The sequence below is a fragment of the Clavibacter rahimiani genome, assembly GCF_052654495.1.
The window spans coordinates 891,984-1,005,031 of sequence record NZ_CP199790.1 but is presented as its reverse complement, the minus strand read 5'-3'; the positions used below and the strand labels follow the sequence as shown (position 1 = coordinate 1,005,031).

106 protein-coding genes, 2 tRNA genes and 1 riboswitch (1 of these 109 only partly in view) are annotated in these 113,048 nt (G+C 73.7%); of the genes, 43 read left to right on the top strand and 65 right to left on the bottom strand.

Annotation, left to right across the window (positions count from 1 at the left end):
* Positions 1-37 precede the first annotated feature (37 nt).
* The 3 genes from ACT7CP_RS04875 to ACT7CP_RS04865 are packed head-to-tail and all read left to right on the top strand — an operon-like array spanning position 38 to position 2,894.
* On the top strand, positions 38-892 hold the full coding sequence (locus tag ACT7CP_RS04875; protein ID WP_413963874.1) for a glycosyltransferase family 2 protein: 855 nt from the start codon (positions 38-40) through the stop codon (positions 890-892).
* Positions 889-1,920 (top strand): glycosyltransferase, encoded by a 1,032-nt coding sequence (locus ACT7CP_RS04870; RefSeq protein ID WP_445443582.1) that lies wholly within the window; start codon positions 889-891, stop codon positions 1,918-1,920. The genes ACT7CP_RS04875 and ACT7CP_RS04870 overlap by 4 nt, the downstream gene beginning before the upstream one ends.
* Positions 1,917-2,894, top strand: coding sequence for an NAD-dependent epimerase/dehydratase family protein (locus ACT7CP_RS04865; protein ID WP_445443581.1), 978 nt, complete (start codon positions 1,917-1,919; stop codon positions 2,892-2,894). Before ACT7CP_RS04870 ends, ACT7CP_RS04865 begins: the two co-directional genes overlap by 4 nt.
* 23 nt (positions 2,895-2,917) lie before the next feature.
* Here the strand turns inward: ACT7CP_RS04865 and rfbA are convergent, their stop codons facing one another.
* The 3 genes from rfbA to ACT7CP_RS04850 are packed head-to-tail and all read right to left on the bottom strand — an operon-like array spanning position 2,918 to position 4,868.
* On the bottom strand, positions 2,918-3,781 hold the full coding sequence (gene rfbA, locus ACT7CP_RS04860; protein ID WP_413963871.1) for a glucose-1-phosphate thymidylyltransferase RfbA: 864 nt from the start codon (positions 3,779-3,781) through the stop codon (positions 2,918-2,920).
* Between the two features lie 3 nt (positions 3,782-3,784).
* Positions 3,785-4,390, bottom strand: coding sequence for a dTDP-4-dehydrorhamnose 3,5-epimerase family protein (locus ACT7CP_RS04855; RefSeq protein ID WP_413963870.1), 606 nt, complete (start codon positions 4,388-4,390; stop codon positions 3,785-3,787).
* A gap of 25 nt (positions 4,391-4,415) precedes the next feature.
* Positions 4,416-4,868 (bottom strand): GtrA family protein, encoded by a 453-nt coding sequence (locus tag ACT7CP_RS04850; RefSeq protein ID WP_445443580.1) that lies wholly within the window; start codon positions 4,866-4,868, stop codon positions 4,416-4,418.
* Positions 4,869-5,048: 180 nt separating this feature from the next.
* Between ACT7CP_RS04850 and rfbB the strand changes: the two genes are divergently transcribed.
* From rfbB to ACT7CP_RS04825, 5 genes are all read left to right on the top strand, one after another.
* Positions 5,049-6,038: a dTDP-glucose 4,6-dehydratase gene (rfbB, locus tag ACT7CP_RS04845; protein ID WP_445443579.1), complete on the top strand. Its 990-nt coding sequence runs from the start codon at positions 5,049-5,051 to the stop codon at positions 6,036-6,038.
* On the top strand, positions 6,035-6,889 hold the full coding sequence (gene rfbD, locus ACT7CP_RS04840; RefSeq protein ID WP_445443578.1) for a dTDP-4-dehydrorhamnose reductase: 855 nt from the start codon (positions 6,035-6,037) through the stop codon (positions 6,887-6,889). The genes rfbB and rfbD overlap by 4 nt, the downstream gene beginning before the upstream one ends.
* A gap of 95 nt (positions 6,890-6,984) precedes the next feature.
* A complete protein-coding gene (locus tag ACT7CP_RS04835) occupies positions 6,985-7,854 on the top strand; it encodes an ABC transporter permease (protein WP_445443577.1) in 870 nt (289 codons plus the stop codon).
* On the top strand, positions 7,838-8,584 hold the full coding sequence (locus tag ACT7CP_RS04830; protein ID WP_307502805.1) for an ABC transporter ATP-binding protein: 747 nt from the start codon (positions 7,838-7,840) through the stop codon (positions 8,582-8,584). The genes ACT7CP_RS04835 and ACT7CP_RS04830 overlap by 17 nt, the downstream gene beginning before the upstream one ends.
* Before the next feature lie 91 nt (positions 8,585-8,675).
* A complete protein-coding gene (locus tag ACT7CP_RS04825) occupies positions 8,676-9,815 on the top strand; it encodes a glycosyltransferase family 4 protein (protein ID WP_445443576.1) in 1,140 nt (379 codons plus the stop codon).
* 24 nt (positions 9,816-9,839) lie between these two features.
* Here ACT7CP_RS04825 and ACT7CP_RS04820 read toward each other — a convergent pair whose 3' ends face one another.
* The 3 genes from ACT7CP_RS04820 to ACT7CP_RS04810 form a co-directional block, all read right to left on the bottom strand.
* Complete coding sequence (locus tag ACT7CP_RS04820) at positions 9,840-11,189, bottom strand: LCP family protein (RefSeq protein WP_445443575.1); 1,350 nt, start codon at positions 11,187-11,189, stop codon at positions 9,840-9,842.
* Complete coding sequence (gene purE, locus ACT7CP_RS04815) at positions 11,186-11,710, bottom strand: 5-(carboxyamino)imidazole ribonucleotide mutase (RefSeq protein ID WP_445443574.1); 525 nt, start codon at positions 11,708-11,710, stop codon at positions 11,186-11,188. Before purE ends, ACT7CP_RS04820 begins: the two co-directional genes overlap by 4 nt.
* Before the next feature lie 81 nt (positions 11,711-11,791).
* Positions 11,792-12,919: a 5-(carboxyamino)imidazole ribonucleotide synthase gene (locus ACT7CP_RS04810; protein ID WP_445443573.1), complete on the bottom strand. Its 1,128-nt coding sequence runs from the start codon at positions 12,917-12,919 to the stop codon at positions 11,792-11,794.
* A 146-nt stretch (positions 12,920-13,065) separates the two neighbouring features.
* Between ACT7CP_RS04810 and ACT7CP_RS04805 the strand changes: the two genes are divergently transcribed.
* Entirely contained in the window at positions 13,066-13,584 is a 519-nt protein-coding gene (locus ACT7CP_RS04805; RefSeq protein ID WP_445443572.1) for a GtrA family protein, read from the top strand.
* A gap of 49 nt (positions 13,585-13,633) precedes the next feature.
* Here the strand turns inward: ACT7CP_RS04805 and ACT7CP_RS04800 are convergent, their stop codons facing one another.
* A complete protein-coding gene (locus ACT7CP_RS04800; RefSeq protein WP_445443571.1) occupies positions 13,634-14,416 on the bottom strand; it encodes a PH domain-containing protein in 783 nt (260 codons plus the stop codon).
* A 3-nt stretch (positions 14,417-14,419) separates the two neighbouring features.
* On the bottom strand, positions 14,420-15,202 hold the full coding sequence (locus ACT7CP_RS04795) for a biotin--[acetyl-CoA-carboxylase] ligase (protein WP_445443570.1): 783 nt from the start codon (positions 15,200-15,202) through the stop codon (positions 14,420-14,422).
* A 149-nt stretch (positions 15,203-15,351) separates the two neighbouring features.
* Between ACT7CP_RS04795 and ACT7CP_RS04790 the strand changes: the two genes are divergently transcribed.
* Positions 15,352-16,923, top strand: a complete 1,572-nt coding sequence (locus tag ACT7CP_RS04790; RefSeq protein ID WP_413964104.1) for an acyl-CoA carboxylase subunit beta — start codon at positions 15,352-15,354, stop codon at positions 16,921-16,923.
* Positions 16,920-17,174 (top strand): acyl-CoA carboxylase subunit epsilon, encoded by a 255-nt coding sequence (locus tag ACT7CP_RS04785; RefSeq protein ID WP_445443569.1) that lies wholly within the window; start codon positions 16,920-16,922, stop codon positions 17,172-17,174. Before ACT7CP_RS04790 ends, ACT7CP_RS04785 begins: the two co-directional genes overlap by 4 nt.
* Positions 17,175-17,465: 291 nt before the next feature.
* On the opposite strand, the gene ACT7CP_RS04780 is transcribed toward ACT7CP_RS04785, so the two are convergent.
* The 4 genes from ACT7CP_RS04780 to ACT7CP_RS04765 all read right to left on the bottom strand — a co-directional run bounded on the left by ACT7CP_RS04780 (position 17,466) and on the right by ACT7CP_RS04765 (position 21,899).
* A complete protein-coding gene (locus ACT7CP_RS04780) occupies positions 17,466-18,488 on the bottom strand; it encodes a hypothetical protein (RefSeq protein ID WP_413963857.1) in 1,023 nt (340 codons plus the stop codon).
* Complete coding sequence (locus tag ACT7CP_RS04775) at positions 18,485-19,789, bottom strand: sensor histidine kinase (RefSeq protein ID WP_445443568.1); 1,305 nt, start codon at positions 19,787-19,789, stop codon at positions 18,485-18,487. The genes ACT7CP_RS04780 and ACT7CP_RS04775 overlap by 4 nt, the downstream gene beginning before the upstream one ends.
* Positions 19,790-19,823: 34 nt before the next feature.
* Positions 19,824-20,528 carry a response regulator transcription factor gene (locus ACT7CP_RS04770; protein WP_413963855.1) on the bottom strand — a complete coding sequence of 235 codons (705 nt, stop codon included), beginning with the start codon at positions 20,526-20,528 and terminating at the stop codon, positions 19,824-19,826.
* 123 nt (positions 20,529-20,651) lie between these two features.
* The gene (locus ACT7CP_RS04765) at positions 20,652-21,899 is read right to left on the bottom strand and encodes a class I SAM-dependent RNA methyltransferase (protein WP_445443567.1); all 1,248 of its coding nucleotides are present in this window, start codon (positions 21,897-21,899) and stop codon (positions 20,652-20,654) included.
* A 73-nt stretch (positions 21,900-21,972) separates the two neighbouring features.
* Between ACT7CP_RS04765 and ACT7CP_RS04760 the strand changes: the two genes are divergently transcribed.
* A complete protein-coding gene (locus ACT7CP_RS04760; protein WP_445443566.1) occupies positions 21,973-22,644 on the top strand; it encodes a Maf family protein in 672 nt (223 codons plus the stop codon).
* Positions 22,645-22,666: 22 nt separating this feature from the next.
* Here ACT7CP_RS04760 and ACT7CP_RS04755 read toward each other — a convergent pair whose 3' ends face one another.
* Positions 22,667-23,197, bottom strand: coding sequence for a hypothetical protein (locus tag ACT7CP_RS04755; RefSeq protein ID WP_445443565.1), 531 nt, complete (start codon positions 23,195-23,197; stop codon positions 22,667-22,669).
* 122 nt (positions 23,198-23,319) lie between these two features.
* On the opposite strand from ACT7CP_RS04755, the gene ACT7CP_RS04750 reads away from it, so the two are divergent.
* On the top strand, positions 23,320-25,089 hold the full coding sequence (locus ACT7CP_RS04750) for an acetyl/propionyl/methylcrotonyl-CoA carboxylase subunit alpha (RefSeq protein WP_445443564.1): 1,770 nt from the start codon (positions 23,320-23,322) through the stop codon (positions 25,087-25,089).
* Positions 25,090-25,169: 80 nt separating this feature from the next.
* On the opposite strand, the gene ACT7CP_RS04745 is transcribed toward ACT7CP_RS04750, so the two are convergent.
* Positions 25,170-26,609 carry an NAD(P)H-quinone dehydrogenase gene (locus ACT7CP_RS04745; protein WP_307502849.1) on the bottom strand — a complete coding sequence of 480 codons (1,440 nt, stop codon included), beginning with the start codon at positions 26,607-26,609 and terminating at the stop codon, positions 25,170-25,172.
* 96 nt (positions 26,610-26,705) lie between these two features.
* On the opposite strand from ACT7CP_RS04745, the gene ACT7CP_RS04740 reads away from it, so the two are divergent.
* The 4 genes from ACT7CP_RS04740 to ACT7CP_RS04725 all read left to right on the top strand — a co-directional run bounded on the left by ACT7CP_RS04740 (position 26,706) and on the right by ACT7CP_RS04725 (position 30,994).
* A complete protein-coding gene (locus tag ACT7CP_RS04740; protein ID WP_413963849.1) occupies positions 26,706-27,533 on the top strand; it encodes a purine-nucleoside phosphorylase in 828 nt (275 codons plus the stop codon).
* Positions 27,530-29,224 (top strand): phospho-sugar mutase, encoded by a 1,695-nt coding sequence (locus ACT7CP_RS04735; RefSeq protein ID WP_445443563.1) that lies wholly within the window; start codon positions 27,530-27,532, stop codon positions 29,222-29,224. The genes ACT7CP_RS04740 and ACT7CP_RS04735 overlap by 4 nt, the downstream gene beginning before the upstream one ends.
* Before the next feature lie 85 nt (positions 29,225-29,309).
* The gene (locus tag ACT7CP_RS04730; protein ID WP_445443562.1) at positions 29,310-29,948 is read left to right on the top strand and encodes a MerR family transcriptional regulator; all 639 of its coding nucleotides are present in this window, start codon (positions 29,310-29,312) and stop codon (positions 29,946-29,948) included.
* On the top strand, positions 29,945-30,994 hold the full coding sequence (locus ACT7CP_RS04725) for a hypothetical protein (RefSeq protein ID WP_445443561.1): 1,050 nt from the start codon (positions 29,945-29,947) through the stop codon (positions 30,992-30,994). The genes ACT7CP_RS04730 and ACT7CP_RS04725 overlap by 4 nt, the downstream gene beginning before the upstream one ends.
* Here the strand turns inward: ACT7CP_RS04725 and ACT7CP_RS04720 are convergent.
* The 3 genes from ACT7CP_RS04720 to ACT7CP_RS04710 form a co-directional block, all read right to left on the bottom strand.
* Positions 30,943-31,215 (bottom strand): PTS sugar transporter subunit IIB, encoded by a 273-nt coding sequence (locus tag ACT7CP_RS04720; protein WP_191148525.1) that lies wholly within the window; start codon positions 31,213-31,215, stop codon positions 30,943-30,945. The two genes, ACT7CP_RS04725 and ACT7CP_RS04720, sit on opposite strands and share 52 nt — an antisense overlap.
* Positions 31,212-31,661: a PTS sugar transporter subunit IIA gene (locus tag ACT7CP_RS04715; RefSeq protein ID WP_307502865.1), complete on the bottom strand. Its 450-nt coding sequence runs from the start codon at positions 31,659-31,661 to the stop codon at positions 31,212-31,214. The genes ACT7CP_RS04720 and ACT7CP_RS04715 overlap by 4 nt, the downstream gene beginning before the upstream one ends.
* A gap of 85 nt (positions 31,662-31,746) precedes the next feature.
* Positions 31,747-32,865, bottom strand: a complete 1,119-nt coding sequence (locus ACT7CP_RS04710; protein WP_445443560.1) for an adenosine deaminase — start codon at positions 32,863-32,865, stop codon at positions 31,747-31,749.
* 103 nt (positions 32,866-32,968) lie between these two features.
* On the opposite strand from ACT7CP_RS04710, the gene uriH reads away from it, so the two are divergent.
* Positions 32,969-33,904, top strand: coding sequence for a uridine-preferring nucleoside hydrolase UriH (gene uriH, locus ACT7CP_RS04705; RefSeq protein WP_445443559.1), 936 nt, complete (start codon positions 32,969-32,971; stop codon positions 33,902-33,904).
* A gap of 72 nt (positions 33,905-33,976) precedes the next feature.
* On the opposite strand, the gene ACT7CP_RS04700 is transcribed toward uriH, so the two are convergent.
* The 8 genes from ACT7CP_RS04700 to ACT7CP_RS04665 form a co-directional block, all read right to left on the bottom strand.
* A complete protein-coding gene (locus tag ACT7CP_RS04700; protein ID WP_445443558.1) occupies positions 33,977-35,275 on the bottom strand; it encodes a thymidine phosphorylase in 1,299 nt (432 codons plus the stop codon).
* A complete protein-coding gene (locus ACT7CP_RS04695; protein ID WP_307502876.1) occupies positions 35,272-35,703 on the bottom strand; it encodes a cytidine deaminase in 432 nt (143 codons plus the stop codon). The genes ACT7CP_RS04700 and ACT7CP_RS04695 overlap by 4 nt, the downstream gene beginning before the upstream one ends.
* On the bottom strand, positions 35,700-37,004 hold the full coding sequence (locus ACT7CP_RS04690; RefSeq protein WP_413963842.1) for an ABC transporter permease: 1,305 nt from the start codon (positions 37,002-37,004) through the stop codon (positions 35,700-35,702). Before ACT7CP_RS04690 ends, ACT7CP_RS04695 begins: the two co-directional genes overlap by 4 nt.
* Complete coding sequence (locus ACT7CP_RS04685) at positions 37,001-38,392, bottom strand: ABC transporter permease (RefSeq protein ID WP_445443557.1); 1,392 nt, start codon at positions 38,390-38,392, stop codon at positions 37,001-37,003. Before ACT7CP_RS04685 ends, ACT7CP_RS04690 begins: the two co-directional genes overlap by 4 nt.
* Positions 38,389-39,930: an ABC transporter ATP-binding protein gene (locus ACT7CP_RS04680; protein ID WP_445443556.1), complete on the bottom strand. Its 1,542-nt coding sequence runs from the start codon at positions 39,928-39,930 to the stop codon at positions 38,389-38,391. The genes ACT7CP_RS04685 and ACT7CP_RS04680 overlap by 4 nt, the downstream gene beginning before the upstream one ends.
* An 81-nt stretch (positions 39,931-40,011) precedes the next feature.
* A complete protein-coding gene (locus tag ACT7CP_RS04675; RefSeq protein WP_413963839.1) occupies positions 40,012-41,106 on the bottom strand; it encodes a BMP family lipoprotein in 1,095 nt (364 codons plus the stop codon).
* Between the two features lie 150 nt (positions 41,107-41,256).
* Positions 41,257-42,333, bottom strand: a complete 1,077-nt coding sequence (locus tag ACT7CP_RS04670; RefSeq protein ID WP_413963838.1) for a BMP family lipoprotein — start codon at positions 42,331-42,333, stop codon at positions 41,257-41,259.
* Between the two features lie 74 nt (positions 42,334-42,407).
* Positions 42,408-43,529, bottom strand: a complete 1,122-nt coding sequence (locus tag ACT7CP_RS04665) for a mannose-1-phosphate guanylyltransferase (RefSeq protein ID WP_413963837.1) — start codon at positions 43,527-43,529, stop codon at positions 42,408-42,410.
* 117 nt (positions 43,530-43,646) lie between these two features.
* On the opposite strand from ACT7CP_RS04665, the gene ACT7CP_RS04660 reads away from it, so the two are divergent.
* From ACT7CP_RS04660 to ACT7CP_RS04640, 5 genes are all read left to right on the top strand, one after another.
* Positions 43,647-44,822, top strand: coding sequence for a glycosyltransferase family 4 protein (locus tag ACT7CP_RS04660; protein WP_445443555.1), 1,176 nt, complete (start codon positions 43,647-43,649; stop codon positions 44,820-44,822).
* Between the two features lie 163 nt (positions 44,823-44,985).
* Complete coding sequence (gene sdhC, locus ACT7CP_RS04655) at positions 44,986-45,420, top strand: succinate dehydrogenase, cytochrome b556 subunit (protein WP_307502899.1); 435 nt, start codon at positions 44,986-44,988, stop codon at positions 45,418-45,420.
* Between the two features lie 2 nt (positions 45,421-45,422).
* A complete protein-coding gene (locus ACT7CP_RS04650) occupies positions 45,423-45,887 on the top strand; it encodes a succinate dehydrogenase hydrophobic membrane anchor subunit (protein ID WP_307502902.1) in 465 nt (154 codons plus the stop codon).
* Between the two features lie 32 nt (positions 45,888-45,919).
* The gene (gene sdhA, locus ACT7CP_RS04645; protein WP_413963834.1) at positions 45,920-47,743 is read left to right on the top strand and encodes a succinate dehydrogenase flavoprotein subunit; all 1,824 of its coding nucleotides are present in this window, start codon (positions 45,920-45,922) and stop codon (positions 47,741-47,743) included.
* 60 nt (positions 47,744-47,803) lie between these two features.
* Entirely contained in the window at positions 47,804-48,565 is a 762-nt protein-coding gene (locus ACT7CP_RS04640; protein ID WP_119381684.1) for a succinate dehydrogenase iron-sulfur subunit, read from the top strand.
* A gap of 92 nt (positions 48,566-48,657) precedes the next feature.
* Here ACT7CP_RS04640 and ptsP read toward each other — a convergent pair whose 3' ends face one another.
* Positions 48,658-50,313: a phosphoenolpyruvate--protein phosphotransferase gene (ptsP, locus tag ACT7CP_RS04635; protein ID WP_445443554.1), complete on the bottom strand. Its 1,656-nt coding sequence runs from the start codon at positions 50,311-50,313 to the stop codon at positions 48,658-48,660.
* Positions 50,314-50,437: 124 nt separating this feature from the next.
* Here ptsP and ACT7CP_RS04630 point away from each other — a divergent pair, with 124 nt between their 5' ends.
* The 8 genes from ACT7CP_RS04630 (at position 50,438) to ribH (ending at position 58,182) form a co-directional block, all read left to right on the top strand.
* The gene (locus ACT7CP_RS04630) at positions 50,438-51,562 is read left to right on the top strand and encodes a YihY/virulence factor BrkB family protein (RefSeq protein WP_445443553.1); all 1,125 of its coding nucleotides are present in this window, start codon (positions 50,438-50,440) and stop codon (positions 51,560-51,562) included.
* A 10-nt stretch (positions 51,563-51,572) separates the two neighbouring features.
* The gene (locus ACT7CP_RS04625; RefSeq protein ID WP_445443552.1) at positions 51,573-52,418 is read left to right on the top strand and encodes an exodeoxyribonuclease III; all 846 of its coding nucleotides are present in this window, start codon (positions 51,573-51,575) and stop codon (positions 52,416-52,418) included.
* A gap of 80 nt (positions 52,419-52,498) precedes the next feature.
* Positions 52,499-53,512 carry a tryptophan--tRNA ligase gene (trpS, locus tag ACT7CP_RS04620; RefSeq protein WP_413963830.1) on the top strand — a complete coding sequence of 338 codons (1,014 nt, stop codon included), beginning with the start codon at positions 52,499-52,501 and terminating at the stop codon, positions 53,510-53,512.
* Positions 53,509-54,330, top strand: coding sequence for an HAD family hydrolase (locus tag ACT7CP_RS04615; protein ID WP_445443551.1), 822 nt, complete (start codon positions 53,509-53,511; stop codon positions 54,328-54,330). Before trpS ends, ACT7CP_RS04615 begins: the two co-directional genes overlap by 4 nt.
* Positions 54,331-54,425: 95 nt before the next feature.
* A riboswitch (FMN riboswitch) is annotated at positions 54,426-54,569 on the top strand.
* A gap of 70 nt (positions 54,570-54,639) precedes the next feature.
* Positions 54,640-55,710 carry a bifunctional diaminohydroxyphosphoribosylaminopyrimidine deaminase/5-amino-6-(5-phosphoribosylamino)uracil reductase RibD gene (gene ribD / locus ACT7CP_RS04610; RefSeq protein WP_445443550.1) on the top strand — a complete coding sequence of 357 codons (1,071 nt, stop codon included), beginning with the start codon at positions 54,640-54,642 and terminating at the stop codon, positions 55,708-55,710.
* On the top strand, positions 55,710-56,357 hold the full coding sequence (locus ACT7CP_RS04605; RefSeq protein WP_445443549.1) for a riboflavin synthase: 648 nt from the start codon (positions 55,710-55,712) through the stop codon (positions 56,355-56,357). Before ribD ends, ACT7CP_RS04605 begins: the two co-directional genes overlap by 1 nt.
* Complete coding sequence (gene ribA / locus ACT7CP_RS04600) at positions 56,354-57,703, top strand: GTP cyclohydrolase II (protein WP_445443548.1); 1,350 nt, start codon at positions 56,354-56,356, stop codon at positions 57,701-57,703. Before ACT7CP_RS04605 ends, ribA begins: the two co-directional genes overlap by 4 nt.
* Positions 57,700-58,182: a 6,7-dimethyl-8-ribityllumazine synthase gene (gene ribH, locus ACT7CP_RS04595; protein WP_445443547.1), complete on the top strand. Its 483-nt coding sequence runs from the start codon at positions 57,700-57,702 to the stop codon at positions 58,180-58,182. The genes ribA and ribH overlap by 4 nt, the downstream gene beginning before the upstream one ends.
* Before the next feature lie 42 nt (positions 58,183-58,224).
* On the opposite strand, the gene ACT7CP_RS04590 is transcribed toward ribH, so the two are convergent.
* On the bottom strand, positions 58,225-58,503 hold the full coding sequence (locus ACT7CP_RS04590) for a hypothetical protein (protein ID WP_445443546.1): 279 nt from the start codon (positions 58,501-58,503) through the stop codon (positions 58,225-58,227).
* A gap of 213 nt (positions 58,504-58,716) precedes the next feature.
* On the opposite strand from ACT7CP_RS04590, the gene ACT7CP_RS04585 reads away from it, so the two are divergent.
* The 3 genes from ACT7CP_RS04585 to ACT7CP_RS04575 all read left to right on the top strand — a co-directional run bounded on the left by ACT7CP_RS04585 (position 58,717) and on the right by ACT7CP_RS04575 (position 63,081).
* The gene (locus ACT7CP_RS04585; protein WP_445443545.1) at positions 58,717-60,027 is read left to right on the top strand and encodes an MFS transporter; all 1,311 of its coding nucleotides are present in this window, start codon (positions 58,717-58,719) and stop codon (positions 60,025-60,027) included.
* Positions 60,028-60,157: 130 nt separating this feature from the next.
* Complete coding sequence (locus tag ACT7CP_RS04580; RefSeq protein WP_445443544.1) at positions 60,158-61,573, top strand: MFS transporter; 1,416 nt, start codon at positions 60,158-60,160, stop codon at positions 61,571-61,573.
* A gap of 104 nt (positions 61,574-61,677) precedes the next feature.
* On the top strand, positions 61,678-63,081 hold the full coding sequence (locus tag ACT7CP_RS04575; RefSeq protein ID WP_445443543.1) for an MFS transporter: 1,404 nt from the start codon (positions 61,678-61,680) through the stop codon (positions 63,079-63,081).
* 64 nt (positions 63,082-63,145) lie between these two features.
* Here ACT7CP_RS04575 and ACT7CP_RS04570 read toward each other — a convergent pair whose 3' ends face one another.
* Complete coding sequence (locus ACT7CP_RS04570) at positions 63,146-63,817, bottom strand: hypothetical protein (protein ID WP_445443542.1); 672 nt, start codon at positions 63,815-63,817, stop codon at positions 63,146-63,148.
* 137 nt (positions 63,818-63,954) lie between these two features.
* On the opposite strand from ACT7CP_RS04570, the gene ACT7CP_RS04565 reads away from it, so the two are divergent.
* Positions 63,955-64,509: an MOSC domain-containing protein gene (locus ACT7CP_RS04565; protein ID WP_445443541.1), complete on the top strand. Its 555-nt coding sequence runs from the start codon at positions 63,955-63,957 to the stop codon at positions 64,507-64,509.
* Between the two features lie 11 nt (positions 64,510-64,520).
* The gene (locus ACT7CP_RS04560) at positions 64,521-64,718 is read left to right on the top strand and encodes a hypothetical protein (RefSeq protein ID WP_445443540.1); all 198 of its coding nucleotides are present in this window, start codon (positions 64,521-64,523) and stop codon (positions 64,716-64,718) included.
* Here ACT7CP_RS04560 and ACT7CP_RS04555 read toward each other — a convergent pair.
* The 8 genes from ACT7CP_RS04555 to ACT7CP_RS04520 all read right to left on the bottom strand — a co-directional run bounded on the left by ACT7CP_RS04555 (position 64,715) and on the right by ACT7CP_RS04520 (position 73,091).
* Positions 64,715-64,999, bottom strand: coding sequence for a hypothetical protein (locus ACT7CP_RS04555; RefSeq protein WP_445443539.1), 285 nt, complete (start codon positions 64,997-64,999; stop codon positions 64,715-64,717). The two genes, ACT7CP_RS04560 and ACT7CP_RS04555, sit on opposite strands and share 4 nt — an antisense overlap.
* 46 nt (positions 65,000-65,045) lie before the next feature.
* Positions 65,046-66,173: a LacI family DNA-binding transcriptional regulator gene (locus ACT7CP_RS04550; protein WP_445443538.1), complete on the bottom strand. Its 1,128-nt coding sequence runs from the start codon at positions 66,171-66,173 to the stop codon at positions 65,046-65,048.
* Positions 66,174-66,261: 88 nt separating this feature from the next.
* A complete protein-coding gene (locus ACT7CP_RS04545; protein ID WP_445443537.1) occupies positions 66,262-68,124 on the bottom strand; it encodes a glycoside hydrolase family 3 protein in 1,863 nt (620 codons plus the stop codon).
* 32 nt (positions 68,125-68,156) lie between these two features.
* Positions 68,157-69,065, bottom strand: coding sequence for a carbohydrate ABC transporter permease (locus ACT7CP_RS04540; RefSeq protein ID WP_445443536.1), 909 nt, complete (start codon positions 69,063-69,065; stop codon positions 68,157-68,159).
* A 10-nt stretch (positions 69,066-69,075) separates the two neighbouring features.
* Complete coding sequence (locus ACT7CP_RS04535) at positions 69,076-70,017, bottom strand: carbohydrate ABC transporter permease (RefSeq protein ID WP_413963813.1); 942 nt, start codon at positions 70,015-70,017, stop codon at positions 69,076-69,078.
* A 3-nt stretch (positions 70,018-70,020) separates the two neighbouring features.
* Positions 70,021-71,289, bottom strand: a complete 1,269-nt coding sequence (locus ACT7CP_RS04530) for an extracellular solute-binding protein (RefSeq protein ID WP_445443535.1) — start codon at positions 71,287-71,289, stop codon at positions 70,021-70,023.
* Positions 71,290-71,497: 208 nt separating this feature from the next.
* Complete coding sequence (locus ACT7CP_RS04525) at positions 71,498-72,343, bottom strand: DUF2382 domain-containing protein (RefSeq protein ID WP_413963811.1); 846 nt, start codon at positions 72,341-72,343, stop codon at positions 71,498-71,500.
* 112 nt (positions 72,344-72,455) lie between these two features.
* Positions 72,456-73,091, bottom strand: coding sequence for a hypothetical protein (locus tag ACT7CP_RS04520; protein ID WP_445443534.1), 636 nt, complete (start codon positions 73,089-73,091; stop codon positions 72,456-72,458).
* A 243-nt stretch (positions 73,092-73,334) separates the two neighbouring features.
* Between ACT7CP_RS04520 and ACT7CP_RS04515 the strand changes: the two genes are divergently transcribed.
* On the top strand, positions 73,335-74,240 hold the full coding sequence (locus tag ACT7CP_RS04515) for an NAD(P)-dependent oxidoreductase (RefSeq protein WP_445443533.1): 906 nt from the start codon (positions 73,335-73,337) through the stop codon (positions 74,238-74,240).
* A gap of 60 nt (positions 74,241-74,300) precedes the next feature.
* On the opposite strand, the gene ACT7CP_RS04510 is transcribed toward ACT7CP_RS04515, so the two are convergent.
* From ACT7CP_RS04510 to ACT7CP_RS04495, 4 genes are all read right to left on the bottom strand, one after another.
* Complete coding sequence (locus tag ACT7CP_RS04510) at positions 74,301-75,122, bottom strand: ribokinase (protein ID WP_445443532.1); 822 nt, start codon at positions 75,120-75,122, stop codon at positions 74,301-74,303.
* A 143-nt stretch (positions 75,123-75,265) separates the two neighbouring features.
* Positions 75,266-76,090 carry an ABC transporter permease gene (locus ACT7CP_RS04505; protein WP_413963807.1) on the bottom strand — a complete coding sequence of 275 codons (825 nt, stop codon included), beginning with the start codon at positions 76,088-76,090 and terminating at the stop codon, positions 75,266-75,268.
* A complete protein-coding gene (locus tag ACT7CP_RS04500) occupies positions 76,087-76,920 on the bottom strand; it encodes an ABC transporter permease (protein ID WP_445443531.1) in 834 nt (277 codons plus the stop codon). The genes ACT7CP_RS04505 and ACT7CP_RS04500 overlap by 4 nt, the downstream gene beginning before the upstream one ends.
* Entirely contained in the window at positions 76,917-77,843 is a 927-nt protein-coding gene (locus ACT7CP_RS04495) for an ABC transporter ATP-binding protein (RefSeq protein WP_413963805.1), read from the bottom strand. Before ACT7CP_RS04495 ends, ACT7CP_RS04500 begins: the two co-directional genes overlap by 4 nt.
* A 222-nt stretch (positions 77,844-78,065) precedes the next feature.
* On the opposite strand from ACT7CP_RS04495, the gene ACT7CP_RS04490 reads away from it, so the two are divergent.
* Complete coding sequence (locus tag ACT7CP_RS04490; RefSeq protein ID WP_445443530.1) at positions 78,066-80,117, top strand: ABC transporter ATP-binding protein; 2,052 nt, start codon at positions 78,066-78,068, stop codon at positions 80,115-80,117.
* Between the two features lie 80 nt (positions 80,118-80,197).
* On the opposite strand, the gene ACT7CP_RS04485 is transcribed toward ACT7CP_RS04490, so the two are convergent.
* The 15 genes from ACT7CP_RS04485 to ACT7CP_RS04415 all read right to left on the bottom strand — a co-directional run bounded on the left by ACT7CP_RS04485 (position 80,198) and on the right by ACT7CP_RS04415 (position 95,935).
* On the bottom strand, positions 80,198-80,575 hold the full coding sequence (locus ACT7CP_RS04485) for a DUF2834 domain-containing protein (RefSeq protein ID WP_445443529.1): 378 nt from the start codon (positions 80,573-80,575) through the stop codon (positions 80,198-80,200).
* A gap of 102 nt (positions 80,576-80,677) precedes the next feature.
* Entirely contained in the window at positions 80,678-81,490 is an 813-nt protein-coding gene (locus tag ACT7CP_RS04480) for a TrmH family RNA methyltransferase (RefSeq protein WP_445443528.1), read from the bottom strand.
* Positions 81,490-82,965: an NAD-dependent succinate-semialdehyde dehydrogenase gene (locus tag ACT7CP_RS04475; RefSeq protein ID WP_445443527.1), complete on the bottom strand. Its 1,476-nt coding sequence runs from the start codon at positions 82,963-82,965 to the stop codon at positions 81,490-81,492. The genes ACT7CP_RS04480 and ACT7CP_RS04475 overlap by 1 nt, the downstream gene beginning before the upstream one ends.
* 163 nt (positions 82,966-83,128) lie before the next feature.
* A complete protein-coding gene (locus ACT7CP_RS04470) occupies positions 83,129-83,719 on the bottom strand; it encodes an isochorismatase family protein (protein WP_413963800.1) in 591 nt (196 codons plus the stop codon).
* A gap of 64 nt (positions 83,720-83,783) precedes the next feature.
* Complete coding sequence (gene dacB, locus ACT7CP_RS04465) at positions 83,784-85,298, bottom strand: D-alanyl-D-alanine carboxypeptidase/D-alanyl-D-alanine endopeptidase (RefSeq protein ID WP_413963799.1); 1,515 nt, start codon at positions 85,296-85,298, stop codon at positions 83,784-83,786.
* A 151-nt stretch (positions 85,299-85,449) separates the two neighbouring features.
* A tRNA-Thr gene (locus ACT7CP_RS04460) sits at positions 85,450-85,525 on the bottom strand.
* A 140-nt stretch (positions 85,526-85,665) separates the two neighbouring features.
* Positions 85,666-87,243, bottom strand: a complete 1,578-nt coding sequence (locus ACT7CP_RS04455; RefSeq protein WP_445443526.1) for an alpha/beta hydrolase — start codon at positions 87,241-87,243, stop codon at positions 85,666-85,668.
* Entirely contained in the window at positions 87,240-88,469 is a 1,230-nt protein-coding gene (locus ACT7CP_RS04450) for a DNA polymerase III subunit delta' (protein WP_445443525.1), read from the bottom strand. Before ACT7CP_RS04450 ends, ACT7CP_RS04455 begins: the two co-directional genes overlap by 4 nt.
* Entirely contained in the window at positions 88,466-89,101 is a 636-nt protein-coding gene (gene tmk / locus ACT7CP_RS04445; protein WP_413963796.1) for a dTMP kinase, read from the bottom strand. The genes ACT7CP_RS04450 and tmk overlap by 4 nt, the downstream gene beginning before the upstream one ends.
* Positions 89,098-92,070 (bottom strand): type I DNA topoisomerase, encoded by a 2,973-nt coding sequence (gene topA / locus ACT7CP_RS04440; RefSeq protein ID WP_413963795.1) that lies wholly within the window; start codon positions 92,068-92,070, stop codon positions 89,098-89,100. The genes tmk and topA overlap by 4 nt, the downstream gene beginning before the upstream one ends.
* Positions 92,071-92,292: 222 nt before the next feature.
* Positions 92,293-92,646, bottom strand: a complete 354-nt coding sequence (locus tag ACT7CP_RS04435) for an Rv3654c family TadE-like protein (protein ID WP_445443524.1) — start codon at positions 92,644-92,646, stop codon at positions 92,293-92,295.
* Positions 92,636-93,037, bottom strand: coding sequence for a TadE family type IV pilus minor pilin (locus tag ACT7CP_RS04430; RefSeq protein ID WP_413963793.1), 402 nt, complete (start codon positions 93,035-93,037; stop codon positions 92,636-92,638). Before ACT7CP_RS04430 ends, ACT7CP_RS04435 begins: the two co-directional genes overlap by 11 nt.
* Complete coding sequence (locus ACT7CP_RS04425) at positions 93,037-93,225, bottom strand: DUF4244 domain-containing protein (RefSeq protein ID WP_413964103.1); 189 nt, start codon at positions 93,223-93,225, stop codon at positions 93,037-93,039. The genes ACT7CP_RS04430 and ACT7CP_RS04425 overlap by 1 nt, the downstream gene beginning before the upstream one ends.
* Positions 93,226-93,602: 377 nt before the next feature.
* The gene (locus tag ACT7CP_RS04420; RefSeq protein WP_413963792.1) at positions 93,603-94,637 is read right to left on the bottom strand and encodes a type II secretion system F family protein; all 1,035 of its coding nucleotides are present in this window, start codon (positions 94,635-94,637) and stop codon (positions 93,603-93,605) included.
* Positions 94,634-95,935, bottom strand: coding sequence for a TadA family conjugal transfer-associated ATPase (locus ACT7CP_RS04415; RefSeq protein ID WP_445443523.1), 1,302 nt, complete (start codon positions 95,933-95,935; stop codon positions 94,634-94,636). The genes ACT7CP_RS04420 and ACT7CP_RS04415 overlap by 4 nt, the downstream gene beginning before the upstream one ends.
* 350 nt (positions 95,936-96,285) lie before the next feature.
* Here ACT7CP_RS04415 and acs point away from each other — a divergent pair, with 350 nt between their 5' ends.
* A complete protein-coding gene (acs, locus tag ACT7CP_RS04410; RefSeq protein WP_445443522.1) occupies positions 96,286-98,325 on the top strand; it encodes an acetate--CoA ligase in 2,040 nt (679 codons plus the stop codon).
* Between the two features lie 78 nt (positions 98,326-98,403).
* Here acs and ACT7CP_RS04405 read toward each other — a convergent pair whose 3' ends face one another.
* The gene (locus tag ACT7CP_RS04405) at positions 98,404-98,868 is read right to left on the bottom strand and encodes a RidA family protein (RefSeq protein ID WP_445443521.1); all 465 of its coding nucleotides are present in this window, start codon (positions 98,866-98,868) and stop codon (positions 98,404-98,406) included.
* Positions 98,868-99,050: a Sp36 family protein gene (locus tag ACT7CP_RS04400; RefSeq protein WP_063072027.1), complete on the bottom strand. Its 183-nt coding sequence runs from the start codon at positions 99,048-99,050 to the stop codon at positions 98,868-98,870. Before ACT7CP_RS04400 ends, ACT7CP_RS04405 begins: the two co-directional genes overlap by 1 nt.
* Positions 99,051-99,155: 105 nt before the next feature.
* On the opposite strand from ACT7CP_RS04400, the gene ACT7CP_RS04395 reads away from it, so the two are divergent.
* The 3 genes from ACT7CP_RS04395 to ACT7CP_RS04385 all read left to right on the top strand — a co-directional run bounded on the left by ACT7CP_RS04395 (position 99,156) and on the right by ACT7CP_RS04385 (position 102,786).
* Positions 99,156-101,705 carry a transglycosylase domain-containing protein gene (locus ACT7CP_RS04395; protein WP_445443520.1) on the top strand — a complete coding sequence of 850 codons (2,550 nt, stop codon included), beginning with the start codon at positions 99,156-99,158 and terminating at the stop codon, positions 101,703-101,705.
* Positions 101,705-102,649, top strand: coding sequence for a metallophosphoesterase (locus tag ACT7CP_RS04390; RefSeq protein ID WP_445443519.1), 945 nt, complete (start codon positions 101,705-101,707; stop codon positions 102,647-102,649). Before ACT7CP_RS04395 ends, ACT7CP_RS04390 begins: the two co-directional genes overlap by 1 nt.
* Before the next feature lie 63 nt (positions 102,650-102,712).
* A tRNA-Pro gene (locus tag ACT7CP_RS04385) sits at positions 102,713-102,786 on the top strand.
* Between the two features lie 120 nt (positions 102,787-102,906).
* On the opposite strand, the gene ACT7CP_RS04380 is transcribed toward ACT7CP_RS04385, so the two are convergent.
* The 3 genes from ACT7CP_RS04380 to ACT7CP_RS04370 form a co-directional block, all read right to left on the bottom strand.
* Positions 102,907-104,112 carry an acyltransferase family protein gene (locus tag ACT7CP_RS04380; RefSeq protein WP_445443518.1) on the bottom strand — a complete coding sequence of 402 codons (1,206 nt, stop codon included), beginning with the start codon at positions 104,110-104,112 and terminating at the stop codon, positions 102,907-102,909.
* Between the two features lie 136 nt (positions 104,113-104,248).
* Positions 104,249-106,504, bottom strand: coding sequence for a transglycosylase domain-containing protein (locus ACT7CP_RS04375; RefSeq protein ID WP_445443517.1), 2,256 nt, complete (start codon positions 106,502-106,504; stop codon positions 104,249-104,251).
* Between the two features lie 92 nt (positions 106,505-106,596).
* Positions 106,597-107,628, bottom strand: coding sequence for an LLM class flavin-dependent oxidoreductase (locus tag ACT7CP_RS04370; protein WP_445443516.1), 1,032 nt, complete (start codon positions 107,626-107,628; stop codon positions 106,597-106,599).
* A 219-nt stretch (positions 107,629-107,847) separates the two neighbouring features.
* Here ACT7CP_RS04370 and ACT7CP_RS04365 point away from each other — a divergent pair, with 219 nt between their 5' ends.
* The gene (locus ACT7CP_RS04365) at positions 107,848-108,243 is read left to right on the top strand and encodes a VanZ family protein (protein ID WP_413963783.1); all 396 of its coding nucleotides are present in this window, start codon (positions 107,848-107,850) and stop codon (positions 108,241-108,243) included.
* A 39-nt stretch (positions 108,244-108,282) separates the two neighbouring features.
* On the opposite strand, the gene ACT7CP_RS04360 is transcribed toward ACT7CP_RS04365, so the two are convergent.
* The 5 genes from ACT7CP_RS04360 to ACT7CP_RS04340 all read right to left on the bottom strand — a co-directional run.
* Positions 108,283-108,825 carry a RodZ family helix-turn-helix domain-containing protein gene (locus ACT7CP_RS04360; RefSeq protein WP_445443515.1) on the bottom strand — a complete coding sequence of 181 codons (543 nt, stop codon included), beginning with the start codon at positions 108,823-108,825 and terminating at the stop codon, positions 108,283-108,285.
* A 305-nt stretch (positions 108,826-109,130) separates the two neighbouring features.
* Positions 109,131-109,721, bottom strand: a complete 591-nt coding sequence (locus ACT7CP_RS04355) for a sortase (protein WP_413963781.1) — start codon at positions 109,719-109,721, stop codon at positions 109,131-109,133.
* Between the two features lie 87 nt (positions 109,722-109,808).
* Positions 109,809-111,614, bottom strand: coding sequence for a DUF4012 domain-containing protein (locus ACT7CP_RS04350; RefSeq protein ID WP_445443514.1), 1,806 nt, complete (start codon positions 111,612-111,614; stop codon positions 109,809-109,811).
* The gene (locus tag ACT7CP_RS04345) at positions 111,611-112,606 is read right to left on the bottom strand and encodes a hypothetical protein (RefSeq protein ID WP_445443513.1); all 996 of its coding nucleotides are present in this window, start codon (positions 112,604-112,606) and stop codon (positions 111,611-111,613) included. Before ACT7CP_RS04345 ends, ACT7CP_RS04350 begins: the two co-directional genes overlap by 4 nt.
* A gap of 305 nt (positions 112,607-112,911) precedes the next feature.
* Positions 112,912-113,048 carry the 3' portion of a tyrosine-protein kinase domain-containing protein gene (locus tag ACT7CP_RS04340; protein WP_445443512.1) on the bottom strand. Its footprint extends 1,258 nt past the window's final position, so the window shows 137 of its 1,395 coding nt (coding positions 1,259-1,395); its start codon lies off the right edge, out of view; the stop codon is at positions 112,912-112,914.

Below are 113,048 nucleotides of genomic sequence, written 5' to 3'. Positions count from 1 at the left end.
GGGCGCGTCCCCTCCTGCCTCGCCGAAGGAGAGCCACGTGGCCCCACGCGTCTCGATCGTCATCCCCGCATACAACAACGCCGACTACCTCCAGGAGACGGTCGACTCCGTGCTGGCGCAGACGTACTCCGACTTCGAGGTCGTGATCGCGGACCACTCCTCCACCGACGGCACGTGGGCCGTCATGCAGCGCTACGCCGACGACCCGCGCGTCCGCCTGCTCCGCACCGAGGCGGGCGGCGGGGCCCTCCGCAACTGGAACCGGGTGAGCCAGGAGGCGCGCGGCGAGCTGATCAAGCTCGTCTGCGGCGACGACCTCCTCTACCCCACGATCCTGGAGCGCCAGGTGGCCGAGCTGGACGCGTCGCCCTCCGTCGTGCTCGTCGCCTCCCCGCGGGACATCGTCGACGCCGACAGCCGACCGGTCGTGCGCGACCACGGCGTCTCCGGCGCCCGCCTCGCCATGTCCGGGGCCGCGGCCGTCCGCCGCACCATCCGCTCGGGCACCAACATCTTCGGCGAGCCGGGCTGCGTGCTCATGCGCCGGGCCGACCTCGAGGCGGTGGGCTGGTGGGACTCCCGCTGGCCGTACCTCATCGACGAGACCACGTACGCCAAGGTGCTGCTCCGCGGCGACTTCGCGTCCGTCGGGCCCACGGCCCTCGCGGGCTTCCGGATCTCCGACTCCCAGTGGAGCGTCCGCCTCGCCGGCGAGCAGGCGAGCGCTGCCGCGGGCTTCCACCACTGGGTCCTCGAGGACCACCCGCACGTCGTGTCCCGGGCCGACGTCCTGCTCGGCGACCTGATGGCCCGCGCCAAGGCCCTCTCGCGCCGGCTCGTGTACCTCTACCTCGGCCGACGCATGTCGCGTGCGGCCGGGAGCGCCGCGTGAGCGCCCTCGAGCAGCAGGGAGCGACCGACCCCGTGCTGCCGCCCGACCACTCCGTCTCCGTCGTCATCCCCGTCTACCAGGGCGAGCTGACGCTCGAGGCCCTGCTCGCGGAGATCGAGCCCTTCACGCAGCCGCAGATCTCGCGCGACGGCCACAGCTACGCCGTCACCGAGGTCCTCCTCGTGTTCGACAACGGGCGCGACGGATCCCCCCGCGTCATCCGCGAGCTGAAGCGCCTCCACCCCTTCGTCCGGCCCATCTGGCTGAGCCGCAACTTCGGGCAGCACGCGGCCACGCTCGCGGGCATGGCGTCCTCCGGCGGCGACTGGATCGTCACGCTCGACGAGGACGGGCAGCACGATCCCGGCTTCATCCCCGACATGCTCGACGTCGCGATGCGCGACCTGGCGTCCGTGGTCTACGCGAAGCCCACGAACTCGCCGTCGCACGGGTTCCTGCGGAACGTCGCCTCCCGCGGCGCCAAGGTGGTGCTGAACGCCATGTCGTCCGACCAGGACGCCGAGCAGTTCCAGAGCTACCGGCTGATGCTCGGATCCGTCGGCCGCAGCGTCGCCGCCTACGCGGGCTCCGGCGTGTACCTCGACATCGCGCTCGGCTGGGTCGCCAACCGCGTGTCCACCTGCCCCATCACGCTGCGCGACGAGGGCGAGCGGCAGTCCGGCTACTCGTCGCGCCGCCTCTTCTCGCACTTCTGGCGCATGGTGCTCTCCAGCGGCACCCGCGGCCTCCGGGCCGTGAGCGTCCTCGGGGTGCTCTTCCTCGCGGTCGCGCTGGTGTTCGTCATCGTCATCGTCGTCAGCCGCCTCACCGACAACTCGGTGCCGGCGGGCTGGGCGTCGACCATCGTCACGATCCTCGCGTCGAGCGGCATCATCCTGTTCTCGCTGGGGATCATCGCGGAGTACGTGGGCGTCGCGGTGGGCATGGCCCAGGGCCGTCCCGCCTACCTGATCGTGCGCGACCCCCTCGACGGACCGCACGGCCGACCGCCGCGCGGGCACGTGTGACCGCGCCCGTCCCCGTCTGGGTCATCGGCGCCCGGGGGCTCCTCGGCGCCTCGCTCGTCGACGCGCTGACGGCCGATCCGCGCTGGGCGCCCGTCGCGATGGAACCGCTCCCCTGGTCGACCCCGGACGAGCGCGTGATGCGCCGAGCCGCGCGGACCGGGGCCGAGCGGCTCCTCGAGGCCGGTCGCGCCGCCGGCGCCTGGGCCGTCATGTGGTGCGCGGGCGCCGCCGTCACGGGCAGCACCCGGGAGCAGCTGGAGCACGAGCTCCGGCAGCTGGATGCGGTGCTCGATGAGATCGCCGGCGCCGCGACGGCCGCCCCCGCGCCGGGCGGCGCGCTGTTCTACTCGTCGTCCGCGGGCGGCGTGTACGCGGGCGCCGCGCGTCCGCCGTTCACGGAGGCGACGGAGCCCCGCCCCCTCGCGCCGTACGGCGAGGCGAAGCTCCGCGCCGAGGCCCTCGTGCGGGCGTTCGGCGAGCGCGCCGGGGTCAGCACCCTCGTCGGCCGCATCGCGAACCTGTACGGGCCGGGCCAGGCCGTCGGCAAGCCGCAGGGCCTCATCACGCAGCTCGCGCGCGCGAACCTCTCCCCCACGCCGGCGTCCATCTACGTGCCGCTCGAGACGGTGCGCGACTACCTCTACGCCGACGACTGCGCGCGGCTCGTCCGCGACGCGACCGCGCGGCTGCTGGGGCTGCCCGCGAGGACGCACGTCACGAAGATCCTGGCGTCCGGGCAGCCGGTCACGATCAGCGCGCTGCTCGGGCACTTCACCGCGCTCGGCAAGGCGCGCCCCCACGTCATGCTCGGGCTGTCGCCGCTCGCGGGCTACCAGGCGGTGGACCTGCGCCTCGAGAGCGTCGTCTGGCCGGACCTCGACGCGCGGGACACGATGCCGCTGCCCGCGGGGATCCACATCACCGCGCAGGCGCTCATCGCCGGCATGCAGTCCGGCGAGCTCACCCCGCGCTGACGCGGGGTGAGCTCGCCGGGACGCTACGCGTCGAGCAGCGTGACGAGGTAGCGGCCGTAGCCGCTCTTGATGAGGGGACGGGCGAGCGCCTCGAGGGCGTCGCGGTCGATCCAGCCGGCGCGGTACGCGATCTCCTCGATGCAGCCGATCTTGAAGCCCTGGCGGTCCTCGATGACCTTCACGTACTCGGACGCCTGCATCATGCTCTCGAACGTGCCCGTGTCGAGCCACGCGGTGCCGCGGTCGAGGACCTGCACGCGGAGGCGGCCGGCCTGGAGGTAGTGGTCGTTGACCGCCGTGATCTCGAGCTCCCCGCGCTCGCTCGGCTGGATGCCCTTGGCGATCTCCACCACGTCGTTGTCGAAGAAGTAGAGGCCGGGGACGGCGTACGCGCTCTTCGGCTGCGCGGGCTTCTCCTCGATGGAGACGGCCGTGAAGTCGTCGTCGAACTCGACGACGCCGTAGGCCGTCGGATCGGCCACGTGGTACGCGAAGATCAGCGCGCCGTCGATCTCGGTGTTCTTCCGCAGGCTCGTGCCGAGGCCGGCCCCGTGGAAGATGTTGTCGCCGAGGACGAGGGCCACCGAGTCGTCGCCGATGAACTCCTCGCCGATGACGAACGCCTGCGCGAGGCCGTCGGGCGAGGGCTGCACGGCGTACTCGATGCGCATGCCGAGGTGCGAGCCGTCGCCGAGCAGGGCCCGGAACTGGTCGTTGTACTCGGGTGTCGTGATGATGAGCACCTCGCGGATGTCCGCCATCATCAGCGTCGACAGGGGGTAGTAGATCATCGGCTTGTCGTAGATCGGCATCAGCTGCTTGCTGATGCCCTTCGTGATCGGCCAGAGCCGGGTGCCGGAGCCGCCGGCCAGGATGATGCCCTTCATGGGTCAGCTCACCTTCTGCGAGTCGTGGAAGGCGCGCATGTCCGACCAGGTGGGGAGGAGACCGGCGGCCGCCGCCTCCGCGAGCGTGGGGGCCTCGAGGTCCTTCGGGGAGAGCAGCGCCTCGCCCGCCTCCTCCGGGAAGCGGAGGTCGAGGTCGGGGTCGAGCGGCGTGATGCCGTGCTCGGCGGAGGGGTTGTAGACGTCGCTCACGAGGTAGGTCACGGCGGCGTCGTCGGTCAGCGCGACGAAGCAGTGGCCGAGGCCCTCCGAGATGTAGACGGCCCTGTGGGTGTCGGTGTCGAGCCGCACGCTGTCCCACTGGCCGAAGGTCGGGGATCCCACGCGGATGTCGACGACGAAGTCGAGCACGGCGCCGGAGACGGCCTTCACGTACTTGGCCTGGCCGCGCGGCACGTCGGCGAAGTGGATGCCGCGCACGACGCCGCGCTTCGACACGCTCATGTTCGCCTGACGCAGGTCGAGCGGATGGCCCACGACGCGCTCGAGCTCGTCGAACCGGTACCACTCGAGGAACACGCCCCGGTCGTCGGTGCGCTGGACGGGGGTGATCTCGTAGCCGTCGGGCACGGCGAGCTCTCGGATCTGCACGGGTCGGAGTCTAGCAACGGGCCGATCAGCGGCCGGGGCCGCCGCCGCCCCGCGCACGCCGGAAGGAGAACCAACGGTGCCCGACGTAGCTGATGAGCGTGATCGCCACCACGATGAGCGCCTGCGCGACGAGGCGCGGGACGCCGACCGCGACGAGCAGCGGCAGCGAGACGGCGTTGAGCGAGATGGAGACGACGTAGACGGAGACGAAGCGCGCGAGGTCGCGCAGCACGTGTCCCCGCACCCGGAACACGAGGTGGCGGTAGAGGACGAATGCCACGAGCACGGCGACCGCGTAGCTCCCGGCGAGCGGCACGAGGGATCCGAGCACGGGCTGGCCCGCCGCGTCGAGCGCCGCGCCGGCCGTGGCCGCGAGCCCCGCGAAGAGGAGGAACGCGAAGGCGGTGTTGAAGCCGCCGACGAGGAGGAACGCCACGCGCTCGTCGCGAAGGAGCGCGCGGATGCGGGAGGCGGCCATGCACGCATCCTGCCGCCTCGCGCCCGGACGTCCGCCCGGCGACCCGCGCCTCCCCCGCACGGGGACGTGGCCCGCCGGGCCGTCGCCGGTACACTCGCAGGCGGTCCGCCCCCCGATCAGCGCGGACTCTCCCCCGACGTCGGCCCACCCGCCCGGCGTCTCGACGACAGGACACACCCCATGAGGATCCTCGTGACCGGCGGCGCCGGCTTCATCGGCTCGAACTTCGTGCGCCACGCGCTCTCCGACGACTACGCCGGGCTCGAGGGCGCCGACGTCGTCGTGCTCGACGCGCTCACCTACTCCGGCAACCTCGAGAACCTGGCCTCCGTCAGCGACTCGCCGCGGTACACGTTCGTCCAGGGCGACATCCGCGACGACGCCGTGCTCGACGAGTGGGTCCCCCAGGTGGACGCGGTCGTGCACTTCGCCGCCGAGAGCCACGTCGACCGCTCGGTCCGCGACGCGAGCATCTTCGTCGAGACCAACGTGCTCGGCACGCAGAAGCTCCTCGACGCCGCCCTGCGCCACGACCTCAAGCGCTTCGTGCACGTCTCCACGGACGAGGTCTACGGATCCATCGCCGAGGGCTCGTGGGATGAGTCGCGGCCGCTCGAGCCCAACTCCCCCTACTCCGCCTCCAAGGCCGGCAGCGACCTGCTCGCCCGCTCGTACCACCGCACGCACGGGCTCAACGTGTCGATCACGCGCTGCTCGAACAACTACGGGCCGTACCACTTCCCCGAGAAGGTCATCCCGCTGTTCGTCACGAACCTCATCGACGACAAGCACGTGCCGCTGTACGGCGAGGGCCTCAACATCCGCGACTGGCTGCACGTCGACGACCACTGCCGCGGCATCGCGCTCGTGCTCGTGCAGGGCGCGCCCGGCGAGATCTACAACATCGGCGGCGGCACCGAGCTCACCAACCGCGAGCTCACGCAGCTGCTGCTCGACGCGACCGGCCGCGACTGGTCGTACGTCGACCGGGTCGAGGACCGCAAGGGCCACGACCTCCGCTACTCCGTCGACATCTCCAAGATCCAGCGGGAGCTCGGCTACGCGCCGCAGGTGCCGTTCGAGCAGGGCCTCGCCGACGTCGTGCAGTGGTACCGCGACAACCGCTCCTGGTGGGAGCCCCTGAAGCAGCGCGCCGAGCTCCCCGCGTGAGCCGAATCCTCGTCACCGGCGGCCGGGGCATGCTCGGGCAGGACCTCCTGCCCGCGCTCGCCGCACACGACGTGACCGCGCCCGCGCGCGCCGAGCTCGACATCACCGACGAGGCGGCGGTCCGCGCGGCGGTCGCCGGGCACGACGTCGTCGTCAACCTCGCCGCCTACACCGCGGTGGACGCGGCCGAGGAGCACGAGGACGAGGCGCGGGCGATCAACGCGACGGGCGCCGGCGTCCTCGCGCGCGCCGCGGCCGAGGCGGGCGCCCGCATCGTGCATATCTCCACCGACTACGTCTTCGACGGATCCGCCACCTCCCCCTACCCGGAGGACGCGCCCCACGCGCCCGTCTCCGCCTACGGCCGCACCAAGGCCGAGGGCGAGCGGCTCGTGCTCGACGGCCACCCGGAGGGCGCGAGCGTCGTCCGCACCGCCTGGCTGTACGGCGCGGGCGGCCCCTCCTTCCCCGCGACGATGCTGCGGCTCGCGGCATCGCACGCGACGGTCTCGGTGGTCGACGACCAGCGCGGCCAGCCGACCTGGACGGTCGACCTCGCGGCCCGCATCGCGGAGCTCGTCGAGCAGGGCGCGCCCGCCGGCGTGTTCCACGGCACGGGCTCGGGAGAGACCACGTGGCACGGCCTCGCGCACGCCGTCTTCCAGGAGGCGGGGCTGGATCCCGAGCGCGTGCTGCCGACCGACAGCGCGTCCTTCGTGCGCCCCGCACCCCGCCCCGCGTACTCCGTCCTCGGGCACGACGGGTGGGCGCGCGTCGGCCTGGCGCCGCTGCGCGACTGGCGCGAGGCGCTGGCGGCCGCCGGCGGGCACGGCGTCCTCCGGGCACGCTGACGGCTACACTCGTGTCCGGTCCGATCCCGGACGCCTCCGCCGCCTCCGCTCCGCGCCCCGCGCGAGCCCCACGCAGTCCGAAGGGCACCACCGAAGTGTCGAGCATGACGAGTTCCGAGTCCCGGGAGTTCTCGAGGCCCGGCACGGGCGCGGGACTGCTGGACGTCTACCGCCGCCGGTACCTCCTCTCCCTGCTCGTGCGCAAGGAGGTGCAGGTCCGGTACCGCGGGTCGGTGCTCGGCTGGCTCTGGTCCTACGTCAAGCCCGCGGCGCAGTTCGCGGTGTTCTTCGTGGCGATGGGCGTGTTCCTGCGTCTCAACCAGAACCAGGTCAACTACCCGATCTACCTGTTCTCGGGCATCATCCTCATCAACTTCTACACGGAGGCGTTCTCCAACTCCACGAAGTCCCTGGTGGACAACGGCGCGCTCATCAAGAAGATCTACCTGCCGCGGGAGCTCTTCCCCGTCTCCAGCACCTTCGTGGCGCTCGTGAACTTCCTGCCGCAGCTGGTGATCCTGCTCGTCGTCTGCCTCTTCGTGGGCTGGGCGCCGACCCCGGTGCAGGTGCTCGGGATCCTGCTCGGCGTCGCCATCATCGGCACGCTGGCCATCGGCCTCGGCATGCTGTTCGGCGCCGCCAACGTGTCGTTCCGCGACTCGCAGAACTTCGTCGAGCTGATCGTCATGGTCGTGGTGTGGGCGTCGCCCGTCCTCTACCCCTTCGCGCAGGTGCGCGACGTGCTGCCCGACTGGCTGCTCGTGGTCTACCAGCTCAACCCCGTGACGGCGGCGGTCGAGCTCTTCCACGCCGCCTTCTGGTACCCGACCACGGACGGCACGGGCGAGCTGCCGCCGAACCTCTGGATGTACGGGTTCATCGCCCTCGGCGTCTCGCTCCTGAGCCTCCTGCTCGGGCAGCTCGTCTTCAAGAAGCTGGAGGGGCGCTTTGCCCAGGACCTCTGAGTCGGACGCGCTCCCGCGCATCATCGTGGAGAACGTGCGCAAGTCGTTCCTCCTCCGCCACACGCACTCCATCAAGGAGACGGTCATCGCGGCCGTCCGCCGGAAGCCGCTCGCCAGCACGTTCGACGCGCTGGAGGACGTGAGCTTCTCCGTCCGCCCCGGCGAGTCGGTGGCGCTCCTCGGCTTCAACGGATCCGGCAAGTCCACGCTCCTGAAGCTCATCTCGGGCGTCTACCAGCCCGACAGCGGCGAGGTGCTCGCCCGCGGCCGCATCGCGGGCCTCATCGAGGTGGGCGCGGGCTTCCACCCCGATCTCTCGGGCCGCGAGAACATCTACCTCAACGCCGCGATCCTCGGCATGGAGCAGCACGAGATCGACGCGCGCTTCGACCAGATCGTGGCGTTCAGCGAGATCGAGAAGTTCATCGACACCGAGGTGAAGCACTACTCCTCGGGCATGTTCCTGCGTCTCGCGTTCTCGGTCGCCATCCACACCGAGGTCGACATCCTGCTGGTGGACGAGATCCTCTCCGTCGGAGACGAGCCCTTCCAACGGAAGTGCCTCGCGAAGATCCGCGAGCTCCACGACCAGGGCAAGACGCTCGTCGTCGTCAGCCACGACCTCGACATGGTGTCGGACCTCTGCGAGCGCGGGATCCTCATCCAGTCGGGCCGGGTCGCGTTCGACGGGCCCTCGAAGGACGCGGTCGAGCGGATGCGCCAGGGCTGACCCCGCCGGGCGCTCCTCCCGCCTCCCGCGCACGCTCGCCGGTACGATGGTCCTCCCGCGGGCCGACCCGACACCCGCGCGATGGAGGACCGTGACCACCACGCTGCGCGTGATCATCGACCAGCTGACCGGCCCGACGCCCGGCGGCATGGGCCGCTACGCCGAGGACCTGACGAGCGCCATCGTCGCCGCCACCCCGAGCGGCTGCGAGGTCGAGGGCGTGGTCTCCGCGGTCACCCCCGAGCAGACGGCCGACCTGGAGGAGCGCCTCCCCGGCCTGGCCCGGATCACGCGCGTGCCGCTCCCCCGCCGCGAGCTGTCGCGCGCGTGGCAGCTGGGCCTGCCGACGCCCGGCACGACGGGCATGGTGCACGCGCCGGGCCTCCTCGCTCCGCTGCGCCGCCACGACCGCGTCAACACGCACGACCAGATCGTCGCGACCATCCACGACGTCAACGCGTGGACGCACCCGGAGAGCATGACCAGCGCGTCCGTCTCCTGGACGAAGGCCATGGCCAAGCGCGCCCGCAAGCACGCCGACGCCGTGGTCGTGCCGTCGCACGCGCTGGCCGAGGAGCTCGCCCGCTACGTCGACCTCGGCGACCGCGTGCGCGTGATCGGCGGGGCCGTCAGCCCGCGGATCGCGCTGCCCGCGGATCCCGCCGCCCGCGCCGCCGAGCTCGACCTGCCGGCCGACTACCTGCTCACGGTGGGCAGCCTCGAGCCGCGCAAGGGCGTGCAGGCGCTCGTGCAGGCGCTCGCCCGGCCCGAGACCGGCGACCTGCCGCTCCTCATCGTCGGCCCCGCCACGTGGGGCGACGTCGAGCTGGCGCAGGTGGCGGACGAGGCGGGCGTCGACCCGTCGCGCGTCCGCAGCCTCGGGTCCCTGTCGGACGGCGACCTGGCGGTCGCCCTCGACCGCGCCACCGTCTTCGTGCACCCCAGCCTCTCGGAGGGCTTCGGCCTGCCGGTCGTCGAGGCGCTGTCGTTCGGCACGCCCGTCGTCCACTCCGACGCCCCGGCCCTCCTCGAGGTGGCGGCCGACGCGGGCGTCGTCGTGCCGCGCGAGGACCCCGACGGGTACCCCGAGCGCCTCGCGCACGCCATCGGCGGCCTGCTGTCGGACACGGCGGCGCGCGAGCGCCTGTCCGTCGTCGGCCAGGACCGCGCCCGCGCCTTCAGCTGGCGCGACTCCGCCGAGAAGGTCTGGCAGCTGCACGCCGACCTCTAGGGGCCGGGTCCGAGGGACCGCGGCTCAGCCCGGGGAGCCCTCGGCGAACTGCTGCTGGATCGCCTCGCGGATCGCCGGGAAGTCCGGCTTCTGCGAGTCGAACCGCGGCGGCACGATCTCCAGGTCGTCGATCGGCTGGTCCTTCGTCTTCAGGGCGAGCTGCGTGAAGTAGCCGAGCATGCCGCGCGGGATGTCCGTCTTCACGACCTGCGTGCCGGCCTCGGCGATCGCGTCGAACTTCGTGAGGACGTTCGCCGGGTCGAACTGCTGCACCACGGCCTGCTGCACCTCGCGCTGGCGCGCCATGCGGTCGTAGTCCGTGGTCTGGTAGCGGGATCGCGCGTACCAGAGCGCGTGGTACCCGTCGAGCTTCTGCTGGCCGGGCTCGATCCACTCGGGGATCGGCACCGGGTTGAACCACTCGTCGTGCCCCGAGCCCATGCCGATGCGGCGCTTCACGTCGACGTCGATGCCGCCGAGCGCGTCGACCATCTCCGAGAAGCCCTCCATGTCGATGAGCGCGTAGTACTGGATGGTGAGGCCCGTGACGCCCTCGACGGCCTCGCGCATCGCCTCGATGCCGGGCAGGCTCCCCTTCTCCTTCGCGTCGGGGTAGAGGTCCTGCTTGTAGACCTCGACCTCCGTGTAGATGGAGTTGAGCATGCACGCATCCACGTCGCAGCGCTGGTAGCCCTTCGGGTAGCGCTCCTGCAGCGGCGACCCGTCGGAGAACGGCACCTTCTCCATGTCGCGCGGGAGGCCGACCATGGTGGCGCGGCCGGTGTCCGCGTCGATGCTCACGACGGTGATGCTGTCGGGGCGGAGTCCCGCCCGGTCGGTTCCCGCGTCGCCGCCGAGCAGCATGATGTTGTAGCGGCCGTCGACGGGCGCCTCGCTGGCGTAGTCGCCGAAGATCCCGCCGAGGGCGCCGCGGCCGACGCCCACGATGTAGGCCGCGTACCCCGCGGATCCCGCGGTGCCCACCATCAGCAGCACCGACAGCGCCGCGATGACCGGGCGGGCCCGCGGCGCGACGCGGATGATGCGCGCGAGCCGCAGGGTGTCGAGCGCGAGCACGACCCAGAGCACGGCGTACGCGGCGAGCGCCGCCTGCAGCAGGACGAGCAGCCACTCCTGCGACACCAGCTGGATCAGGGCGCCGCGGGCGAAGAGCGCGAGGCCCCCGATCACGACGGCGAGGCCCCACACGACGAGCGTGGAGGCGAGGCCCACGCGGCCGAGGCGGCGGTTCCCCGCGAGGACCTGCGCGGATCCGGGGATGAGGACGTTCAGCACGACGAGCCACCAGGCGCGCGTGGTCATGATGCGCGGCGACCGGCTGTCGGGGTGCCGGATGGGCTGGGTGAGGCTCACGCGCGCGACGTGACCTTCTGCTGCAGCGCGACGTTCTTGCGCTCCACGAGCTCGGCCAGCTCGGCGCGGTGGCGCGCGAGGGCGTCGGCGATGCGCTCGTCGGAGGTGGAGAGGATCCGCGCGGCGAGGAGTCCCGCGTTCTCCGCGCCGCCGATGGACACGGTCGCGACGGGCACGCCGGCGGGCATCTGCACGATCGAGAGCAGGGAGTCGAGGCCATCGAGCGTCCTCAGCGGCACGGGCACGCCGATGACGGGGAGGGTCGTGACGGAGGCGATCATGCCGGGCAGGTGCGCGGCGCCGCCGGCTCCCGCGATGATGACGCGGATGCCCCGCTCGCGCGCGGACTGCCCGTAGGCGATCATCCGCTCGGGCGTGCGGTGCGCGGAGAGCACCTCGACCTCGTGGGCGATGCCGAGGGCGTCGAGCGCGTCGGCGGCCTTCTCCATCACGTTCCAGTCGGAGTCGGAGCCCATGACGAGGCCGACCAGTGCAGGGGTGTCGGGATTCACGGGCTCCATGCTAGGTGCCGCGCTGCGGGTGCCCGGCCCCGCCGCGCCACGCAGCCCGCGCGCGACCTGCCGCCGACGCGCGGACGCGGGTCAGCCCCGGAAGAACGCGGCGGCCGCGCGCGCCCGGTAGGCGGTCTCGTCGAGGTCGTCGCCGACCACGGTGACGTGCCCGACCTTGCGACCCGGGCGCGGGTCCTTGCCGTAGAGGTGGAAGCGCGCCTCGGGCTGGTCGGCGAACGCCCTCGGGTACCGGTCGGCGAGGGTGCCCTCCTCCGGCCCGCCGAGGACGTTGATCATGACCGACCACGGCGCGAGCGGGCGGGTGGATCCGAGGGGCAGGTCGAGCACGGCCCGCAGGTGCTGCTCGAACTGGCCCGTGACGGCGCCGTCCATCGACCAGTGGCCCGTGTTGTGCGGGCGCATGGCCAGCTCGTTCACGAGCAGGCGGCCGTCGACGGTCTCGAACAGCTCGACCGCGAGCACGCCCGTGACGCCGAGCCCCTCCGCGATCCCGCGGGCCATCTCCTCGGCCGCCTCACGCAGGCGCGGGCTGGCGCCGTGCGCGGGCGCGATGACCTCGGCGCACACCCCGTCGCGCTGGATGGACTCCACGACGGGCCACGTCGCGATCTCCCCCGAGGGGCGCCGCGCGACGGACTGCGCGAGCTCGCGCGCGTAGTCGACGAGCTCCTCGGCGAGCAGCGCGTCGCCCGCGCCGAGCCCCTGGAACCAGTCGTCGGCGTCGTCCGCGGATCGGACGACCCGCACGCCCTTGCCGTCGTAGCCGCCGCGGGGCGTCTTCACGACCGCGACGCCGCCGTTGTCGGCGAGGAACGCGGCGAGCGCGTCCCGGTCGGCGACGCGCGCCCAGACGGGCACCGGCACGCCGAGCGCCTCGAGGCGCTCGCGCATGAGGAGCTTGTCCTGCGCGACCAGCAGGGCGTCGGGCCCCGGGTGCACGGCGACGCCCTCGGCGACGAGCGCGCGCAGGACGTGCTGGGGGACGTGCTCGTGGTCGAAGGTGATGACGTCGACCTCGCGCGCGAAGGCGCGGACGACGTCGAGGTCGCGGTAGTCCCCGACGGCGGTGGCGGCGAGCCCCGCGGACATGCCGTCCGCCTCCGCGAGCACGCGGATCCCGATGCCGAGCTCCACGGCGGGGGCGATCATCATCCGGGCGAGCTGGCCGCCTCCGACGACTCCGACGGTGGGCGTCATGGTGTCCTCTTCCTCCAGGTGGGTGGGCCCGCAGGCGCCTGCGGGCGGCGGCGCGTCGGCCGGCGACCGGTGACGACCGGTGTCAGCCGGTATCGTGGGCCGTCGCGCCACCCGCCATCCTCCCCCATCCCGGACGGACCCCGCCCATGTCCCCACGCCGCTCCCTGGCGTCGCTCGGCGTGCAGGTCGCCCGCTTCGGCCTCGTCGGCGGCCTCGGGTTCCTCGTGGACCTCGGCGTCTTCAACCTCCTGCGCGCGACCGTGCTGCACCCCGACGCCCTCGAGGCGGGGCCGCTGCTCGCCAAGGTGGCGTCGACCGTCGCGGCCATCGCCGTCAACTGGGTGGGCAACCGCTACTGGACCTTCGGCGACCAGCGCACCACGCGCCGCGGCCGGGAGGCGCTCGAGTTCCTCGCCGTGAGCCTCCTCGGCATGGTCATCGGCCTGGCGTGCCTCTATGTGTCGCATTACGTGCTCGGCCTCACCTCGCCGCTCGCGGACAACGTCTCGGCCAACGTCATCGGGCTCGGGCTCGGATCCGCGGTGCGCTTCGTGCTCTACCGCCAGTGGGTCTACTCCCCGGCCCGGCGGCACGCGGCTCCGTCCGCGTCCGCGTCCGCGGAGCAGGAGCCTGTGTCCGACCGGGAGCGCGTCCCCGCCTCCTGACGCCCGCGCGAGCTGGACGCGACGGACGGCGGCACCGCGCGCCGCCGGGTCAGCCGCGCTGCCAGGGCTGGGTGTCGTCCGGCCACACGTCGGGCTGCCGCCACGCGGCGTCCCCCGGGCGCCCGCGCCGCGACTCCTCCTGGCGGCGGCGCTCGGCCACCATGTTCGCGTTCTCCTCCATGAGGTCCTGCAGCGCCTGCACGACGAGCACGGCCGACGGCACGTCGCGGAGGACCACGGGCGACTCGAGCCCCGCGTTGATGGTCACGTGCCCGCTCCGGTGCAGGTGCTGCAGGGGCCCGCGGCGGAGGGTGACGTCGTAGCCGCGCGAGTGCAGCAGCTCCTGGCGGGTGCGCACGAAGAAGCCGTGCGAGACGATGAGCCGGCGGGTGGTCACCGTGTAGCGGCGGTTCAGCCAGACGAGCACGGGCAGCAGCGTGACGAAGACCGTGACGCCCGCGAGCGCCACCAGCAGGAGCGCGTTCTCCCAGGGCTCGGGGAACCAGGCGCCGAAGTAGCCGGCCGTGAGGCAGGTCGCGATCAGGAGCAGCACCGGGAGGGTCAGGGCGCGGCCGTGCGGGCGGAGGCGCACGAGGACGCGCTCGGGGTCGGCGGTCGCGATCTGCTGCGGGGGCGCGGCGGGCGGGGCGGCCGGACGGCCGAGGCGCGGATCCACGTCGTGCGACGACGTGAGGCGGCCCGCCTCGTCCTCGGCGACGCGGCGGCGCTCCTCCTTCTCGGCCCGGCGACGGGCCCGGCGTCCGCCGCGGACGGGGAGCGCCCGTCCGCCTTCGCCGGGTGCGTACCGCTGCGTGTCACCCGTGTGCGCCATGCCTCATTGATACCGCAGATGCGTCACGTCCCCGGCGGCGACAGACGTCACGGCCGGATCCCCGGCGGACTCCACGGTGAGCCGCCCGTCGTCGTCCACCCCCGTCGCCCGGCCGAGGAGCTCGCCGCCGCCCGGCAGCTCGACGCGCACGTCGCGCCCGATGGTCGCGCAGGTGCGCCGCAGCTCGTCGACGAGGCCGGCCGCCCGGGCGTCGCCGTCGGCGTCGACCCACGCGCGGTAGCGGGAGCGGAACGCGGCCAGGTAGGCGGCGAGGATCGCGTCCACGTCCGGATCCGCCACGCCCGCCAGCCGCAGCGACGTGGACGTCGCCGTGGGCAGCTCCGCCTCCTCGAGCGTGAGGTTGAGCCCCGTCCCCACGACGAGCCGGCCGGGCGCGACGAGCTCGCCGAGGATCCCCGACGCCTTCCGCCCGTCGACGTGCACGTCGTTCGGCCACTTGAGCGTGACCTCGGCGGGCGCGGGCACGACCTCCCGCAGGGTCGCGACGAGCGCGAGCCCCGCGATGAGCGGCAGCCAGCCGGGGTCGAGATCCGCGCGGCCGGGTGCGCACAGCACGCTCACCGCGAGCGTCCGTCCGGGCGGCGCGATCCACGTGCGGCCCCGACGCCCGCGCCCCGCGGTCTGGTCGAGGGTCAGCAGGACCGACCCGTCGGGCCAGGCGGCGGGGTCCGCGGACGCCCGCCGCGCCAGCTCGTCGTTGGTCGAGCCGACGGTGTCCAGGGCGACGAGGCGCGGGCCTGCGAGGCGGCTGAGCGGGAGGTCCATGCCGTCACCGTACCGAGCGGATCAGGAGGACATGGCACCCGGGACGCCCCCTCTTCTGTGCGTGGTCCACAACGGCGGCGCCCATGGCCGCCGGTACAGTGAGGCGGGTGACTGCACACGAGCCAGACGAGGACGCCGGCGCCCCGGACATGTACACGACCGCCGGGAAGCTCGCCGACCTGAAGAGGCGCTACCACGAGGCCGTCACCGCGAGCGGCGAGGCCGCCATCGAGAAGCAGCACGCGCGGGGCAAGATGACCGCCCGCGAGCGCATCGACCAGCTGCTCGACCACGGGTCCTTCGTGGAGCTCGACGAGTTCGTCCGCCACCGCACGCACGCCTTCGGCATGGACGCGAAGCGGCCCTACGGCGACTCCGTCGTCACCGGCACGGGCACCGTCAACGGCCGCCAGGTGGCCGTGTACTCGCAGGACTTCACGATCTTCGGCGGCTCGCTCGGCGAGGTCGCGGGCGAGAAGATCATCAAGGTCATGGAGCTCGCCATCAAGACGGGCGTCCCCATCATCGGCATCCTCGACTCGGGCGGCGCCCGCATCCAGGAGGGCGTGGTCGCGCTCGGCAAGTACGGCGAGATCTTCCGCCTCAACACGCGCGCGTCGGGCGTCATCCCGCAGATCTCGCTCATCATGGGCCCGGCTGCCGGCGGCGCCGTGTACTCCCCCGCGCTCACCGACTTCGTGATCATGGTCGACAAGACCAGCCACATGTTCGTCACCGGCCCCGACGTCATCAAGACCGTGACGGGCGAGGAGGTCGGCTTCGAGGAGCTCGGCGGCGCGCTCACGCACAACCGGGTCTCGGGCGTCTCGCACTACCTCGCGAGCGACGAGGACGACGCGCTCGACTACGCGCGCACGCTCCTCGGCTTCCTGCCGGACAACAACCTCGCCGAGCTGCCGGAGTTCCCGCGCACGGCCGACCTCGAGATCACCGCGCAGGACCTGCGGCTCGACACGATCATCCCGGACAGCCCGAACCAGCCGTACGACATGAAGACGATCATCGAGCTCATCGTCGACGACGGCGAGTTCCTCGAGACGCAGCCGCTGTTCGCGCCGAACATCATCGTGGGCTTTGCGCGCGTCGAGGGCCGCTCGGTCGGCATCGTCGCGAACCAGCCGAACGCGATGGCCGGCACGCTCAACATCGAGGCGGGCGAGAAGGCCAGCCGGTTCGTGCGGTTCTGCGACGCGTTCTCCATCCCGATCCTCACGCTCGTCGACGTGCCCGGCTACCTGCCCGGCACCGACCAGGAGTGGACGGGCGTCATCCGCCGCGGCGCGAAGCTGCTCTACGCGTACGCCGAGGCGACCGTGCCGCTCGTCACCGTCATCACACGCAAGGCCTACGGCGGCGCGTACATCGTCATGGGCTCGAAGCAGCTGGGCGCCGACATCAACCTCGCGTGGCCGACGGCCGAGATCGCGGTGATGGGCGGCCAGGGCGCCGTCAACATCCTCTACCGCGGCGAGATCAAGCGCGCCGAGGCCGCGGGCGAGGACGTCGCGGCCGTGCGCACGCGGCTCGCGAACGAGTACACGTACAACGTGGCGAGCCCGTTCCTCGCGGCGGAGCGCGGCGAGCTCGACAACGTGATCCAGCCGGCCGCCACGCGCGCGTCGGTCGTCAAGGCGCTGCGGGCGCTGCGCACCAAGCGCGCCAGCCTGCCGCCGAAGAAGCACGGGAACATCCCGCTGTGAGCGACGCGCAGGCGACCCCCGGCGACGGCAGCGGCTCCGGGGCCGCCGCGGTCCCCGGCATCCGCGTGCTCGGCGGCGCCCCCACCGAGGAGGAGCTGGCGGCGGTCACCGCCGTCATCGCCGCCCTGGCGGCCCGGCCCGGCGTCGAGCGGTCCGTGCGCCGCGCTCCGGACGCGTGGCAGCGCTCCCAGCGGGCCGTGCGCGGCACGCTCGTGCCGGGGCCCGGACGCTGGCGCGGCTTCTCGGCCTGACCCTCCGCGCGCGGCGTGAGGGACCGCATTCGCCACAGCCTGTGTCCTCCCAAATGACGACTTGGCCAGCCCGTCCTGGTCCGTGAGACTCGTCCTGCTGGGGGGCCCGCATCGCGGGTCAGTCAACACGGCGTCGTCCAACTGTGGTGAGCAGACGACGCCGGGGGGCGGATCATCCTGGTGCTCGGGTCACCGGGATGACCGGAGAGGCGCGGGGCGGACGGTGCAGGCACCGGCCCCGCGCCTCTCAGCACAGCGGCCCTCGTCCCGCCGCTCGCCGTCGCTCGCCGATCAGGTGCGCGGCCGCGGGATCTCCAGCCACAGGTCGACCTCGTCGTCCAGGTCGTCGCTGCCGAGGAGGCTCGCGCTGCCGTCGCCCGCGACGCTGAGGCCCACGACCGTGATCGCCGTGTCGGACCCCTCCGGCACCGTGCGGGCGATGATCTTGTCGGCGTGCGTGTCGCGCAGGGCCGCGGCCAGGCGGTCGAGGACCACGTCGCGCGTGGCGTCGTCGAGGTCGTCGATGCCGCCCTCGTCGAGGAGCGTCACGACCGTCCCGCGCCGGCGGGCGAGCATCACCTGCTCCCGCACGGCGTCGTTGAGGAGCGTCCGGCCGCGGATCTCGTCGCGGATCGCGCCCTCGAGGTAGAGGCACTCCTGCCGCTCCTCCGGCGACAGGTCGCCGCCCGTCTCCACGATGCGGCGGAGCATGGGGACGGCCATGCGGCTCGTCTGGCGGAGCCGGAACTGGCGCTCGTAGAGGTGCGCCTCCTGCGCGGCCTGCCAGTCGGCCGCCTCGCGCTCGGCGCGGTGGAACTGCCGGGCGTCGCGCGCGGCCTTCGCGAGGGCGTGCGCGAGCACGTGCGAGACGGCGACCCAGAGCGCACTGCCCGTCACGCCGTAGGCGACGAGACCGGCCGGGCCCGCCCACAGCACGGTCTGCACGGCGAGGATCACGATGCCCGACCAGGCGAAGCCCTGCCGCCGACGGGCCGACGTGATGGTCATCAGCGTCCCGACGGCCGCGATGTGCCAGGTGGAGAAGGGCCGGGTGTCCCCCGCGGTGAGCTGGCTCGTGACCAGGACGGGCACGACGATCGCCACGGCCAGGTTGAAGGACGCGAGCCACACGGGCATGACCGTCGGGCTCGTCGGCCAGAGGCTCATGACGGTGGCGACGAGGTAGAGGACCACCGCGACGAGCGTGACGGCCGGGTCCGCGGGCGCCGCGATCGCGACGAGGGCGAGCACCACGTGGTACGCCGAGAACAGGGCCGCGAGGCCGAGGATGATGGAGCGCGGGACGACGATCACCGGTCGCCCCCGTCGCGGTCGTCGGGGGTCGTGCCCGCGACGTGCGCGTCCGCGTCGATGGGCCGGGCTCCCGCGGCGCCGCCGCCGTCGGCGGGCGCCGGCCAGCGGATCCGCACGGCCGTCCCCTCCCCCGGCGCCGAGTCGATCGTCACGAGGCCGCCGGCCTGCGCCACCCGCTCCTTGATGGACACCCGGAGGCCCAGGCGCTCCGTGGGGATGCGGCGCTGGTCGAAGCCCGCGCCGTCGTCCACGACGTCGATGGCCACGCCCTCGTCGCCGTGGCCCGCGATCACGAGCTGGCGGGTGATGGTCTCGGCCGAGGTGCCCGCGTGCTGGAGGCTGTTCATCATCGCCTGCACGGCGGCGGAGTAGACCGCCTCGGCCGTGGCGACGGGCACGGTGCGCGTCCCGAGGTCGCGGGTCTCGAGCACGAACGGGGCGGACAGGGCCGACGCGGCGTCCACGATGCGCTTCGCGACGGCGCGGAGCGGCACGGACGCGTCGTCGTCCGTGCCCTGCTCGGCCGTGGCGAGGTGGCCCATGGCGTTGGCGGCCATCGTGGCCGCGAGGGCGCGGCCGGGCGGATCCGCGGTGCGCGCCGCCGAGAGCAGCGTCGTGAGCACGCTGTCGTGCACGATCGCGTCCACCTGCACGCGCTCCACCTCGGTGGCGTGCTGGCGCACCGCGTGCGAGTAGCGCGTGAGCGCCGTGCCCTGCGCCCAGTCGACGCCGAGGGCGGCCTGGCGGAGCACCGTGACGATCATGAGGACGGATCCGCCGAGGATGATCGAGTAGAGCACCTGGAGGAACGAGTCCAGCGGCGTGATGACGCCCTGGCGGACCAGGACCTCGAGGGCCCCGAGGAGGAGCGGCACGGCGACCGTGTAGATCACGGCGATCCAGAGCCGGAAGGCCATGGCCGCGCACGTCGTCGCGACCGTCAGCTCCTGGTAGAGGAACGGCTGCGGCGTGGTCGCGCGGGCCGCGGGCTCGATGGCGAACGGCCACGTCGCGAGGGCGAGGACGAAGAGCACCGCGACGGTCGCGTGCGCGGGCACCACGCCGCGGCGGAGGACGCCCGCGATGCACGTCCACACCAGGCCGCCGAAGAAGAGCACGAGGAACGCCAGGTTCCAGGCGGGGCGCATGCCGCTCAGCTGCTCGCTGATGACCTGCACCGACTGCAGCGCGAAGAGCAGGCCGAACGCGCCGGCGCCGCGGCCGAGGATCGTCTCGATGCGGGCGAGGCTGATGGGGTTGTCGGGGGTGCGCGGCGGGGCCCCGGCGAGGGCGCGCGTCACGGGTGCCGCCGTCGGCGGCGGGCTGGCCGGTGGCCTAGCGGGCATCGCCGCCGTCCTGGTCCAGCCCCGGGAGGATGCCGTCCTCCACCGCGCGGCGGAGCAGGTCGACCTTGGTGGGCGCCGGGCGGCCGACCTCGACGTACTTCACGCGGATCCGGTCGAGGTACTCGCGGGCCGTGCTGTTCGCGATGCCGAGCTGCTGGGCGACGAGCTTGAGCGGCAGGCCGGATGCGTACAGGTGGAGCACGTCGCGCTCCCGACGGCCGAGCTGGGCCTTGGCGAAGTCGCGGTCCGCGTCGATGGCGGTGGCCCACTCGAGGTTGTTGAGGACGTCGCCGCGGGCGACGGTGGCCACGGCCGCCATGACGGTCTGCGTGGCGGACGACTTCGGGATGACGCCCGCGGCGCCGGCGGCGAGCGCCTCGCGGACGCTGGCGACGCGGTCGGCGATGCTGTGGACGAGCACCGCGGCGCCCGTGCCCTGCGCGGCCTTGACGTTGTCGGTGACGGACGAGCCGTCGCCGAGCGAGAGGTCGAGGACGACGACGTCGCACTCGCGTCCGACCAGGCCCTCGACGAGCTCGCGGGCGTTCGCGGCGGCGAGGATGAACTCGTACCCGGCGTCGAGGCACGCGGCCTTGAGGCCGAGGCGCACCGACTCGTGGTCGTCGACCACGGCGACGCGGACGGGCGGTCGGGTCTCGGCCGCCGGATCGGATCCCTGCGTGGTCTCGGTCATCCGGATCCCCCTCGTTTCGTGCTGCCGTCGATCGCCGACGGTCCCCTCGCCCACTGTATCTCCCGGCGGACCCGGCCCCGGGCGGCGGCGCCCCTCCCCGGGCGCGCCCGACCGGATCCCGGGTCAGGAGGCGGCGGGCACCAGCACGGCGACGCTCTCGACGTGGTGGGTGTGCGGGAACAGGTCGAACGAGCGGACGGACCGCAGCTCGTAGCCCCGCTCGGCGAAGAGCGCGACGTCGCGGGCGAGCGCCACCGGGTCGCAGGCCACGTAGACGACCTGCGCGGGGTGCAGCTCGGCGAGCGCGTCCACGACGGGCTTCTTGGCGCCCGCGCGCGGCGGGTCGAGCACGACGGTGGCGCCCTGGAGGCGTCGGCGCTCGGCGGGGCTCGCATCGCGGACCAGCTGCTGGAGGTAGCGGTCGACGCGCGCGGTGAGCGACGCGGCGCCCACCCACTCGGCGAGGTTGTCGCCCGCGAACTCGGTGGCGACCTCGTCGCTCTCGACGCTCGTGATGCGGACGGTGTCGCCGAAGCGGTCGCCCACCGCGGCGGCGAGCAGCCCGACGCCGCCGTAGAGGTCGAGGTTCGCGGCGCGCGGGTCGAAGAGGGCCTCGTCGATGGAGGACTGCACGGCGTCGTAGAGCGTCTCCGCCGCACGGCGGTGCACCTGCCAGAAGCCGCCCGCCTCGAGCCGGAACTCGCGGTCGCGGACGCGCTCGGTGATCGTGTCGCGACGCTGCGGCTTGCCGTCGATGAGGAGCATGCGCACGTGGCCGTCGGCGGGCGCGACGAGGTCGATGCCCTCGACGCCCGGGAAGCGCTGGCCGAAGGGCGCGGCGCCGTTGACGCCGGCGGTGGCGAGGGGCAGCGACTCGACGGGGATCACGCGGTGCGAGCGGGAGGCGTACGGGCCGACCAGCCCGTCGTCGCCGACGTGGAGGCTGACGCGCGTGCGCCAGCCGAGGCCGTCCGCCTCGTCGTCGCCGGGGAGCGCCTGGACCTCGACCTCGCGGTCGACGCGCGCCATGCGGGAGAGCGAGTCGACGACGACCTGCCGCTTCAGCTCGCGCTGGTGCGCCAGGTCGATGTGGCCGAGCTCGGCGCCGCCGACGCGGTCCTCGGGGGCGCGGTCGACGGAGGCCTCGGCCCACACGTGCGGCCGGCGGTGCGGCGACGCGTCGAGGACCTCGACCGTGTCGGCGCGCCAGAACGACTTCTTCTGGTCGTCCGTGATGCGCGCGCGCACCCTCTCGCCGGGGATCGCGTCCGAGACGAAGATCACCCGGCCGTCGTGCCGCGCCACGGAGACTCCCCCGTGCGCGATGTTGGTCACGTCCACCTCGACCTCGCGGCCCACCTGCTCACCCATCCCGCAACCCTGACACACGCCGGGGCGGCCGGGGGACGCGGGGATCCGCGGACGCGCGTGCCACCATGGCCGCGTGACCACGCGCCTGCACCTCGCCTCCACGTCCCCCGCCCGCCTGGCCCTCCTGCGATCCGCGGGCATCGAGCCCGTCGTGCTCCCCTCCGACGTCGACGAACCCGCCGCGGTCGCCGCCGCCGAGGCGCGCCAGGGGCCGCTCGGACCCGAGGACATGGTGCAGCTGCTCGCGCGCGCCAAGGCCGAGGCGGTCGTGGGGCAGCTCGTCGCGGGCGCGCCGATCACCGGCCTCGTGCTCGGCGGCGACTCGGCCTTCGAGATCGACGGCGTCGTGCACGGCAAGCCGCACACCCCGGAGCGCGCCACGGAGCGCTGGCGGGCGCAGCGGGGCCGGGAGGGCCGGCTGCACTCGGGGCACTGGCTGATCGAGGTCGCCGACGGCCGCATCGTGCGCGGCATCGGACGCGCCGCGGTCGCCGACGTGCGCTTCCGCGCCGACATCACGGACGCCGAGATCGACGCCTACGTCGCCACGGGCGAGCCGCTCCTGGTCGCCGGGTCCTTCACCATCGACAGCCTCGGCGCGGCCTTCATCGAGCGGATCCAGGGCGACCCGAGCACGGTCGTCGGCCTGTCGCTCCCCACCCTCCGCGGGCTCGTCCGCGAGCTGGGCACGCAGTGGACCGCCCTGTGGAACCGGCAGGGCGCGGTCGAGGCGCGCCTGCTCTGAGCGGCGTCCGCGCGGGCGGGCCTCAGCCCATCCCGAGGACGTCGATGCGGTCGGCGAGGTAGGCGGCGAGCCCCCGCGTCTCGTGCGCGGCCGGCCCCCACTGCACGCGCAGCTCGCGCCCGCGCAGGGACAGCGGACCGGATCCGCGGGCGAGCGACTCCGCGTCGAGCGCGATGGGCTCCCAGTCGTAGTCGACGGCGTCGCCCTCCGCGAAGGCCCGCACCGCCTGGCGCCTGGCCTCCTTGCGCGCCTCCACGCCGGAGTCGAGGCCCTGCGACCGCGTGGGCTCGACGGCGCGCGTGATGCGCCCCGTCCGGCGCAGGGATCCGTCGGCCGACAGCAGCAGCACGCCGAGCCGCCACGCGCGTCCCACCGGCACCATCGCGGGCTGCCGCTTGAGGGGACCGAACGACCGCTTGGCGCGGATCTCGGCGAGCGCCTCGTCGGGCGCGCGACGCGCCTGCAGCTCGGTCACCGTGCGGGCCAGGAGGGCGGCGAGCTCGGCCGCCGCGGCCCGCGCGTCGTCGTCGCCGCCGGAGCCGGATGCCGTCATCCCCCGATCATGCCAGGGCCGCGCCGCGCTCGGTCCTTTGTGGACGCGCGTACCCGTCGGGCCCGCATGTCTGTGCCGACCCTCCGAAGCCGGGTGCGATCCAGACCCTAGGCTGGGGTCCCATGACGCGTGTGAACAAGGTCCTCATCGCCAACCGGGGCGAGATCGCCGTCCGCATCATCCGGGCGGCGAGGGATGCGGGGATCGGCTCGGTCGCCGTCTACGCCGACCAGGACCGCGACGCGCTGCACGTGACGCTCGCCGACGAGGCGTACGCGCTCGACGGGCGGACGAGCGCCGACACCTACCTCGTCATCGCGAAGCTCCTCTCGATCGCGCGCCGCTCCGGCGCGGACGCGGTGCACCCGGGATACGGCTTCCTCGCCGAGAACGCGGACTTCGCCCAGCAGGTCATCGACGCCGGGCTCGTCTGGATCGGCCCCTCGCCGAGCGCCATCGAGCAGCTCGGCGACAAGGTCACCGCCCGCCACGTGGCCGAGCGCGTGGGCGCGCCGCTCGCGCCCGGCACGCTGAACCCCGTCTCCGGCGCGGACGAGGTCCTCGACTTCGTCGACGTGCACGGGCTCCCCGTCGCCATCAAGGCGGCCTTCGGCGGCGGCGGCCGCGGCCTCAAGGTCGCCCGCACCCGCGAGGAGGTCCCGGAGCTCTTCGAGTCCGCCACCCGCGAGGCCGTCGCGGCGTTCGGCCGCGGCGAGTGCTTCGTCGAGAAGTACCTCGACCGCCCGCGCCACGTCGAGACCCAGTGCCTCGCCGACGCGGCCGGCAACGTCGTCGTGATCTCCACGCGCGACTGCTCCCTCCAGCGCCGCCACCAGAAGCTCGTCGAGGAGGCGCCCGCGCCCTTCCTCACCGAGGAGCAGAACGCACAGCTCTACGCCGCGTCCAAGGCGATCCTCCGCGAGGTCGGCTACGTCGGCGCCGGCACGTGCGAGTTCCTCGTCGCGCAGGACGGCACCATCTCCTTCCTCGAGGTGAACACGCGCCTCCAGGTCGAGCACCCGGTCTCCGAGGAGGTCACGGGCATCGACCTCGTCCGTGAGCAGTTCCGCATCGCCGCGGGCGGCCTCATCGACTACGACGACCCGGCGCCGCGCGGCCACTCGTTCGAGTTCCGCATCAACGGCGAGGACCCGGGCCGCGGCTTCTTCCCCGCCCCCGGCCCCGTGCACGTGTTCCAGGCCCCCGGCGGCCCCGGCGTGCGCGTCGACTCCGGCGTGCGGGCGGGCGACGAGGTCTCGGGCGCGTTCGACTCCCTGCTCGCGAAGCTCATCGTCACCGGATCCAGCCGCGAGGACGCGCTCGAGCGCTCGCGCCGGGCCCTCGACGAGTTCGAGGTGCAGGGCCTGCCCACCGTGCTGCCCTTCCACCGCGCCATCGTGCGCGATCCCGCCTTCGCGCCCGCCGCGGGCGCGCCCTTCTCCGTCTACACGCGCTGGATCGAGACCGAGTTCGACAACACCATCGAGCCGTGGTCCGGCGTGCTCGACGACGCCGCCGAGGCGCCCGCGCGGCACACGGTCGTGGTCGAGGTCGGCGGCAAGCGCATCGAGGTGAGCCTCCCCGAGGACCTCGCCCCCGCGGCCGGCGGATCCTCGTCGCGTCGCGGGGCCGCGGCTCCCGCGCGCCGCACGCAGGGCGGCCCCGTCGACACGTCGGGCGGCGGATCCGTCACGTCGCCCATGCAGGCCACCGTCGTCAAGCTCGCCGTCGAGGAGGGACAGCAGGTCGTCAAGGGCGACCTCCTCGTGGTCCTCGAGGCGATGAAGATGGAGCAGCCGCTCACGGCGCACCGCGACGGCGCCGTCACCGGGCTCGCGGCCGAGGTCGGCCAGACCGTCCCGTCGGGCCACCGCCTGCTCGACATCGTCTGACGCCTCCTCGCCGCACGACGACGGCCGGTCCCCGCGGGGGCCGGCCGTCGTCGCGTATGGGGCGCCGGGCGCCGGGAGGTTCAGAGCACGATGTGCATGGCGCGCGCCGCGTCGGAGATGCTCCCCGACAGCGACGGGTAGACCGTGAAGGCGCGCGCCACGTCGTCGACCGTGAGCCGGTGCTCGACCGCGAGGGCGAGCGGGAAGATCAGCTCGCTGGCCTTCGGCGCGACGATGACGCCGCCGATGACCGTGCCCGAGCCGGTGCGCGCGAACAGCTTCACGAAGCCGTCCTTGACGTTCTGCATCTTGGCGCGGGGGTTCTGCGCGAGCGGCAGCTTGTAGATGTCGCCCTGCGCGAGCCCCTCCTCGATCTGCTTCTGCGACCAGCCGACGGTCGCGATCTCGGGCTGCGTGAAAATGTTCGACGTCACGTTGCGCAGCTCGGTGGGGTTCACCGCGTCGCCCATCGCGTGGTAGACCGCCGTGCGCCCCTGCATCGACGCGACCGACGCGAGCGGGAGGAACGTCGTGCAGTCGCCCGCCGCGTAGACGCTCGGCACGGAGGTGCGGGCGACGCGGTTGACGCGGATGTGGCCGGAGTCGCTGAGCTGCACGCCGGCCTCCTCCAGGCCGATCCCCGCGGTGTTCGGCACGGAGCCGACCGCCATGAGGCAGTGGCTGCCCTCCACGACGCGGCCGTCGCTGAGGGTCGCGACCACGCCGTCGCCCTGGCGGACGACCGACTCGGCGCGGGACTTCGAGAGCACGGTCATGCCGTTGCGCGTGAAGACGTCCTCGATGACGCGGGCGGCGTCGGCGTCCTCGCCGGGCAGCACCTGGTCGCGGGAGGAGATGAGCGTGACCTTCGCGCCGAGCGCCGTGTAGGCCGAGGCGAACTCGGCGCCCGTGACGCCGGATCCGACGACGATGAGGTGCTCGGGGACGGTGTCCATCGTGTAGAGCTGGGTCCAGGTGAGGATCCGCTCGCCGTCGGGCTTCGCCGTCTCCAGGATCCGGGGGCTCGAGCCCGTGGAGATGACCGTGGTGTCGCAGTCGATCTCGTCGAAGTCGGTGCCGCGGCGGCCGCGGCCGGTGGAGACGACGATGCGGTTCGGCCCGTCGAGCCGGCCCTCGCCCTGCACGATGCGGACGCCCGCGCGGATGAGGCTCGACTTCATGTCCTCCGACTGCTGGCGCGCGAGCCGCATCAGCCGGTCGTTGACGGCCTGCAGGTTCACGACCACCTCGGGGCGGACGGGACGACGGGATCCCTCGCCGCGCGAGTAGAACTGCACGCCCAGGTCCGCGGCCTCGCCGAGGGCGTTGGTGGCCTCGGCCGTGGCGATGAGGGTCTTCGACGGGACGACGTCGGTCATCACCGCGGAGCCGCCGATGCCGATGCGCTCCACGAGCGTCACCTCGGCGCCGAGCTGGGCTCCGGCGATGGCCGCCTCGTATCCGCCCGGGCCCCCTCCGAGAACGGCGATCCTCTGGTTGGCCTCGAACTCGTATCCCATGCGCACATCATCGCGCAGGCCCGGGCCCCGCGCGAACCCGCGGGCGGTCGCCGTGGTGGCCCGGGCCGCCCGGGCGCGCGCATTTAGGATCGGGGCATGACCTACAGCAACCCCCTCGAGTCGCCCGACGCCGATCCCCGGGAGATCGCACGGCAGGCGGCCCGGCAGATCGCCGAGCTCACGGGCGTCGAGCGCCACGACATCGCCCTCACGCTCGGCAGCGGATGGGGCCGCGCGGCGGACCTCATCGGCGAGACCACCGCGACCATCCCGGCCACCGAGGTCGTCGGCTTCTCGAAGCCCGCGCTCGAGGGCCACGTCGGATCCCTGCGGAGCGTGCTCCTGCCCTCCGGCCGCCGCGCCCTCGTCATCGGCGCGCGCACCCACTACTACGAGGGCCACGGCGTCCGCCGGGTCGTGCACAGCGTGCGCACCGCGGCCGCGACCGGGGCGACCACGATGATCCTCACCAACGGCGCGGGCGGGATCAAGGAGCACTGGACCCCGGGGACGCCCGTCCTCATCAGCGACCACATCAACCTCACCGCGGACTCGCCGCTCGAGGGCGCGACGTTCGTCGACCTCACCGACCTCTACTCCGCGCGCCTCCGCGCCATCGCCCACGAGGTCGAGCCCGACCTCGACGAGGGCGTCTACTGCCAGTTCCGCGGGCCGCACTACGAGACCCCGGCGGAGGTGCGGATGGCGAGGGCCATCGGCGGCGACATCGTCGGAATGTCCACCGCGCTCGAGGCCATCGCCGCGCGCGAGGCCGGCATGGAGGTGCTCGGCATGTCGCTCATCACCAACCTGGCCGCCGGGATCCAGCAGACGCCCCTCAGCCACGAGGAGGTCATCGAGGCCGGCCGCGCCGCCGAGGGCCGCATCGGCGGGATGCTCGCCCGCATCGTGGGCGCCCTGTGAGCCGCGAGGAGACCGCGGCGCTCGCGGCCGCCGCACGCGCCTGGCAGGCGCAGGACCCGGATCCCGTCACGCGCGCCGAGGTCGACGCCCTGCTCGCGCGCGTCGAGGGCACCGGCCCCGCCGCGGACCGCGAGGCCGCCGCGGACGACCTCCGCGACCGCTTCCAGACCCGCCTGCAGTTCGGCACCGCGGGCCTCCGCGGCGAGCTCGGCGCGGGCTCCAACCGCATGAACCGGGTGCTCGTGTCGCAGGCGGCGGCCGGGTTCGCCGACTACCTCCGCAGCCGCAGCCCCCGGCCGAGCATCGTCATCGGGTACGACGGACGGCACAACTCGCGCGTCTTCGCGGTGGACACCGCGCGCATCATGGCGGGCGCCGGCGTCCGCACCGTGCTGCTCCCCCGCGCCCTGCCCACCCCCGTGCTCGCCTTCGCGGTGAAGCACCTCGCGGTGAGCGCCGGCGTCATGGTCACGGCCTCGCACAACCCCGCGCGCGACAACGGCTACAAGGTCTACCTCGGCGACGAGGACCACGGGTCGCAGATCGTCAGCCCCGCCGACCGCGACATCGCCGCCTTCATCCACAAGGCCGCCGGCGAGCGCACCGTGCAGCAGCTGCCCGTGGCGGACGACTACGAGACGGCGGCCGAGTCGGTGATCGACTCCTACGTGGAGCAGACGGCGGGCCTCTTCGCGGCCCCGCTCTCCCCGCTCACCTGGGTCTACACGCCCCTGCACGGCGTGGGGTGGGAGACGGCGGCCCGCGTGTTCGACGCGGTCGGCGTCGACCGGCCGGTGCTCGTCACCGAGCAGGTGGATCCCGACCCCGACTTCCCCACCGTCGCCTTCCCGAACCCGGAGGAGCCCGGCGCCCTGGACCTCGCGTTCCAGGCCGCCGTCGCCTCCGACGCCGAGCTGATCATCGCCAACGACCCCGACGCCGACCGCCTCGCGGTCGCCCTCGCGGACGAGCACGGCGCCTGGCGCCGCCTGTCGGGCAACGAGGTCGGCGTCCTCCTCGGCCTCGGCATCGCCGAGCGGTACGCCGCCGAGGGCAAGACGGGCACGTTCGCCTCGAGCCTCGTCTCCTCCCCGGCGCTCGCGGTCGTGGCCCGCGAGCTCGGGTTCGGCTACCGCGAGACGCTCACGGGCTTCAAGTGGATCTCCCGCGCACCCGACCTCATCTACGGCTACGAGGAGGCCCTCGGCTACCTCGTGGCGCCGTGGATCACGAGCGACAAGGACGGCATCTCCGCCGCCGTCGCGGTGCTGCACGGCGTGATGCTGCTGAAGTCGCGCGGCCAGACCATCGACGACTACGACCGCGCGTTCGCCGAGCGGTTCGGCTCGTTCGCGAGCGACCAGATCTCGGTGCGGGTGACCGACCTCGCCGTCATCCCGCGCATCATGGCGAAGCTCCGCCAGTCGCCGCCCTCCTCCATCGGGTCGCGCCGCGTGGAGCGCATGGACGACCTGGCCGAGGGCTTCGGCGACCTGCCGCCGAGCGACGTGCTGCGGTTCCACCTGGGCGACGGCGCGCGCGTCATCGTGCGGCCGAGCGGCACGGAGCCGAAGGTCAAGGTCTACCTCGACGCGCAGAGCACCGCGGGCACCGTCGCCGAGCGGCGGGACGCGGCGCGCGCCATCGTCGCCGACATGGCGCAGGCCGTCCCCGCGCTGCTCGAGGTCTAGCGGGACTCCGCGGGTCGCCCGACGGCCCGCGGATCCGTCGCCACTTGCACTGGTAGTGGCGCTATCAGTGCGCTAGCCTCGCGGCATGCGCATCACCGACCTCGCGGACGCCACCGGCGTCCCGCCCGCCACCGTCAAGTACTACGTCCGCGAGGGCCTCCTGCCCGCGGGCGTCCGCGTCAGCGACAACCGCACCGAGTACGACGACGAGCACGTCCGACGGGTCCGGCTGATCCGGGCGCTCATCGACGTCGGCCGGCTGCCCGTCGCCCAGGCCCGCGAGGTGCTCGCGGTGCTCGACGACGACGCGCGGCAGGTGCAGGACGTGTTCGCCGTGGCGCAGGACGCGCTGACGCCCGGGCCCCCGCCGACGGATGCACCGGCCGCGGACGCGCTCGCCCGCGTGGACGCGATCACGCGCCGCGCCGGGTGGTGCGTGCTCGAGGAGCACGCGGGCCGTGCCCAGGCGGCGCGCGCCGTGGACGGCTTCGAGCGCTCGGGGCACCGGATGGACGACGGCTACCTCGACCGGTACGCCGAGGCCGCGGGGATCCAGGCGGACGCCGACCTCGCCGCGGTGCGCGGCCGGCCCGACCGCACCGCGATGGCGGAGCTGATGGTGGTGGGCACGGTCCTCGGCGACCAGCTGGCCGCCGGGCTGCGACGGATCGCGCAGGCCACCGTCTCGATGCCCGCCGGTCCCGCGACGGGCGGTGCCCGGTGATCCGCCGCGCCTTCGCCTGGCACCGGCCGCTCATGTCCGTGGCCGCGCTCATGGCCGTGCTCGCCCTCGTGTGCGTCGTCGGCCGCCTGGTCGACGACCGGATGGTGACGGGCGCGCCCGTGTGGGACAAGCCCGCGAAGTTCTCGCTGTCGATCCTCGTCTACGCCGTGTCCTGGGCCTGGCTCATCGCGCACCTCCCCCGCTTCCGGCGCACCGCGCACCGGCTCGGCACCGTCGTCGCCGTCGCGCTCGTGGTCGAGCAGGCCGTGATCGTCGGCGCCGCGGCTGCCGGGACCGCGAGCCACTTCCAGGTGGCGACCCCGCTGGCCGCGGCCCTCTGGGGCGTGATGGCCGTGTCGATCACCGTCCTGTACCTCTGCACGTTCGTCACGAGCCTCGCCGTGCTGCGCCTGCGGCTCCCCGACCCGGCGCTCACGCTCGGGATCCGCGCGGGCGCGCTCCTCGCGCTCCTCGGCATGGGCCTCGCCTACCTCATGACCTCCCCGACCGCGGCGCAGCTCGCGGACTTCCACGGCGTCTCGGGCGCGCACGCTGTGGGTGCCGCGGACGGCGGGCCCGGCCTGCCCGTGCTCGGCTGGAGCAGGAACGCGGGCGACCTGCGGATCCCCCACTTCGTCGGCATGCACGCGCTGCAGCTGCTGCCCCTCGCGGCCCTGCTCCTCGCCGTGGCCGGGCGGCGGATCCCCGCGCTGGCGCCCGACCGGGTGCGCGTGCGGCTCACGGCGATCGCTGCGGCCGCGTACCTCGCCGTCGTCGCGCTCGTGACGGTCCAGGCGCTCGGGGGCGAGCCCGTGACCTCTCCCTCGGCGGGGGTGATGACGGCCGGCGCGGTGATCGCGGCGGCCGCCCTCCTCGCGGGGGTCGCGGTCGTCCGGCGCGGCGACCGGCGATCGGATCCGGGAGCCTCCGCCGTGCCCGCGCCCGTGCCCGCGGACGCGCCGGACGACGGCGCCGCGGACGGGCGGGAGCCGACTCAGCCGAGCGCGGCGTCGAGCTTGGCCGAGATCTCCTCGAGGTCGAAGTAGTTCTCGATCACGACGACGTCGGCGTACGTGGCGCCGATGCGGTCGACGAGCTCGGGCGACGTGAGGATGACCTGCGCGTCCTCGCCGAGCGACGCGACGCTGGCCAGGTCGGCCGCCGTGACGTCCGCGTCGATCCCGAGGCGCGCGAGCGCCCGCTCCGCGTTGACCTTGAGGATCCCGGACGTGCCGATCCCCACGCCGCAGATGGCGACGACCTTCATGCGCTCTCCTCGCCGGCCATGATGCGCCGGACCTCGTCGACGGTGGTGGCGGCGCGCAGCCGCGGGATCGCGGTGGCGTCGTTGAAGATGTTGGCCATGTCGGCGACCGACGAGACGTGCCGGTCGACGGTGGTGACCGCGAGGCCGACGATGACGTCGACCGGGTCGTTGTGCGCGTGCCCGAACGCGACGGGCTCCCGCAGCGTGACGACCGCGAGGCCGTCCGCGAGCGTCTCCGGCCCCGGACGGGCGTGCGCGAGCGCGAGCCCCGGGGCGATGACCACGTAGGCGCCGAACTCCTCGACGACCCGGATCATGGCCTCCGCGTAGTCGGCCGTCGCCGCACCCGACCGGACGAGCGCGTCGCCGGCGAGGCGCACCGCCGCGCGCCAGTCGGCGGCCTCGGCGCCGAGCGTGACGGCGTCGTCCGGGAGCGGTGGGAGCACGGGTGCGGCCTCTCTGGCGGTAGGGCGGGGACGGACGGGACGGACGGACGAGACGGACGGGACGCCGACGACGGCCCCGCGCCGGCTACAGGCGGGCGAACCCGTCGGAGATGATGTCGGCGAGCGCCTCGCGCTCCTCCAGCGGCAGGAAGGCCGCGGCGGCCGCGTTCAGCTGGAAGGCCTCGTGGTCGTCGAGGTCGTAGGCGAACGCGTCCGTGAGCAGCGACAGCTCCCGGCTGATGGTGGTGCCGCTCATGAGGCGGTTGTCGGGGTTTACCGTGACGGCGAAGCCGAGCTGGTAGAGCAGGTCGAAGGGGTGGTCGCGCATCTCGTCGCCCCACGCCGCGATGGCGCCGGTCTGCAGGTTCGACGACGGGCTGAGCTCGAGCGGCACGCCGCGGTCCTTCACCCACTGGGCGAGCGTGCCGAGCGTGACGAAGACGTCCTCGCCCTCCTCGCTGTCGATCTCGATGTCCTCGGCGATGCGCACGCCGTGGCCGAGGCGGAGCGCCCGGCCGTCGAGGAGAGCGCCTCGGATGGACTCCAGGCCGTCGGCCTCGCCCGCGTGGATCGTGCGGGGCATCCACTCGCGCGCCAGGAGGTCGAACGCGCCCTGCATGCGGGAGGGCGGGAAGCCGGCCTCGGGGCCCGCGATGTCGAAGCCGACGACGCCGCGGTCGCGGTGGCGGACGGCGAGCTCGGCGATCTCGGTGCCGCGGTCGAGGTGGCGCATGGCGCTGACGAGCTGGCCGACGCGGATGGATCCGCCCGCCTCCTCGACACCGCGCACGCCCTCCTCGATCCCGGCCTGCACGGCCTCGACGACCGCGTCGAGCGAGAGGCCCGTCGTGAGGTGCTGCTCGGGGGCCCAGCGGATCTCGCCGTAGACGACGCCGTCGTCCGCGAGGTCCTCGACGAACTCCCGGGCCACGCGCGCCAGGTGCTCCTCGGTCTGCATGACGGCGATGGTGACGTCGAAGGTCTTCAGGTAGTCGACGAGCGAACCCGAGTCGGCGCTGGTGCGGAACCACTCGCCGAGCGCGTCCGCGCCCGCGGCGGGGAGCTCGAGGCCGATCCCGTCCGCGATCTCGACGATGGTGCCGGGGCGCAGGCCGCCGTCGAGGTGGTCGTGGAGGGAGACCTTGGGGAGGTCGCGGTACGACCCTCCGCCGGGCAGCGTGGAGTCCTCGGGAGCGCGTGTCATGGGACGAATCTACTAGCCTCGACGAGGCCCGCGCCGTGGTCGTATGCGCACTGACGATCGGTGCGCGAGGCGTCCGCGGGTCGCGACCCGAGCCGGAGGACACGTGCCCACCAAGATCCTGATCGACTGCGACCCGGGGCACGACGACGCCCTCGCCCTGATGCTGGCGCACGGCAGCCCCGAGATCGAGCTCGTCGGCATCACGACGGTCGCCGGCAACCAGACGCTCGAGAAGGTGACGCGGAACGCGCTCGCGGTCGCGACCGTCGCGGGGATCCACGGCGTGCCCATCGCCGCCGGCTGCGCGCGTCCGCTCGTGCGGCCCGGCATGACGGCGCCCGAGGTGCACGGCGAGTCCGGCCTCGACGGGCCCGAGCTGCCGGAGCCGACGGTGGCGCTCGACCCGAGGCACGCGGTGGACCTCATCATCGAGACGGTCATGTCCCACGCCCCCGGCGAGATCACGCTGGTGCCCATCGGCGCGCTCACCAACATCGCCCTCGCCGTGCGCCGCGAGCCGCGGATCGTCGCGCGCGTGAAGGAGGTCGTCCTCATGGGCGGCGGGTACCACGTCGGCAACAGCACGCCCGTCGCGGAGTTCAACATCGCGGTCGACCCCGAGGCCGCGCACATCGTGTTCGGCGAGGCGTGGCCCGTGACGATGGTGGGCCTCGACCTCACCTACCAGGCCACCGCGACGCCCGAGGTCCTGGCGCGGATCGCCGCCCTCGGCACGCCGGCCGCGCGCTTCGTCGTCGACTCGATGGAGTCGTACGGCCGGGCGTACCTCGACCGGCAGGACTTCCCGAGCCCGCCCGCGCACGACCCGTGCGCGGTCGCGCGGGTGATCGACCCGCGGATCGTCTCGGTGCGCCGGGCGCCCGTCTCCGTCGAGCTGACGGGGACGCACACGCTCGGCATGACGGTGGCGGACCTCCGGCGCCCGGCGCCCGCGGACTGCACGACGCAGGTCGCGGTCGACCTCGACCACGCCGCGTTCTGGGACGTCGTGGTCGACGCGCTCGAGCGCATCGGCTGACGCGCGGGCGGCTCCCGCGTGCCGTGCCCGGCCGTCGTCCCGGGGACGGCGGCCGGACGGCGGCTCGGCGGCTCAGCCCTCGGCGGTGATGCGCTCCCGCACGAGCGGCCCGCGCGCGACGTGCTCCTCCGCGTCGCCGACGCGGTAGGCGCCCTCGAGCGACTCCAGCGCCCGGGCGAACCGCTCCGGCTCGTCGGTCGAGAGGGTGAAGAGCGGGTCGCCCCGGCGGACGCGGTCCCCCGGCTTGGCGTGCAGGTCGACGCCCGCGGCGTGCTGCACCGCGTCGCCCTGGCGCGCGCGGCCGGCGCCGAGGCGCCAGGCGGCGATGCCGAACGGGAGGGCGTCCTGCTGCACGAGCACGCCGTCGCGCTCGGCGGTGACGACGTGGGTCTCGCGCGCCACCGGCATCGCGGCGTCCGGATCCCCGCCCTGCGCGCGCACGGTGGCCCGCCACGAGTCCATGGCGCGGCCGTCGCGGAGCGCATCCTCGACGTCGGCGTCCGGGATCCCGACCGCGGCGAGCATCTCCCGCGCGAGCGCGAGCGTGAGCTCCACGACGTCCGCGGGCCCGCCGCCGGCGAGCACCTCGACCGACTCGCGCACCTCGTTGGCGTTGCCGATGGCGAGGCCGAGCGGCACGTCCATGTCGGTGAGGAGCGCCGTCGTGCGCACGCCCGCGTCCGTGCCGAGCTCGACCATGGTGCGCGCGAGCTCGCGCGACCGGTCGATGTCGGTCATGAACGCGCCGGACCCGAACTTGACGTCGAGGACGAGCGCGCCCGTGCCCTCGGCGATCTTCTTGCTCATGATGCTCGACGCGATGAGCGGGATCGCCTCGACCGTGCCCGTGGTGTCGCGGAGCGCGTAGAGCCGCTTGTCGGCGGGCGCGAGGCCGCTGCCCGCCGCGCAGATCACGCCGCCGTGGTCCTTCATCTGCTGCACCATCTCCTCCGTGGAGAGGTCGGCGCGCCAGCCGGGGATCGACTCGAGCTTGTCGAGCGTGCCGCCCGTGTGGCCGAGGCCGCGGCCCGAGAGCTGCGGCACCGCGACGCCGTAGGAGGCGACGAGCGGCATCAGCGGGAGCGTGATCTTGTCGCCCACGCCGCCCGTGGAGTGCTTGTCGACCGTGGGCTTGCCCAACCCGGAGAAGTCGAGGGTCTCGCCGCTCGCGATCATGGCGAGGGTGAGGTCGCGGATCTCGGTGCGGTCCATGCCGCGGAGGAGGATCGCCATCGCGAGCGCCGCCATCTGCTCGTCGGCCACGTAGCGGTCGGTGTACGCCGCCACGAGCCAGCCGATCTCCGCCGTGGAGAGCCGGCCGCCGTCGCGCTTGGTGCGGATCAGGTCGACGACGTCGAACGCGGCGCTCATGCGCGGTCCCCGTACGCGTTCAGCGTGCTCGGCCCGAAGGCGTCGGGCAGGACCTCGTCGATCGTGCGGATGCCCGACACGGTCTCCAGCAGCATGCCCGGGACCGCGTGCTCGAACAGCAGCTGCCGGCAGCGCCCGCACGGCATGAGGATGTTGCCGTCGCCGTCCACGCAGGTGAAGGCGACGAGCTGGCCGCCGCCCGTGAGGTGCAGGACGGAGACGAGCGCGCACTCGGCGCAGAGGGTGAGGCCGTAGCTGGCGTTCTCGACGTTGCAGCCGGTGATCACCCGCCCGTCGGTCGCGATGGCCGCGACGCCCACCGGGAAGCGGGAGTACGGGACGTACGCGCGCTGCATGGCCTCGTGGGCCGCCTCGCGGAGGGATCCCCAGTCGATGCCGCCCGACTGCACGGGCTCCACGGCGCTCACGACTTCACGTAGGGCTTGCCGGCGGCGGCAGGTCCGCGCACCTGCCCCACCAGTCCGGCGACCGCGGCGATGGTCACGACGTACGGCAGCATCAGCATGAACTCGCTCGGCACGGGCGACCCGATGACGCCGAGGACGTTCTGCAGGTTGCTCGCGAAGCCGAACAGGAGGGCCGCGAGCGTCGCGCGCAGCGGATCCCACCGACCGAAGATGACCGCGGCCAGCGCGATGAACCCCGCGCCCGCCGTCATCTCCTTGTTGAACGCGCCGACGGAGCCGAGCGTGAAGAACGCGCCGCCGAGGCCCGCGATGGCGCCCGCGAGGGACACGTTCCAGAACCTCGTGGAGGCGACCTTGATCCCCACCGTGTCGGCGGCCTGCGGGTGCTCGCCGACCGCGCGGAGGCGGAGGCCCCAGCGCGTGTGGAAGAGGCAGTACCAGACGAGGAACACGGCCACGTACATGAGGTAGACGATGATCGTCTGCCGGAAGAGCACGGGTCCGATGATGGGGATCTGGCCGAGCACCGGGATGTCGATGCGGTCGAAGCGCGGCGGGGAGTTGAGGCGCTCCGGGTCGGCCGAGAGCACCTGCGAGAACAGGAAGCTCGTGAGGCCCGTGACGAGCACGTTGAGCACGACGCCGACGATGACCTGGTCGACCAGGTACTTGATGGCGAACGCCGCGAGGACGAACGACACGAGCATGCCGGCGACCATCGCGGCGGCGAGGCCGATGAGCGGCTGCCCGGTGAGGGACGCGACGACCGCGGACACGAACGCGCCCGCGAGCAGCTGGCCCTCGATGGCGACGTTGACGACGCCGACGCGCTCCGAGAGCACGCCGCCGAGCGCGCCGAAGATGAGCGGCACGGACAGGCTCACGGTGCCGACGAGCAGGCCCGGCACCGGGATCGTCTGCCCCGCGGACGCCCAGGTGAGGAACGCGACGAGGAAGAGGACCGCGAAGACGGCCGTGAACCACAGCGGCACCTTCGCGGATCGGCGCACCAGCACCGCCGACAGGACGGTCATCGCGGCGAGGACCACCGTGACGACGATCCCGGTGGCCGCGGTCGGCAGCACGAGCGGCGCGAGCTGGATGAGGTCCGACCCGGTCGAGAGGCCGAACGTGCTCGACCCCTCGCGGCCGAGGAGCACGAACAGGACGAGCGAGATCGCCGTGAAGACGCCGAAGGCGACGGGCGCCTTCCAGCTCGTCGCGGCGGCGCGCTCGAGGGCGACGGCCGCGGGGCCGTGGGGCGCCGCGGCGGGCGCGGGGGTGGGGGTGGTCGCGGTCACGAGCTGAGCGCCGCCTTCCGGGTCCGGGTGGTGCGACGCGCCTGGCCCGGCGCGGGGAGGCGGAAGACCGCCCGCACGAGCGGGGGCGCCGCGATGAACAGGACGATGAGCGATTGGACGACCACGACGATGTCGATGGGCACGCCCTCGGCCGCCTGCATCGAGAATCCGCCGGCCTTGAACGCGCCGAACAGGATCCCCGCGACGAAGACGCCCCACGGCCGGCTGCGGCCGAGCAGCGCCACCGTGATGGCGTCGAAGCCGATGCCCGCGTCGATCCCCGAGCTGAAGCCCGTGGTGACCGTGCCGAGCACCTGGCTCGCCCCGGCGAGGCCCGCGAGCCCGCCGGAGATGAGCATGGCGTAGAGGTAGGAGCTCTTGACATCGATGCCCGCGACCCGCGCCGCGCTCGGGTTCTCGCCGACCGCGCGGAAGCGGAAGCCGAGGCCGGAGCGGTTGAGCAGGTACCAGACGAGGACCGTCGCGACGACGACCACGAGGAAGCCCGCGTGCAGCGAGTACCGCTCGCCGAGGAGCGCCGGGAACACGGCGGAGTCGAGCATCGCCGGGGTCTTCGGGTTGTTGGATCCGGGCGCCTGCAGCAGGCCCGGGGTCCGCAGCAGGTAGGAGAGGAGGTAGAAGGCGACGTAGTTGAGCATGATCGTGACGATCACCTCGTGCGCGCCGGTGCGCGCCTTGAGGAGGCCGACGATCCCACCCCACAGCGCGCCGCCGAGGATGCCCGCGCCGACCGCGAGCACCAGGTGCAGCACGGGCGGCATCGCGAAGCTGAAGCCGACCCAGCCGGCGCACGCCGCGGCGATGAGCATCTGGCCCCGGGCGCCGATGTTGAACAGGCCCACGCGGAACGCGAGCGCGACGCCGAGGCCGGCCGCGATGAGCGGGGTGGCGAAGGTCAGCGTCTCGGTGAGCGGCTTGATGCCGTTCTCGAAGCCCGGGCGGCGGAAGTTGTAGACCGAGCCCTGGAAGAGGGCGGAGTAGGCGCCGGCGGCGGCGTCCCACCCGGCGCGGAGGGTGTCGAGCGGGCGGCTGAAGAAGTAGCCGGCCGCCTTCTGGGTCTCCTCGTCGGTGACCGCGATGAGCAGCGCGCCGACGACGAGCGAGAGCACGACTGCGAGCACGGACAGCAGCGCGCTGCCGCTCGCGATCTCGCGGAGGATCACGCCGGCCCGCGAGCCCTCGGCGTCGTCGTCGCCGGGACGGGAGCCGTCGGCCGGCGCCGCGGTCGCGACGGCGGGGACGCCCGCGGGCGCCTCGGAGCGCGTCGGGTCGCCCACGGATCCGGCCTCGCGACCGGAGGCGGGCAGCTGCCCCGCGGACGGGTCCTGGGGGCCGTGGCCCTCGGGACGTCGGGTGTCGTCGGTCATGCGGTGCGCCCTCCGGCGGTCGTGGTGGTGGTGACGGATGCCGGGACCTCGCCGGCCATCATCAGGCCGAGCACGTCGCGCGGGGTGTCGCCCGGGACGATGCCGACGATGCCGCCGCGGTACATGACGGCGATGCGGTCGGCCAGCGCCGCGACCTCGTCGAGCTCCGTGGAGACGACGATGACGGGGAGGCCGCGGTCGCGCGTCTCGACGACGCGGGTGTGCACGAACTCGATGGACCCGACGTCGAGGCCGCGCGTGGGCTGCGCGGCGACGAACAGGCGGAGGTCGCGGCTGAGCTCGCGCGCGAGCACGACCTTCTGCGCGTTGCCGCCGGAGAGCCGGCCGACGTGCGTGTCGATGCCCTGCGTGCGGATGTCGAACTCGCGCACGCGGTCGCGCGCGAACTCGTCGAGGTAGCCGAGCTTCAGGGATCCGGCCACCACGAAGGGCGGGCTGTCGGACCGGTCGAGCATGAGGTTCTCGGCGATGGTGAACTCGGCGACGAGCCCGTCCTCGTTGCGGTCCTCGGGGACGAAACCCACGCCCGCGTCGAGCACGCGTCGGACGGACCGGCCCGTGAGGCGGGTGCCGTCGAGGTCGATGGTGCCGGAGACGCGCGGCTGCAGCCCGAGGATCGCCTCGGTCAACTCGGTCTGGCCGTTGCCCTGCACGCCCGCGATGGCGAGGATCTCCCCCGCGTGCACCTCGAAGCTCACGCCGTCGACGACGACCTGGCCGGATGCGTCGACGACCGTGAGGTCGCGCACCACGAGGGCCGCGTCGCCGGGCGAGGCCGGCGCCTTCTGGACGGTGAGCGAGACGCTCCGGCCGACCATGAGCGAGGCGAGCTCGGCGTTGCTGGCGGTGGGCTCGGCCTCGCCGACCACCTTGCCGAGCCGGATGACGGTGATGCGGTCCGCGACCTCGCGGACCTCCCGCAGCTTGTGGGTGATGAAGACGATGCCCGTGCCGGAGTCCCGCAGCTGCTTCATGATGACCATGAGCTCGTCGGTCTCCTGCGGCGTCAGCACCGCCGTCGGCTCGTCGAACACGAGCACCTCGGCGTCGCGCGACAGGGCCTTGATGATCTCGACGCGCTGCTGCACGCCGACGGGGAGGTCCGCGACGAGCGCGTCGGGGTCCACGTCGAAGCCGAACCGGGCCGAGATCTGGCGCACCTTCGCGCGGGCGCTGGCCAGGTCGAGCCGGCCGCCGGCCTTCGTCTCCTCGTGGCCGAGCATGACGTTCTCCGCGACCGTGAAGACGGGGATGAGCATGAAGTGCTGGTGGACCATGCCGATGCCGGCCGCCATGGCGTCGCCGGGCCCGGCGAAGCGCGCCACCCGGTCGTCGAGGAGGATCTCACCCTCCTCCGCCTGGTACAGGCCGTAGAGCACGTTCATCAGCGTGGACTTGCCGGCGCCGTTCTCACCCAGCAGGCAGTGGATCTCGCCCGGGTGGACGACGAGGTCGATGTGGTCGTTGGCCACCAGCGCGCCGAAGCGCTTGGTGATTCCCCGCAGTTCGAGCTTCATCGGATCAATCTGTTCGGTGGGTGGGGTGAGCACGCGGCGGGGGGACCGGCGCCTGCCGATCCCCCCGCGGTGCGTTCGATGCTACTTCGTCAGCGACGACGGCGACTCGACGGTGATCGAGCCGTCGACGATGCCCGCCTTGATGGTCTCGATCTCGCCGGTCAGCTCGGCCGGGACCTTGGACTCGAAGTCGTGGAACGGGGCGATGTCGACGCCGCCGTTCTCGAGCGTGCCCACGTACGGCGTCGCGTCGAACTTCCCGTCGGCCGCCGTCTTCACGACGTCCTCGACGCCCGCGTCGATGCCCTTCAGCACCGAGGTGAGGAAGAGGTCCTTGAGGTCGGGCGCGGTCTCGTACGCGTCGGAGTCGACGCCGACGAGGGCGATCTCCTTGTCGCTGGAGTCGCGGATGGCCTCGCCAGCGCTGAGGAAGATCGGGCCGCCGACGGGCATGATGACGTCCGCGCCCTGGTCGATGAGCGTCTGGGCGCTGGTCTTCGCGGCGGGGTTCGCCTCGAAGCCGCCGGTGAACGAGCCGGTCTGGCTCGCGACGTCCCAGCCGATGGCCTTGACGTCCGTGCCCTTCTGCTCGTTGAAGTACTCGACGCCGTCCACGAAGCCGTCCATGAAGATCGTGACGGTCGGGATCTGCAGGCCGCCGAAGGTGCCGACGGTGCCGGTCTTCGAGTAGGCCGCGGCCGCGTAGCCCGCGAGGAACGCGGCCTCGCTCGTGTTGAAGGTGATGGGCTTCACGTTCGGCGCGTCGATGGACGCGTCGTCGATGATCGCGTAGTCGGTCTCGGCGTTGGCGGCCGCGGCCTCCTTGGTCGCGTCCGCGAGGAGGAAGCCGACCGTGACGATGAGGCCGCAGCCCTGGTCGGCGAGGTTGGTGAGGTTCGGGCCGAAGTCGGTCTCGGCGGCCGACTCGACCGTCTTGGGCGTCTCGAGGCCCGCGGCGGTGGCGCCCGCGGTGAGGCCCTCGAAGCCGAGCTGGTTGAACGACTTGTCGTCGAATCCGCCGGAGTCGGAGACCATGCAGGAGAGGAGGTCGCTGTTCGCCTCGCCGCCCGCACCTCCCGTCGTGGACTCGGGAGCGGCACCGCAGCCCGCGAGGATCGCGGTGATGCCGACGGCGGCGAGACCGCCGAGGGCGGCCTTTCGGGTGGTGATGGTCACTGTGGCCTCCAGTTGCAGCCCGGGTCCGCCGGGCGATGTGGCTTCATGTTACCCATGGGCGGGAATGCCCCCCGCGCCCCGATCGGGGCCGCGGACGCAAGCGTTACCGATCCGGGACGACCCCGTAACAACGCGGAAACGCGGGGCCTGCTACGGGGTCGAGACCGACTCCACGTCGACCTCGCCGGAGACGATCCGCGCCTCCAGCGCGTCGAGCTCCGCCTGCAGCTCGGCCGGCACCGAGGCGGCCAGGTCGTGGTACCCGGCGAGGCCCACCCCGCCGTTCGCGAGCGTCCCCACGTACGGCTCGGAGGAGAAGGTCCCGTCCTGGTCGTCGCCGACGATGTCGACGACGGCCTGGCCCGTGTCCTTGAGCACGCTCGTGAGCAGGAGCGGCCGGTACTCGGCGGGCAGGGTGTCGTAGCCGTCGTTGTCGACCCAGATCAGCTTGCCGCTGCCGTGCGCGAGGATCGCCGACGCGGCGCCCTCCCCCACCTGGCCGGCGACGGGCATGATCACGTCGGCGCCCTGGTCGAGCAGGTTCTGCGTGGTGTTCCGGCCCTTGGAGACGTCCTCGAAGTCGCCCGTGAAGGTGCCGTCCTGCGCGGCCGCGTCCCAGCCGAGCGCGACGACCTGCGTGCCGTGCGCCTGGTTGTACGCCGCGACGCCGTCGACGAAGCCGTCCATGAAGAGGGTGACGGGCGGCTGGTTGCCGCCGCCGAAGGTGCCGACCTTGCCGGTCTCGCTGACGCCGGCCGCGAGGTAGCCCGCGAGGTAGGAGGCCTGCGCCGTGTCGAAGACGAGCGGCTTGACGTTCGGGGCGTCGACCACCTCGTCGACGATGGAGAAGTGCACGTCCGGGTTGTCGGCCGCCGCGGCCGCGGTCGCCTCCGCGAGCTCGTAGCCGACCGTGAGGATGAAGCCGCAGCCCGTGCCCACCGCCTGCTCGACGTTCGGCGCGAGGTCGGTCTCCGAGGTGGAGACGAGGACGTCGGCCTGGATCCCGAGCTCCTGCTCGGCTCGCTGCAGCCCCTCCCAGCTGGACTGGTTGAAGGAGCGGTCCTGCAGGCCGCCGGAGTTCGTGACCATGCGGGCGCAGTAGTCGGTCGCGGAGGCCGAGCCCGTGGCGCCGGGCTCGGGGGCCGCGCCGCATCCCGCGAGGGACGCGGCGGCGAGGAGGGCGATGGGCAGGGAGGCGATGCGGAGGACGCGCGGGGTGCGGGGCATCCCCGGAATCTAACGGCGCGGCTCCGGGCGCTCTCCGCCCGCGGAAACCCCCGAGGGGGATCGTTGCCCCTTCGTTACAGGACGTCCGTCCCGCCGCTGAGCTTGAGGGCGTCGACGACGCTCTTCACGCGCTGGGCGTTCTCCTTGGTCGTGACGAGCAGCGCGTCGGGGGTGTCGACCACGACGATGTCGCGCACGCCGATGAGGCTGATGACGCGCTTGCTGTTCGCGACGACGATGCCGCTCGACGCGTCGGAGAGCACGCGCGCGTCCTCGCCGAGGATCACGAGGTCGGACTTGCGGCCGCTCGAGTGCATCTTGGCGACGGAGGCGAAGTCGCCCACGTCGTCCCAGGTGAAGCGGCCGGGGATCACGGCGAGCGCACCGCGGGCGGCGGCCGGCTCGGCGACGGCGTAGTCGATGGCGATCTTCTTGAGGTTGGGCCAGACGCGGTCGACGACGAGGCCGCGGTCGGCGGTGTCCCACGCCTCGGCGAGCTCCAGGACGCCCTTCAGCAGCTCGGGCTCGGTGCGGCCGAGCTCCTCGAGCAGCCGGTCGGCGCGCGCGATGAACATGCCCGCGTTCCAGAGGTGCGTGCCGCCCTTCACGTAGCCGCGGGCGACGCCGATGCTGGGCTTCTCCACGAAGGACGCGACCTCGAGGGCGTGCGGGGCGCCGTCGATGCTGAGCTCCTTGCCGGTGTGGATGTAGCCGAAGCCGGTCGCGGGCTCGGTGGGCGTGATGCCGATGGTGGTGATGTAGCCGGCGTCGGCCGCGATGACGGCCTCGCGGACCGTGTCGCGGAAGCGGTCCGGGTCGGCGATGACGTGGTCGGCGGCGAACGAGCCGATGATGACGCCGGGCTCCCGGCGCTCGAGGATGGCGGCGGCCAGCGCGATGGCGGCGGTGCTGTCGCGCCCCTCGCTCTCGAGGACGACGTTCGGGTCGGCGAGCTCGGGGAGCTGGGCCTCGACCGCGGCGCGGTGGGCGCGGCCGGTGACGACCATGATCCGGTCCTCGCCGGAGAGGGGCGCGAGCCGCTCCCACGTGTCGCGAAGGAGCGTGCGGCCGGAGCCCGTGAGGTCGTGCAGGAACTTGGGCGCGTCGGCGCGCGAGAGGGGCCAGAGCCTCGAGCCCACGCCTCCCGCGGGGATCACGCTGTAGAAACGGGAGATCGCGCTCGTCTGCTCGGTCATGCGCTCACCCTATCGGCAGCCTGGGAGGCGCCCGGATGCGCCGAGTTCACGCGACCGCAACAGGGCGTTCACGGCGCCGCGGCGGCCCCGTCGGCCCCGGTGCCTAGCGTCGTGGGCATGCGCGTAGCCGTCGTCAGCGAGAGCTTCCTCCCCACCGTCAACGGCGTCACCACGAGCGTCTGTCGGGTCCTCGAGCACCTGCGGGACCGCGGGCACGAGGTGCTCGTGATCGCCCCCGACGCGGGCGCCCCGTCCGAGTTCGCGGGATTCCGCGTGCACGGCGTCCCGGCCATCGCCTACCGGCAGTTCCCCGTCGGGATCCCGAGCCCCCACGTCCTGCGCCTCCTCACCGACTTCGCGCCCGACGTGCTGCACGCGGCCTCCCCCCTCTTCCTCGGCGCGCAGGCCATCGCGGCCGCCACGCGCATCGACGTGCCCTCCGTGGCGGTGTTCCAGACGGACGTCGCGGGCTACGCGCGCCGCAACCGCCTGGCCGCCACCGCGCCCTACGTCTGGAGGCTCGTGCGCTGGATCCACCAGGGCGCGGACCTCACCCTCGCGCCCTCGAGCGCCGCCGCCGCCGACCTCGCGGCCGCGGGCGTCGAGCGCGTCGCCCGCTGGGGCCGGGGCGTGGACCTCGACCGCTACCACCCGCGCAACCGCGCCATGGAGGACGCGGTCGCCCTCCGGGACCGCGTCGCGCCTTCCGGCGAGACGGTCGTCGGCTACGTCGGCCGCATCGCGCCCGAGAAGCAGCTCGAGCGCCTCCAGGCGCTCCGCGGGATGCCCGGCGTGCGCTTCCTGATCGCGGGCGACGGCCCCAGCCAGGCCTCGGCCCGCCGCGCGCTCGCGGGCATGCCCGTCACCTGGCTCGGACGGGTCGGCGGCCGTGAGCTCGCCGCCGCGTACGCCGCCATGGACGTCTTCGTCCACACCGGCACGGAGGAGACCTTCGGGCAGACCGTGCAGGAGGCCCACGCCTCCGGGCTCCCGGTCGTCGCGCCGCACGCGGGCGGACCCATCGACCTGGTCGACCACGGCACGGACGGCTTTCTCTTCGACCCCGCGTCGCGGCGGGACGCGCACCTGCGGCGCCTCGTGGACGAGCTCGCGGCCAGCGAGCCCCTGCGCCTGCGGATGGGCGAGGCCGGTCGCCGCGCGGTCCTCGGCCGCTCGTGGGCGACCATCGGCGACGAGCTCATCGGGCACTACGGGCGCGCGGTCTCGGCCCGCCGCTCCGCGCTGCAGACGGCGGATCCCGCGGGCGCCGGGCCCGTCCCCGTCGGCGCCTGATCCGCTCCGCGACGGCTCCCGGCACGACCCCGGGACCACCCCCGCGGCTTAGGGTCCCCTAACGGGCGACCGCCGGAGGGCGACCGTAGACTCGTTAGGTCGCGCAACGTCGGCGCGAAGGGTCCCCGCCCACGGCGGCACCAGCATCAGGGAGGGTCGTTCCGTGTCCATCAAGTCGGCAGGAACCCGCGAACCGCACATCTCACGCGCACCGAAGGTCCCCGCCGGGACGCTGTACCGGGGCCGCGAGGGCATGTGGTCATGGGTGCTGCACCGCATCACCGGCGTTGCCATCTTCTTCTTCCTCCTCGTGCACGTGCTCGACACGAGCCTCATCCGCGTGAGCCCCGAGGCCTACAACGCGGTCATCGGCACGTACAAGAACCCGCTCATGGGCATCGGCGAGGTCGGCCTCGTCGGCGCCATCGGGTTCCACGCGCTCAACGGCCTGCGCATCGTGCTCATCGACTTCTGGCGCTACGGCGCCAAGCACCAGCGCCTCATGTTCTACGTGGTCATCGGCCTGTGGGTCGTGCTCATGGCGGGCTTCGTGCCCCGCCACCTCATGAACGTGTTCAGCGAAGCGGGATGGATCTGATCATGAGCGACATCGCACAGAAGGTCAGCGTCGAGCGCCCCCGCCAGGCACGGCAGCCCCGTGCCCAGGGCGGCGTCAACTGGGAGAAGTGGGGCTGGATCTACCAGCGCGCCTCGGGCGTCGTGCTCGTCGTGCTGATCTTCGGCCACCTCTACGTCAACCTCATCATGGGCGAGGGCATCAAGGCCATCGACTTCGCGTTCGTCGGCGGCAAGCTGTCGGACCCGTTCTGGAAGGTCTGGGACATCGCGCTGCTCTGGCTCGCGGTCATCCACGGCGCCAACGGCATGCGCACCATCGTGAACGACTACGCGGCCTCGCCGCTGACGCGCAAGGTCCTCAAGGGCGCGCTCGTCGCCTCCACCGTGGTGCTCATCGTCCTCGGCACGCTCGTGGTCTTCACGTTCGACCCGTGCCCCGCCGGCCAGCCCGCGGACCTGCTGCCCTCCTTCTGCGGCGACCTGTAGCCCGCACCCCCTACGCCTCGAGAAAGAAGCACGTGACCACTGACACCGCGAACCCCGGTTCCGAGCCCACCGCGAGCACCATCGTGGACGGCGTCCACTACCACCAGTTCGACATCGTGATCGTGGGTGCGGGCGGCGCCGGCATGCGCGCGGCGATCGAGGCGGGACCCCAGGCGAACACGGCCGTCATCTCCAAGCTCTACCCCACGCGCTCCCACACGGGCGCGGCGCAGGGCGGCATGGCCGCGGCGCTCGCGAACGTCGAGGAGGACAGCTGGGAGTGGCACACCTTCGACACCGTCAAGGGCGGCGACTACCTCGTCGACCAGGACGCGGCGGAGATCCTCGCGAAGGAGGCCATCGACGCGGTCATCGACCTCGAGAACATGGGCCTCCCCTTCAACCGCACGCCCGACGGCAAGATCGACCAGCGTCGCTTCGGCGGCCACACGGCCGACCACGGCAAGAGCCCCGTCCGCCGGTCCTGCTACGCGGCCGACCGCACGGGCCACATGATCCTGCAGACGCTGTACCAGAACTGCGTCAAGTTCGGCATCAACTTCTACAACGAGTTCTACGTGCTCGACCTCGTCATGGCCGAGGTCGACGGCAAGCAGCAGCCCGCGGGCGTCGTCGCCCTCGAGCTCTCCACCGGCGAGATCCACGTCTTCCAGGCCAAGGCCGTGATCTTCGCGACCGGCGGCTTCGGCAAGATCTACAAGACGACCTCGAACGCGCACACGCTCACGGGCGACGGCGTCGGGATCATCTGGCGCAAGGGCCTGCCGCTGGAGGACATGGAGTTCTTCCAGTTCCACCCGACCGGCCTCGCCGGCCTCGGCATCCTCCTGTCGGAGGCGGCCCGCGGTGAGGGCGCGATCCTCCGCAACAGCGAGGGCGAGCGCTTCATGGAGCGGTACGCCCCCACCATCAAGGACCTCGCGCCCCGCGACATCGTCGCCAGGTGCATGGCCACCGAGATCCGCGAGGGACGGGGAGCGGGGCCGAACAAGGACTACGTCTACCTCGACATCACGCACCTCGAGCCCGCCGTCATCGACGCGAAGCTCCCGGACATCACGGAGTTCGCGCGCACGTACCTCGGCGTCGAGCCCTATACGGAGCCCGTGCCCGTGCTGCCGACCGCGCACTACGCGATGGGCGGCATCCCCACGAACATCAAGGCCGAGGTCCTCTCGGACAACACGACCGTGGTGCCGGGCCTCTACGCGGCCGGCGAGTGCGCGTGCGTCTCGGTGCACGGATCCAACCGCCTGGGCACCAACTCCCTCCTCGACATCAACGTGTTCGGCAAGCGCGCGGGCAACTACGCGGCCGAGTACGTGAAGGGCGTCGACTTCACGCCGCTGCCCGCCGACGCGGCCGACTTCGTGAAGGGCCTCGTCGAGGGCGCCCGCAACTCCAACGGCACCGAGCGGATCTCGACCCTGCGTCGCGAGCTGCAGGAGTCGATGGACCGCAACGCCCAGGTGTTCCGCACCGAGGACACGCTGATCGAGGTCACCAAGGTGATCGCCGACCTGCGCGAGCGGTACACGAACATCCAGGTGCAGGACAAGGGCCAGCGCTTCAACACCGACCTGCTCGAGGCCATCGAGCTCGGCTTCCTGCTCGACCTCGCGGAGGTCGTCGTCTACTCGGCGATGTACCGCAAGGAGAGCCGCGGCGGCCACTTCCGCGAGGACTACCCGAAGCGGGACGACGAGAACTACATGGTCCACACCATGGCGTACCTCACCGGCGACGCCCACAGCACGGACGCCGGCGACCACATCAAGCTCAGCACCAAGCCCGTGGTCATCACGAACTACCAGCCGATGGAGCGGAAGTACTGATCCCCCGAGGATCAGCGCCGCCCCACGCACCCGCAGCACCGAACGGATAGGACCGCACACGTGAGCACCGCAACCCTGGACGCACCCCCCGCGGGAGAGGCCTCGGCCATCCCGACCTTCACGGTCACCCTCATCATCCGCCGCTTCCTGCCCGGCCAGGACGCCGAGCCGCGCTGGGAGGACTTCGACGTCGAGGTCTACCCGACCGACCGGATCCTCGACGCCCTGCACAAGATCAAGTGGGAGCAGGACGGGTCGCTGACCTTCCGCCGCTCCTGCGCGCACGGCGTGTGCGGGTCCGACGCGATGCGCATCAACGGCCGCAACCGCCTGGCCTGCAAGACGCTCATCAAGGACCTCGACATCGACCAGCCCATCTACGTGGAGGCCATCAAGGGCCTGCCGCTGGAGAAGGACCTGGTCGTCGACATGGAGCCGTTCTTCGAGTCGTTCCGCGACGTGCAGCCCTTCCTCATCTCGAACACGAAGCCGGAGAAGGGCAAGGAGCGGATCCAGTCCGCCGCCGAGCGCGCCCGCTTCGACGACACCACCAAGTGCATCCTCTGCGCGGCGTGCACGTCGTCGTGCCCTGTGTTCTGGACCGACGGCCAGTACTTCGGGCCGGCCGCCATCGTCAACGCGCACCGCTTCATCTTCGACTCGCGCGACGAGTCGAACGTGCGCCTCGACATCCTCAACGACAAGGAGGGCGTGTGGCGCTGCCGCACGACCTTCAACTGCTCCGAGGCGTGCCCGCGCGGCATCCAGGTGACGCAGGCGATCGCCGAGGTCAAGCAGGCGATCATGCGCGGCAAGGCGTAGCGCCTCCCGCCCCGCACGACGACGGCCCCGCGGCTCCGAGAGGAGCGGCGGGGCCGTCGTCGTGCGCGGGGCTACCGGCGGGCGGGGGCGGATCAGCGGTCGGCGAGCACCCGCTCCGCGGCGGCGCGGGCCTCGGCCGCCGTGCGGGCCGTGAGCACGGCCTCGGCGGCACCCCGTGCGTCCTCGATGCTGCGGCGGCCGAGCTCCAGGCGGACGTCGGCGAGCGCCGCGGGCGTCATCGAGAGGCTCGTGGCGCCGAGGCCCACGAGCACGACGGCGAGGAGCGGATCCGCCGCCGCCTCGCCGCAGATGCCGACCGGGGTGCCGGACGCGCGTCCCGCGTCGCCGAGGGCGCGCACCAGGCGGAGCACGGCGGGGTGCCACGGGTCCTGGTAGGAGGCGACGGAGCCGAGCAGGCGGTCGGCGGCCATCGTGTACTGCGTGAGGTCGTTGGTGCCGATGCTCACGAAGTCGGCGACCTCCACGACCTGGTCGGCGAGGATCGCGAGCGACGGCACCTCGGCCATCACGCCGACGGTCGTGAGGCCGAGCTCGCGGCCGAGCTCGACGAACCACCGGGTCTCCTCGGCGTCGCCGACCATGGGCGCCATGACCCAGAGGTCCGCGTCGGTCGCCGCGTCCGCCGCGGCGAGGGCCGTCAGCTGGTCGCGGAGGACGTCCTCGTGCGCCCGCAGCGCGCGGAGGCCCCGGAGCCCGAGGGCCGGGTTCTCCTCGTCGGCGTCGGTGAGGAAGGCCAGGGGCTTGTCGGCTCCCGCGTCCAGCGCGCGGACCACGACCTTGCGTCCCGGGAACGCCTCGAGGAGGCGCGTGTACTGCGCGGTCTGCTCCGCGACGGTGGGCGCGGTGGCGGCGTCCAGGAACAGGAACTCCGTGCGGAAGAGGCCGACGCCCTCGGCGCCGAGCTCGACGGCCCGCGCCGCCTCCGCGGGCGAGCCGAGGTTCGCGAGGAGCGGCACGGGGGTGCCGTCGGCGAGCGCGCCGTCCGTGAGGGGCGCGGCGAGCGCCTCCTCGCGGGCGCGGATCCGGTCGAGGGCGTCCTGGCGCTCGGCGTCGTCGGGGTGCACGATCACGACCCCGGCGGCGGCGTCGACCACGACCTCGTCGCCGTCCGCGAGGTCCGCGGCGCCGACCGCGCCGACGATCGCGGGGATGGAGCGGCTGCGCGCGAGGATCGCGGTGTGGCTGGTGGGCCCGCCGTCGGTGGTGACGAGGGCGAGCACGCGGTCGAGCTCGAGGAGCGCGGTGTCGGCGGGCGCGAGGTCGCGCGCGACGAGGACGAACGGGGCGTCCGCGGTGGGGATGCCGGGCGCGGGCACGCCGCGGAGCCGGGCGATGACGCGCTGGGCGACGTCGGCGAGGTCGGCCGCGCGCTCGGCCATGTAGCCGCCCATGCCCGTCAGGAGCTCCTGGAAGGTGGCGAAGGCCTCGAACACGGCGCGCTCGCCCGAGCGGCCCTGGCCGACGAGGCGGCCCACCGAGTCGAGGAGCGCGGGGTCGCGCGCCATGAGCGACTGCGCGTCGAGGACGTCCTTCGCGTCGCCGCCGGCGCGCGCGCCCCGCTCGGCGAGGTCGTCGGCGGTGGCGGCGAGGGCCTCGGCGACGCGGGCGACCTCGGCCTCGGCGTCGCCCGTGAAGCGCTCCGTGCCGGGCTCCGGCAGCGGGTCGGGCATCCGCATCACGGGCCCGGTGGCCACTCCGTGTCCGACTCCGATACCGGTGATGCGCACAGGGACTCCCTCGCTCGGTGCATGCCGCGCGGACGGGCGCCGTCCGCACGGGTGGCTGTCCGGCCGGGCTGCCGGAACGGCCCGTCCACGCTAGCAGGGGCCCGGCGGCCCGTATCCTCGGGAGATGACCGCCCCCGAGACGCGCGGACGGCCCGACCGCCCGGCCGACGCGCCCTCCTCCCCCGCCGCCGGCGCCGCCGACGGGCCCGCGCCCACGGGGATCCCGGCGCTCGTCGCCCGCGTGATGGAGCTCCGGCCCGTGCGGGTGTTCCTCGCCTACGGAGCGGCGGGCGGGCCGATCCTCGCGGCCGGCATGTCGTACCAGGCGGTCTTCGCCGTGTTCGCCGCGCTCGCGGTCGGGTTCTCGGTGGCCGGATCGGTGTTGGCGAGCAACCCCGCGCTCCTCGACTCGCTGCTCGCGCTCATCCAGGGCGCGGTGCCCGGGCTCTTCGGACGCGGCGGGGCGATCGAGGACCCGGAGGCCCTGCTGCGGTCGCGCGCCGTGCAGGCGACAGGGGTCATCGGCTCCATCGGCCTCCTCGTGACCGCGCTGGGCTGGCTGGCGTCCACGCGCGACTCGGTGCGCCGCATCTTCGACCTGCCGCCGCCCGCCACGTTCTTCCTGCTGCTCAAGGTCAAGGACCTCGGCCTCGCCCTCTGCTTCGCCCTCGCGATGCTGCTCTCGGCCGGCCTGTCGGTCGTGAGCACGGGGCTCCTCGGCTTCGCGTTCCGGCTGCTGCAGGTGGGCGAGGACTCGCTCCTCGCGGTCGTCGTCGGCCGCACCGTGGGCCTCGCGCTCGTGCTGGCGCTCGACACGGCCGTGCTGGCCGGGGCGTACCGGATCCTCTCGGGCGTGAGGATCCCGCGGCCGCAGCTCCTGCAGGGCGCGCTCCTCGGCGGCGTCGCCATGGGAGTCCTCAAGGTGCTCGGCACGGCGCTGCTCGGCGGCGCGAGCCGGAACCCGCTGCTCGCGTCCTTCGCGGTGATCATCGGCCTGCTGATCTGGTTCAACCTCATCTGCCAGGTCATCCTCGTCTGCGCCTCGTGGATCGCCGTGGGCATGGCCGACCGCGGCATCGACGCCCGCGACCTCACGCCCGAGCAGCTCGAGAAGGAGCGGCTCGCGAAGCTCGACGAGGCGCGCCGGATCCTCGAGGAGGAGGAGCGCGCCCGGGAGCGGGAGCGGTACGAGCAGTCACGCGGGCTCACGCGGGTCCTGCTCCGGTTCCGCCGGAGGCGCCGCCGTTAGGATCGATCCCATGCCCTCGAACCTCCGCGTCGCGTCCATCAACACGAACGGCATCCGGGCCGCGTTCCGCAAGGGCATGGGCGACTGGCTCGCCACGCGTGACGTCGACATCCTGGCGATCCAGGAGGTGCGCGCCGAGACGACGGACATCGAGGCCCTCCTCGGCCCCGAGTGGAACGTGCTGCACGACGCCGCGACCGCCAAGGGCCGCGCGGGCGTCGCCATCGCGAGCCGCCGCCGCGCGGAGATCCACCGCGTCGCGATCGGCGAGGAGGACTTCGACAGCGCGGGCCGCTGGCTCGAGGCCGACTACGACGTGGACGGCACCATCGTCACGGTCGTGAGCGCCTACGTGCACTCCGGCGAGGTCGGCACCGCCAAGCAGGACGAGAAGTGGCGCTTCCTGGACGGCATGGAGCGGCGCCTGCCCGAGATCGCCGAGCACTCGGAGCTGGCCGTCGTCGTGGGCGACCTCAACGTCGGCCACCGGGAGCTCGACATCCGCAACTGGAAGGGCAACGTGAAGCGCGCCGGGTTCCTGCCGCGCGAGCGCGCCTACCTCGACCGCATCCTCGGCGCCCGCGGCGAGGACGTCACGGGCGTCGACGGATCCACCGGGCCCGGCCTCGGCTGGGTCGACGTCGGCCGCCAGCAGGCCGGCGAGGTCGACGGCTCGTACACGTGGTGGAGCTGGCGCGGCAAGGCGTTCGACAACGACACCGGCTGGCGCATCGACTACCAGCTCGCGACCCCCGCGCTCGCGGAGAGGGTCGTCGGCTACGCGGTCGACCGCGCCGACGCCTACGACCAGCGATGGTCGGACCACACGCCCGTGGTCGTCGACTACGCGCTCTGACGCATCCCGCACCCCTCCCCCGTCTCGCGCCCGACCGGCGCACCTCGAGCGCCCCGCGCTCCGCACACGAAGGCCCCGCCATGACCGCACGTCCCGTCCTCTTCTCCGGCATGCAGCCGTCCGCCGACTCGCTGCAGATCGGCAACTACATCGGCGCGCTCCTGCAGTGGAAGGAGATGCAGACCACGCACGACGCCGTGTTCTGCGTCGTCGACCTGCACGCGATCACCGTGCCGCAGGATCCCGCGGCCCTCCGCGACTCCACCCGGCGCACCGCCGCGCAGTACATCGCCGCGGGCATCGACCCGGCCGTCTCGACGCTGTTCGTGCAGTCGCACGTCTCCGCGCACACCGAGCTGGCCTGGATCCTCAACACCCTCACCGGGTTCGGCGAGGCCAGCCGCATGACGCAGTTCAAGGACAAGTCGCAGAAGCAGGGAGCCGACGCGACGACGCTCGGGCTCTTCGCGTACCCGACCCTCATGGCGGCCGACATCCTGCTCTACGGCACCGAGGTCGTGCCCGTCGGCGACGACCAGAAGCAGCACGTGGAGCTCACGCGCGACCTCGCCAAGCGCTTCAACTCCCGGTTCGGCGACACGTTCACGATCCCCGAGCCGATGATCCAGAAGGACACCGCCCGGATCTACGACCTGCAGGACCCGACGTCGAAGATGAGCAAGTCCGCCGCCAGCGACGCGGGCGTGGTGTGGCTGCTGGACGAGCCCGCGCGGACCGCGAAGAAGATCCGCTCGGCCGTCACCGACACGGAGCGCGAGATCCGCTTCGACCGCGGCGCGAAGCCGGGCGTCTCGAACCTGCTGACGATCCTGTCGGCCTTCGAGGGCACGGCCGTGCCGGCGCTCGAGGAGCGCTACGCGGGACGCGGCTACGGGGACCTGAAGAAGGACGTCGCCGAGACCGTCACGGGCGTCTTCGAGCCGATCCGCGCCCGGACGCTCGAGCTCCTCGACGACCCGGCCGAGCTCGACCGCGTGCTCGCCGGCAACGCCGCGCGCGCCGAGGAGCGGGCCGACGCCATGCTCGCCCGCGTCTACGACGCCGTCGGCCTCGTGCGGCGCGTCGGCCGGTGACCCTCCGGCTGGTCCTCCTCGACCTCGACGACACGCTGGTCGACCACCGCGGCGCCGTGGCCGACGGGATCACGGCGCACCTCGCCGCGCGCGGGCTGCTCGACGCGGGCGACCACGCGGAGGTCGAGCGGGCCGTCGCGCTGTGGGTCGCGCTCGAGGAGGAGCACTACCACCGGTACCTCGCCGGCGAGCTCGACTACCAGGGCCAGCGGCGCGCGCGGGCGCGAGGTTTCCTCGCCGCCTGGGGATCCGCGGACGCCCCGGGCATCGCCGACGACGACGCCGCGACGGACGCCTGGTTCGCCGGCTACCTGCGCGGCTACGAGGAGTCGTGGCGGACGCTGCCGGGCGCGCACGAGGCGCTCGACGAGATCGAGCGCCGCCACCCGGGCGTGCGCTTCGGCGTGGTGACCAACGGCGAGCGCAGCCAGCAGGAGCCGAAGATCGCCGCCGCGGGGCTCACCGCGCGGCTCGACCCCGTGGTCTGCTCCGGCGACCTGGGCTTCGCGAAGCCCGACCCGCGGATCTTCCTCCTCGCCTGCGCCGAGGCGGGCGTGGATCCGGCCGAGGCCGTCATGGTGGGCGACCGCCTCCGCACGGATGCGCTCGGCGCGGCCGACGCGGGCCTGGCGGGCGGCGTGTGGCTCGACCCCGACGCGGGGACCGCGGATCCGGCGCGCGAGCCCGCGGGCGACCCGGAGCGCGGCTGGCCGGACGTGCCCGCGGAGGACCGCGCGCGGGCGGAGCGCGCCGGGATCGCGCGCATCACCGCGCTCGACGGACTGGCCGACGCCGTGGACGCGCTCATCGGCGCCTGAGACCGCCCAGCACGCCGTCCGCACGTGCGCTCCGCGTCGCATCGCGTCATCCGCGGGCGGCCCTCCCAGCCGCGTGGGCTAATCTCGGGGGATACACGTGCTCCGGGGTCGGTGGAAATCCGAGCCGGCGGTGACAGTCCGCAAACGGACGATGCGCGACCGGGTCCCCGGGAGCCTCGTCCGCCGATCCGGTGGGATTCCGGGACCGACGGTTAAAGTCCGGATGGGAGGCAGCACGCGGCGCCAGCGACCCTGCCGGCGTCGAGGTCCGTCGACCGCGCCCGGAGTCCGTCCACGGACGAGGACACCATGCACGACGACCCGACGGCAGCCCCCGCGAGCGCGCACGCGCATGCGGACGGCGACGCGCTCGAGCGCGCCATGCGCCGCGGCCTCGAGCTCGCCGCCGAGGGACCCGCCTGGGGCCCGAACCCGCGCGTCGGCTGCGTGATCCTCGACGCCCGCGGCCGCGTGATCGCCGAGGGCCGCCACCGCGGTGCCGGATCCGCGCACGCCGAGGTGGACGCCCTCCGGCAGCTGCCTGTCGGCGGCGCACGCGGCGCCACCGCGGTCGTCACGCTCGAGCCGTGCAACCACACGGGCCGCACCGGTCCGTGCGCGGCCGCCCTGGTCGCGGCCGGCGTCGCCCGCGTCGCCTACGCGGTCGCCGACCCGGGCGCCCAGTCCTCCGGCGGGGCCGACCGGCTCCGCCAGGCGGGCGTCGAGGTCGTCCCCGGCGTGCTCGCCGACGAGGCCGGGGCGTTCCTGCGGGTGTGGCTCGGATCCGCCCGGCTCGGCCGCCCCTTCGTCACCGCGAAGTGGGCCTCCAGCCTCGACGGGCGCATCGCGGCCGCCGACGGCACGAGCCGCTGGATCACCGGGCCCGCCGCCCGCCACGACGTGCACCGCCGCCGCGCGGAGGCCGACGCGATCCTCGTGGGCACCGGCACCGTGCTCGCCGACGACCCGGCGCTCACCGCCCGCCGGCCCGACGGGATCCCGTACCCGCACCAGCCCGCTCCCGTCGTGCTCGGCGACCGCGCGATCCCGGAGGACGCGGCCGTGCACCGGCACCCGCGCCGCCTGATCCGCCTCCCCGGCCACGACCCGGCCGCCGCGCTCGAGGAGCTCGGCCGCCGCGGGATCCGGCACGTCTTCGTGGAGGGCGGCCCCACGATCGTCTCCGCGCTCCTCGCCGCCGGGCTCGTGGACGAGGTGGTCGCGTACCTCGCGCCCGTCCTCCTCGGCGGCCCCCGCACCGCGACCGGCGACCTCGGCGTGCCGAGCATGCCGGCCGCCCATCGACTCACCCTCATCAGCACGACGCGGCTCGGGGACGACCTCCTCGTGACCGCGCGACCCACCACGGAAGGCCAGTGATGTTCACAGGGATCATCGAGGAGCGCGGACGCGTCCTCGCGCTCGACGCCGAGGGCGACTCCGCCCGGATCACGGTGGAGGCGCCGCTCGCGGTGTCCGACGCCCGGCACGGCGACTCCATCAGCGTCGACGGCGTGTGTCTCACGGTCGTCGCGCAGACGCCCGAGGGCTTCACCGCCGACGTGATGCGGCAGACGCTCGTCATGAGCTCGCTCGGGCGCCTCGCCGTCGGCGACCCCGTCAACCTGGAGCGCGCGGCGCGCGTCGGCGACCGTCTCGGCGGCCACATCGTCCAGGGCCACGTCGACGGCACCGGGCGCCTGCTGGCGACCACGCCGGGCGAGGCATGGCGGATCCTCCGCTTCTCGCTGCCCGCCGACCTCGCGCCGCTCGTCGTCGACCGCGGATCCATCACGGTGCAGGGCGTGAGCCTCACCGTGAGCGCCGTGAGCCCGACCGACACGGCGGACGCCGACGCGTGGTTCGAGGTGTCGCTCATCCCCGAGACGCTCAGCGCCACGACGCTCGGCGCGCTCGAGCTCGGCGACGAGGTCAACCTCGAGACCGACGTGCTCGCGCGCCACGTGCAGCGGATGCTCGCGCTCGACGCGCGGGACCGCGACGACCGATCGGAGGCCCGCTCGTGAGCCTCGCCGACATCCCCGCGGCGCTGCAGGAGCTGCGCGCCGGACGCCCCGTGATCGTCGTCGACGACGAGGGCCGCGAGAACGAGGGCGACGTGCTGCTCGCCGCCGAGTCCGCGTCGCCCGAGTGGGTGGCCTGGCTGGTGAGGCACTCCTCGGGCTTCATCTGCGCGCCCATGACGAACGAGATCGCCGACCGGCTGGAGCTGCCGCTCATGGTCGCCGACAACCGGGATCCGCGCGGCACCGCGTACACGGTCTCGGTCGACGCGGCCGACCGGCTCTCCACGGGCATCAGCGCCTCCGACCGCGCGCACACCCTGCGCGTGCTGGCGGACCTCGGCAGCGTCCCGGCGAGCCTGCACCGGCCCGGCCACATCCTGCCGCTCCGCGCGGTGGAGGGCGGCGTGCGCGCGCGCGACGGCCACACCGAGGCGGCGGTCGACCTCCTCACGCTCGCGGGCCTCACGCCGGTCGGCGCGATCTCCGAGATCGTGCAGGACGACGGCGAGATGATGCGCCTGCCCGGCCTCCTCGAGCTCGGCGCCCGGGAGGGCGTGCTCGTCGTCACGATCGAGGCGCTGAAGGCGCACCTGGAGGAGTTCCACTGCGACCGGCCGCTCGAGCCCGCCGTGGAGATCCCCGAGGCCTCGCGCGTGATCTTCGAGGTCGAGACCACGGTCCCCACCACGCACGGCGACGTCCGGCTGCGCGCCTACCGCGACCGCACGACGGGCGCCGACCACGTGGCCGTCGTCGCGGGCGAGCCGCAGGCGCACGGGACCCTCGTGCGCGTGCACTCGGAGTGCCTGACGGGCGAGGCGCTCGGATCCCTCAAGTGCGAGTGCGGGCCGCAGCTCGACGCGGCGCTGGACGAGATCCAGCGCGAGGGCGGCGTCGTCGTCTACCTGCGCGGGCACGAGGGACGCGGGATCGGGCTCATCAACAAGCTCCGCGCGTACCGGCTCCAGGAGGACGGGCTCGACACGCTCGACGCCAACATCGCGCTCGGGCTGCCGGCCGACGCGCGCGACTACGGCGCTGCGTCGGCGATCCTGCAGGACATGGGGATCCGGGACGTGCGCCTGCTCACCAACAACCCGGAGAAGGTGCGGCAGCTCGAGGCGCACGGCGTCGAGGTGACGGAGCGCGTGCCGCTCGTCGTCGGCGTCACCGCCGCGAACGCCGGCTACCTCGCGACCAAGCGCGACCGCATGGGGCACCGCCTGGTGCTCGACACCGACATGCCCGTCGGCCCGGACGCCTACCCCGACGCCGAGGCGCCGGACGGGCTCCGCACCACCACCGCACGGACCACGACCACCACCCCCGAGGAGGAGACCGCATGAGCGGACACGGAGCACCCGAGATCGACCCCACCGCGCTCGACGGACGGGGGCTGGCCGTCACGGTCGTCGCCGGCCGCTGGCACGACGAGATCAGCGCGGGCCTCCTCGCGGGCGCCCAGCGCGTGCTCGACGCGGCGGGCGCGACCACCACGGTGATCCGCGTGCCCGGCAGCTTCGAGCTGCCCGTGGTCGCGCGCGCGGCGCTCGACGCGGGGGCCGACGCGGTCGTCGCGCTCGGGGTCATCATCCGCGGCGGCACCCCGCACTTCGAGTACGTCTCGGACGCGGCCACGTCCGGCCTCACGCAGGCGTCGCTCCTCACGGGCAAGCCCATCGGCTTCGGGCTGCTCACGCTCGACGACGAGCAGCAGGGGCTCGACCGCGCGGGGCTCCCTGGCTCGAAGGAGGACAAGGGCGCCGAGGCGGCCGAGGCCGCGGTCACGACGGCGCTGCTGCTGAAGGGGATCCGCGGGGCCTGAGCCGCGCGGCACGTCCGGCACGTCCGGGCGTCGCGCGGCGGGCTACCGCGGGGCGTCCGGGCGGGGGTCGGTGGAGACCCCGCCGTCCGCGTCCCACGTGAGCTCGGCCTCCTGCTCCTCCTCCGTGGGCTCCTCCGCGAGGCGGGTGCGCTCCTCGAGCTCGCGGTGCGTCCACCGACGCAGCTGCAGGACGCAGAGGACGACGACCGCGACGCACGGGATCGCCAGGTACCAGTACCCGGTCGCGACCGCGGCGAACGCGCCGACGCCGCAGAGCTTGGCGAGCCCCGGCAGGATCGCGCGTCCGGTCTCGTGCTCCATGGGGCTCCTCGTCGTGTCGGTCGGCGTCGGTGTCGGCGGGCCCGGGGCATGGGATCCTGCGTCGCCTCCCCCGACCCTACGGATCGCCGCCCCTGGAGCGCGCCCGCCCGGCCGGCTTCGCTCGCCCGGCCGGCTTTGCTCGTGAGAACCGCCGTCACTAGGGTCGGGCGGAGCGTCGGCGGACGGGCCGCCGCGAGGGGGGACGGACGCCGCATGACCACCGCCGCCGCCGCTCGTCCACGCCCCGCGGTCCTGCTCGGCAGCCAGCTCGTCTTCAACGTCGGCTTCTACGCCGTCGTCCCGTTCCTCGCCACGGTCATGCGCGACGACCTCGGCCTCGGCGCCCTGGCGATCGGCCTGGTCCTGGGTGCCCGCACCTTCAGCCAGCAGGGCCTGTTCCTCCTCGGCGGCATGCTGGCGGACCGGTTCGGGCCGCGGATCCTCATCACGGCCGGCTGCGCCGTGCGCGTCTCGGGCTACCTCGGCCTCGCCCTCGCGACGGACCTGGCGGGCTTCCTCGTCGGCGCGGTCCTCACGGGCATGGGCGGCGCGCTGTTCAGCCCCGCGCTGCAGAGCCTCGTGGCCGCGGCGGACGCCCGCGCCCGGGGCACCCGGCGGCCCGGGCGCCCGTCCCTGTTCGCGGCGCTCGTGCTCGTCGGCGAGGTCGGCGCCGCCACCGGCCCGCTCGCGGGTGCCGCGCTCCTCGGCCTCGGCTTCCCCGCGACCGCGCTGATCGCCGCCGCCCTCTTCGCCGCGGTCGGCACGGCGCTCTGGTGCGTGATCCCGGCGGACGCGCAGCGCTCGGACCGGGCGTCGCGCCCACCCGGATCCGCCCCCGCGTCCCCCGTGCCGGCCTCCCCCGCCCCCGACCGCTGGGCGGCCGTCCGCGACCGCCGCTTCCTCGCGTTCTCGGCCCTGTTCGCGGTGGACCTCCTCGCGTACAACCAGCTCTACCTCGGGCTCCCGCTCGAGCTCGGCCGGGCGGGAGCAGGCACGGGCGCCGTCGGTCCCGCGTTCCTCGCCGTCTCGCTCCTCACGATCGCGCTACAGTGGCCGGTCGCGCTGCTCGCGCGGCGGATCGGGCCGGGCCGCGCGCTCGCCCTGGGCTTCGCCACGAGCGCGACCGGCTTCGCCGCGGTGGCCGTCTCCGCCGTCGCCCCGCCGCCCGCCGGCGCCGCCCTCGCGCCCGTCGCCGTCCTCATCGTGTGCCTCACGCTGGGCCACATGCTCGTCGGCCCGGTGACCATGGAGCTCGTCCCGTCGTTCGCCGCCGGGCGTCCCACGGCCTCGTACTACGGGCTGCTCGCCAGCTGCGGCGGCGTCGCGGTGCTCGTGGGCGGCGGCGTGGTCGGCGGCCTCCTCGACGCGTCACCCGTGACGGCCTGGGGCATCCTCGCCGCGCTGCCCGTCGTCGCGGCGGTCGGCCTCCCCCGCCTCCTGCCGCATCCCCCGGCGGGATCCTCCTCCGCGGACGCACCCGCAACCCCCGCCCCCGTTTTCACAGAGGACTCCCCGCGGGCGTAGGCTCGTACGGCCATCACGAGTGGCCCCCTCGACTCCGCCGCACCCGGCGCCCGCGCCCGACCGGCGCGCCCGCCCCCTCCGCGCGCCCCTGCCGCTCACGCCGCATCAGCCGAAAGCCGTCTCCCGCACCATGTCCTCCACCCGCGCGGCCAGCCCCGCCGCCCCGTCCGCCGCCACCCCGCCCGCCGGGAACTCGCGCTCGCGCGTCATCATCGCGAGCCTCATCGGCACGTCGATCGAGTTCTACGACTTCTACGTCTACGCGACCGCGGCGGTGCTCGTCTTCCCCGCCCTCTTCTTCGCGAACGACGACCCGACGGTCGCGCAGCTCGCGTCCTTCGCGGTGTTCGGCGTCGCGTTCATCGCCCGGCCCATCGGATCCATCGTCTTCGGCCACTTCGGCGACCGCATCGGCCGGAAGGGCACGCTCGTCGCGTCGCTGCTCACGATGGGCATCGCGACCGTGCTGATCGGCTGCCTGCCCACCGCGCTCACGCCCGGCTGGGAGGTCGCGGCCCCCGCGCTCCTCGTGATCATGCGCTTCGGCCAGGGCCTCGGCCTCGGCGGCGAGTGGAGCGGCGCCGCCCTCCTCGCCACCGAGAACGCGCCCGCGGGCAAGCGCGCCATCTACGGCACGTTCCCGCAGCTCGGCGCGCCCATCGGCTTCATCGTCGCCAACGGCGTGTTCCTCGCGCTCAGCCTCGGCCTCAGCCCCGAGCAGTTCCAGTCGTGGGGCTGGCGCGTGCCGTTCCTCGCGAGCGCCGTGCTCGTGATCGTCGGCCTCTACGTCCGCCTCAAGCTCATCGAGACGCCCGCCTTCCAGAAGGTCGTCGACGCCGGCGAGGTCGCGAAGCTGCCCGTCGCGCGCGTGTTCGTCTCGAGCTGGCGCCCGCTGATCCTCGGCACGTTCATCATGCTGGCCACCTACACGCTCTTCTACCTGATGACGACGTTCACGCTGAACTACGGGACCACCGCTCGCGACGCCACCACCGCGGAGGCCGCCGCGACCGCGGCCGGCAAGACGTTCAATCCGGACACCTTCGCCGCGGGCCTCGGCTACGGGCGCAACGACTTCCTGCTCATGCTGATCGTCGGCGTCGTGTTCTTCGGCATCTTCACGATGGTCTCCGGCCCGCTGGCCGAGAGGTACGGCCGCCGCAAGATGCTCATCGCGACCACCGTCGGGATCCTCCTCTTCGGCCTGCTCTTCGTGCCGCTGTTCTCGGCCGGGTTCGTCGGCACGATGGCGCTCCTCATCATCGGCTTCACCCTGATGGGCCTCACCTTCGGCCCCATGGGCGCCGTGCTGCCGGAGCTCTTCCCGACGAACGTGCGCTACACGGGATCCGCGATCAGCTACAACGTCGCGAGCATCCTCGGCGCGGCCGTCGCGCCCTTCATCGCCGTGGCCCTCTGGCAGCTGCTGGACGGGAACGTGTTCCTCGTCGGCGTGTACCTGAGCGCGATGGCGGCGATCACGCTGGTCGCGCTGATCATCAGCCGCGAGACGCGCGACGCGGACTACGCGGGGAACGTCAGCTGATCCCCGGCATGTGAGCCGTCCGCCCGGAGGGGCGGGGAGCGCCGGTACCGTCGGCGCGCCACGATCCGTGGCGTCTCCCCGCCCCTCCGACGGAAGCCACCGCCATGTCCGCTGCCCCCGCCACCGCCCCGCCCCTCGCCGCTCCCGCCAACCCGCGCTCGCGCGTGCTGGTCGCGAGCCTCGTCGGCACCTCCATCGAGTTCTTCGACTTCTACGTCTACGCCACCGCCGCGGTGCTCGTCTTCCCGGCGCTGTTCTTCGCCGACTCCGACCCGACCGTGGCGCAGCTGCAGTCGCTCGCCGTGTTCGGGGTGGCGTTCGTCGCCCGCCCGATCGGGTCCGTCGTCTTCGGCCACTTCGGCGACCGGTTCGGCCGCACGCGCACGCTGGTCGCCTCGCTGCTCACCATGGGCATCGCGACGGTGCTCATCGGCTGCCTGCCGAGCGGCCTCACGCCGGGCTGGGAGATCGCGGCCCCGGCCGCCCTCGCGGTGCTCCGCTTCGTCCAGGGCCTCGGCCTCGGGGGCGAGTGGGGCGGCGCCGCGCTCCTCGCCACCGAGAACGCGCCGGCGGGCAAGCGGGCGGTCTACGGCACGTTCCCGCAGCTCGGCGCGCCCGTCGGCTTCATCATGGCGAACGGCCTCTTCCTGATCCTCTCGCTCTCGCTCTCGCCCGCCGACCTCCAGGCCTGGGGCTGGCGCGTCCCGTTCCTCGCGAGCGCCGTCCTCGTGCTGGTGGGCCTGTACGTGCGCGTGCGGCTCGTCGAGGCGCCGGAGTTCCAGGCCGTGATCGACCGCGGCGCGACGTCCCGCCTGCCGCTCGGCCGCACGCTCCGCACCGGCTGGCGCGGGCTCATCCTCGGCTCGCTCGCCCTGCTCGCCACCTTCACGCTCTTCTACCTCATGACCACCTTCGCGGTCACCTACGCGACGTCACCGCGCACGGTCGAGGCCGCGCAGGCCGCCGCCACCGCCGCCGGGAAGGCGTTCGACGCGGCCGGCTTCCACGCCGGGCTCGGCTACGCCCGCACCGACTTCCTGCTCATGCTGCTCGTGGGCGTCGTGTTCTTCGCCGCGGCCATCGTCGTCTCGGGCCTGATGGCCGAGCGGCGCGGCGCGCGTCCCGTGGTGGTCGCGAGCGCCGTCGGCATGGTCCTGTTCGGCCTGCTGTTCGACCCGCTGCTCGCCGCGGGCCTGCCGGGCACGCTCCTGTTCGTGGTCCTCGGCTTCGTGCTCATCGGGCTCGCGTACGGCGCGGTCGGATCCCTGCTCCCGGCGATGTTCGCCACCGACGTCCGCTACACGGGCGCCTCCCTCGCGTTCAGCCTCGCCGGCATCCTGGGCGGGGCCGTCGCCCCGTTCATCGCCACCTGGCTGTGGGGCCTCGCGGGCGGCGGGATCGCGCTGGTGGGCGCGTACCTCAGCGTCGCGTCCGCGGTCTCGCTCGTCGCGCTGCTCGTGCTGCGCGAGCACGGCGCAGCCGCCGCGGCGGACGACAGCGCGAGCTGACGGCACGCGGGCTGCGCGGAGGGCCGGGCCGACGCATCGACCCGGCCCTCCGCCTGCCCGGGCCTCACCAGGCGCGGCGGATCGCCTCCGCGCGCTGCTGCACCGATGCCGACCGGCCGTGGAGCACGAGGCCGAGCACGACCCCGGTCGACGCCACGAGGATCACGGGCGGCACGGCGAGGAGCAGGACGACGAGCGGCGATCCGCCGTCGCCGGACGCGAACGGCGCGACGACCAGCGGCAGGATCCCCAGCGCGGCCGCCGCCGCGAGCACCACCAGGGAGACGCGGGCCACGGGCTCCAGCAGCCGGCCCCGCACGACGGCCGCCGCGAGCACCACGAGCGCCGCGGCCTGCACGGCGTCCACCGCCTGGGTCGCCGCGACGGCGCCCGCCGGGAGGACCGGGTCGACGGACGCCGCCGCCAGCCGCCCCACGAGGGGCCCGACGATCGCCCCGGCCACGACCGCCGCCGCCTGCACGAGCACCGCGATCCCCGCGACGCGCGACGCCCGCAGCAGCCCGGGCTCCCGGCGCACCCCGCGCGCGAGCGCCACGGCGGCCACCACGGTCAGGAGCGCCGCGACCGCGTCGACCGCGGGCCCCTGCAGCAGGAGCGTCGACCCGATGTCCGGCGTCGGCTGGACGCGGAGGCCGCCGAGCACCGCGGTCTGCAGGAGCAGGGCTCCCCCGGCGGCGATCCCCGCCACGGTCGTCGTGCTGCGTGACCCGCTCATGGCCGTCGCGCGCATCGTGCCTCCCCATCGCCGTCGATGGTCCGAACGTAGCTGCGCGCCGGCGCGGGCGACAGGGCGCGCCCCCGTCCCGTCCGGGGGGTCGCCCGCGGGGCCGCCGCGTCGCTATCGTCGCTGTCATGCAGCCGTCCTCCCCGCCCCGGGTCCTCGCGGTCGCGCGCGACGACGCCCACCGGTTCTCGAAGCCCGTCCGCGCGTCGATCACGCTCCTCGTCGGCCTCGGCGTGGAGGGCGACGCGCACCTCGGCACCACCGTCCAGCACCTGTCCCGCAAGCGCCGCGACCCGGACGCGCCGAACCTGCGCCAGGTGCACCTCGTCCACGCCGAGCTGCACGAGGAGCTGGCCGGCAAGGGCTACACGGTGACGCCCGGCGACCTCGGCGAGAACGTCACGACCGCGGGCGTGCCCCTCCTCGACCTGCCCACGGGCACGCGCCTCCACCTGGGCGACGAGGCCGTGGTGGAGCTCACGGGCCTCCGGAACCCCTGCATCCAGATCGACGTGCTCGGCGCGGGCGCGATGAAGGCGGTCCTCGACCGCGACGCCGACGGGAACGTCGTGCGGAAGTCCGGCGTGATGGGCGTCGTGATCACCGGCGGCGAGGTCCGCCCCGACGATGCCGTGCGCGTGGAGCTGCCGCAGGGCGAGCACCTGGCGCTGCAGCCGGTCTGAGCGGGGCGGGCGTGCGGATCCTCGCGGCGTCCGTCGCCGGCATCGGCGCGCTCACCCTCGCGGTCGCGCTCGGCGCGGTGATGGGCGGGATCGCGAGCGAGGAGCCGGCCGGGATCGAGATCGCGTGGTGGTTCGCCGCCGCCGGGGCCGCGCTCGTGCTGGCGGGCCTCGGCGTGGAGCTCGCCCGCCGCCGCGGCCTGCGCCGCTAGGAGCCGGAGGCGGACTCGTCCTCCCGCGCGTCCAGCGCGCGACCGTCCGCGGCGGCGCGCTCACGACGCCGCCGGAGCCCACCGCGCACCGCGATGACGACGAGCACCGCCGCCGTCGCGACCGCCCCGATCGTGCACGCGACCACCAGCACGCGGTCGCCCTCCGTGCGCACCTCGGTGCGACGCGCCACCTGGAACAGCAGGTAGGTGACGGTGCCGGCGAGGGTCACCAGCGCGCCCTCCGCCTGCTCGCGGAAGCGCGTGCGGGATCCCGGGGGCATGTGCCCAGCCTGCCACGGCGCCGGGCCGGGCCGGATGCGGCCCGGGTCAGCCGCGGCAGCCGCAGCTCTCGCGCACCACGAGCTTGGTGCCGAGGCGCAGGGACACGGGATCCGTCGCCTGCGGCGCGCTCGTGGTGTCGATGAGGATGCGGGCCGCCGCGCGCCCCATCGCCTCCATCGGCTGGCGGACCGTCGTGAGCCGGGGCGTCGACAGCAGCCCCGCGAAGATGCCGTCGAAGCCCGTGACCACGACGTCGCCCGGGACGTCCACGCCCTCGGCGCGGAGGAGGTCCACGAGGGCGAGCGCGAGCTGGTCGCTGGCGCACACGAGCGCGCGCGGCAGGCGGCCCGCGCGGAGGGCCGCGATCACGCCGCCGAACCCGGATCCCTCGCCGAGGGCGGTGGCGTCGAGCACGTCGTCCTGCGCGCGGAGGCCGAGCTCCGCGCGCGCGTCGCGGTAGCCCTGGAACCGCTCCCGGAAGTCCCCGACGGTGGTCGCGCCCACGAAGCCGAGGTCGGTGATCCCGTGCTCGAGCACCAGGTGACGCACCAGCTCGCGCGCTCCCCCGGCGTTGTCCGCGACGACCCGGTGGTGCCCGTCGTCCGCGGGCGGGTAGCTGAAGAGCACGATCGGCATCTTGAGCGACATCCGCTTGAGCGACGCCGCCGCGGACGGCCCGGGGAAGATCGCGAGGCCGTCGACCCGGCCGGCCGACTCCGCGACCGCCGTGGTGGTGTCGCTGCCGCGGCTGAGCATCACCGGCCGGTCGTGGGCGCGGCACTCGAGCTCGAAGCCGCGGCGCACCTCGTCGACGTAGAGGGGGAACGCGCGCGGGTCCGCCGCGATCTCGTCCGCCTCGTCCCAGGGGATGGAGCTGTGGCCCGGCGGGTACGGCGTCGCGACGGCGGGCGCGACGGGGGTCCCGGGCTCCCGCTCGAGCGGCCGGTCGATGAGGAGGTCGAACGAGTGCAGCCCGAGCGCGCCGGTGCGGCCCCGGGCCAGTCCCCGGGCGGACGCGCTCGGCATGTAGCCGAGCTCCCGCGCGGTCTCGAGCACGCGCTCGCGCGTGGCGACGCTGATCTGGTCGGGGCGGCTGAACGCGAACGACACGGTGGCGATGGAGACCTTCGCGCGCTCGGCGACGTCGTAGACCGTGGGGCGCCGGGGGCTCATGCGACCGTCCTCTCCATCCTCGAAGCGTAGGCGAGGCGGGCGGGTGCGACCGCGCCCGCCCGCCTGCGCCGACCGGGCGTCCGGGCGCTCAGAGGATCCGGAGGCCGTGGTGCAGCGGGTACACCGGGTCCTCCGTGTCCGAGGGCACGTCCGTGCGCGACGCCCGCACCGCGTCCATGGAGCGCGGGATCTCCACGGGCAGCCGTCCCTCCGGCGCGATCCGGCCGGTGAGCGCCGCGAGCACGGCCGCGTCGGAGCTGCCGTAGTCGACGGCGAGCGCGGACGCGAACGGCACGAGCGGCGTCACGATCGCCGGGCGGTCGAGGGTCACGACCACCACGAGCGGGCAGCGGTCGGCGATACGGCGCAGCCGGTGCACGAGCCCGGGCGGGAACTCGAGCGACCCCTGGTGGAACCACGCCTCGAGGAAGAGGTCGGAGCGGGGCTCGAAGGGCGCGCCGAGCCGCACGATCGCGAGGTCGGCGTCGTCGGGCCCGTCGGCGGGATCCGCCCAGCCCTCCAGCGCGGCCGCGCGCATGCCCTCGACGTGCACGCGCAGCCGCGGCCCGTCGACCGGCAGCGGCAGCGTGGGCCGGCCATCCCGGACGCGGTTCTCGAGCACGGTGACGGACGCGGCCTGCGCCCGGGTGCCGAGCTCGCGGAAGTCGGCGCGCCCGACGATCCGCTCGGCCGCGTCCTCGTCGACGTACGGGTCGTCGAAGAGGCCGAGCCGGAACTTCACGAGCAGCAGGCGGCGCACCGACTCGTCGATGCGCTCCTCCGCGACCCGGCCGTCGGCCACGAGGTCGAGCAGGACGTCCACGCACTCCTCGCCGCCGAACTGGTCGCAGCCGGCCTGGATGATCCGCTCCATGCGCTCGTGCGGCGTCAGCTCCTCCACGCCCCAGGCGCGCGCGGGGAGCACCTGGTCGCCGACGTGGTTGTCGTTCACCAGCTCCCAGTCGGTGACGACGACGCCGTCGTAGCCGAGCTCCTCGCGCAGGAGCCCCGTGATGACCTGGCGGTTGAAGCCGAAGCCGACCGGCTCGATCTCCTCGCCGTCGCGCACGAGGCCCTCGGGCATCCCGTAGTACGGCATCATCGCGGCGGTGCCGCGGGCGATCGCCTCCCGGAACGGCCGCAGGTGGTACTCGAACATGCCGCCCGGGTACACCTGCTCGCGGCCGTACGGGAAGTGCGCGTCCTCGCCGTCCTTCTGCGGCCCGCCGCCCGGGAAGTGCTTGGTGGTGCAGGCGACGCTCGCGGACCCGAGCTCGTCGCCCTGGAACCCCTGCAGGTACGCGGCCGTGAACTCGGCGACGCGGTCGGCGTCGTGCCCGAGCGTCTGCGCCTGGCGGCCCCAGCGCGGCTCGGTGGCGAGGTCGATCTGCGGGTGCAGCGCCGCGCGGATCCCCACGGCCACGTACTCCTGCCGGGCGGTGTCGGCGAACGCGCGGATCGCGTCCACGTCGTCGAGCGCCGCGAGGCCGAGCGCCTCCGGCCACTGCGAGAACGGGCCGGCCGAGAAGGCGACGCCCGCGTTCTCCACGAAGGCGTGCCGGGGATCCGTGCTGACGGTCACCGGGATGCCGTGCGGCGTCGACTCCGCGAGCTCCTGCAGCCGGTTGCTCCAGCGCGCGGCCTGCCGGGCCGTGCGGATCTCGTGCACGTTGAAGTGGTTCATCGCCTTGCCCACCACGACCTCGGTGGTGCCGGACTTGGAGATCGCGCCCGGCTCCTCCTTCAGCTCGCCGTCCTCGCCGACCTCGATCACGGTCTGGAACATGAGGCCGGCCTTCTCGGCGAGGCTGAGGCGGCCGACCAGGTCGGCCGTGCGCTCCTCGGGGGTCCGGCGCGGATCCTCGTAGGGCGCCATCACCCCGTCGCCGTCGAGGTCGCGGAACCGGGTGCCGTCGGGGGCGGTGAGCAGGGGGCGCGGGGCGCGGGGCATGGGGGTCTCCCGGGGTCGGAGGGGGTCGGTGGTCACTTGAGGCCGGCGGTCGCGACGCCCTGGATGAAGTAGCGCTGCAGGAACACGAACAGGGCGAGGATCGGCGCGATGACGAGCACGGATCCCGCGAGCAGCAGGCCGTAGTCGGTCGCGTTCTGCCCGGTCGAGTACAGCGACAGGGCGATCGGCAGCGTGTACATGCCCTCGGTCTGCGCGGCGACGAGCGGCCAGAGGAAGTTGTTCCACGAGGCGAGGAACGTGAGGATGCCGAGGGTCGCGAGCGGCGGCCCGCACAGCGGCATCACGATGCGGGAGAAGATGCGGAACTCGCCCGCGCCGTCGAGGCGCGCCGCCTCGATGAGCGCCTCGGGGATCCCGAGCATGAACTGCCGCATGAGGAACACGCCGATCGGCGCCGTGATGAACGGGAGGATGAGCGCCGCGTAGGTGTTCACGAGGCCGAGCCCGGACACCATCACGAACAGCGGCACGAAGGTGACGACGCCCGGGACCATGAGCGTCACCATCACCGTGAGGAACAGGATCCGCTTGCCTGGGAACTCCATCTTCGCCAGCGCGTAGCCGACCATCGAGCAGAACACGAGGTTGCCGAGCACCGTGACGAGCGCGACCACGAGGCTGTTGGAGAAGAAGGTGCCGAAGTCGAGCGGCCCGAACCACTGCGCGAAGTTGTCGGCGACGGGATCTTCGGGCCACCACGTCGGCGGGCGCTGCAGGATCTCGCCCTGGGTCTTCACGGAGCCGAGCGCCATCCAGATGAACGGCACGAGCCAGACGCAGAGCACGGCGGCGAGGACGACGTAGACGATCGCGCGGGCGCGACGGCCGCGGTCGGTGCGGCGGCGCCGGGGCGGCGTGCCCGCGCGGGTCGGCGCGACGGCCGGGGCCGACGCGGCGGGGGCGGATGCGGTGGTGGTCATCGGATGCCTTTCAGTCCTTCGACCGCAGCAGCCGGAACTGCAGCAGGCTGAGCAGGGCGATGGCGAGGAAGAGGACGTAGCTCGCCGCGGAGGCGAGGCCGTACTCGCCGAAGCCGAACTGCCGGTACGTGTAGTACGCGACGGACAGCGTGGAGTCGAGGGGGCCGCCGCGGGTCATCACGAACGCCTCCTCGAAGAACTGCAGGAAGCCGACCGAGATGAGCACGGATCCGAGCAGCAGCGTGGGCCGCAGGAGCGGCAGGGTGACGGAGACGAGGCGGCGCCAGGGGCTCGCGCCGTCCATGACGGCCGCCTCCTGCACCTCCTCGGGCACGGCCTGGAGGCCGGCCAGGAAGATGATCATGAGGGTGCCGACGTTCCGCCACACCGCCATCACCACGAGCGACGGGAGCGCCCACGTGGTGTCGCTCAGCCAGTTGGGGCCCTGGATCCCGACCACCGCGAGCGCGCTGTTGAGCAGCCCGTCCGGCAGCAGGATGTAGCGCCACACCACGGAGACCGCGACGATGCTCGTCACGACGGGCGCGTAGAAGCCGACCCGGAAGAACGAGACGATGCGACCGCGGCCCGAGTTGAGCGCGAGGGCCAGCGCCAGCGCGACGACCATGGTCACGGGGATCCCGACGACCACGAAGAACGCGGTCACGCCGATGGAGCGGAGGAACGTCGCGTCCGTGAAGAGCTTCGCGTACTGGTCGAGGCCCGTGAACTCGACCGCGAAGGGCGAGCGGATGTCGGTCGCGCGGAAGTCCGTGAACGACATCGCGAACGAGCTGACGAGCGGCACGAGCATGAAGACCGCGAACACGGCGACGAACGGGAGGCAGAAGCCCCAGGCGACGATCGCCTGGCGGCGGCGCTGCCGGGCGACGAGCGGGGACCGCGTGCGGCCGGGACGGGTCCCGGCCGCACGCGCGGCGGTGAGGGCCAACGGCTACTCCGCCGCGCCGATGGAGTCGGCGTCCGCCTGCAGCTTCGCGAGCGCGTCGGGGACGGTCGCGGTGCTGCGGCGGATCTGCTCGAGGGCGGAGTCCGCGGCGGACCCGACCTTGACCCAGTTCGTGGTGACGGGCACCGACTTCGCGGTCTTCAGCTGCTCGCCGAACGCGGCGAGGGTGGCGTCGCCGGCGAGGGCCGGGTCCTGCCAGGCGGACTGCGCGGCGGGGAGGTCGCCGGTCGCGGCGTACCAGGCGGCCTGGGTCGCGGGCTCGCTGAGCCAGCGCGCGAGCTTCCACGCGGCGTCCTGGTTCTCCGCCTCGTCGAACACGACGAGGTTCGCGCCGCCGCTGAACGACGTGGACGACTCCTTCGTCGGCAGGACCGCGGTGGCGAACTTCTCCGCGAACCCGGGGCCGCCCACGGTCTCCAGCTGGCCGATCTCGAAGGGGCCCTCGATGAGCATGGGGGTGGATCCGTCGACGAACGAGGCCTCCTGCGCGCCCGAGGAGACGTCCACGTCGGGGTCGGCGATGCCGTCGGCGAAGAAGCTCTGGTAGTACTCGTACGCCTCGGTCATCTCCGGGGTGTCGAGGGTCCACTTCGCGCCGTCGGTGATCTCCGCGCCGTTGGACCACGGCATCCAGAGCGTGCCCTGGAAGGCGTCGTTGCCGGCGGGGAGGCGGATGCCGTGCTCGGCGCCGGCCTTCGTCTGCATGTCGGACGCCATCTGCTTGAGCTCGTCCCACGTGGTGGGGGCGCTCGTCCAGCCCGCCTGCGCGGCGAGGTCGGTGCGGTAGTAGAGCACGCGGGTGTCGACGTACCAGGGGACGCCGGCCGCGCGGTCCGCGACGGTCGTGGTCGCGAGCGCGCCGGGGAACGCGTCGGACGTGTCGAGGTCGGTCGGGACGGTGCTGAAGGCGCCCTGGAAGTCGGCCATCCAGGTGGAGCCCATCATCGCGATGTCGGGGGTGGTGCCGCCGGCGATCGCGGTCTGGAACTTGTTGTGCGCGGCGTCCCACGGGATCGCCGTGACGTCGACCTCGACGCCGGGGTTGGCGTCCTCGAACGCCTTCACGAACCCGGGGAGCGCCTCACCCTCCGCGCCCATCGCCCACATGGTGACCTTCCCGGTCGCGGGCTCGGATCCGAGGGTGGTCGCGGCCGCGGGGCCCTGGCCCTCGTCGGCGGACCGGCCGCAGCCCGTCAGCGCGACGGTGGCCGCCAGCACGGTCGCGACCGCGCCCAGACGCATGGATGTCTTCACGTGTTCCTCCTTGAACGAAGCGCCCGCGTCGCGAGCCGCTGGTGTACTTATGCGCATAAGAAGCGCGACGGGTCGAGCATGCCACGAAGCACCGGCGGGGGCAAGCCGCGGTGTCGGGCGACCACGGCGGTCGCCGGCACGACGAAGCGCCCGGCGCGACCCCGAGGGGTCGCGCCGGGCGCCGGGTGGTGCGGGTGGTGCGGGCGGGTCAGCGGCGGGCGGTGCCGTCCGGCGTGCCGTCGCCGTCCACGTCGATCTCCTCGTGGCGGACGTCCTCGGACACGGTGCGCTCGTCGGTCACCGTCTCCGTGCCGAGCTGGACGCGCTCGACGGGGACGGTCTCCTTGTCGACGACGGGGCGCTCCTCCGTGAGGGTCACCTCGTGCTCCTCCTCGGAGAGGTCGGGGCCGGAGGTCGCCGCGCCGACGTTGCCCTCGGTGATGGGCTCGCGCTCGAGCCGCACCTCCTCGTGGCTGACGGGGACGGTCACGGTCTGCTGCTCGGTGACGACGTGCTTGCGGAGGCGCGCACGGCCGGTCTCGACGCGCTCGGTGCCGACGTGGAGCTGCTCCTCGGAGCGCGTCATGGCGTCGTCCGTCGTGGGGCCCGAGGTGTCGTGGCCGACGACGCCGTCGGCGTCACGGTCGCGGTCGAGGCCCGAGCGGTCGTCCTGGTCGACGAAGCCGGCGGTGCCGGTGCCGGCATCGGTGCCGGTGCCCGACGTCGTCGTGGACGCGGATCCGCCGCCGAGGCCGTAGTACGAGTAGAGGCTGTCCTCCTCCTCCTCGCTGAGGGCGCCGTCGGCGTCCACGCGGGGAGCGTCCTTGACCTTCGCCTTGTCGTAGCCGACCGTGAGGGACTCGCGGTCCCAGGTGGCCTCCTGGAGGGGGACGAAGGACTCGGACGTGCCGAAGAGGCCCGTCTTGACGGTCGCCCAGAGGGGCTTCTCCGTGTCCGGGTCGACGTAGACCTGGCCGACGGTTCCGATCTTGTCGCCGTCCGTGTCGTGCACGGTGGCGCCGACGATGCTGCCGATGTCGCGGGAGTCGATCACGATGTTCTCTCTTCCTGTGGTGGTGTCCGCCCGGAGGCGGTCGTTCCTTCTATCGGGTGCGCCGGGTGGCGCGGTGCGGCGGGAGCGCTGCCCCGCCGGGTCGGTGGGGCGGTCAGCGACCGAGTCCGGCGCGGTCCACGCGACGGTGGAAGCGCATGCCGGCGAGTCCGCCGAGGATGGCGCCGACGAGCGCGACGACCGCGACGAGGATCGCGGTGATGATGCTCGCGATGCCGAGGTCGCCCTCGTCGACCGGGATGCGCGGGAAGCCGTTGAGGTTCCCGAGCACGTTGAACTGCGAGCCGGCGACCGCGGTCAGCACGGCCACGACGATCGCGATGAGGATCGCCCACAGCCAGACGGCGAAACCCTGCTTGGCACCGTCGAAGCGGGCCATGCGGCCCGCGACGTAGCCGCCGCAGTAGTAGGCGATGAGGATCACGACGAGCACGGCGATGGCGCCGGCCCAGCCGATGGTGTCCGCGCTCTGCTGCGCGTCGGCGGCCGCCTGGCCGGCGTCGCCGCCGTTCGCGCCGAGGCCGATCGCGGCGCCGGTCGCGGCGACGAGCGCCGTGAGGATCACGGCCGTGCCGGTCGCGGCGAGCCAGCCGAAGAACGCGGATCCGAACTTGATGCCGCCGAAGCGCTCCTTCTCGCGGGCGACCACGTCGTGCCGCAGGGAGGTGCTCTCGCCGGCCGGTACGGCCGCGGTGTCGCGGTCGTCGCGCGGGGTGTCCGAGGTGCTCATGGTGGGGCCTTCCGTGACGTCTGCACCGGATCGGAGGTGCCCGTCCCGGTGTCCTTCGGACGCTACGCGCACACGATCCGTTTGAGCGCTAACTATCCGATTCCGCACGGGATGCGCGTCCCGGGTGTTGCAAATCCGCCCGTCGTGCGTGGATCCCGACGAGACGCAACGATCGGCCGCGCCGCGACGGGCAGACTCGGACGCGTCGGCCGACGGGGCCGCGCGGACGGGACGGGGACGGACATGGGCGACCTGGTGGGCGTGCTCGGGATCGGGCGGATGGGGCTCGGCATCGCCGCGCGCCTGCGGGAGCGCGGGTTCGCGGTCGAGGTGCACGACGTCGACGCGGCCGCCCGGGATCGGGCCGTCGCCGTCGGGCTCGCGGTGGCCGTCGACGCCTCCGCCCTCGCTGCCGGATGCGACGTGATCGTGACCGTGCTCCCCGGTCCGCCCGAGTGCCGGGACGCGCTGGCGGGACCCGGCGGCGCGCTGGCGTCGATGCGCCCGGGCACCGCATGGCTCGACCTCACGAGCGACGACCCCGCCGTCGTCGACGGCCTCGTCCGCGAGGCCGTCGCGCGCGGCGTCGCGGCGGTCGCGGCGCCCATGCGCGGAGGGCCCGCGGACGCCGGCCGCGGCACGCTGGGCTTCCACGTGGCCGGATCCGCCGCCGCCGTCGACCGGGTCGGCCCGGTCCTCGAGGCGCTCGGCCACGACCCCGCCACCCCGCGGATCGGCGACGACCCCGCGTCCGCCCACGTCGTGAAGCTCCTCGGGAACGCGCTGTGGTTCGGGCAGGTGGTGGCGGTCACGGAGGCGCTGCTCCTCGGGCGCTCGCTGGGGCTGGATCCGACGGCGCTCCGATCCGCGCTCCTCACGGGCCCGGGCACGAGCGCATTCCTCGAGCGGCACGCCCCCGCCCTGCTCGCGGGCGACCCGATGGCGGACTTCGGCATCGACCGCGTCGTGGAGGAGCTGGACGCCGTGACCCGCCTGGCCGCCGAGCGCGGTGTCCCCCACGAGCTCACCGCCCTCGTCGCGCGCCTGCACCGCGACGCGCTCGACGCCCACGGGCCGGTGGACGGGGAGCTGCTCGCGGGCCGCCTGCTCGAGGAGCGCGCGGGGCGCCGGCTGCACGACGGGGTCTGAGCGGCGGATGCCGGGCGGGCTCCGGACGGGCGCCGGACGGGCGGGTCGGGCACCCCGGCGTCAGTCCGCCGGCTGCGCGCCCTGCCGCTGCACGACGACCGCGGCGGCGTCGGCGGCGACCACCAGGGCGGCCTCGCGGTCGGCGCCCGCGGCGAGCGCCGACGCCAGCGCGCCGCAGAACGCATCGCCCGCGCCCGTGGTGTCGACCACGCGGGAGACCTTCGAGGCAGGGACCTCGACGTCGCCCCACATCGCGCCCTCGGCGCCGAGGGTGACGAGCAGGGACGCCGGTGCGGGGGTGCCCGACGCGCGGAGCAGCCCCGCCTCGTGCTCGTTGACGACCACGGGGTCGGCGAGCGCGAGCACGTCGGCCGGCAGCTCGGCGAAGGGGGCGAGGTTGAGGACGACGCGGGCGCCGGCGGCGTGCGCGCGGCGGACCCCGTCGGCGATCGCGTCGAGGGGCAGCTCGAGCGAGGCGAGCAGGACGTCGCCGGGGGCGAGCGCGTCGAGCGGATCCAGGTGGGCCGCCTCCACGCGCGCGTTCGCGCCGGGCGCGACGATGATCGTGTTCTCGCCGTCGGCGTCCACGGCGATGATCGCGAGGCCCGTGGTCGCGCTCGCCACGACCCGGAGGCCGGACACGTCGATGCCGCGGGCCTGGAGGCGCGCGCGGTACGCGGATCCGTCGGCGTCGTCGCCCACGGCCCCGACCATCGCGACCTCGCCGCCCGCGTCCGCCGCGGCGACCGCCTGGTTCGCGCCCTTGCCGCCCCAGAGCCGCTCGGGGTCGGATCCGATCAGGGTCTCCCCCGGCTGCGGGTGCCGCGCGACGCGCACCACCTGGTCGACGTTGAGCGATCCGAGCACCACGACGCGGCCCATGGGCACCTGCCTCCCCCGACGCGCGGCCGGCCGCGCCCGGGTGGCGCTCCCCGCCAGGGTACCGAGCGGATCCCGCCTCCCGGGTCGCCCGCGCGACGCGTCCGGACGCCCGGTCGCGCGCACGCCGCCGGCAGCCGGCCGCCTCAGTCGAGGAAGAGGACCCGCAGCCGCCGGGTCGTGAAGACCAGGCCGATCGCCGTCATCACCGCGAAGTAGAGCACGTGCCCGAGCACCGCGATCGAGATCGCGCCCGTCGTGAACCCGCGCACGAGCTCGACCGCGTGCCAGAGCGGCAGGGCCTGGATGACCGCCTGCGTCCACGCCGGGTAGACCGACAGCGGGTAGAAGGTCGCCGAGAACAGGAACATGGGCAGCATCACGAAGTTGATCCAGTCCATCTGCTGGAACGTCTTCATGTAGCTCGTCACGGCCATGCCGAAGCTCGCGAACGCCAGCGCGACGAGCACCACGGACGGCAGCGCGAGGATCGCCCACCACGACAGGTTGAGGCCGAGCAGCTGCATCACCACGAGGAAGCCCGACGAGTACACGACGCCGCGGAGGAGCGCGAGCGAGATCTCGCCGAACGCCACGTCGAGCGGGCCGAGCGAGGTCGCGAGCATGCCCTGGTACAGCTTCGAGTGGTTCATCTTGAAGAAGACGTTCCAGGTGGAGTCGTAGACGGCGCCGTTCATGGCGGAGACCGCCAGGAGCGCGGGCGCGATGTAGGCGGCGTACGGCACGGGCTGGCCGGTGCTCGTCGTCACGTCGCCCACGAGCGAGCCGAGGCCGATGCCCATCGCGAGCAGGTAGAAGACGGGCTCGAAGAAGCCGGAGAGGACGACCGTCCAGTTCGTGCTGCGCGTCGCGAGGAGCCCGCGCGCGAGCACCGAGCGGGCGTTGCCGGCGTAGAGGGACCGCGCGCCGCCGCGACGGCGGACGGGGGCTCCCGTCGTGGACGCGCTCACTTCCGCAGCCTCCGCGTCGCGACCCGGCGGGCGAGGGTCCAGCCGACCGCGAGCCACAGCAGCAGGTACGCGACGTGCGCGACCGTCAGCCAGAGCGGCTCGTCGAGCCCGTAGGTCGCGACCCGGCCGAGCTCGGTGCCGTGCCAGAGCGGCGAGATCCAGCCGATCCACTGCAGCCAGATCGGCAGCTGCGTGAGCGGGAAGAACGTGCCGGAGAAGAGCGAGAGCGGCGTGAGGACGAAGCGCATGAGCATCGCGATCTGGCCCGTGTCCTGCTCGAGGGTGGCGACGTAGGCCATGACCACCACGCCGATCGCCATGCCCGTGAGCAGCGCCGCGAGGATCGCCAGGAACCCCGTCCCGAGCGGCACCGCGCCGAACAGCAGCATGAAGAGGAAGTAGGCGATGCAGGTCGGCGCCATGCGGATCGCCACGCCGATGACCTGGCCGTCGATGATCTGGCCGGGCGTGAGCGGCGACGCGTTCATCGCCTGGAACACGGGGTTCCACTTGAAGCCGCCGAAGATCGGGTAAGTGAACTCCTCGCTCGCGACCGTCATGGCGCTGGTCGCGAGGAGCGCCGGCGCGACGAACACCAGGAAGCTGATCCCGAGGGCCGCGTTCGCGTCGGTGCCGCGGTCCACCACCGAGGCGAGGCCCACGCCGAGCGCGTAGAGGTAGATGTACGGGCTGCCGATGGCCGTGGCGAGCGCGGTGCCGAGGTAGGCGCGGATCCCGAGCAGGCGGTGCTCGGCCGCGTACCAGGCGCCGAAGCGGCGGGGTCGCGCGCCGCCCGCGACGGCGCCCTGCCGGGTGTCGACGGCGCTCACTCGACCAGGCTCCGGCCGGTGAGGCGGAGGAAGACGTCCTCCAGGCTGGAGCGGCGCACGAGCGTCGTGATCGGCTTCAGGCCCTGCTCGAGGATCCGGCTGAGCACGGCCTCGCCGTCGGACGCGTAGACGAGCACGCGGTCGGGCAGCACCTCCACCCGGTCGCCGAGCCCCGCGATCTCCCGCGACGCCTCCTCGTTGCGGTCGGAGCCGAAGCGCACCTCGAGCACCTCCCGGCTGGAGTGGTCGCGGATGAGGGACGCGGGCGAGCCCTCGGCCATGATCCGGCCCTCGTCGACCACGATGATCCGGTCGCAGAGCTGCTCGGCCTCGTCCATGTAGTGCGTCGTGAGCACGAGCGTCGTGCCCTGCTCCTTGAGGCGGAACAGGCGGTCCCAGAGGATGTGGCGGGCCTGCGGGTCGAGGCCCGTCGTCGGCTCGTCGAGCAGCAGGATCCGCGGCTCGCTGATGAGGGCCCGCGCGATGGTGAGCCGCCGCTTCATGCCGCCGGAGAGGTCGTCGACCTTCGCGTTCGCGCGGTCGCTCAGCTGCGCGAACTCGAGCAGCTCGTCGGCGCGCGCCGCGACCTGCTTGCGCGGCAGGCCGAAGTAGCGCCCGTAGACGATGAGGTTGTCGCGGGCCTTCAGCTCGAGGTCCAGGTTGTCGGCCTGCGGCACGACGCCCAGCTGCGAGCGGATCTCGGGACCGTGCGTGTCGGGGTCGAGCCCGAGGATGTCGAGGGTGCCGCCCGTGCGCGAGGAGACCGCGCCGATCATGCGCATGGTCGTGGACTTGCCGGCGCCGTTCGGGCCGAGGAGCCCGAAGGACTCGCCGGGCGCGACCTCGAAGGAGAGGCCGTCGACGGCGACGTGGTCGCCGTACTTCTTCACGAGGCGGTCGGCGGTGATGACGGGGGTGGGCACGAGAAGCCAGCCTAGGGAGCGGGGCGGGTTTCCACCATGGGCGGAAATGCGGGGCGTGCGCGGCGGTGCGCGGTGGTGCGCGGTGGGCCGGCTCGGCGAGCGCCCCGGTTCCCCCGGCCGCCCGGCCCCCGCCTCCGAGCGGATGCCCGGCGGGCGACGCGTAGAGTCCTCGTGGCGATGCGACGCGCCGCACCACCCGCCCCACCACCCGGGAGAACCCGCATGAGCACCGCCCGCCCCGACTCCCCCGCAGGTCGCTCCGGCGGCGCCGCTCCCGCCGGGCCGACCGCGGTCGCCACGGCCTCCGCGGCCGCCGCGACCGCCCCGGCCGCCGTCCCCGCGGTCCCGAGCGAGGCCGCGACCGCCACCCCGCGCCCCCGCTCGCGCAACCCGTTCGCGCGCCGCGACGACGCCGCCGACGACGGCCCCCGCGCCCGGTTCTCGGAGCTGCTGCCGTACATCCTCGAGCAGCGCGGGCTGATGGCCTTCGTGGTCGTGCTCAGCGTGCTCGGCGCGGCCGCGAGCCTCGCCCAGCCGCTCCTCGTGCAGCGCGTGGTCGGCGTCGTGCAGGACGGCGGCGCGCTCGGCGCGCTCGTCTGGGCGCTCGTCGGCCTCGTCGTCCTGTCCGGGCTCCTCTCCGGCTACCAGCACTACCTCCTGCAGCGCATGGGCGAGGGCATCGTCCTGTCGTCGCGCCGCACGCTCGTGCGCCGGATCCTCCGCCTCCCCATCTCCGAGTTCGACACGCGCCGCACGGGCGACCTCGTCTCCCGCGTCGGATCCGACACCACGCTCCTCCGCGCGGTCCTCACGCAGGGCCTCGTGGAGGCGATCGGCGGCGCCGTCACGTTCCTCGGCGCCATCGTCGCGATGTTCATCATCGATCCGGTGCTCCTCGGCCTCACCGTGCTGGTCGTCGCGGTGTCGGTCGTCGCGGTCGTGGGCCTCTCCGGCCGGATCCGCATCGCCAGCCAGCGCGCGCAGCGCAAGGTCGGCGACCTGGCCGCCAGCGTCGAGCGGGCCATCGGCGCGATCCGCACCGTCCGCGCCAGCAACGCCACCGACCGCGAGATCCGCGCCATCGAGGCCGACGCCGAGGGCGCCTGGGAGATGGGCATCAAGGTCGCGAAGGCCTCCGCCGTCGTCGTACCGATCGCGGGCATCGCGCTGCAGGCGTCGTTCCTCGTGGTGGTCGGCGTGGGCGGCTTCCGCGTCGCCTCGGGCGCCATCGCGGTCGGCGACCTGGTGGCCTTCATCCTGTTCCTCTTCCTCATGATCATGCCGCTCGGCCAGGCGTTCGGCGCCGTCACCGCGGTGAACCAGGCGCTCGGCGCGCTCGGGCGGATCCAGGAGATCGTGAAGCTGCCGGGCGAGACCGACGGCGACGCCGCCCTCGCCGGCCGCCTGCACGACGCCGGGCCCGCTGCGGACGACCGGTCGGACGCCCCCGCCGTCGAGCTCGTCGACGTGCGGTTCGCGTACCCGGTCCCGGCGGTGGCGGACGCGTCCGACGCGGCGACCTCCGCCCCCGCGTCCGCCGACGCGGTCGAGCCCGCTGCGGCCGACGACGCCCCCGGCGCCGACCGCACGGGCGGCGGCGTGCTCCAGGGCGTCAGCTTCCGCGCCGAGCGGGGCACGCGGATCGCGCTCGTCGGCCCCTCGGGCGCGGGCAAGAGCACGATCCTCGCCCTCATCGAGCGCTTCTACGACCCGACCTCGGGCGTCGTCCGCCTCGGCGGGCGGGACATCCGCACGCTCGACCGCGAGGACCTCCGCCGCCAGATCGGCTACGTCGAGCAGGACGCGCCCGTGCTCGCGGGCACGCTGCGCGACAACCTCACGCTCACGGCGTTCGACGCCACCGACGAGGACTGCATCCAGGTGCTGCACGCCGTGAACCTCACCGAGGTGCTCGCGCGCAACGAGCTCGGCCTCGACGCACCCGTCGGCGAGGACGGCATCATGCTCTCCGGCGGCGAGCGTCAGCGCCTCGCGATCGCGCGCACGCTGCTGTCCGCGCCGCCGATCCTCCTGCTCGACGAGTCCACCTCGAGCCTCGACGGCCTCAACGAGCAGCTGCTCCGGAAGGCCATCGACGCCGTCGCCGAGCACCGCACGCTCATCGTCATCGCCCACCGGCTCTCGACCGTCGTCGACAGCGACCTCATCGTCGTCGTCGAGAAGGGCCGCGTCGTCGGCACGGGCACGCACGCGGAGCTCGTGGTCTCCACGCCGCTGTATCGCGACCTCGCGAAGCACCAGCTGCTCGTGTAGCGCGGGTGGGCGGGCGCGGCGGGGATCCGCGGTCCGGCTGCGGAGGCGCGGGGACGTCCGGCTCGGCCGGCCTCCCGCGCTCAGGTGCCCGGCTTCGGACCCGTCGACTCCGCTCGCGTCGCGGCCGCCAGGTGCATCTCCCGTGCGGCGAGGAACAGCGGCAGGGCGAACGCGAACGCCACGAGCGGGACGAACAGCACGTGGATCCACACGCGGCGCATCCCGAGGCGCCGCCCCTCGACGATCATGAAGACGACGCTCGCCACCGCGGCGATCAGCAGATCCCACGACAGCGAGGACACCGTCGGCCCGCCCGCGGCCAGGTCGGCGAGCACGTCGCGGCCCTCCGTCATGACGCGGATGTTCGCCGTCCACGTCAGCACAAGGCCGGCCGCCGCGAGGACGAGGTAGAGGACGGCGAGGCGCGTGGGGCGTCGGCGGGCTGGTCGCGAGCTCATGGGGACCCTTCCGGTGGATGGGGACAGGCTAGGCGCGCCGCTTCCCGGCGCGCGGGGCGGCTCGCCGACCCGGCCGGCCCGCCCGGTCCGGCCGGCTGGCGGTCAGCCTCCCGGCGACGTCAGGGCGTACAACGCGACCGCGCTGGCGGCCGCCACGTTGAGCGAGTCGATGCCGTGCGCCATGGGGATCCGGACGACGGTGTCCGCCGACCGGATCGCCTCCTCCGACAGCCCGGGCCCCTCGGAGCCGAGCACGATGGCGAGCCGCTCGTGCTCCTCGGGCCGGACGTCGCGGATCGAGACGGCGTCGGGCGTCAACGCGAGCGCGGCGACGTGGAAGCCGGCCTCCGTGAGGGCGGCGCGCGTCTCCGGCCACTCCCCCGTCCGCGTCCACGGCACCTGCAGCACGGTGCCCATGCTCACGCGGATGGCGCGACGGTAGAACGGATCCGTGCAGCGCGGGGTGACCAGCACCGCATCCGCGCCGATGGCGCCGACGGACCGGAAGATCGCGCCGACGTTGGTGGGGTCCACGACGTCCTCGAGCACGACCACGCGGCGCGCGTCCGCCAGCAGCGACGCGACCGACGGCAGCGGGGGCCGGTCGAGCGACGCGACGACCCCGCGGTGCAGCACGTACCCGGTGAGCTCGGCGAGCAGCTCCCCCGGGCCGGTGAACACGGGCACGTCGCGGTCGCCGACGAGCGCGAGCGCCTCGTCGACCGTGCCGCCGAGCGCCAGGACCGACCGCGGCACGTGGCCCGCCCGGAGCGCCCGCTCGAGCACGAGCGCGGACTCGGCGAGGTAGATCCCGTGGCCCGCGCCCTCGGCCTTGCGGAGCGCGACGTCGGTGCGGTGGCTGTAGTCGGCGAGCCGCGGATCGCGCAGGTCCTCGACCGGGACGACGTGCGCCACTAGCCGGCGAACGGGTCGGGCGTGAGCGTGTACTTCGTGTTCAGGTACTCGTGGATGCCCTCGAGCCCGCCCTCGCGGCCGAGCCCCGACTGCTTCACGCCGCCGAACGGCGCCGCCGCGTTGGAGATGACGCCCATGTTGAGGCCCGTCATGCCCGTCTCGAGCCGCTCGATCATGCGCTGGCCGCGCGCGAGGTCGCGCGTGAACACGTAGGAGACGAGGCCGTACTCGGTGTCGTTGGCGAGGCGCACGGCGTCGTCCTCGTCGGCGAAGGGCACGATCGCGACGACCGGGCCGAAGATCTCCTCCCGCAGGATGTCGCTGCCCTCGACGACGCCCGTGAGGAGCGTCGGAGGGTAGAAGTGCCCGGCTCCCGCGCGCGGCTCGCCGCCCGCACGCACCTCGGCGCCGCGCTCCACGGCGTCGCGCACGAGGCGGTCGGCCTTGTCCACGGCCCGGCCGTCGATGAGCGGCCCGACCGTGACGCCCTCCTCCGTGCCGCGCCCGATGCGCATGGCGTCGATGCGCTCCCGCAGGCGCTCCGCGAACGCGTCGGCCACGGAGGCCTGGACGATGAAGCGGTTCGCGGCGGTGCAGGCCTGCCCGACGTTGCGGAACTTCGCCGCCATGGCGCCGTCGACCGCCCGGTCGAGGTCGGCGTCCTCGAACACGAGGAACGGCGCGTTGCCGCCGAGCTCGAGCGAGACGCGGAGCACGTTCTGGGCGGCCTGCGCGCCGAGCTGACGGCCGACGGGGGTCGATCCGGTGAAGCTCAGCTTGCGCAGGCGGGGGTCGGCGATGAGCGGGCCCGTGACCTCGGCGGCGGACGTGGTGGGGATCACGTTGAGCACGCCCGCCGGCAGCCCCGCCTCGGCCAGCAGCTCGGCGAAGCGGAGGGTCGTGAGCGGCGTGAGCTCGGCGGGCTTGATGACCACCGTGCAACCCGCGGCGAGCGCCGGCGCGATCTTGCGGGTCGCCATGGCGAGCGGGAAGTTCCACGGGGTGATGAGGAGCACGGGGCCCACCGGGTGCTGCGAGACGATCATGCGGCCCGTGCCCTCGGGGTTCACACCGTAGCGGCCCGTGATGCGCACGGCCTCCTCCGAGAACCAGCGCAGGAACTCGCCGCCGTACGTCACCTCGCCGAGCGACTCGGCGAGCGGCTTGCCCATCTCGACCGTCATCAGGAGCGCGAACTCATCCCGGCGCTCCTGCAGGAGGTCGAAGGCGCGGCGCAGGATCTCGTCCCGCACGCGCGGCGCGGTGGCGGCCCAGTCAGCGGCGGCCTCGACCGCGGCGTCGAGGGCGCGCATGCCGTCGGCCGGACTCGCGTCGGCCACGTGCGCGATCACGGCGTCCGTCGCCGGGTCCCGCACCTCGAAGGTGGCCCCGCCCTCCGCGTCGACGCGCGCGCCTCCCACCAGCAGGGTGGTCGGTGTGCCCGACAGGAGGTCGGTCTCGGTGGGTGCGGTCATGCTGTCCTCTTCTCCCGTGCTGGTGGTGCTGTCGCGCTGTCCGTGCGCGTGATGCGCGTGGTGCGCGTGATGCGCGTGCTGCTGGTCGTGCCCGTGCTGCCGCCGGTGCTCGCGGTGCCGCCGGTGCCCGCGCTGCCGCTCGCGCCCGCGCTGCCGCCGGCCGTCAGTCGGTGGGTCCCTCCACGATCTCCGCCCCGGCGTCGCGCAGCCGCTCGAGCGCCGCGACGCTCGTGGCCGGGGCCACTCCCGCGACGAGATCGGCGAGCACGCGCACGCGATGCCCCTGGTGCACGGCGTCGAGCGCGGAGGCGAGGACGCAGTAGTCCGTCGCGATGCCGACCACGTCGATGTCGGTGATCCCGTGCAGCACGAGCAGGTCGGCCAGCGGCACGCCGTCCTCGGTGGTGCCCTCGAAGATCGAGTACGCGGGCGCGCCCTGCCCCTTGCGGAGGTGGAAGTCGACGGCCGTGACGTCGAGGTCGGGGTGGTACTCGGCCCCGTGCGTGCCCTGCACGCAGTGCGCGGGCCAGGTGGTCGAGAAGTCGGGCACGGCGCCCGCCGCCGCGAAGTGCCCGCCGTTGTCGCCGGTCGCCTCGTGCCAGTCGCGGGAGGCGAGGACGTGGTCGTAGCGGTACGGCTCCGCGGCCAGGAGCCGGGTGATCCCCCGCGCGACGTCGCCGCCGCCCGTGACGCCGAGCGCGCCGCCCTCCGTGAAGTCGTTCTGGACGTCGATGATGAACAGGGCCCGCGTCATGCGGCGCTCCTTCCCCGGGCCGCGCCCGGTGCCGTGGATCCGCTGCCCGGGACCGGGCCGCGCGTCACTCGTCCCCCAGGTCCGCGCCGCAGCGGTAGGCACCCGCGGCGAGGGCGTCGAGGGCGACCTTCGCGTCCCCCGTCACGTTCCCGATGGCGTAGAACGCGAACGTGAGCTTCGCGCCGTCCGCCGCGTCGACGATGCCGGCGAGCGTGTAGCCGGTGTCGATCCAGCCGGTCTTGGCCACCACGTGCCCGCGGGCCACTGCGCTATCGCCGGCGAAGCGGCTGACGAGGGTGCCGGTCCGCCCCGCGACGGGGAGTCCGTCGTGCAGGTAGCCGAGCGCCTGCTGCCGCTGGTCCACCTGGATCATGAGCTGCGCGAGGAGCGACGGCGGCACGCGGTTGTCGGGGCTGAGCCCCTGGCCGTCGACGATGGTGAGCGCGGACGTGTCGAGGCCGTACGCCTCGAGCGCCTTCGGGATGCCGGCGGCGAGCGACTGCTGGGTGCTCCCCGCGCCGACCTGGATGGCGACGAGCCGGGCGAGCGACTCGGCGAGCACGTTGTCCGAGTTGATGAGCGCGGTCTGGATGAGCGACGACACGGGCTGCGACTCCACGCGGCCGAGGACGGCCGCTCCCGCCGGCGCCGTGCCCTGCGTCACCGCGGCCGACCCCCCGAGCATGGAGCGGAAGGTGCTGCCGACGCGCGCGAGGGGATCCTCGCTGCGGGCGGAGACGACGGCCGCGGGATCCGCCCGGTCGGCGTCGAGCTGCAGCGGCGTCATGAAGCTCGAGTACCCGGCCTTCCGCTCACTGGGCGCCCAGGACGGGATCCAGGTCTCCCCGGAGAAGAGCGAGGTGTCGAGCACGATGCGGGTGATGGGCGTGCCCGCCGTGGCGGGATCCGCGGCCCAGGCGGTGCGCACCTGCTGCGCGAGGTCGCTGAGGCGCGGCGCTCCCGGGTAGACGGAGCTGCCGGAGGTGAGGCGCGAGAGCGTCGGGTCCCCGCCGCCGACCAGCACCACGGTGCCGGGCTCGGACCCGCGGACCACGGTGGTGGCGATGCGGCGGTCCGGGCCGAGCGCGGCCAGGGCCGCCGCGGACGTGACCACCTTCATGACGCTCGCCGTGCGCTCGGGGGTGTCGCCGTTCCGGTCGAACAGGACCCGCCCGGTGGCGGCGTCGCGGACCTGGCCCTCGAAGGTGGCGAGCCGCGGATCCTGCGCGAGGGAGGAGATGGAGCACATGCGGAGGTCGCGGACGGCGGCCCGGTCGGCGGGGGCGGGACGCGCGGGATCCGCCGTCGGCGTCGGGCTCGGCGCGGGCGTCGCCTCGGCGGTGGCGGCGACGCTGGCGGAGGCGCTGCCCGCGCGACCCGTGACGGCACCGGCCCCGACCGCGCCGGCGGCGAGGAGCGCGACCCCGGCCACGGCGGCCGTGACGGCGCGGGCGCGACGGCGCCCGGCGGGACGGCGCCCGGCGGGACGGCGTCCGGCGGGGCGGGAGCGGACCGCGGGGGCGTCCCGGTCGGGGCGGCCGGCGTGCGCGTCATCGGGGCCGTCGACGGGGGATCGCATGGGCCCATGTTAGACGCCGTCCCCGGATGGGGGCCGGGCGCCCGAGGAGCTCGGGAGGACCGTCCGGGACGGGCCCTGGGGAGGGACGCGAGGATCCGCGGGGCCGTCACGGCCTCGAGATCGACCGGGGCGTGCGACGCGGGTGGCGTGATGGAGCCGCCTGTCAGAATCGAACTGACGACCTTCTCATTACGAGTGAGATGCTCTACCGACTGAGCTAAGGCGGCCCGGCCCGGACTCAACGAGTACCGGGCACGAGTAGAGAGCATACCGGATCCGGAGGGCGCTCCCGCACACGCGGAGCCGCGCCCTCGCCGTCGAGCGCGGGGCCCACCGCCGTCGGACTCCGCCCCTTCGCCCGCCGCCGCTAGCCGCAGGTGGTGCCGGCCGCCGGCGGATCCCCGCCGAGAAGGTACCCGTCGACCGCGGCCACGATGCACGGATCCCGCTCGTCGTAGGCGATGTGCCCCTCGCCCTCGTAGGTGAGCAGCACGCCCGACGCGAGCTGGTCGGCGAGAGCCCGGGCCCACGAGTACGGCGTGGCCGGATCCCCCGTCGTCCCGACGACGACGATGGGCGCCGCGCCCTCCGCGTCGACGGGCGCCGGAGCCTGGCGTGCGGCGTACGGCCAGTTGCCGCACAGCGGATCCGTCTCGCCGTCGCGTGACGTGTCGTCGTCGGCCAGCTCGCCGCCGGCCTCGCGGATCTCCGCCGCCTCGCGCACGAGCACCGCCGGGTCCCGCTCCACGGGGTAGTCGATGCACTGGATGGCGAGGAACGCCTCGTAGAAGTTCCCGGCGTAGCTGCCGTCCGGGCTGCGCCCGAAGTAGGAGTCGGCGAGCGCGAACGCCGTGGCGGACTCGCCGCGCAGGGCCTCCGCGAACGCGGTCGTGAGGGCCGGCCACTGCTGCTCGCTGTAGAGCGCCGAGTCGATCGCGCTGCGCATGACCTGCCCGTCGAGCTCCCGCCCGTCCGCCGCGCGCATCGGGCTCTGGTCGAGCTGGTCGAGGAGGGCGGACGCGGTCTGCACGCCGTCGTCGACGGATCCGCGGAACGGGCACCCCTTCGCCGCGAGGCAGCCCGCCATGTACGCCTCGAAGGAGGTGCGGAAGCCCGCGGTCTGCGCGAGCACCACGTCGAAGGAGCTGGCCGACGGATCCGTCGCGCCGTCGAGCACCATCCGGCCCACGTGCCCGGGGAAGTCCTGCGCGTACTGCGCGCCGATGCTCGTGCCGTACGAGTAACCGAGGTAGTCCAGCCGCGGGTCGCCGACGAGGGCGCGGAGCATGTCGAGGTCGTGCGCGGTGCTCTTCGTGTCGATGAACTCCAGCAGCGGGCCGGACCGGGCCGCGCAGGACTCCGCGAACGACCGTGCGGCCTGCTCGAGCTCCTCGTCGTGCTGCGGGGTGCCGGGGGGCGCCTCCGTCTCCCCGTAGAGGAAGGAGTCGAGCTGCGCGTCGTCGACGCAGTCGACGGCCGTCGAGGCCCCGACGCCGCGCGGGTCCCAGCCGACGATGTCGTAGGCGTCCTGGAGCTCACGGGAGACCGCGTAGTCGACGCTGGCCTTCACGAAGTCGACGCCGGACGCGCCGGGGCCGCCGGGGTTGACGAAGAGGGATCCGCGCGGGCCGTCCGCACCGCGGGCCGTGTGCCGGGTGAGGGCGAGCTGGATGTCGCTGGCCGGATCGGGCGCGGACCAGTCGAGCGGCGCGGTGGCCGTGGCGCACTGGGCGCCGTCCTCGCACGGGGTCCACGCGAGGACCTGCTCGTAGTAGCGGGCGAGGTCGGGCGCGACGTCCTCCGCCGTGGGGCTCGAGGTCGAGCTCCGCGGCTCCGGGGCGGAGAGGAGGCCGCAGCCGCTCAGCGCGACGGCCGCGGCGACGAGCGCCGCCCCCAGCGCGCCGGCCCGGCGGATCCCCCGCGCGCCGCTCCCCCGGCGCCTCATGCGACGCCCGCGGACCGCGTGCGGGTGATGGAGATGAGCATCGCCTCCAGGGCGAGCGCCGGGGAGACGTTGCCGTCGATCCGGCGCCGCGCGACCCCGACCGCGTCGAGGACCGCGAGCGACGCGGCGGCGGATCCCGCCTCGGCGGCCTCCGCGATGCGCGGCGCGATGGCCTCGTTCACCTGGGGCAGGTCCGCCCCGAGCTGGTGCAGCAGCACGTCGCGGTGCAGCGACATGAGGTCGACGAGGATCCGGTCGATCCCGTCACGCAGGCTCCGCGTGGCGCGCCGCTTCTGGTCCTCCTCGAGCTGCCGGATCTGCGAGCGCAGCTGCGGCGGGATCGACCCGCCCTCCTGCACCCCGAGCGACCGCAGCGCGCGCTCGCGCTCGTCGGCGTCCCGCTGCACGGTGAACGCCTTGGCGTCCTGGCCGGCGAGCTCGAGCATCGCGGCGGCGGCGCGCACGGCGTCGCCGACCGTGCGGATCCCGAGCGCGAGCTCGAGGGTGCGGCTGCGGCGCTCGCGCGCCTCGGCGTCGGTGGCGAGCCGGTGGGCCATGCCGATGTGGCTCTGCGCCTCGCGGGCCGCGCGGGTGGCGGTGGCCGCGTCGACCCCGTCGCGCCGCTGGATGAGCGCCGCCACGTCCTCGACGGACGGGATGCGCAGCCGCACGCTGCGGACGCGCGAGCGGATGGTGGGGATCAGGTCGGCCTCGCTGGGCGCGCAGAGGATCCAGATGGTGCGCTCCGGCGGCTCCTCGAGCGCCTTGAGCAGCAGGTTCGAGGTGCGCTCGGTCATCCGGTCGGCGTCCTCGACGACCATCACCCGGTAGCGCCCGACGGACGGCGAGTACTGCGACGACGTGACGAGCGACCGCACCTCGTCGATCGCGATGATGACCCGCTCCGTGGCGAGCACGCCGAGGTCCGGGTGGCTGCGGGCGGCGACCTGGCGCGCGGTGGCGGCGTCGCCCTCCGGGGTCCCGTCGCTGAGGAGCGCCGTGGCGAACGCGTAGGCGAGGTTGGAGCGCCCGGATCCGGGAGGACCGGTGATGAGCCAGGAGTGCGCGAGCGCCGTGCCGGTGGCATCGCGGGCGGTGGCCCGTGGGCTGCTGGCGGCGGCGAGCAGGGCGACCGCCTCGGACTGGCCCGTGAGCTCGTCCCAGATGGCCCGGCCGTCGGGGCTGCCCGGCGTCGCGGTACCCGGGCTGTCGGCTGCGTCGCTCATGCCCGCGCCCCGGCCTCGAGGAGCGCGGCGGCCCGTGTGCGGATCACGTCGGCGATCTCCTCGCGCGGACGCGCGGCGTCCACGATCAGGAAGCGGTGCGGCTCGGCGTCGGCCAGCCCGAGGAAGGCCTGGCGGACGCGCTCGTGGAACTCGTCGCGCTCGGCCTCGAGCCGGTCGAAGCGCGTACGGGCGGCGTCGAGCCGGACGCGCGCGGCCTCCTGGTCGAGGTCGAGCAGCACGGTCAGGTCGGGCAGGAGCCCCTGCGCCGCCCAGAGCGAGAGGTCGCGGATCTCACCGGCGTCGAGCACGCGACCTGCGCCCTGGTACGCGACGGAGGAGTCGAGGTAGCGGTCCTGCAGCACGACGGCGTCGCGCTCGAGGGCTGGCCGGACGACCGTCTCGACGTGGTGGGCGCGGTCGGCCGCGTAGAGCAGCGCCTCCGCACGCGGGGCGATGTGCCCCCGGCGGTGCAGCACGATCTCGCGGATCTCCGCGCCGAGCTCGCTGCCGCCCGGCTCGCGGGTGACGACGACCTCGCGGCCCTGCCCCTCCAGCCACTCCCGGAGGAGCGCCGACTGCGTGGACTTGCCCACGCCGTCGCCGCCCTCGAGGGTGATGAAGACCCCGGTCACGTCGCGTCGGACGCCGTCGCCGTGGGAGCGGCGGCCTTCTTCGCCGCGGTGGTCTTCGCCGCCGTGGTCTTGGCCGCGGTCGTCTTGGTCGCCGTCGTCTTGGCCGCGGTCGTCTTCGCCGCCGTCGTCTTCGCGGCGGTCGTCTTCGCCGCAGCGGTCTTGGCGGCCGTCGTCTTCGCGGCAGCCGCCGAAGTGCGCGGCTTCGCGGGCGCCTTGGCCTTCGCCTTGGCCGGGGCCTTCGCCTTGGGCTTCGCCGGTCCCTTGGCCCGCTTGTCGGCGAGCAGCTCGACCGCGCGGTCGAAGTCGATGTCCTCGACGGACTCGCTCTTCGGGATCGTGGCGTTGGTCTCACCGTCGGTGACGTAGGGCCCGAAGCGGCCGTCCTTGACCTTGATGCCCTTGCCGCTCACGGGGTCCGCGTCGAACTCCTTGAGCGCGCTGGAGGGGCGACGCGCGCCGTACTTCGGCTGCGCGAAGACCTCGAGGGCGCCCGGCAGGTCGATCTCGAAGATCTGCTCCTCGCTGGTGAGCGACCGCGAGTCCGTGCCCTTCTTCAGGTACGGACCGTACTTGCCGTTCTGCGCCGTGATGGGCGTCGACGTCTCGGGATCCTCGCCCACCACGCGCGGGAGGTCGAGGAGCCGGAGGGCCGTGTCGAGGTCGACCGTCGCGAGGTCCATCGTCTTGAAGATGGACGCGGTGCGCGGCTTGACCGCGGCCGCCTTCTTCGCCGCGGGCTTCTTGGCGGGCGCCTTCTTCGCGGGCGCCGCCGTGGTCGTCGCGGAGGCGGTCTCGAGCACCTCGCCCGTCGCCGGGTCGACGCCGTCGGCCGGCACGGCGGGCGCTTCCTCGAGCTCGGGGTCGAGCTCGGTGACGTACGGACCGTAGCGGCCGTCCTTGGCGACGATCTGCTTGCCGTTGTCGGGGTTGATGCCGATGACGCGGTCCGTGACGACCGGCGCGTCGATGAGCTCGCGGGCCTTGGCGGCCGTCAGCTCGTCGGGCGCGAGGTCCTCGGGGAGGTTGACGCGACGAGGCGTCGCGTCCTCCGCCGCCCCCTCCTCGTGCACCTCGAGGTAGGGCCCGTACTTGCCGATGCGCAGGGTGATGTCGTCCGCGATGCGCAGCGAGTTGATCTCGCGCGCGTCGATCTCGCCGAGGTTGTCGATCGTGGGGCGGAGTCCCTTGTGGGCCTGGTTGCCGTAGTAGAAGCCCTTCAGCCAGTCGACCCGCTCCGCCGACCCGTCCGCGATGCGGTCGAGGTCGTTCTCCATGCCGGCCGTGAAGTCGTACTGCACCAGCTCGGTGAAGAACTCCTCGAGCAGCCGCACCACCGAGAACGCGATCCAGTTCGGGACGAGCGCGGTGCCGCGGGGCGTGACGTAGCCCCGGTCGACGATGGTCGAGATGATGGCCGCGTACGTCGACGGGCGCCCGATGCCCAGCTCCTCGAGCGTCTTCACGAGGCTCGCCTCCGTGTAGCGCGGCGGCGGGCTGGTCTCGTGGCCCTTCGCGTCGACGTCGACGAGACGCAGGTCCTGGCCCTTCTTGAGGTCGGGCAGCTTGGCCTCGCGCGGCTCGGCGGCGCCGTGGCGCTCCTCGTCGCGGCTCTCCTCGTAGGCGGCCAGGAAGCCGCGGAAGGTGATGACCGTCCCGGACGCGGCGAACTCCGCCACCTCGCCGGCGGACGTGGGGCCCGCGGCGATGACGACCGACGCGGTCGATCCCTTCGCGTCCGCCATCTGCGACGCGATGGTGCGCTTCCAGATCAGGTCGTAGAGCTTGTGGTCGTTGCCGCGCAGCGTGGAGGCGAGCTGCTGCGGCGTGCGGAAGGTCTCGCCGGCGGGGCGGACGGCCTCGTGCGCCTCCTGCGCGTTCTTGCTCTTGCCCGAGTAGAGGCGCGGCTTGTCGGGCACGGTCTCGGGTCCGTACAGCTCGGCCGCCTGCTTGCGCGCCGCGTTGATCGCCTGCTGCGAGAGCGAGGGCGAGTCGGTGCGCATGTAGGTGATGTAGCCGTTCTCGTACAGCGACTGCGCCACGCTCATCGTCTGCCGCGCGGAGAAGCGGAGCTTGCGCGCCGCCTCCTGCTGCAGGGTCGACGTGGTGAAGGGCGCGGCGGGCCGACGCGTGTACGGCTTCGACTCGACGCTCTGCACCGCGAGGGGCACGGACGGGTCGCGCAGCGCCTCGGCGAGCGACTCCGCCGTGCTCGCGTCCAGCGGACGCGAGTCGTTCTTCAGGGTGCCCTTGTCGTCGAAGTCGCGGCCCGTGGCGATCCGGGCGCCGTCGATCCGCACGAGGCGGGCGTCGAAGGGGAGCTCCTGCTCGAGCGGGGACAGCGACGCGGTGAGGTCCCAGTAGGTGGCGGTGACGAACGCGAGACGCTCGCGCTCGCGGTCGACGACGAGCCGGGTGGCGGCGGACTGCACGCGGCCGGCGGAGAGGCCCGGGCCCACCTTGCGCCAGAGGACGGGCGACACCTCGTAGCCGTACAGGCGGTCGAGGATGCGGCGCGTCTCCTGCGCGTCGACGAGGGCCGTGTCGATGTCGCGCGTGCTGTCGCGGGCGCGCTCGATGGCCTCCTTGGTGATCTCGTGGAACACCATGCGCTTGACCGGCACCTTCGGCTTCAGGACCTGGAGGAGGTGCCACGCGATGGCCTCGCCCTCGCGGTCCTCATCCGTCGCGAGGAAGAGCTCGTCGGCGTCCTTGAGCGCGCGCTTGAGGTCGGCGACCGTCTTCTTCTTCTGGTCGCTGACGACGTAGTAGGGCTCGAAGCCGTTCTCGACGTCGACGGAGAACTTGCCGAGGGTGCCCTTCTTGAGCTCGGGCGGCAGGTTCTTCGGCTCGATGAGGTCGCGGATGTGGCCGACCGAGGCCTGCACCTCGTACCCGCTGCCCAGGTACTGGGCGATCGTCTTGGCCTTGGCCGGCGACTCGACGATGACCAACTTCTTCGTGCCGGGCACGTGACTCCTTATATATGCGTTCATGGGGGCCGGTAGCCGGCCCGTGTCCGGGATGCGTGCCCGCTCGGATGCGCTCCGGGGCGATGTGCGGCGGGGTCCCCGACAAGGCACACCATACACACGCGCACCGACCGGCCACCTAATCGCGGTGCCGCCCGGATGCCGGCCCGGCGCGGCGTCCCCGCCGAGCCGTCGACGTCGGTCCGCCGGGTCCGTCGCCGCTCATCCGGACGACGGATCCGGGGGTTGGCCCGCCCGCGCACGCGCCGTCACGGGCAGCCCGAGCGGACCGTCCCGGCGGCTCGCCTGCACGACCGCCGTCGTGCCGACGACGTCGCACCCCGCGAGCGTCGCGCCCGCGGCCGCGACGGCCTCCTCGGCCGCGGCGCAGGGAGGCCCCGTCCCGAAGCCGGCCGCGACGTCGGCGGCGGCGAGGGCCGCGGAGTCCGCCGCCCCGGCCGCGACGGCGCGCTCGACGAGCACCGACGACACGACCGTCGTCGCGAGCGCCAGGGAGACGACCGCGCCCACGAGGCCGACCGCGAGCACCGTCCCCGAGCCGGCATCACTCCGCATCCGTCTGCTCCTGCCAGGCGCAGCCCCGGGCCGAGACGCGCAGGCCGGCCGCACCCGCCGGGCCGAAGCGACTGGGTGCGCTCAGCTCGACGCACACCGTGCGGCCCGACCGGTCCACCGCCATGGCCGCGCCACCCGCTGCGCCCGCGATGCGCGCCGTGGCCGTGGCCGCGTCCTCCCCACGGCCGAGGCTGCGAGCGGCCTCGGCCGCCGCGGACGTGAGCATGACCTGCTGCCCCACCGTCTGCACGGCTCCCAGGCACAGGCCGAGGACGAGGACGACCGCGGGCAGCACGACGGCGAGCTCCGCGGCGGACGCACCGCCGTCCGCGGACGGCCCGGCCCCGAGCGACGGCGCCGCCGTCTGGTGCCGCCGCGGCGGGAACCGCATCACCGGTCGTACGTGAGTGCGCGTCGCACGAGGTCCAGCAGCATCCCCCGCACCTCGTCGCTCTGCAGGATGACCACGAGGAGGCCGGCGAACGCCACCGCCGCCATGGTCGCGATGGCGTACTCGGCGGTGGCCGCGCCGGCGTCACCGGAACCGCGACGCTCGAGGACCCGGTGCACGGCCCGCACCGCGCGCCCGCGCCGGGAGGGCGCGAGGCGGACGCAGCTCGCCGAGGAGCCGCTCGCGCCCGTGGATGCGCGGTCCCTGCAGGATCCCGCCGCCCCCTCGGGGGCGCACGACGACGCCACCAGCGGCCAGACGGCCCGGCCCTGCGGCGCCACCGGAGCCCCGGCGCGGCGATCAGGGGCCGAGCCCCGGGACGTCCTGCCCTCCGCGCTGCGCCCGCCCATCTCGTCGGCTCGCTCCTCGAATCGCTCCATGTCCTCGTCCTCTCCCCCTGGCGGGTGATCCCCGCCGTCCTGTCCCTGCCGACCGTCGGCCGGGACGTCACCATGCCCGACGTGGCCGTCGCGGTCGCGCGGCGGGTCGCGTCCCGTGGAGGCCGTCATCCGCGGCCGAGTGTTGAGGACAGGACGGCCAGGAGCATCGGGACGACGCCCACGGCCAGGAACGCCGGCAGGACGCACACGCCGAGCGGCAGCATCAGGCGCGCCGCGAGCCGCGCGGCGGCCCGCTCGGCCCAGGCGGCCGCATCCCGACGGGCGCGTTCGGCCTCGCTGCGGAGGAGCACAGCGACGGGGGCACCTGTCCGGGCGGCGACCTCCACGACGTCCGCCGCGGCGTCGAGCTCGCCCTCGGCGGGGAGGCCCGCGCGCTCGCAGGCCCGCCGGACGACCGCGACGGCGCGGGGGACGGAGGCGCCTCCCGTCATCGCCGTCGCCACGAGGTCGAGCACCAATCCGGGCGCCGGATCCCGGGGCATGGCCTGGCGCACCAGCCGGCGGTTCCAGCGCCAGCCGACCGCGACGAGCGAGGAGCCGACGACCAGGCACGCGGCACCGGGCACGGTCGTGGTGAGCACGCGCACCGGGTCGAAGCCGAGTCCCGCGGCGAGCAGGATCCCGGCGCCGGGCATGACGAGCACCGTGCGCGCGGTCGCCACCGGGCCCGCGAGCGCCGTGCCCGCGTCACGACGGACGCGCGCGACGTCCACGAGCGTCTCGGCGAGGCGGACGAGCGACCGGGCGAGCGGCGCCCCGGTCCGGTCGGCGACCTCGAGGCCGACGGCGAGGGCGCGCCACGCCCCGGCCGCAGCGCCGTCGGACCCGCCACCCCGCCGACCGACGGAGGCGGCAGAGGCGGCAGAGGCCGTGGCAGCTGCCGCGAGGCGCACGGCGAGCGGATCCGTGCCGGCGCCCGCGGCGACCCGCCTCACCACGGCCGGCACGGCGCTCTCCCCGCGCCGCGCGCGTCCGCCCGGCGGGGCCAGCTGCCGCCAGGCCCCCTCGGGATGCAGACCCGCCTCGAGCAGCACCGCCATCCGACGCACGAAGGCCGCGACCTCCTCCGTCTGCTCGACCGCCGCCCCGTCACCCGCACCGCGCGCCCGGATGCGGGCGCCGACCGCTCCCCCGATCACGCCCACCTCCCGGCGCCGTCCGGCACCGACGACTCGACGGCGGACCGGACCGGCGGCGCCGCTCCCGCGCTCCAGCGCACGGGCAGCACGCGCAGCCGACCGTCCTCTCCCGTCGTCAGACGGCCGGCAGCCGCGACCCGACGCCCCTGCGGCGTCCGAGCGAGGTGGACCACGAGGCCGATCGCGCTCACCGCCTGCCGCGCGGTCGTGACGGCGTCCATCCCCGCGAGCGCGCCGAGCGCCTCGAGCCGTGCGGGGACGTCGGCGACGCCGTTGGCGTGCAGCGTGCCCGCCCCGCCGTCGTGCCCGGTGTTCAGCGCTCCCAGCAGCTCCCGGATCTCCGCGCCCCGGCACTCCCCCACGACCAGCCGGTCGGGCCGCATCCGCAGCGCCTCGCGGACCAGCCGCGGGAGCGGCAGCTCGCCGGCCCCCTCGATGTTCGCCTGCCTGGCCTCGAGCGACACGACGTGCGGGTGCCGGACGCGCAGCTCGGCGACGTCCTCGACGAGCACGATGCGCTCCCGGGGATCCGCCCGGGCGAGCAGCGCGCCGAGCAGGGTGGTCTTGCCGCTGCCGCCCGCCCCCGTGATGAGGAGGTTCGTGCGTCGGCGCACCGCCTCCTCCAGCAGCGCCCGGCAGCCGGGCGGGAACGCCCCGGCCGCGTCGAGCGCGTCGAGCGTGGGACGGGCGCGGGACGGCAGCCGGATCGACAGGAGCGTGCCGCGGGTCGAGACGGGCGGCAGCACGGCGTGGACGCGCATCCCGTCGCCCAGCCGCACGTCGACGCACGGCGCCGCCTCGTCCAGGTGCCGTCCGCCCTCGGCGGCGAGGCGCACGGCGAGCGCGCGCACGGCGGGCTCGCCGCCGAGGTCAACGTCGGGCCTCGGCTCGGGGCCCGATCCCCGGTCCACCCACACCTCGCCGTCCCCGTTGACGAAGACGTCGGTCGTCCGCGGATCCCGCACCAGCCCCGCGAGCACCCCGAGCGCCGCCGGCGCGTGCCGGGGAGGGACGACGGGGACGGCGTCGGCACCGGCGCCGGGCGACGCGGGGCGGAGCGCGACGACCCGTCGCCCCTCGCCCCCGTCCGGATCGCCGTCGCCGGCCCGCGCCCCCGGCATCAGCCCTCCGCGCGTCCGCGGACGGGGGACGAACGCGGCCGGCGGAGGCGCCAGCGGAGGCCCCGGCGGACGGATCCGCGATCCCGACCCGGGTCCCGCACCGCCCGAGGACACGGGCCGGCCCCCCTCCCCGATGCGGGTGCCGCGGCCGTCGACGGATGCCTGCCACTCGATCATGCGCGGAGGCTACGGAAGGCGCCGCGCGTCCCGGTCCCGGCGCCCGATCGTGCGGACACCGGCGGGCCGGATCGTCATGTGGAGGAGCGGCCGGACGGAGAGAGAGAGGGGCGGCGCCCATCGGGGGAACGGGCGCCGCCACGTGACGATGGATCGGGGGAATCCAGGACTCGCCACACGTCGGGCTCGGCCCGACGCGTCGAGCATACGCCGCACTCCTCCCGCGACGGGAGGGTTGTGCGTGTTCTGGCCGTTCCCCCATCGGACTCCCGGTCTCGCCCGTCCCGGCAGGGGCGGACGGCTGCCCCTCGCACCGGACGGACCACCCGCTAACGTGGGTCGCGGAGAGGATGACGATGTCCACGAACCCCGAATCGCCCGAGCCCGGATCCCGGAGCACCGCCGCACGCGACCAGGACGAGGAGGGGACGACGAGCGCGTCCCGCCCGTCCGCGGCCCCCGATCCCGGCCCCGTCCACCCGCCGTCGGACGCGTTCCGCGCGACCCGCGTCGCCGACGAGTCCCTGGCCTCGTCCGCCGCCGCCGACCGCCTCGCGTTCTGGGCCGATCGGGCCCGCGAGCTCGTGACCTGGGAGACCCCGTTCGAGACGGTGCTCGACTGGTCGGACGCCCCCGTCGCGCGCTGGTTCCCCGACGGACGCCTCAACGTCGCGTACAACTGCCTCGACCGGCACGTGCTCGCCGGGCACGGCGACCGCGTCGCGCTGCACTGGGAGGGCGAGCCGGGCGACACCCGCGACCTCACCTACGCCGAGCTCACCGCCGAGGTCAAGCGCGCCGCCAACGCCCTCCGCGACCTGGGCGTCGTCGCCGGCGACCGCGTCGCGATCTACCTCCCGATGATCCCCGAGGCGGTCATCGCGATGCTGGCCGTCGCGCGCATCGGGGCCGTGCACTCGGTCGTCTTCGGCGGCTTCAGCGCGGAGAGCCTCCGCGCCCGCATCGACGACGCCGCGGCCCGCGTGGTGATCACCGCGGACGGCGGCTGGCGCAAGGGCAAGGTCTTCCCGCTGAAGCCCGCCGTCGACGCGGCGCTCGTGGGATCCGCGGGCTCCGTCGAGCACGTCCTCGTCGTCCAGCGCGGCGAGAACGAGGTGGACTGGGACGACGCGCGCGACCTCTGGTGGCACGAGCGCGTCGCCGCGGCGGACGCGGAGCACGAGGCGGAGGCGTTCGAGGCCGAGCACCCCCTCTTCATCCTCTACACGAGCGGCACGACCGGGAAGCCGAAGGGCATCCTGCACACGTCGGGCGGGTACCTCACCCAGGTCGCGTACACGCACCGCAACGTCTTCGACCTGCACCCGGAGACCGACGTCTACTGGTGCACGGCCGACGTCGGCTGGGTCACCGGCCACAGCTACGTCGTCTACGGCCCGCTCGCGAACGGCGCCACGCAGGTGATCTACGAGGGCACGCCCGACACCCCGCAACCCGGGCGCTGGTGGGACATCGTGGAGAAGCACGGGGTGACGATCCTCTACGCGGCCCCCACGGCGATCCGCTCCTTCATGAAGACGGGACGCGACATCCCGGACGCCCGCGACCTCTCCTCCATCCGGCTCCTCGGCTCCGTCGGCGAGCCCATCAACCCGGAGGCGTGGCGCTGGTACCGCGACGTGATCGGCGGCGGCGACGTGCCCGTGGTCGACACGTGGTGGCAGACGGAGACCGGCGGCATCATGATCTCCGCGCTGCCGGGCGTCACCGCCACGAAGCCCGGATCCGCGCAGACGCCGATCCCCGGCATCTCGGTCGCGGTGGTCGACGACCAGGGCGAGCCCGTCGCCCGCGGCGAGAGCGGCCTCCTGGTCGTCACCGAGCCGTGGCCCGGCATGCTGCGCGGCATCTGGGGCGACCCGGAGCGCTACCGCGAGACCTACTGGGACCGCTTCGGCGACCGGTACTTCGCGGGCGACGGCGCCCGGCTCGACGAGGACGGCGACATCTGGCTCCTCGGCCGCGTGGACGACGTGATGAACGTCTCCGGCCACCGCCTGTCGACCGCGGAGATCGAGTCGTCGCTCGTCGCGCACCCGTACGTGGCCGAGGCCGCCGTCGTGGGCGCCTCCGACGAGGCGACGGGGCAGGCCGTCGTGGCGTTCGTGATCCTCCGCACCGCAGAGGCGAGCGCGCTCGGCGACGAGGATCCGAACGAGGTGCTGCGCAAGCACGTGTCCGACCAGATCGGCGCGATCGCCAAGCCGCGGCGCGTGTTCGTGGTGCAGGAGCTGCCGAAGACGCGCTCGGGCAAGATCATGCGCCGGCTCCTGCGGGACGTGGCGGAGGGCCGGGCCGTCGGCGACACCACCACGCTCGCGGACACGCAGGTGATGCAGGTCATCACGGAGCGGATGAGCGCCGGCTGACCCGGGGATCCCCGGAACGGCAGGAGGGCCGAGTGCGTGCACCCGGCCCTCCCGCAGGCCCGCCGTGGCGGACCGTCGCTAGTCGACCAGCGCCACCACGAACTCGACCTCGACGGGCGAGCCGAGCGGGAGCTCCGCGACGCCCACGGCGGAGCGGGCGTGGATGCCGGCGTCGCCGAGGATCTCCCCCAGCACCTCGCTCGCGCCGTTGATCACGCCGGGCTGCCCGGTGAACCCCTCGGCCGATGCCACGAAGCCCGTGACCTTCACGACGCGCGCGATGCGGTCGACGCCGCCGGCCGCGGCCGCCGCCGCCGCGAGGCCGTTGAGCGCGCAGGTGCGGGCGTGCCCCTTGGCGTCCTCGGCCGACACCTCGGCGCCGACCTTGCCGGTCGCGGCGAGCACCCCGTCGACGAAGGGCAGCTGGCCGCTCGTGTAGACGAGGCCGCCGTGCGCGACGGCGGGGACGTAGGCCGCGACGGGCGCCGCGACCGCGGGCAGCTCGATGCCGAGCTCGGTCAGGCGGTCGGAGATCGCGCCCATCAGGCGCCGTGCTCCGCGCCGGCGACGGGGCGCTTCATGTACGCGACGAGGCCGCCCTCGGGGCCGGTGACGACCTGCACGAGCTCCCAGCCCTGCGATCCCCACGTGTTGAGGATGGCGGCGGTGTTGTGGATCATCAGCGGCGTGGTGAGGTACTCCCACTGCCCGGGCGTTGCGGTCATCTCGGCTCCTTGCCGGTCGGGTCTGGATGCATGACGGGACGGGCGCGGGCTGCCGGCGCACAGGTCTCACGGGTTCCCATACACCCTTCCCGTACTCTGGAGTCTATGTCTGCTTCGAAGAACACGCCCGGCCGCGTCGCCGCCGCCCTCACGGGGGTCCTCGGCATGAGCGCCGTGGCCGGTGTCCTGGTCGCGGCGATGGTCACCCCGGCCATCGCCGTCACGAGCCTCGCGGCCAACAACACCATCGGGCTCTTCGAGGACCTGCCGGACTACCTGCAGATCGACAACCTCGCCCAGAAGACGGAGCTGTACGCGACGCAGGGCGGCCAGCCCGTCAAGTTCGCCGAGTTCTACGCGCAGAACCGCCAGGAGGTGAGCTGGGACGAGGTGTCCGACAACGCCAAGGCCGCGGCCGTCGACACGGAGGACCCCCGCTTCTACGAGCACGGCGGCGTGGACGTGCAGTCCACGTTCCGCGCGCTCGCCCAGAACGTGATCGGCGGCGGCGTCCAGTCGGGCGCGAGCACCATCACCATGCAGTACGTGAAGAACGTGCTCGTGCAGAAGGCCGAGACCCTCGCCGAGACGGATCCCGAGGCGGGCAAGAAGGCGTACGCCGAGGCGACGCAGGAGTCGACCGCGCGCAAGCTCAAGGAGATGCGCCTCGCCATCGGCCTGGAGAAGAAGTTCTCGAAGAACGACATCCTGCTCGGCTACCTCAACATCGCGAACTACGGCGGCAGCGTCTACGGGATCCAGTCCGCCGCCAGGTACTACTACGGCGTGGACGCGAAGGACCTCAGCATCGCGCAGGCCGCGAGCCTCGTCGCCACGGTCAACTACCCGACCGCCCTCCGCATCGACAAGCCCGAGAACGTCGAGGCGAACAAGGAGCGGCGCGACATCCTCATCGGCAACATGCTGAAGCACCACAGCATCACGCAGGAGCAGCACGACGAGGCGGTCGCCACCCCCGTCACCCCGACCATCACGCCCTCGGTGAGCGGCTGCAACGCCGCGCAGCCCGCGAGCGCCGCCTACTTCTGCGACGCGGTCAAGTACACGGTCGAGAACTCGAAGGAGTTCGGCGCGAACCCCGACGAGGCCCGCCGCAACCTCAACCGCAACGGCTACAAGATCTACACGACGCTGAACCTCGACCTGCAGGCCAAGGCCACGGACGACATGCGCAAGCAGATCCCCACCACCATGAACAGCATCAACGTGGGCTCCGCCATGACGAGCGTCGAGGCCAAGACCGGCCGCGTGATCGCGATGGTGCAGAACACGGACTACGGCAACGCCGAGGAGCGCGGTGTCACGAGCGTGAACTACAACACCGACCAGGCTTACGGCGGATCAGGCGGGTTCCAGGTCGGCTCGACCTACAAGCTCGTCACGCTCCTGGAGTGGCTGAAGGAGGGGCACTCGGTCAACGAGGTCGTGCGATCCTCGAACGGGACGTGGAGCGGCCGCGACTTCCAGGACTCCTGCACGGGAGGCAACCTCGGTTCGGACGTCCTGAAGGTGACCAACGACGGCGCGGCTCCCGGGTCCAACCGCACGGTCATGTCCGGCACCGCCAACTCGACCAACACCGCCTTCATGGCGATGGCGTCCGAGCTCGACATGTGCGGCATCGGCAAGACCGCCACGGACATCGGCATCCACCAGGCCGTCGACGGCAAGCCGCTGTCCAACTACGTGTCCGACATCATCGGGTCGGGCGGCAACAACATCGCCCCCCTCACGATGGCGCAGGCCTACGCGACCGTCGCCAACAACGGCACCACGTGCACCCCGGTCCTGATCGACAAGGTCGTCCTGCCGGACGACACCGAGATCACGCCGCCCTCCGCGAACTGCCGCGAGACCGTGAGCCCGGACGTCGCGCACACCGCCGCATACGCGCTGGCGGGCGTCATGAGCGCCACGGGCGCCCCGGCGAACACGAACGACGGCACGCCGCTCATCGGCAAGACGGGAACCACCGACAAGGCCAAGGACACGTGGTTCGTCGGGTCCAGCACCGAGGTCACCACGGCGATCTGGGTGGGCAGCTCCACGGGCCAGGACATCCGTCAGCGCAACACCAAGCTGCCTAGCGGCCAGCTCATGTCGACCGCGCGCTTCGCCGTGTGGAAGCCGTTCATGCAGGCCGTGAACGCCGTCTACAAGGGCCAGGCGTTCCCCGGCCCCGCCGCCGAGCTCACGAAGACGCCCACCGTGCAGGTGCCGGACGTCGCGGGCATGTCGCCCGCCGCCGCCCAGGAGGCCATCGAAGGCGTGGGCCTGAGCTTCGCCCAGGGCGGCGCGCGCGCCTCCTCGAGCGTCCCCGCCGGGCAGGTCAGCGGATCCGACCCGGGCGCCGGCGCCAACGCGGCCCGCGGATCCACCGTGACGGTGTTCACGAGCAGTGGCCCCGACCAGAGCCAGCAGCAACAGCAGCAGGGGGCGGCGGGCACCGTCCCGGACGTCCGCGGCCAGGATCTGACGGGCGCCCGTCAGGCGCTCCGTGCGGCCGGCTTCGACGTCACCATCGCGCAGGAGCAGGTGCAGGACAACTCGCAGATCGGCAGGGCCACCCGCACGGAGCCCGCCGCGGGCCAGCCGAGCAGCGGTCCCGTGACCCTCTACGTGGGACGCAGCTGATGGGGGTGCTCGGCACGCTCGCGCGCACCGCGGGCGGCGTCGTCGCCGCGGGGGCGGCGGTCTTCGCGTACGCGTCGTTCTACGAGCGACGCCGCTTCACGCTCCGCGAGGTCACCGTCCCGGTGCTCCCCGTCGGCGCCGACCCCATCCGCGTGCTGCACCTGTCCGACATGCACATGGCGCCGTGGCAGCACAAGAAGCAGCGCTGGGTGCGCGAGCTGGCGGACCTCCAGCCGGACCTCGTCATCGACACGGGCGACAACACGGGTCATGAGCAGGGCATCGCCGCCGTCGAGGAGACGCTCGAGGCGTTCCGCGGGATCCCCGGCGTCTTCGTGCACGGCTCCAACGACTACTACGGGCCGATGCTCAAGAACCCGTTCAAGTACTTCACCGCGAACACGCACGCCACGCAGCGCCCCGCGGACCTCGACCTCCCGCGGCTCGAGCGCCTGTACGCGTCGCTCGGCTGGGTCGACCTCAACAACGCCGCGGGCGCGATCGAGGTCAACGGCACGCTCCTGGAGTTCTTCGGCGTCGACGACCCGCACCGCGACTTCGACCACCTCGAGGCGATCCCGGGCGCGCTCGACGCGTTGCGCGAGGACGGCGACGCGTACCAGGGCTCCTCCGACGCGCCCGTGGTCTCCATCGGTGTCGCGCACGCTCCCTACCGTCGCGTGCTCGACTCCTTCGTCACCAACGGCGCCCGCATGATCTTCGCCGGGCACACCCACGGCGGACAGGTGTGCGTGCCCGGCTACGGCGCGCTCGTCACCAACTGCGACATCCCCCGCCGGCAGGTGAAGGGACTCAGCGTCTGGCCGCACGCCGACCGCGCCGCCTACCTCCACGTGAGCGCCGGCCTCGGCACGTCGATCTACGCGCCCGTGCGCTTCGCGTGCTTCCCCGAGGCCACGCTCCTGACGCTCACGGCGGTCTGACCGCCCGGCGCGTACGCGGGAGCCCGGAACATCGGGTATCGTAGAACCCGGCCCTCGGGCCATCGGGGTGTGGCGCAGTTTGGTAGCGCGCTTCGTTCGGGACGAAGAGGTCGCAGGTTCAAATCCTGTTACCCCGACACACCGCCTCCTCGAGGCACAGCACGACCGGCATCACCACGAAGGGCCGCTCCCCCGGGAGCGGCCCTTCGTCGTGCCGGACGCGCATCTCCCCCGGAGGGCGGACGTCGCCGCGCGGCCTAGCGCGAGCCGGGCTTCAGCCGGAGCGCCGGCCGCTCGATCGCGTAGTACGTCGCCGCCGAGAGCACCAGGGTCACCGCGCCCACCACGAGCGTGTTGAGGGCGAAGCCGGCGAGGGTGTCCGGCAGCACGAGCCCGGCACGGCGCAGGAAGCGGATCACCGGCAGGTGCCAGAGGTACACGCTGAACGAGATCGTGCCGAGCCAGGCGATCCACCGGAGCTCGAGGACGCGCGTGACCGGGCCGAGCGATCCCCCGCGCCGAGGCAGGGCCACGAGGAGCAGGAGCAGGGCGCACGACGCTGCCACGACGCTCTCCTCGAAGGCGCCCACGGGGGCCACCGAGGCCACGACGATCAGCGCGGCGGCGACGATGCCGGCGGGCACGCGCCAGGCCGCGACGCGGTCGCGCAGGCGCTCGTCGGCGGACAGTGTCAGCAAGATCACGGCCGCCGCCATCCCGTAGGAGAACAGGTCGGCGTGCACGAGGATGCTGCGGTTCGCCACTGCCTCCCAGGTGACGCCCCACTCGCTGGCCAGGCGGCCGCGGTGTCCGAGCGGCGCCTGCGCGATCGTCGACCAGACCTTGCCGGCCACGCCGACGAGCAGCAGGGCCGCGGCGGGGGCGAGGGCGCGGATCCACGTGGCCCTCCCCCGCAGCGACCGCGCCGCGAGGAGCGCCACGACGGGCAGCACGACGTAGAAGGACACCTCGACCGCCAGGGTCCAGGCGACCTCGATGCCGCTGCGGAGCGTCCGCGGCGTGTAGCCCTGGAGCAGCAGCGCGTTGAGGACGGTGTCGACGGGTCCGAGGGTGCCCACCGCGATGCCGGCGTCGCGCGTCTCCCGCGGCAGGACCGCCACGCGGAGGACGAGGCTCACGACGAGCAGCACGACCACGTAGCCGGGGAAGACGCGCAGCGCCCGGTTGGCGGCGTAGCGCGAGAGGCGCGGCATCGGCCCGCCCTGGACGAGGCAGCGCGCGAACGGCAGGAACAGCAGGAAGCCGCTGAGCACGAAGAAGAGCGTGACGCCGTGGCTGAAGAAGGCCACCTCGCCGACGAGCGGGATGTCGGTCGTCGGCCGGGCCAGCTGGCGCTGCACGTGGTACAGCAGCACCGCGATCGCCGCGACGCCGCGGAGGCCCTCGATGCCGGGCAGCAGCGTGCGCACGCGCGCGGGTGCGGACGTCGGGGTCCCGGTCATGGTGGCCTTCCCGGGTCGGTGGAGCGGCGGTCGTCCAGTCTACGAGGCGCCCCTCGGGACGCCGGGTGCCGCACAGCACGACGGCCGCCGCCCGGAGGCGACGGCCGTCGGCGCGCGCTCCCCATCGAGCGCGGGCTCAGTCCTCCGTGCCGGGCGCGGGCGCGGCCGGCGGGGCGGGAGCCGCGGGGGCTGCCGGTGCCGGCGCCGCCGGGGCGCTGGGAGCGGTCGGAGCCGCGGACTGCGAGGGCTTCGGCGTCGGGGCGACGTACGGGCGCTTCGTCAGCGAGCTGCTCGGGGCGGGGAAGGCCTCCGCCGGGTAGCGGTCGTCGATGAAGGTCTGCAGCGGCTTGAAGATGCGGTGGCGGGCGGTGTCCGCGGCCGAGCCGTTGAGGACGTTGCGCCGCATGGATGCGAAGCCCTCCACGTTGCCGACCCAGACCGCCGTGGTGACCTCGGTCGAGGATCCGACGAACCAAGTGTCCTTCGAGGCGTCGGTCGTGCCCGTCTTGCCCATGATCTCGGTGCCGTCGCGCGGGTTCGACGCCGCGCCGGTGCCGCCCATGACGGCCTTCAGCGTGAAGGCGGCCGTGTTCGCGACCTCGGGGCTCATGGCCTGCGCGCACTGGCTCTTCGGCGTGACGAGCTCGGAGTCGTCCGGGAGCACGACCTTGTCGATCGCGATCGGCGGGCACGTGGTGCCCTGGTTCGCGACGGACGAGAACGCGGTGGCCATCTGGAGCGGGGCGACGTTGTTGCCGCCCGAGCCGACGACATCCGGCGGGAAGGCCTGGAGCTCCCGCTGATCCGCGTTGTAGACGCCCATGTCCTTCGCCGTCTGGTTGATCTCGCAGATGTCGAGCTGGCTTGCCATGGCGATGAACGCCGAGTTGACGGACGCCACGGTCGCCTGCAGGACCGTCTGGTTCGCCGTCGCACCGGTGTTGCGGTCGTTCGTGACCTTGTAGGAGTCGGAGCCGATCCGCTCACCGCACGCGCGGAACTCAGACTGGTTCCACTGGGTCTTCGACGCGTTCACCGTCTGGTAGATCGACTTGCCGCTCTTCAGCCAGTCGACGAGCGTGAAGATCTTGTACGTCGACCCCACCTGGAAGCCGGCGGAGCCGCCGTGCGCCTTGTCCGCCGAGTAGTTGATCTCGGTGACGCCGGCCTGGTCCTGCGCGACCCCGTAGTCGGTGTTCTGCGCCATCGCGATGATGCGGCCGGTCTTCACCTCGCGGGAGACGACGGATCCGCCGATCTTCGTGAAGCGGGCGGTCGTCGGCACCTGCTTGCGCATCTGCTCGGCGGCGTTCGCCTGGATGTCGAGGTCGAGGGTCGTGTACACCTGCAGGCCGCCGCGCTTGAGGAGCGCGTCGCGGTCGGCGGGCTTCTCGCCGAACTCGGCGTTCGTGAGGATCTCGTTCTTCACGTAGTCGCAGAAGTAGGCGGCCGAGATCGGGTTCGCCTGGATGCAGCCGCTCGTGGAGGGCGTGATCGTGGGCGTGACCGGCGCGGCGGCGGCGACGTCGTGCTGCTCCTGCGTGATCTTCTGCTCCTTGAGCATGTTGGCCAGCAGGAGGTCGCGACGCTCCTTGTTCCGCTCGAGGTTGTCCGGGTTGTCGATCTTGAAGATCTCGGGCGCGTTGACGGTCGCGATGAGGCTCGCGGCCTGCTCGAGGTTCAGGTCCGCCGCGGAGACGTTGAAGTAGTAGCGCGCCGCCGACTCGATGCCGTAGACCCGGCTGCCGAAGTTCGCGATGTTGAGGTACGCGAGGAGGATCTCGTTCTTGGAGTACTTCTTCTCCACCCCGATCGCCATCCGCATCTCCTTGAGCTTGCGGGGCATGTCGGGCTGCGTGGCCTCGGTGAAGGCCTTGCGGCCCTCGGCCTGCGTGGCCTCGTCGGAGGAGTCGACCATGTTCTGGGCCTTCTGCACCAGGACGTTGCGGACGTACTGCATCGTGATGGTGGAGGCGCCCGACTGGACCTCCTTGTTGAGCACGTTCTGCGCGAGCGCACGCGCGGCGGACAGCACGTCGACGCCGCCGTGCTCGTAGTAGCGGGGGTCCTCGGTCGCGATCGCGGCGTCCTTCGCGAACGGCGAGACGGCCTCCCACGGGACCTCCTCGCGGTCCTGCGAGAAGAACTCGGCGAAGGGCACCTGCTGGTCGCCCTGCTTGGCGTACAGGACCGTCTTCTGCGCGAGGTTGTCGATCTGCAGGTTGTCCGGGATGTCCTCGAACACGCCGATGGTGCTGTTGGCCGCGATGCCCGAGACGGCGATGGCAGGGGTCACCATGGCGGCGACGAGGACGCCGGCGATCGTGCTCATGCCGACGAGTCCGAGGAACGCGCCCAACCGGGTCGAGATGGTCAGGTCAGTTTTCCTCATGGTACGAATCTAACCCGCGCTCGGGGGTGCCACATCCGCCTCAGGGAGGGTCCCAGCTCCCCGTGGCCGAAATGTGATGAGTGCACGTACGATCAGGCGGCGCGGGCCGCCGAGGTGGCCAGATCGCGCACCGTCTCGAGGGTCCGGACGCGGTGCTCGAGCGTCGTGGACGACGGCGCGACGATCAGCTCGTCGGCCCCCGTGCTCGTCAGCAGCCGCTCGAGCCCGATCCGCACGGCATCCGGCGAGCCGATGGCCTGACGGCGGTTCCGGGCGCCGATGATCTCCCGCTCGAGGTCGCTGAAGCGGTAGGCGGCGGCCTCCTCGGGATCCACCGGCTGCGGCTTCCCGCCCTGGCGCATGCGGAGGAACGTGATGCTGCCGGCGCGGGACTCGCGGTCGACGACCTCGGGGTCCTCGTCGGCGATGACGCTCACCGCGACGGCGCTGTGCGGCGCGGCGAGGTCGTCGCTCGGCCGGAACCGCTCGCGGTACGTCGCGAGCGCCTGCTCGGTGCGGTCGCCCGCGAAGTGGTGCGCGAACGCGAAGCGGATCCCGAGGGCGGCGGCGACCTGCGCGGAGTAGCCGCTGGATCCGAGGAGCCACATCTGCGGCGCGTCGCCGAGCCCGGGGACCGCCGTGATGCCGCGCAGCGGGTTGTCGTCCGCCATCGCGCCCGTGAAGAAGCCCACCAGGTCGAGCAGCTGATCGGGGAAGTCGTCGACGCCGAGGCCGGCCTCGCTGCGGCGGAGCGCCATCGCGGTCGCGCCGTCCGTGCCGGGTGCCCGGCCGATGCCGAGGTCGATGCGGTCGCCGTAGAGCGCGCGGAGCGTGCCGAACTGCTCGGCGACGACGAGCGGCGTGTGGTTCGGGAGCATGACGCCGCCGCTGCCCACGCGGATCGTGGAGGTGCGGGCGGCGATGCCCGCGATCAGCACGGCGGGCGCGGAGCTCGCGATCCCCGGCATGCCGTGGTGCTCCGCCACCCAGAAGCGCGAGTAGCCGGCGGACTCGGCGGCCTGCGCGAGGCGGATGCTGCCCGCGACGGCGTCGGCGTTGGTGCCGCCGAAGGGCCGCGGGGCGAGGTCGAGGACGTTGAGCGGGACGCGGTCGAGGTGGGTCACCTCCGGACCAACGGGCCGTGTCGGGAACGCATTCCCGCGTCACCGGCCCGTTGCTAGGCTGCGCCCGCCATGGACCCCGCCTCCCCCGCTCCCGCTCCCCCGTCGCGGCGTCCGCGGCAGGTCGAGCCGAGAGGGGACGGACTCGCGCGATCCCCCTGGGGCGCGCGCCGCGACCGGGCGCGCGGAAGGGTCCGCCGCCGGCAGGCTGCGGCGCTCCTCGTGGCGTACGTCGCCCTCGTCGGGCTCGTCACGCTCACGCCCGACAGCGTCGACCGCGGGGTCTACCCGTACCTGATGCGCGGGGTGCTCCTCGTGCAGCACCACGGGTTCCCCGGGTTCCGCTACTCGATGATCGAGGAGGTCGCCAACGTCGCCCTGTTCGCGCCGCTCGGCATGCTCGGCGTCCTGGCGGTGGGACCGCGTCGGTGGTGGCTCGTCGCGCTCACGGCCACCTCGCTGTCCGCGGGCGTCGAGCTCGTCCAGGGCGCGTTCCTCCCGGCCCGGGTGGCCTCCGTCACCGACGTGGTGGCGAACGGCCTCGGGGCCGTCCTGGGCGCCGCGCTCGCGGCGGTCGTGGCCCTCCGGACGCGACGACGCGGGCGGCTCCGGTCGTGATCGGATCCGCCCGCGTCGGGGCTCATGCGGTGCCGGGCGTCAGGACGCGCGGCGACGGCGGGCCGTCGCGATGCCCGCGGCCGCGGCGCCGGCGAGGAGCAGGCCGCCGCCGGTGATCGCGAGGCCGGTCGGCAGGGTGCCGCCCGTGATGGGCAGCGAGCCGCTCTCCGAGGCCGTGCCCGCGCTGGCGGGGACCACGGAGACGAGGCCGCACCAGTGGTCGCCGGACGCGGCGGTCTCGTTGGCGCGCCACACGCCGGTGGCCGTGGTCGGCACGACGAGCGTGCCGGAGACGGAGCCGTCGGCCGCGGCGGTGACGGACGCGGCCGGGTCGCCCGCGACGGCGGGTGCGCCGGTCGAGGCGGCCAGGCGCAGGGCGACGGCCTCCCCCGCCTGGAAGGAGCCGGCGGCGCCGGTGATCGTGACGGACTCGCCGGGCGCGACGGCCGCGGGCGTGACGGTCATCCCGCCGCAGGCGATGGTGGAGTCCTTGGGGACGTAGTTCTCCGCCTGTGCGGCGAGAGGGGCGGAAACGGTGATCGCGAGCGCGACGAACGCGCCCGCCAGGGTCTTGGCGAGCATCTCGGGTGTGCCTTCACTTGTACGCCCGAGACGGACGTGCGGGGGCACGACGGGTATCGCCTCGGGGCGGTGGTGTCCGCGGCGCGCGATTTCGGGTCGGCGCCTTCAGGCAGACAGCGGGTCGGGTAAACCCACGAGGGCGATGCTAGCCGCGTCCGGGGCCCGCGCGGAGTCGCACGAGCGGGATGGACCCCGGACTGGGGTCATGCGACGCCGGATACGGCGGAAGGCCCCGAGGCAGGAGCCTCGGGGCCTTCCGTCGCACCGCTCCGGAGGGAGTCAGGCGACGCGGGTCATGGTCTGGATCAGACCGTGGTGCGCTGGCGACGGACCGTCGCGAGGACCGCGACGAGCGCGGCGCCGAGGAGCAGCAGGCCGCCACCGGTCCAGATCAGGACGACGGGGAGCTGGCCGCCGGTGACGGGCAGGCCCGCCGAGGCGTCCGTGGTCGAGCCGGAGCCGCCGGTCGCGGTGCCGGAGCCGGCGGCCGCGACGACCGAGATCGTGGTGGAGACGGTGTTGCCCTCGGTGTCGGTGCCGGTGAGGGCGTAGGAGCCCGACGCGGAACCGGCGGGCAGCGTGACGGTGACGCGGAGGCCGCCGGCGCTGGTCGAGTTCTTGGTGATGGAGTTGCTCGTCACGGCCATGGGGGCCGTGCGGAAGGAGGCGAGCGTCGCGTTGGCCGCGTCCTCACCGGTGATGGTGATGGTGACCGGGACGCTGGGAGCGAAGGAGCCGTCCGCGAAGGACAGGACCGTGCTCTGGCCGGGCGCGACGGTCGGGTCGCTGACCGTGACGCCGCCCTCGGGCGTGTAGGGCGCAGCCGTGGCGGCGGTGGAGACGGTGAACGTCGCGGCGAGAGCGATGGCCGCTCCGGCGAGGATCTTCTTGAGCATGTGGTTCCCCCTGTATGAGTTTCTCTGGTGCACAGGGGTCACTGGACGGACTCGGGTCCGCCTTCGATCATTCCCCCACGGGGAAGACTACTGGGATGCGTCGCAGGACAGCGAGCGGAATTGTGTTGCGATCATGTTAATGACCGGGGTCGTGACGATGGAGAGCGGGGTGTCGGTCCTTTTGTCCCCCAGCGTGTCCACGGAGATGCGGACCTCCTGGCCGGGCGCCAGCGTGACCTCGACCTGCGCGACCGCGCGGCCGCCCACCACCTCGGGCTGGAACGGAGCGTCCTGGCCGTCGATCTCCACCTTCAGGGGCACCGTGCCGGGCGGCCCGTAGACCGCGACGCGCGTCTTGATGTCGCCGGGCGCGACGCCGTAGACGCCCCCGCCCGTGACCACGAACGGCAGGGAGGCCGCGTCGGCCGGGGCGGTGGATCCGAGGATGACCTCGGTGCGGTAGTCCGGGCGGCCGTCGTCGCGGCACATCGCCATGGCCTGCGTGGTCGCGAGGGAGAGGAAGTAGTCCATCTTCGCGCCGGTCGCGTCGTTGAGGAACACGCCGAAGACCGTCGACTCGTCGTTGTCGGTCGGCAGCGAGCCCTCGAACGTCGTGCCCGCGAGGGTCGCCTGCTCGTCGGGCCGCGAGTTCCAGATGAGGATGCGGCGCTCCTCGGCCGCGTGGCCGAGCGCGGCGACCAGGGCAGCGGGATCCACGTCGCCGGACGAGATCCGCGAGAACACGGAGTCGGCCACGCTCGCGAACACGGCGTCCTGCACGTCCGGGTTCGGGTAGCGGAGGTAGACGTCGTGGAGGAGCAGGTCCACCGCGTCCTCGGAGCGGAGCACGTCACCGGTGGCGAGGGTGATGGGCCCGGTGGCCTCGAGCAGGTAGGACAGCGCGACGGGGTCGATGCTGATGACGCCGTCCACCTCGTCGCCGTGCTTCAGACGCCACATCTCGGCCGCGAGCGGTGCGGCCTGGGGGTACTCGGGCGTCAGCGTGACGTCCTGCATGTAGCGGCCCGTGATGGTGCCGTAGAGGCCGGCGGTCTGGGGATCCAGCGGCAGCGCCGGCTCCGCGAGCCGCGGGAAGGCGCGGGCCGAGTCCTGGCCGCTCAGGGTGAACGCGCCGTCGCCCGTGCGGACGAGGGCGAGGGCGCCGGGGATGCCGCCCGTGGAGCGGACCTCCGCGTTGTTCTGGAACATGAGGAGGTAGCTGCGGTCGCCGTCGGCGCCGAGCATGGCGGGCGCCAGGTCGGTGACGTGGCGCACGACGGCGAGGGTCTCCGCCGCCTTGCCGACCGTCTCCCGGAGGCGCGCCACCGCCTCGGTCACCGGGCGCACCGTGCCGCCGGTGTCGATGGCGGTCACGTCGGCGAGGGCGGTGTCGAGCGCGTCGTCGGCCTGCCGGACGGGCTCCTGCGCGGCGACGATCGGGTCGAGGTCGAGCCGTCCGTCCTTCGGCGTGAGGGCGCTGACGTCGAGCGACCCGGCGATCCCGACGACCGGCTCGAGGGCGTCCCCGCCGATGCGGTCGACGATCCCCGAGATCTCGCGGAAGGCCCGGAGGTTCGGGCCGAGGAAGGGCACGTGCTCGGTGACGGCCCAGACGGGATCACCCGTCAGCGACACCGCGCGTCCCGAGTGCTCGCGGAGCTGGGCGACGCTCGTGGCGGCACCCGAGGAGTCGCCGGCGAGGAGGTCCCGCTGCACGGAGGACGCGAGCGGCACGGCCTGCTCGAGCTCGCCGCGGGCGAGGAGGGCCCGGGCGGCGATCCACACGATCCAGAGCAGCAGGAGGACGGCGACGGCCGCCCCGGCGACCTGGAGGATGCGGCGCCGCGTCCACGGGCGCCGCGGCGACCGCGCGACGTCGGTCACGGGGGTCACCAGGTGGCCCCTCCGTCGGTGGAGATGCTCACGGCGTCGCCGGTGAGGAGCCAGACGTCGCGGCCGGCGGCCGAGAGGGCCACGGAGCCGCTGGTGGGGACGGCCGCCGCGCAGCCGAGGACGCTCACGTCGCCCGAGGCGGGGACGATGCGGCCGATGCTGGTGCCGGCGCACGACTCCGCGGTGCCGGCCGTGAGGATCCCGTCCGCGCCGAGCGCGAGGGCGAGGGTGCCGGGCGCGTCGATGCGGCGGAAGTCGCCGCTGCCGGATCGGACGTGCAGCGCGCCCGAGCCGCAGAGGACCGCGGCCGCCTGGCCGCTGTCGACGGCCTGGACGGCGTCGTCGCAGGGCGCGTCCTGCTCACCCTGGACGAGGTGGACCGTGCCGGGCTGCTCGGGGTCGATGTACGCGGTGGTCGCGGTCTGGGCGGGGGCGTCCCGCCAGAACTCGCCGCCGGTGAAGCTCTGCAGGGTGGTGCGGGAGCACGCGGCGGTGACGTCCGCGACGACGCTGCCGACGTCCGGGCTCTCGACCTGGAGGGCGAGGACGCGTCGCGCGTCGAACGTGCCCGTCGTGCGGGTGTCCCAGGTGCGGCCCTCGTCGATCGTGGTCTGGATGCGCGCGGGCTCGCCCGTGCAGGAACCGGCGGTGGTGCGCCAGGCGACCTCTGCGTTGCCCGCGGCGAGGAGGACCGTGGGCGCCGCGACGGTCGTGGCCGCGGCGGCGCTCGGCGCGGGGGTCGGGGTGGAGGCCGGATCCGCGGCGGCCTCGATGCTCGCGGGGGCGGACGGCGCGGGGCTGTCCGTGCTCGTGGGCGCCCCCTCCTCCGTGCGGGTGACCGCGGCGGACACGAGGATCACGTCGATGACGAGGAACGCGACGGCGGCCGTGACGCCCACGCCGGGGATGAGGCGACCGAGCGAGGGACGGCGGCGCTTGGCCTTGCCCGTGACCGCCATCGGCTTCCGGCCGTCGGGCGTCGTCCTAGCCACGCGCGGCTCCCCGGGGTCGAGGGGCGCGGGGGCCGGAGGGGCGTCCTCCGGAGCGGCGCGGTCGCGCCTCGGCGTGAGCCGACATGGTGTCTCCCGGTGTGGCGGGCATCGTGCGGCGCGCGGGCGGCCCTCCCTCGCGGGCGGCCGGGTCCGGTCCGCGCCCCGCCGACGAGCCGTGACCCGCTCCTGGGACGGAGCACGGGCCCGCGGTGCGCACGACGGGTGATGCGGGGTCGAGCGGTGGTGTCACCCGGATCGTACAGGCCCCCGCACGAGGGCCCGGCACGACACGGGTCGGCTGCGGGTCAGGACGCGGCGGGCGTGGGGCGCTCCGCGCCCTCGGGGCGCACGTACGAGTAGCCGTACTGGCCGTACCCGTAGGCGTCCGGGCCCTTGGTCGGCAGCATCGTGAGGACGACGCCCAGCACCTCCGCGCCGACGC

Excerpts from the sequence above, each read along its gene's own strand:
- ACT7CP_RS04555 (WP_445443539.1), bottom strand. The coding sequence starts at position 64,999 with ATGCCCCCGGGATCCCGCACGCGCTTCCGCGAGCAGGCGGAGGGCGCG.
- ACT7CP_RS04380 (WP_445443518.1), bottom strand. The coding sequence starts at position 104,112 with ATGACCGGGACCCCGACGTCCGCACCCGCGCGCGTGCGCACGCTGCTG.
- ACT7CP_RS04745 (WP_307502849.1), bottom strand. The coding sequence starts at position 26,609 with ATGGGATACGAGTTCGAGGCCAACCAGAGGATCGCCGTTCTCGGAGGG.
- ACT7CP_RS04670 (WP_413963838.1), bottom strand. The coding sequence starts at position 42,333 with ATGCCCCGCACCCCGCGCGTCCTCCGCATCGCCTCCCTGCCCATCGCC.
- ACT7CP_RS04740 (WP_413963849.1), top strand. The coding sequence starts at position 26,706 with ATGACCTACAGCAACCCCCTCGAGTCGCCCGACGCCGATCCCCGGGAG.
- ACT7CP_RS04730 (WP_445443562.1), top strand. The coding sequence starts at position 29,310 with ATGCGCATCACCGACCTCGCGGACGCCACCGGCGTCCCGCCCGCCACC.
- ACT7CP_RS04575 (WP_445443543.1), top strand. The coding sequence starts at position 61,678 with ATGTCCGCTGCCCCCGCCACCGCCCCGCCCCTCGCCGCTCCCGCCAAC.
- rfbB (WP_445443579.1), top strand. The coding sequence starts at position 5,049 with ATGAGGATCCTCGTGACCGGCGGCGCCGGCTTCATCGGCTCGAACTTC.
- ACT7CP_RS04545 (WP_445443537.1), bottom strand. The coding sequence starts at position 68,124 with ATGCCCCGCGCCCCGCGCCCCCTGCTCACCGCCCCCGACGGCACCCGG.
- ACT7CP_RS04540 (WP_445443536.1), bottom strand. The coding sequence starts at position 69,065 with ATGACCACCACCGCATCCGCCCCCGCCGCGTCGGCCCCGGCCGTCGCG.
- ACT7CP_RS04800 (WP_445443571.1), bottom strand. The coding sequence starts at position 14,416 with ATGGCGCACACGGGTGACACGCAGCGGTACGCACCCGGCGAAGGCGGA.
- ACT7CP_RS04430 (WP_413963793.1), bottom strand. The coding sequence starts at position 93,037 with ATGCGGTTCCCGCCGCGGCGGCACCAGACGGCGGCGCCGTCGCTCGGG.
- ACT7CP_RS04450 (WP_445443525.1), bottom strand. The coding sequence starts at position 88,469 with ATGAGCGACGCAGCCGACAGCCCGGGTACCGCGACGCCGGGCAGCCCC.
- ACT7CP_RS04770 (WP_413963855.1), bottom strand. The coding sequence starts at position 20,528 with ATGACCGAGACCACGCAGGGATCCGATCCGGCGGCCGAGACCCGACCG.
- ACT7CP_RS04390 (WP_445443519.1), top strand. The coding sequence starts at position 101,705 with ATGGGGGTGCTCGGCACGCTCGCGCGCACCGCGGGCGGCGTCGTCGCC.
- ACT7CP_RS04570 (WP_445443542.1), bottom strand. The coding sequence starts at position 63,817 with ATGAGCGGGTCACGCAGCACGACGACCGTGGCGGGGATCGCCGCCGGG.
- ACT7CP_RS04455 (WP_445443526.1), bottom strand. The coding sequence starts at position 87,243 with ATGAGGCGCCGGGGGAGCGGCGCGCGGGGGATCCGCCGGGCCGGCGCG.
- ACT7CP_RS04630 (WP_445443553.1), top strand. The coding sequence starts at position 50,438 with ATGACCGCCCCCGAGACGCGCGGACGGCCCGACCGCCCGGCCGACGCG.
- ACT7CP_RS04510 (WP_445443532.1), bottom strand. The coding sequence starts at position 75,122 with ATGGGCCGCGTCGTGGTGCTCGGATCGCTCAACGTCGACCAGGTGGTG.
- ACT7CP_RS04470 (WP_413963800.1), bottom strand. The coding sequence starts at position 83,719 with ATGACGCGGGCCCTGTTCATCATCGACGTCCAGAACGACTTCACGGAG.
- ACT7CP_RS04515 (WP_445443533.1), top strand. The coding sequence starts at position 73,335 with ATGGGCGACCTGGTGGGCGTGCTCGGGATCGGGCGGATGGGGCTCGGC.
- trpS (WP_413963830.1), top strand. The coding sequence starts at position 52,499 with ATGACCGCACGTCCCGTCCTCTTCTCCGGCATGCAGCCGTCCGCCGAC.
- ACT7CP_RS04490 (WP_445443530.1), top strand. The coding sequence starts at position 78,066 with ATGAGCACCGCCCGCCCCGACTCCCCCGCAGGTCGCTCCGGCGGCGCC.
- ACT7CP_RS04660 (WP_445443555.1), top strand. The coding sequence starts at position 43,647 with ATGCGCGTAGCCGTCGTCAGCGAGAGCTTCCTCCCCACCGTCAACGGC.
- ribD (WP_445443550.1), top strand. The coding sequence starts at position 54,640 with ATGCACGACGACCCGACGGCAGCCCCCGCGAGCGCGCACGCGCATGCG.
- ACT7CP_RS04605 (WP_445443549.1), top strand. The coding sequence starts at position 55,710 with ATGTTCACAGGGATCATCGAGGAGCGCGGACGCGTCCTCGCGCTCGAC.
- ACT7CP_RS04435 (WP_445443524.1), bottom strand. The coding sequence starts at position 92,646 with ATGCGGAGTGATGCCGGCTCGGGGACGGTGCTCGCGGTCGGCCTCGTG.
- ACT7CP_RS04790 (WP_413964104.1), top strand. The coding sequence starts at position 15,352 with ATGTACACGACCGCCGGGAAGCTCGCCGACCTGAAGAGGCGCTACCAC.
- ACT7CP_RS04680 (WP_445443556.1), bottom strand. The coding sequence starts at position 39,930 with ATGAAGCTCGAACTGCGGGGAATCACCAAGCGCTTCGGCGCGCTGGTG.
- ACT7CP_RS04590 (WP_445443546.1), bottom strand. The coding sequence starts at position 58,503 with ATGGAGCACGAGACCGGACGCGCGATCCTGCCGGGGCTCGCCAAGCTC.
- ACT7CP_RS04765 (WP_445443567.1), bottom strand. The coding sequence starts at position 21,899 with ATGGGTGAGCAGGTGGGCCGCGAGGTCGAGGTGGACGTGACCAACATC.
- rfbA (WP_413963871.1), bottom strand. The coding sequence starts at position 3,781 with ATGAAGGGCATCATCCTGGCCGGCGGCTCCGGCACCCGGCTCTGGCCG.
- dacB (WP_413963799.1), bottom strand. The coding sequence starts at position 85,298 with ATGCGATCCCCCGTCGACGGCCCCGATGACGCGCACGCCGGCCGCCCC.
- ACT7CP_RS04360 (WP_445443515.1), bottom strand. The coding sequence starts at position 108,825 with ATGCTCGCCAAGACCCTGGCGGGCGCGTTCGTCGCGCTCGCGATCACC.
- ACT7CP_RS04550 (WP_445443538.1), bottom strand. The coding sequence starts at position 66,173 with ATGAGCCCCCGGCGCCCCACGGTCTACGACGTCGCCGAGCGCGCGAAG.
- ACT7CP_RS04795 (WP_445443570.1), bottom strand. The coding sequence starts at position 15,202 with ATGGACCTCCCGCTCAGCCGCCTCGCAGGCCCGCGCCTCGTCGCCCTG.
- ACT7CP_RS04395 (WP_445443520.1), top strand. The coding sequence starts at position 99,156 with ATGTCTGCTTCGAAGAACACGCCCGGCCGCGTCGCCGCCGCCCTCACG.
- ACT7CP_RS04850 (WP_445443580.1), bottom strand. The coding sequence starts at position 4,868 with ATGGCCGCCTCCCGCATCCGCGCGCTCCTTCGCGACGAGCGCGTGGCG.
- ACT7CP_RS04565 (WP_445443541.1), top strand. The coding sequence starts at position 63,955 with ATGCAGCCGTCCTCCCCGCCCCGGGTCCTCGCGGTCGCGCGCGACGAC.
- ACT7CP_RS04355 (WP_413963781.1), bottom strand. The coding sequence starts at position 109,721 with ATGCTCAAGAAGATCCTCGCCGGAGCGGCCATCGCTCTCGCCGCGACG.
- ACT7CP_RS04665 (WP_413963837.1), bottom strand. The coding sequence starts at position 43,529 with ATGACCGAGCAGACGAGCGCGATCTCCCGTTTCTACAGCGTGATCCCC.
- ribH (WP_445443547.1), top strand. The coding sequence starts at position 57,700 with ATGAGCGGACACGGAGCACCCGAGATCGACCCCACCGCGCTCGACGGA.
- ACT7CP_RS04650 (WP_307502902.1), top strand. The coding sequence starts at position 45,423 with ATGAGCGACATCGCACAGAAGGTCAGCGTCGAGCGCCCCCGCCAGGCA.
- ACT7CP_RS04375 (WP_445443517.1), bottom strand. The coding sequence starts at position 106,504 with ATGAGGAAAACTGACCTGACCATCTCGACCCGGTTGGGCGCGTTCCTC.
- ACT7CP_RS04805 (WP_445443572.1), top strand. The coding sequence starts at position 13,066 with ATGTCCCCACGCCGCTCCCTGGCGTCGCTCGGCGTGCAGGTCGCCCGC.
- ACT7CP_RS04405 (WP_445443521.1), bottom strand. The coding sequence starts at position 98,868 with ATGGGCGCGATCTCCGACCGCCTGACCGAGCTCGGCATCGAGCTGCCC.
- ACT7CP_RS04755 (WP_445443565.1), bottom strand. The coding sequence starts at position 23,197 with ATGACGGCATCCGGCTCCGGCGGCGACGACGACGCGCGGGCCGCGGCG.
- ACT7CP_RS04720 (WP_191148525.1), bottom strand. The coding sequence starts at position 31,215 with ATGAAGGTCGTCGCCATCTGCGGCGTGGGGATCGGCACGTCCGGGATC.
- ACT7CP_RS04485 (WP_445443529.1), bottom strand. The coding sequence starts at position 80,575 with ATGAGCTCGCGACCAGCCCGCCGACGCCCCACGCGCCTCGCCGTCCTC.
- ACT7CP_RS04415 (WP_445443523.1), bottom strand. The coding sequence starts at position 95,935 with ATGATCGAGTGGCAGGCATCCGTCGACGGCCGCGGCACCCGCATCGGG.
- ACT7CP_RS04400 (WP_063072027.1), bottom strand. The coding sequence starts at position 99,050 with ATGACCGCAACGCCCGGGCAGTGGGAGTACCTCACCACGCCGCTGATG.
- ACT7CP_RS04580 (WP_445443544.1), top strand. The coding sequence starts at position 60,158 with ATGTCCTCCACCCGCGCGGCCAGCCCCGCCGCCCCGTCCGCCGCCACC.
- ACT7CP_RS04750 (WP_445443564.1), top strand. The coding sequence starts at position 23,320 with ATGACGCGTGTGAACAAGGTCCTCATCGCCAACCGGGGCGAGATCGCC.
- ACT7CP_RS04710 (WP_445443560.1), bottom strand. The coding sequence starts at position 32,865 with ATGACACGCGCTCCCGAGGACTCCACGCTGCCCGGCGGAGGGTCGTAC.
- ACT7CP_RS04700 (WP_445443558.1), bottom strand. The coding sequence starts at position 35,275 with ATGAGCGCCGCGTTCGACGTCGTCGACCTGATCCGCACCAAGCGCGAC.
- ACT7CP_RS04520 (WP_445443534.1), bottom strand. The coding sequence starts at position 73,091 with ATGAGCACCTCGGACACCCCGCGCGACGACCGCGACACCGCGGCCGTA.
- ACT7CP_RS04625 (WP_445443552.1), top strand. The coding sequence starts at position 51,573 with ATGCCCTCGAACCTCCGCGTCGCGTCCATCAACACGAACGGCATCCGG.
- ACT7CP_RS04475 (WP_445443527.1), bottom strand. The coding sequence starts at position 82,965 with ATGACCGCACCCACCGAGACCGACCTCCTGTCGGGCACACCGACCACC.
- ACT7CP_RS04685 (WP_445443557.1), bottom strand. The coding sequence starts at position 38,392 with ATGACCGACGACACCCGACGTCCCGAGGGCCACGGCCCCCAGGACCCG.
- acs (WP_445443522.1), top strand. The coding sequence starts at position 96,286 with ATGACGATGTCCACGAACCCCGAATCGCCCGAGCCCGGATCCCGGAGC.
- ACT7CP_RS04810 (WP_445443573.1), bottom strand. The coding sequence starts at position 12,919 with ATGACGCCCACCGTCGGAGTCGTCGGAGGCGGCCAGCTCGCCCGGATG.
- ACT7CP_RS04585 (WP_445443545.1), top strand. The coding sequence starts at position 58,717 with ATGACCACCGCCGCCGCCGCTCGTCCACGCCCCGCGGTCCTGCTCGGC.
- purE (WP_445443574.1), bottom strand. The coding sequence starts at position 11,710 with ATGGAGCCCGTGAATCCCGACACCCCTGCACTGGTCGGCCTCGTCATG.